Raw genomic sequence first — 112,531 nt, 5'->3', positions numbered from 1 at the left:
GGTCGGGCTCGTCCTCACACGGACCGTCGATCGGGTCGCCGTTGGCGTCGACCGGGATGTCGGTGGTGAAGTTGCGGCTCAGCCGGTTGCTGAAGTTGGGCGCGATGTCGGGGTGGGTGCCGTCGACGCCGGTGTCGAGGATGCCGACGAGGACCCGCTTGTCGCCGGTCTCGTACTTGTGCGCCTCGTTGGCCTTCATCTGGTCGAGGTCCCACTGGGCCTCGTCGAGCGGCTCGGCGGAGGGCTTCTTGCCCCACTTCTTGTTGACCTGGCCGCCGTGGTTGCGGCCTTCCTTCTCGACGGCGCGCGACTCGACGGCCTTCTTGAGCGCGGCCTTGGCACGGGCGTTGACCTCGGGGGCATGGCCGATCACCCGGTTGTGGGCGACCCCCTTGATCAGCGGGCTGGCCGTGACGGCGGTCGCGAAGCCGGCGTTGGTGGTGCTGACCGTGGCGAGGCCGACGGCGGTGTTGACCTTCACGACGGTGCCGCCGGCCGCCTGGACGGCCTTCTGGGCCTCGGCGGTGTCGGCGCCCTCCTTGTAAAGGACGACGTACTCACTTGCGGTGTCGGCCGCGACGGTCGGCACCTGGGCCTGCGCCGTCGTGGCGGGCGCCGTCAGCGCCGCCGCGGTTAACACCACAGCGGACGCGATGACGATGCTGCGCTTCACTGCCACCTCCCTGTAGGCAGATTGGGACGCAGCTCATATTTGGTGATGTCAGCCCGGAGTCATAGGTCTGTGGAATTTCGCTACCAATGTGTGACATTGAGGTGTTGATCTATCCAACTGTGGCGATAACTAGTAGGACGTCCTAGTATCTGCTCGGGAGGTCACATGGACGAGATCAACTCCGGCCGGGCGCGGTGGCAGGCGAGGTTCGACGCGGCCCCGAAACGCGACCGCGAATTCCGCACCCTGTCGGGGCTGCCGGTCGACCCGGTCTACGGCCCGGAGGCCCCCGATCCCCGGTTCGGGCGGATCGGCTGGCCGGGCGAGTTCCCCTTCACCCGCGGCCTCCACCCGACCGGCTACCGGGGCCGCCCCTGGACCATCCGCCAGTTCGCCGGCTTCGGCAACGCCCGGCAGACCAACGAGCGCTACAAGATGATCCTCGGCGCGGGCGGCGGCGGCCTGTCGGTCGCCTTCGACATGCCGACCCTGATGGGCCGCGACTCCGACGACGCCCGCTCGCTCGGCGAGGTCGGCCACTGCGGCGTGGCGATCGACAGCGCCCTCGACATGGACCTGCTGTTCGAGGGCATCCCGCTCGGCGACGTCACGACGTCGATGACCATCAGCGGCCCGGCGGTGCCGATCTTCTGCATGTACGTCGTCGCCGCCGAACGCCAGGGGGTGCCCGCGCGGGCCCTCAACGGCACCCTGCAGACCGACATCTTCAAGGAGTACATCGCGCAGAAGGAGTGGCTGTTCGCCCCCGAGCCCCACCTGCGCCTCATCGGCGACCTGATGGAGTACTGCGCCGCCGAGATCCCCGCCTACAAGCCCCTTTCGGTCTCCGGCTACCACATCCGCGAGGCCGGGTCGACGGCCGCGCAGGAGCTGGCGTTCACCCTCGCCGACGGGTTCGGCTACGTCGAGCTCGGCCTGTCCCGAGGGCTCGACGTCGACGTGTTCGCCCCCGGCCTGTCGTTCTTCTTCGACGCCCACATCGACTTCTTCGAGGAGATCGCCAAGTTCCGGGCCGCGCGCCGGATCTGGGCCCGCTGGATGCGCGACGTCTACGGCGCCAAGTCGGAGAAGGCGCAGTGGCTGCGCTTCCACACCCAGACGGCCGGGGTGTCGCTGACCGCGCAGCAGCCCGACAACAACATCGTCCGGACCGCCGTCGAGGCGCTGGCGGCCGTGCTCGGCGGCACCCAGTCGCTCCACACCAACGCGCTCGACGAGGTGCTCGCCCTGCCCTCGGCCAAGGCCGCCGAGATCGCGTTGCGCACCCAGCAGGTGATCATGGAGGAGACCGAGGTCGTCAACGTGGCCGACCCCCTCGGCGGCTCCTGGTACGTCGAGGCGCTCACCGACCGCCTGGAGGAGGAGGCCGAGGCGATCTTCACGAAGATCCGCGAGATGGGGCCCGACGGCACGATGACCGGCGGCATCCTGCGGGGCATCGAAGACGGGTGGTTCATGTCGGAGATCGCCGAGGCCGCCTTCGACTACCAGCGCAAGCTGGAGAAGGGCGAGAAGAAGATCGTCGGGGTCAACTGCCACACCGCCACGACCGAGGAGCCGCTGGAGATCCTGCGGATCAGCCACGAGGTGGAGAAGGAGCAGAACCGGGTGCTCGCCGCCCGGCGCGCCGCCCGCGACCAGGCCGCCGTGGACGCCTCCCTGCGCGAGCTCGTCGAGGTCGCCCGGGGGACCGGCAACATGGTGCCGCCCATGATCGAGTGCGCCCGCCGCGAGGCCACCCTCGGAGAGATCTGCGACGTCCTGCGGGAGGAGTGGGGCACCTACACCGAACCGCCCCGGTTCTGATCTCCGGCCCCGTCTGCCCGTCGTGACGGCGGCCGGCTCCCGCGGTCCTGGACGCCATGGACGGCGGGCGCCCCGGGCGGCGGGAGGGGGCCGGGGTGGGCGGAGCCGTAACGGAGAAGAGGTTTTGCGGGGTGCGGAGTGGGAGCCCTCGCCGATGCGGCAGGATTGGCCTTATGGCAGCGGACTTCTCTCGACCCGGATCGCTCTACGGCGCCATCGACCTCGGCGCCCGTAAGCAGGCCCTCGACGCGCAGGCCCGGCGGGAGGCCGCCGCGCAGAACCCGGCCGCCCCCGGCGCGGCGCCCGAGATCATCGACGCTACGGCCGCGACCTTCACGACCGAGGTCGTGGAACGCTCGATGGGGGTGCCGATCGTCGTCGAGGCGACGGTGCCGCGGGCCGCCCAGGTGCAGGAGTTCAGCCGCGCGATCGAGAAGCTCGCCGGCGAGGCCAAGGGCGCCTGGTTGCTGGCCAGGGTCGACGTCGAGGCCAACCCCGAGCTGGCCCAGGCACTGCGCATGCGCGCCATCCCCACCGTCTACCTGGCCTTCCAGGGGCAGCTCATGCCGCTGTTCGAGGGCCCGCTGTCCGAGCCGCAGCTCCGCCAGGCCATCGCCCAGGTCTTCGAGCAGCTCGGCGTGGCGCTGCCGCCGCCCGGCGACGACGAGGCCACCCCGCAGGAACCGGCGGTCGACCCCGACCTGCTCGCCGCCGACATGGCGATCGAAGACGGCGACCTCGACGCCGCGGCCCAGGCCTTCCAGCGGCTGCTCGCCCGCCAGCCCGGCAACGAGGAGGCCAAGATCGGCCTGGCCGGGGTCGGCCTGCTCAGCCGCACCCTCGACCTCGACCCCGCCGACGTGCTGAAGCGGGCCGCCGCCGATCCCGCCGACGTGGCGCTGCAACTTCAGGCCGCCGACGTCGAACTGCTCGGCGGTCAGGTCGACGCCGCCTTCGACCGGCTCATCGCCGTGGTCCGCCGGACCGCCGGAGACGACCGCGACAAGGCCCGCGTCCACCTCCTGAGCCTGTTCGAGACCCTGCCCGCCGACGACCCGTCGGTGGCCAAGGCACGCCGCGGCCTCGCCTCCGCGCTCTTCTGAACCGGGCATATCACCTGCTGGATGGTGGCACGATTGGACGCACACCCAATGCGCAAAGGAGCGGATTGACGTGGCTACCGTGCCGAGCGTGTCCTATTCGATCACCGTCCGTCTGGAAGTGCCCGCAGGGGGCAAGGCGGTGAGCCAGCTCACCCATGCGGTCGAGAACGCCGGTGGCGTCGTCACCGCCCTCGACGTGACCAACGCCGGGCATGAGAAGCTGCGCATCGACGTGACCTGCGCCGCCCGTGACACCGACCACGCCCAGGCGATCGTCGACCGCCTGGGCGAGGTCGAGGACGTGGCGATCCACAAGGTCTCCGACCGCACCTTCCTGATGCACCTCGGCGGCAAGATCGAGATGCAGTCGAAGGTGCCGCTGCGCAACCGCGACGAACTCTCGATGGCCTACACGCCGGGCGTCGCCCGGGTCTCGATGGCGATCGCCCGCAACCCCGAAGACGCCCGGCGCCTGACGATCAAACGCAACTCGGTCGCCGTCGTGACCGACGGCTCCGCCGTGCTCGGCCTCGGCAACATCGGCCCCGCCGCCGCCCTCCCCGTGATGGAGGGCAAGGCGGCCCTGTTCAAGCGGTTCGCCGGCATCGACGCGTGGCCGATCTGCCTCGACACCCAGGACGCCGACCAGATCGTCGAGATCGTGCGGGCCATCTCGCCCGGCTTCGGCGGCATCAACCTCGAAGACATCTCGGCGCCCCGCTGCTTCGAGATCGAGCGCCGCCTGCGCGAACTGGTCGACATCCCGGTCTTCCACGACGACCAGCACGGCACCGCGATCGTCGTGCTGGCCGCGCTCACCAACGCGCTGCGGGTCGTGAAGAAGGAGCTGTCCGAGGTCCGCATCACCCTCGCCGGCGCCGGCGCGGCCGGCACCGCCGTGCTCCGCCTGCTGCTCGCCGCCGGGGCGCGGAACGTCATCGTGTGCGACTACCTCGGCGCCGTCCACCAGGGCCGCGACGACCTCGACGAGTCGCTGCGCTGGATCGCCGAGCACACCAACGCCGAGGGCTACAGCGAAGACCTGCGCGGCGCCGTCAAGGGCGCCGACGTGTTCATCGGCGTGTCCGCCCCCGGCATCCTGACCGGCGACGACATCGCGACGATGAACTCCGACGCGGTCGTGTTCGCCCTGGCCAACCCCGAGCCCGAGGTCTCCCCCGACGACGCGCGCGAACACGCGGCGGTCGTGGCGACCGGCCGGTCCGACTACCCCAACCAGATCAACAACGTGCTCGCCTTCCCCGGCGTCTTCCGCGGCCTGCTCGACGCCCAGGCCGACGGGGTGACCCAGGAGATGCTCCTGGCGGCGGCCCGCGCCCTGGCGGCGGTGGTGTCACCGGAGGAACTCGGCCCCAACTACATCGTGCCCAGCGTGTTCCACCCCGACGTGGCGGGCGCGGTCGCGGCGGCGGTCCGCGAGTCGGCGGGCGGCAAGGCCCGGGGCTTCACCGAGGCGTAGGCCGGCTCGGGCCTGGGGGTCGTGGCGCGCCTGCTGACGCCTTGCGTGTGACGGCGTTTCGGATGGACGGGGTTGCGCGCGATGTCCCTGCGGCTGGTGGCTTTGCGTGTGACGGCGTTTCGGATGGATGGGGTTGCGCGCGATGACCCAGCGGAGACGCCCTTGCGTGCGTGGACCTGCGGCTGATGGCCTTTGCGGGCTGACGGTCTTGGCGCTGACGGTCTTGCGGGGTCGGCCTTCTAGTGTGGGGCTGATACCCCGGCGCGTTACGGCCCGGTCTGGGATTCCAGCCGGGCCGTTTTCGTCTAGCGCAGGGTCACGGGGAAGGTGCGGCGGGGCCAGACGCGGGCCAGCCACCAGAAGACGCCGCCCATGATGACCAGGCCGCCCGCTGTGGCGACCTTGCCCCACAGGTCGGCGGGCGGGCCGGTATAGGGGAGCACGTCCGCGTCGTGGACGCGGTCGCGGTTCCACCAGCCGATGTTCTCGGCGTCGCGTTCGGCCCAGCCCCCGTGGTCGGGGCCGTGGTCGTCTTCGCGGCCCCACCAGCCGCCGTGGTGGTCGTCGCGGTCCCACCAGTTGTCGTGGGGGTGATGGTGGTCGCGGTCCCACCAGTTGTGCTCCTCGCGGTTCCACCAGACGCCGTGAGGCCGGTCGCCCCGGTCCCACCACCCGCCGTGATGGTCGTGGTGGTCGTGGTGGTCCTGTCCCCACTTGCCGAAGTCGAAGAGGCCGTGGTGGCGTTCGCCGTGGTCGTGGTGGCCTTGGCCCCATTTGTCGAAGTCGAAGAGGCCGTGGTGGCGGTCGCCGCCTTCGCCGCGTTCCTGGCCCCATTTGTCGAAGTCGAAGAGGCCGTGGTGGCGGTCGCCGCCTTCGCCGCGTTCCTGGCCCCATTTGTCGAAGTCGAACAGGCCGTGCTGGCGGTCGCCGCCTTCGCCGCGTTCCTGGCCCCACTTGCCGAAGTCGAACAGGCCGTGGTGGACGTCGTCGGCACCCTGGCCGTCCTGTTTCTGGAGGCCGGCCGTGCGGGTGGTGGCGGCGGGGCGGCAGGCGTCGATCCAGCGTTCGGAGACCTGTTCGCCGTCGCCGTGGACCTTGAGGCGGGCGCTCCGGGTGATCCGGACCGACTCCTCGACGGTCTCGTTGGCCGCCGACCGGCCGCGGGCGATGACGTCGTCGTCGCGGTAGAGGGTGAACTCGTGGGCGTCGGGGCCCGGGTTGGTGATGCTGACCAGGACCTCGCCGGTTTCGCAGTCGATCTTCTCGTATCTCACCTGCAGCGGAGGCGGGGCCGCGTCCGCCCGGCTGGGCAGCAGCAGCGCCGCCGCCATCGGTGCGGCGAGCAGCGCGAACGCCCTGCGTGCCGGTGTCGTCTGTCCCACGGGTCCCCCTCGGCCAAGATCCTTCTGGTACGGAGAGTTCCCATGTCCCTCAATTTCGTAACTCAGAGTAACGGGGTGGGGTGACGTGCGCGAATCGGCCTTCCTGTCGCATGATGGAGGGTATGGCGGAGTCGATCTACGTCGGTGGGCTGCTGGTGGCGACGCCACTGCTCGACGACCCGAACTTCCGGCGTAGTGTCGTGCTCATCCTGGAGCACGACGAAGACGGCGGCACGCTCGGTGTGGTGATCAACAGGCCCAGCGACATCAGCGTCACGTCGGTCCTCCCCACCTGGGATCCTCTGGTGACCGGCCCGTCGGTGCTGTTCGAGGGCGGCCCCGTGCAGACCGACAGCGCCCTGGCCCTCGCCGTCGTCATGAGCGGCGCCGAACCCCTCGGCTGGCGCCGCCTCCACACCGGCCGCCGGGGCGTCTCCCGCCTCGGCACCGTCGACCTCGACGCGCCCCCCGAGATCCTGGCGGGCGAGATCTCCCAGATGCGGATCTTCGCCGGCTATGCCGGCTGGACCCATGGGCAACTCGCCGGCGAGGTCGCCCAGGGCGCCTGGTACATCGTCGACTCCGAACCGGGCGACACCTTCCACCCGGACCCGTCGTCGTTGTGGCGGACGGTCCTCAGAAGGCAGCCGGGCGAACTGGCCTTCGTCGCCAGCTACCCCGACGACCCGTCCCAGAACTGACCGCCGAAGCCGGAAGCGGATACGCCGCGGCGTTCCGGGTGTGCTGCCGCGCGGTGCCGAAGTGATGCCCGGAGGCCGCTCAGCCCGCCCCCGGCCAGACGCATCATCGCTCACCGGACCGACGTTTCCGGAGGTGTGCCGCAGTGCGGCGGCCGACATGCTGCAGCGGTGCTGGGGCCAAGGGCCGGCCCGCCCACCCGGGGTCGGAGCATCCTCGCCCCGGTGGCCGACGTTTCCGGGGCGTCCGCCGGGCCCTGTGGAAAGTCCCCGTCAGCGGTCCCAGCCGGCCACCATCAGTTCGTCGACCAGGGCGAAGGTGTCTTCCAGGCGTTTGGTCATGCCGTCGAGGTCGCTCAGCTCCTCGAGCGTGCAGTTCTCCAGGCCCACTCTGATCGTGCTCGTGAAGGTCGCCGTCACGAACTGGCTGCGCAGGTCGTCGGCCCCCCGGCGTCTGGCCACCTCTTCCAGGATGCGCTGTTCGTTGGCCAGCATCAGGCGCATCTGGCCCGCGAAGATGGTCGGGGTCGCCTCCACCACCTGTCTGGCCTTGAGGAAGCGCTGCTTGTCCTCCGGCTCGCCGTCGCGCAGCAGCGCCACCGCGGCCCGCATGGCCTGCGCCAGCGCCGTAAAGGGGGACTCGGTTCCGGGACGGTCGTGGAGCTCCGATAGAAATACGTCCTGCGCGTCGGTGGCGGGGGCGAGCGCCACGTCCTCCTTCGAGCCGAAGTAGCGGAAGAACGTGCGGGGCGACACGTCGACCGCCGCGGCGATCTGGTCGATCGTCGTCGACTCGTAACCCTGCTCCAGGAACAGGTCGAGGGCCGCGTCGATGAGCGCGACGCGTGTCTTGAGCTTCTTGCGCTCACGCAGACCCACCCCTGTCACCTCCTCGAAACATTCAGTTCACCATCTGCCAGTTGTCAGGATATGTCGGATAAAACACTTTGTCATCTGTCATGGACTGACATAATCTACGTCGCGTTGACTTTCTATCCGGGGGAGAACCCGTTATGTCACAGACCACCGCCCTGCCGAAGGAGGCGCAAGGCGAAGCCGGTCCAGCTCGTCCGTGGCTGACCCTGCTGGCCGTCTCGCTCGGCGTGATCATGGTGATGCTCGACGGCACCGTCGTCGCCATCGCCAACCCGGTCATCGGGGCCGAACTCCAGGCCTCGCTCGCCGACCTCCAGTGGGTCACCAGCGGATATCTGCTGGCCCTGGCGGTCTTCCTCATCACCGCCGGCAAGCTCGGTGACATCTTCGGGCACAAGCGGGTGTTCCTGATCGGCGTCGTCGGCTTCGCGCTGACCTCGCTGGCGATCGGCCTCACCTCGTCGATCGGCCCGCTGATCGCCTTCCGCGTGCTCCAGGGCCTCTTCGGCGCGCTGCTCCAGCCCGCCGCCCTCGCGCTGCTGCGCATGGCCTTCCCCGGCGACCGGCTCAACATGGCGATGGGCGCCTGGGGCGGCATCATCGGCCTGTCGTCGGCGGCCGGCCCGATCGTGGGCGGCCTGCTGGTCGAGCACGTCAGCTGGCAGTCGGTGTTCTTCATCAACGTGCCCGTCGGCGTCATCGCCCTGGCGGTCGGCTGGTGGGCGCTGAGCGAGAGCAAGGCCAAGTACCTCTCGAAGGTCGACTGGCTGGGCGTCGTGCTGCTGTCGATCATGATGTTCTCGCTGGTCTGGGCGATCATCAAGGCCCCCGAGTGGGGTTGGGGCGACACCGGCACCCTGGTCTCCCTCGCCGTCGCCGTGATCTTCCTCGTCGCGTTCCTCTGGTGGCAGAGCCGGGTCTCCCAGCCGCTGCTGCCGCTGGGCCTGTTCCGCAACGCGTCGTTCTCGGTCGGGACGACCCTGATGATCCTCACCGCGTTCTCCATGTTCGGCGCGATGTTCTTCCTGACCTTCTTCTTCCAGGGCGTCCACGGGTTGTCGCCGCTGGAGTCGGGCCTGCGCATGCTGCCGATGAGCGCCGGCATGATCGTCGCCTCGCCGCTGGCCGGGTTCCTCATCGGCAAGCTCGGGCCGCGGATCATGATCTCGGGCGGCATGCTCATCACCGCCGTCGCGATGTTCCTGATGTCGCGCCTGTCGATCGACGCGACGTTCGTCGACAGCGCCATCCCGTTCGTGCTGCTGGCCTTCGGCCTGTCGCCCGTCTTCGTCGGCGCCACCGAGATCATCGTCGGCAACGCCCCCGAGGAGCTCTCGGGTGTCGCGGGCGGCCTCCAGCAGTCGGCCATGCAGGTCGGCGGCGCGCTGGGCACCGCGATCCTCGGCGCGATCGTCGCCGCGAAGGTCTCCTCGGTGTACGAGGGCTACCTCGGCCCCGCCGCCCAGGCGTTCCCCCCGGACCAGCTCGCCGGCCTCAAGGACGCCGCCTCCTACGGCGCCGCCCCCCAGGGCCTGCCCGAGCAGATCGCCGGCGCGGTCACCAACGCCTCCCACCTGTCGTTCATGGACGGCCTCCACCTCGGCTTCGAGGTCAGCGCCGGCGTGGCGGTCTTCGCGGCGGTCATCGCCCTGCTCGTGAAGGCGGGCCGCAAGACCGAGGGCGCCGCGGTGCACATCGGCTGAGAAACTCCCAAACGATGGCTCCCATCTCCTGTTTTGAGGCAGATTCACAGCGTCTCACTTTGGGGTGGGGGCCATCCAAGTTTGTAGACTCGGTTTCCGTGAGCAGTACGAAGATTCTTCCCGACCAGAAGACCGAGGTCGTCCCGCGCACGTCCCACGGCGGCGACGGCGACCACGAGCGGTTCAGCCACTACGCCGACCGGAACAAGGTCACCGAGAGCTACATCACGGGTGCGCCGGTCCGGGCGATCTGCGGCAAGGTGTGGGTGCCCAGCCGTGATCCCAAGAAATATCCCGTCTGCCCCGAATGCAAGGAGATCTACGAGGGTCTCCCCAAGGGTGAGTCGGGCGACGACAAGTGACGGGTGTCACTCCACCTTGATCGACTCCGATGCGGCTAGCGTTCGAACCCTGGTCCGGACCGGTCGCATCGGGGGAATCGAATGGCCCGGCGTCTTCTCGCCGTCTCTTTGGCATGCGTTTTTTCACTGCTGGGCCCACCCGCCGAAGGCGCGGACCACGACCAGGCGCATGACCACGGGCACGACCACGCGCATGACCACGACTGCCCGTCGCCCGCTCGCACGTCCGGCCGCGCCGAGCCACGGCCGCTGACGGCCACCGAGTTCGCCCAGATGAACGCGGCCCTGCGCAACCACCCCGGGCCGATCCCCGCGACGGTGACCGTGCCGCTGTGGGTGCACGTGCTGACCGACGGCCAGACCGGCGCGCCCGACGCCGCGGTCCGCGAGCAGGTCAACGTGCTCAACCGGGCCTACGCGGGCGGCTACGGCGGCGCCGACACGGGCGTGCGGTTCGCGCTGCGCGGCATCACCCGCACCGAGAACCGCGACTGGTTCCGCAACCCGCTCGGCATGGAAGACCCCATGAAGTCCGGCCTGCGCAGGGGTGGCTCGGAGACCCTCAACCTGTACATCTCCCAGCTCAGCGAACTCGTGCTGGGTTATGCGACCTATCCCAACTGGTACGCCGGCAACCCCAGCCAGGACGGCGTGGTCATCGACTGGCGCACCCTGCCCGGTGGGGCGCTGCGCAACTTCAGCCTGGGCTTCACCGGCGTCCACGAGATCGGCCACTGGCTGGGCCTCGTCCACACCTTCGAGAACGGCTGCTCCGAACCGGGCGACTCCGTCGACGACACCCCGTTCCAGGCCACGCCGACCGAGGGCTGCCCCGAGAGGCGCGACTCGTGCACGGCGCCCGGCGAGGACCCGATCCACAACTTCATGGACTACGCGCACGACCGCTGCATGAACCAGTTCACCGCCGGACAGGGGCTGCGGATGCGGCGGGCGTGGGTGACCTACCGGGGTGGCGTCGCGGGGGCGCAGACGCGGTCGAGCATGGTGGCCGGGCTGCTCGGCACCCAGGCGGGCCAGGCGCCGATCGCGCCCCCTCGGCCCTATACGGGGATGGCCGCCTCGTTGTTCCTGCCGCGCGGGCGGGGCTGAGCCGTTTCGGCGGCCGGCCCGCGGGGCCGGTGAGCGCCGGATGCGGCCTTCATCCGGGGCGGCGGGCGGGGCCGGGGTGGGCGGAGCCGTAACGGAACGAGGCTCTTGTCCTGATAGCGAAAACGTGATCTTTGTTGACGGCTGGGGCTCCGGCGTGACTGACTTGGCGGCATGGACGAGCGGAGGGTCTGGCCGCCCACCGACCACGCCGACGATCTGCCCCCTTCGGCCCGCTGGTACGGCACGCCCGCTCCACCGCCGCGCCGCATCCCCCGCAGGCTGCGCCGGCTCCTGCTGATCGCGCTGGTGTCCCTCGGCGCGGGGGCGGTCATCGGGGGCGTGGTGTTCTTCGTGCTGAACCGTCCCGAGGCCCCGGTCGAGACGGTGGCCGAAACGGTGCTGGTCACCGACCGGCTGGCCGGGCTCACCTACCCGATCCCGGCGGGCTGGCACGAGGGCGCGCTCGCGCCCGTCACCGGGTTCACCTCGGTCGCCGTCAACGACGACCGCGCCACGGTGATGGCCCGTCCGGGAGAGAAGCTCGACGCGGCCGATCCGCGCCCCGCGCTGCTGAAACTGGCCGAGACCTACTCGCGGCTGCTGCTGCACGGCGACACGATCGACGTCGTGGAGGACAAGAAGGTCGAGATCGGCGGACGCACCGGCCACACCCGCGCGGTGCGGGCCGGGTACCGCGACGTGGTGAACCAGCCGGCCTTCCTGCGGGTGACCGTGCTCACCGCGGAAGAGGCCCGCAGCGTCGTGATGCTGGGCCTCGCACACCCCGACGACCCCGCCGCGCGGCGCGAGATAGACACGATCATGACGGGCGCGCGATAACACTTACCAGCGACGATGGCGAGGATCTCGCGGCCTCGGCACGTCTTGTCGGTGGGTCCGGCTAGTCTGTGGCCACGTGAGGGGAACCGATAGATACGGCAATGTCCGAGTGACCGGCGGGAGGCGCGCGTGAGCACGTCGGCCGCGTCCCACCTGTCGCCGTCATATCCCGACCGCGCCGCGTGGGGCACCGCCCCGAAGCTGCGCGCGTGGCAGCAGGAGGCGTTCGACCTCTACTTCACCCGCGAACCGCGCGACTTCCTGACGGTCGCGACCCCGGGCGCCGGTAAGACCACCTACGCGCTGCGCATCGCGAGCGAACTGCTGAGCCGGGGCGTCATCAAGGCCGTGACGATCGTCACGCCGACCGAACACCTCAAGCGCCAGTGGGCCGACGCCGCGGGCCGGGTCGGCATCGGCATCGACCCCGAGTTCAAGAACAGCCAGGGCGTCACCTCGCGCGACTACACGGGCGTCGCGGTGACCTACGCCCAGGTCGCGATGCATCCCGCGCTCCACCGCGCCCGCACCGAGGCGCGCAAGACGCTCGTCATCTTCGACGAGATCCACCACGCGGGCGACGCCAAGTCGTGGGGCGACGGCGTGCGCGAGGCGTTCGAACCGGCCACCCGCCGCCTGCAGCTGACCGGCACCCCGTTCCGCTCCGACGACAACCCCATCCCGTTCGTCGGCTACACCGAAGACGCCGAGGGCGCGCTGCGCAGCGTCTCCGACTACAGCTACGGCTACGGGCCCGCGCTGGCCGACGGCGTCGTGCGGCCGGTCATCTTCCTCGCCTACAGCGGCGAGATGAAGTGGCGCACCCGCGCCGGCGACGAGATCACCGCCACCCTCGGCACCCCGCTGACCAAAGACCAGCTCGGCCAGGCCTGGCGGGCCGCCCTCGACCCGAAGGGCGACTGGATCCGCCAGGTCATCCAGGCCGCCGACCGCCGCCTCACCGAGGTCCGGCGCGGCATGCCCGATGCGGGCGGCCTCATCATCGCCACCGACCACGAGGCGGCCCGCGCCTACGCCAAACACCTGCGCGCGGTGACGGGCGAGGGCGCGACGGTCGTGTTGTCCGACGACCCCGGGGCGTCCGCCAAGATCAAGGAGTTCAGCGCGTCGCAGCAGCGCTGGCTGGTGGCGGTCCGCATGGTGTCAGAAGGCGTCGACATCCCGCGCCTGGCCGTCGGCATCTACGCCACCAGCATCTCCACGCCGCTGTTCTTCGCGCAGGCCATCGGGCGTTTCGTGCGCATGCGCAAACGCGGCGAGACGGCGTCGGTGTTCGTCCCGTCGGTGCCGCTGCTGCTCAGCTTCGCGGCCGAGATGGAGGCCGAGCGCGACCACGTCCTGGGCCGCAAACGCGACGAAGACGGCCTCGACGACCTGCTCCTGGAGCAGGCCCAGCGCGAGCAGAAACAACCCGACACGCTCGGCGACGAACTGCCCTTCCAGACGCTGGAAGCGTCGGCGACCTTCGACCGGGTCCTCTACGACGGCGGAGAGTTCGGCACGGCCGCCGCCGCCGGTTCCCCCGAAGAAGAAGACTTCCTCGGGCTCCCCGGCCTCCTGGAGCCCGAACAGGTGGCCTCGCTGCTGCGCAAGCGGCAGGCCGACCAGCAGGCGGCCGCCAGGAAGAAGCCCAAGGCCGCGCCGCCCGAGCTGGCCCCCCACGAGCAGATCGCCGAACTGCGCAAGGAGCTCAACGGGCTGGTCGGGGCGTGGAACCACCGCACCGGGCAGCCCCACGGCGTCATCCACGCCGAGCTGCGGCGGTCGTGCGGCGGGCCGGCCATCGCGCAGGCGACCGCCGACCAGATCCGCGAGCGCATCGCGATGATCCGCAAGTGGGCGGCCGGGCGTAAATGACGATCGAGATCGGGGTGGCGCGGGCCGACGACGGCGACGCGTTAGGGGAGATCCACGCCGCGGGCTGGATCGTCTACGAGCCGTTCTTCGAGCCGTCTTTCTACGAGAAGGCGGTGGCCCACCGGCGGGGGAAGTGGCACGCGGTGCTGGCCGAGGGGGCCGAGACGGTTCTCCTGGCCCGCCTTGAGGAGCGCCCGCTGGCGTTCTCCTACTTCGGCCCCTCCGCTCACTGGGCTTCCGCCGCGGAGATCTACGGCTTCTACGGTCATCCCGACGGGTGGGGGTCGGGAATCGCGGCGGCGCTGATGGCGGCGACGTTGTCGCGGATGGAGCGCGACGGGTTCGGGTCGGTCCATCTGTGGACGTTCCGGGACACGCCGCAGTCGCGGCGGTTCTACCGGAAGACGGGGTTCGTCGAGTCGGGAGAGAGCCGGCGCCACGACTTCGGCGAGGGCGGGCTGATCGACCAGGTCGAGTACGTGCGCGGGGTGCCGTAGGGAGTGGGGCGTTCGCGCATTGGGCTGCCGAGTGGGCGACGGTTGCGGTTGGACCACCTCCCGCGCGCGACCCCACCGCCGACCGCGGCATCGGTGTGCACGTGCGCTCAGGGGCCGCCGAGGTCGGTGCAGTAGGCGATGGTGGCGTCGTCCGGCCTCGTCGCGTGTTCTGCTTCCGCCCGCCGGACCTGGTCGACGAGTGCGGCGGGTCCGTTCGACGCCAGCACGGCGAGGGCCTGTGGCCAGCCGGTGAGACCGAAGGGGTCCACGATCCGGCCGGCGCCGTTGCTGAGCAGGACGGCGGCGGACAACTCCGAGACGGAGTGGCGCCCGGTGACCGCCTCGTCCGCCGCTCGCGGGTCGTCCTTGGCCACCCAGAAGCCGCCCGGCTGGTTTCGGCGGGCGCGCAGGTCGGCCAGGATGCGGTTGTACTCGTCGCTCCCCGGGGTGGCGGCCGCCAGCGTGGGTTCATAGGTGCGGCTGACGCTCAGCTCGCGAGGGTCCGTGGTGACGATCGGTGGGCCGGCGGGTCGGTCGAGGGCGACGACCGCGTCACCCAGAACCAGGTGGTCGAGATCGCCGTCCGACACCCGCAGCACGGCCACGGCCGCCGACGGGCTGATGGGGTTCGTCACGTCGCAGGTGTGCCGGTGCACGTCCGTCACCTGCGTGATGGCCTCGGCGAGGAGCGCGGGAAGGCTCGAACCCGGAGTGAGTGACAACAGGGAGAGGAGGCTGCCGCCCAACGTGTGGGCATACCAGGCCACTCCGTGTCGGCAGGTCGACTCGGCGCCGGGGATGCCGGCGCCGTCCACCAGGACGGCCGCCGTGGGGGTGGCTCCGGTGAAGTCCTCGTTCACACGGCCGGGTCTGGCCGCGACGCTCACCATCGTCACCTTCACACCACGGTCGCCCTTTCCCGCCTGGTTGCCAGTACCGATCATGAAGCTGAGGACGTCGGTTTGTGCAACGATCCCGGCATTTTCTTGTCCGTGGCCGGGCCGCGGTCAGGTCAGCCGTGGGTGATCGTCGGGATGCGTTCGCCGCTGCGGCCGTCGACCGCGACCCAGCGGTGCCGGGCCAGTTTGCGGGCGACGTCGACGAACGCCGTGCGGCCGTCGATGTTGACCGGGACCACCGACGCCCGGTGGTTTCCGACCAGGGCGCCTTCGTGCACCCACACCCGCAGGCGGTTGCCCTTCTCGCCCAGCACGACCGCCGCCGTCTCGCACTCGCCGATGACGGCGGGCCACAGGATGGTGACGTGGGTGCGGGAGAGGCGTACCTCATCCGGATGGGGAAGCCGGACCGGACAGGCCGACTCGGTTGGCGACGGCACCGGGCGCGGAGACATGATCGCCGCCACGGGCGGCGGTTCGGGGTGGTGCCCGGTGGACGCCATGACGATCGTCGCGCCTTCGAGGGCGACGATCCCCGCGACGGCGCCGAGGCGGTTGCGGAGCGGCTGACCGATCCCGAAGAGCAACCAGACGCAGACAGGCGTCAGCACCAACCACGACACACCAAGAGCAAGAGCAAACATGACCAGCCGCCGACCTAGACGATATTACGCCAGGTAAGCGTATCCCTACGTTGCGCAATGGCAACCCGAAGCCGAGAACCCGGTCCGTCGTCCCGTCCGTTGCGCAGATCGTGGTTCGATATGCCGAAATTTCGGGCGGCCTTGGCCGCCCGACGCCGACCTCGGGGTCTCGGTCTTCGGAATCGGATCGCCATGATTGGGCGGCCCGTCGGTGCCACCTCGGCCGCCCGACGCCGGGGTGTCAGTTCTTGGGGTTGTCCGCCACGATCGGACGGCCCGTGAGCTCGACCCCGGGTGTCAGTCCTCGGGGTCGTCCGCCACGATCGGGTGGCCCGTCAGTTCCACCCCGGCCGCCGCCATCTCGGTCATCGCCGCCTCCGTCGTGACCGGCATCACGCCCGCCGTCAGGTCGAGCAGCACCCGCACGTCGAACCCCTGTGCCCGCGCGTCGATCGCCGTGGCCCGCACGCAGTGGTCGGTCGCGATCCCCACCACGTCGACCCGGGACACCCCGCGGGTCCGCAACCACGAGGCCAGCGCGACCCCGTCGGAGGAGTGCCCCTCGAACCCGCTGTAGGCGGCCGCGTGCGTGCCCTTGCTGAAGATCTCCTCGATGGGCTCGGTGTCGAGGTTCTGGTGGAACTCCGCCCCGGTGGTCCCCACAACGCAGTGGGCGGGCCAGGTCGTCATGAAGTCGGGGTCGAGGGCGAAGTGGGCGCCCGGGTCGACGTGGTAGTCGCGGGTGGCCACCACGTGGTCGTAGTCGCCCCGCGCCACGTGGACGCTGATGGCCGCGGCCACGCCCGCGCCGCCGGTCACGGCCAGGCTGCCGCCCTCGCAGAAGTCGTTCTGCACGTCGACGATCACAAGCGCGGTGGTCATACGTCCCAATCTAGAAGATCGCGGGAGACCGGCGTCGTCCTCATGCGCCGCTCTCCCGCGATCAGGAGAAAATAGTAGGCACAGCCGGGTCGCCCGGCGACAGACTATGGGCGATTTGCGGCAATTCACGCATCGACTCGTGATGCCGGGCGCGGGCGTCGTCCAGGGGCTCGCGGCCGATGATCTCGCCGCCGCTGACCAGGTGGGCGAGCAGCGGGCGGCCGAGGGAGTCGTCGGGGCGGTTGGAGACGATCTCCTCGACCGCGACCCCGTCCTCCAGGGAACGGTAGGCCCACTTGCGGCCGCCCCGGCTCGGCTTGCCCACCGAGGTCTTGGCGACCGGCTTCATGGTCCCGGTCAGGTCCTCGCGGTCGACCAGTTTGTAGACCAGGTTCGCCGTGGGGGCGCCCGAGCCGGTCACCAGTTTCGTCCCGACGCCGTAGCCGTCGACGGGGGCCACGGCCAGGGCGGCGATGGCGTGTTCGTCGAGGTCGCCCGTCACCACGATCCGGGTGCGGTCGGCGCCGAGGGAGTCGAGCTGGCGCCTGACCTCGATGGCGACCACGCCCAGGTCGCCCGAGTCGATCCGGACCGCGCCCAGGTCGCCGCCGGCCAGCTTCACGGCGGTCCGCACGGCCTCCTCCACCGAATAGGTGTCGACCAGCAGGGTCGTCGACGGCCCGAGGGCGTCGATCTGGGAGCGGAAGGCGGCCTCCTCCGAGTCGTGGAGCAGGGTGAAGGCGTGGGCGCTGGTGCCGGCCGTCGGGATGCCGTACTCGCGGCCGGCCTGGAGGTTGGAGGTGGTCGCGAAGCCGCACAGGTAGGCGGCGCGGGCGGCGGCGACGGCCGCCCTCTCGTGGGTGCGGCGGGAGCCCATCTCGATCAGCGGGCGTCCCTGGGCCGCGCGGGTCATGCGGGAGGCGGCCGAGGCGATCGCGCAGTCGTGGTTGAGGATCGACAGGATCACCGTCTCCAGGACCACCGCCTCGGCGAAGGTGCCCTCGACGACCATGATCGGGGAGCCCGGGTAGTACGTCTCACCTTCGCGGTAGCCGTACACATCCCCGGAGAAACGGAAGTCGGCGAGGAACGACAGGGTCGGCGGGTCGACGACGTCTTCCAGGAACTCCAGCTCCGGGTCGCCGAAGCGGAACTCCTCGATGGCGGCGAGGACCCGGCCGGTGCCTGCGACGACGCCGTAGCGGCGGCCCGCGGGGAGGCGGCGGGCGAAGACCTCGAACACCGCCCGGCGATGGGCGGTGCCGCCGGCCAGCGCCGCCCGCAACATGGTCAACTCATACATGTCTGTTAGCAAGGCCGAGCTCATGGACGTTTGCACGAGTCGAGAGTACGACCGCGGTGAGGCAGGATTGGGGATGTGGGTAGCACCGCTCCGATCGAGGTTGAGCGTCCGAAAGCTGACGTTCGCCCAGATTTGCCGTGGGTGACCATCGTCTGGAATGACCCGGTCAACCTCATGTCCTATGTGACCTATGTCTTCCAGAGCGTCTTCGGCTACGCCCGGGAGAAGGCCGAGAAGCTCATGCTCGACGTCCACCACAAGGGCAGGGCCGTCGTGTCGAGCGGCACGCGGGAGGAGATGGAGCGCGACGTCCAGACCCTCCACTCCTACGGCCTCTGGGCGACCCTGCAGAAGGACGGCTGATGGGTCACGGTTTCAGGGCGACGCGCGAGGGCGTGTCGGTCCATCTCGACGCGGCCGAGGCCGGCGTGCTCCGGTCGCTGGTGGCCTCGATGGTGCTCGACGTGGTCGAGCCGGGGGAGACCGGCGACGACCCGCTGGAGCGGGCGCTGCGCATCGGGCCCGCCACCGAGCCGACCGATCCGGTGCTCGCGCGGCTCTTCCCGTCGGCCTACGCCGACGACGACGCCGCCTCCGCCGAGTTCCGCCGCTACACCGAGGGCGATCTGCGCGACGCCAAGCGGGCCGACGCGCTCACGCTGATCGAGACCGCCGCCGGCGGCCAGGTGACGCTGACCACCGAACAGGCCCAGGCCTGGTTGCGCGCCCTCAACGACCTCCGGCTGGTGCTGGGTGTACGTCTTGAGGTCACCGAGGACACCCACGAGGAGATCGCCGGGATGGGCGACGACGACCCCCGCTACCCGGCCTTCGTCACCTACGACTGGCTGACCTACCTGCAGGACACCCTCGTCCAGGCCCTTTGGTAGGTTCGCGACCATGCTGACGATCTCGCGCGAACTGGTCGACCGGATCATCGCCCACGCGACGGCGGACCATCCCGACGAGGCCTGCGGCGTCATCGCCGGGCGGGCCGGCGTGCCCGAGCGGTTCGTCCCGATGGAGAACGCCGAGCGCTCTCCCACGTTCTACCGGTTCGACTCGATGGAGCAGTTCCGCGTCTGGCGTGAGATGGACGACAACGACGAAGAGCCCGTCGTGATCTACCACTCCCACACGGCCACCGAGGCCTACCCCTCGCGCACCGACGTCTCCTACGCGTCGGAGCCGGGCGCCCACTACGTCCTCTACTCCACCGCGCTCGCCCAGTTCCGGTCGTTCCGGATCGTCGACGGCGTGATCGAGGAGGAGGACGTAAAGATCCTGGAACCGGGCGTTTAAAATGGATGTCATGTCCCTGGGCGTGCAACCGTACCTCTTCGCGCACTCTCCTTCCGTCGTGGTCTACGACTGTCATTGACGTTCACATTTCCCCGTACACCACAGACCTGAAGACGAGAAGAGAGAACGAGACATGGCCATCGAGGTCCGCATCCCGACCATCCTGCGCACCTACACCGACGGCGCCAAGGCCGTCGACGCCTCCGGCGCCACGATCGAAGAGCTGATCGGCGACCTGGAGGCCCGGCACCCGGGGATCAAGGCCCGGCTCGTCGAGAACGACAAGCTCCGCCGGTTCGTGAACGTCTACCTCAACGACGAGGACGTCCGGTTCCTCGGCGGGCTCGGCACCCCCGTCTCCGACGGCGACACGGTCACCGTGCTCCCCGCCGTCGCCGGTGGCTGATCACCCATGCGCTTCGACTCGCTGATCGAGTCGGTCGGCCGCACCCCGCTCGTCGGGCTGCCCCGCCTCTCGCCGTCGCCTGACGTGCGGATCTGGGCCAAGCTCGAAGACCGCAACCCGACCGGCTCGATCAAAGACCGGCCCGCCCTGTGGATGATCGAGCAGGCCGAGAAGGACGGGGTGCTCACCCCCGGCTGCACGATCCTCGAACCGACCTCCGGCAACACCGGCATCTCGCTGGCGATGTCGGCCCGGCTCAAGGGTTACAAGCTGATCTGCGTCATGCCCGAGAACACCTCCGAGGAGCGCCGCCAGCTGCTGCGCATGTACGGCGCCGAGATCATCTCGTCGCCCGCGGCGGGCGGCTCCAACGAGGCGGTCCGGGTGGCCAAGGGCCTGGCGGCCGAACACCCCGACTGGATCATGCTCTACCAGTACGGCAACCCGGCCAACTGGCGCTCCCACTACGAGTCGACCGGTCCCGAGATCCTCGACGACCTGCCGACGGTCACCCACTTCGTGGCGGGCCTGGGCACGACCGGCACCCTCATGGGCGTCGGCCGCTACCTGCGGGAGCACAAGCCCGACGTCAAGATCGTGGCCGCCGAGCCCCGCTACGGCGAGCTCGTCTACGGCCTGCGCAACGTCGACGAGGGCTTCATCCCGGAGATCTACGACGAGTCGGTGCTGACCACCCGCTACTCGGTGACCTCGGCCGACGCCCTCAAGCGCACGCGTGAGCTGCTGGCCACCGAGGGCATCTTCGCCGGCATCTCCACCGGCTGCGCCCTCCACGCCGCCATCGGCATGGGCCGCAAGGCCGTGCAGGAGGGGGAGCGGGCCGACATCGTGTTCGTGGTCGCCGACGGCGGCTGGAAGTACCTGTCGACCGGCGCCTACGAGGGCACCCTCGACGAGGCCGAAGACCGCCTCGAAGGGCAACTCTGGGCCTGACCCGCAGATACACGAGAAGGGCCCCGCCTCCCTGAGAGTTGAGGCGGGGCCCTTCCCTTATGTCAATTGAACAGCACGCGCAGGGAGAAGTTCGCGTCGCTCCCCGATGTTCCGCCGCTCATGCCCACCGCGCGGAGCACCTGGAGGTTGGCCTTGTCCTCCTCCGACATGCCCTGCAGGTAGAGGTTCTCGATCTTGTCGAGGTCGACGAAGAGTCCGAACCCGGCCGAGTCGGCGTTCGGGACCGCGGTCTGGAAGGTCTCGCTGTCGGCCAGCGTGCCGCCGGCGGCGAGCTTGTTCGCGTAGTCCTGGTTGGTGGCCACGACCAGCTTGCCCTCGCCGGGGGCCTTGGCGAGCTGGAGCGGCTGACCGGCGACGGCGAGCGCCTGCTCGACCTTGGTCAGCACCTCGCCGGCCTTGGCCGGGTCGGTGGCCAGCACGGCGCCAGCGTTCGGCATGTTGCCGTCGAGGCCCTGCGAGTCGATCGCGACGGTGATGCTGTCGCCGAGCAGGGTGGCCAGGTCGTCGGGCAGGGTCAGGCCGAACTGCTGCTGGGCCTGGGTGACGAACTGGCTGAACTGGGCGCCGCCGCCGGTGCTCTCCACCGACTTCACGATCTGATCCCAGCCGCCCTTGACGCCCTCGCCGAGGCCGGAGATGGCCAGCGCCCCGGCGGTGGTGTCGGGCAGCTCGCCCAGCTTCACCGGGCTGGTCTGCACGGTGACCGGGCTCTTGACGCCGCGGGTGATGGCGGCGAGTTCCGCGTAGGAGCCGTCGAACCGCAGCGCCCCCGCGAAGCGGCCGTTCTTCAGCTGGTCGGTCAGGGCCGGGTCGGCGACCTGGGCGCCGCCCATCGCGGCGAGCTGGCCGAGGTCGCCCCAGAAGGAGAGCACACCCGGCTCGCCGAGGGCCTCCATGTCGGCGGTGAAGTTGGCCGACTCGGCCAAGGTGGGGCCGGTGGCGTACCTGTCGGCCTCCGCCTGGGTGGGGGAGACGATGGCGTAGTCGCCGCGGATGACCATGCCGGTCTTGGTGCCGGAGCCGGCGTCGAGCTTGGCGATGCCGGCGCGGGCCGCGTTGGCGTCCTTCACCTGGATCGCGAGGGCGAAGCCGGGCTCGTTCGCGTCCTTGCCGGGCATGACGGCGAAGCCGATGCGGTCGCCGAGCCAGGGCTCGATGTCGGCCGCGTAGTCGATGTCCTTGAAGTTCTCGTTGTCCGAGGAGATGGCCTTGAAGAGGGCCTCACGCGGGTCGTCGCCGGAGAAGGCGTCCTTGGTGGCGGTGAACTTGCGGGCGATGCCGAACAGGGCCAGCTTCTGGTTGGCGGCCGGGTCGAGGTCGATCCGGGCGTAGGCGAGGGCGCCGGCCGGGAGCACCTCGGCGGGCTGCGCGCCGCCGCCGCTCAGGGCGGAGAAGGCCCACACGCCGCCGCCGCCGACCAGGCCGACGAGCACGGCGACGATCACGGCGATGATGGCGCCCTTGGGGCCGCGCTTCTGGACGGGGGCGTGCACCACGGGGGGCAGGTCGTAGCCCAGTTCCTCGGGCTGGCGCCACTGGCCCTGCTGCGGGGGCTGCTGGGGGGCGTACATCTGCTGGGTGCCGCCGAAGTCGATCCGGGTCGGCTCTACGTGCGGCTGCGGCTGCTGCTGCGGCGTGCGGTAGTTGATGGTCCGGTCCGGGTCTCCGCCGCTGACGTCAAAGGGGAAACCGGGGGGGTTCTCGGCAGGCATGGGGTCAACTCGCAAAGTGGGGTGATCTCCGACGAGTCTGAAAGTATGCCGTGCCGGTAGCGAATCGCTTGCAGCCTTCTTGACTATTGGCGCTTAAGGACATCTTTCGGCTCTTTGAGGTGCACTTCTCCTGTATCGCTGGTTTCCACCAGATCCCAGGGGACGACCAGGCTGCGGGCGTACAGGAGCCGGGTGAGTTGCTGCAGGGTGCCGTTGACCCGGCCGCTCGCGTCGCGGTGCACGCCGAGGAGGAACTGCGCCCGGGTGGCCGACACGACCAGCCCGGCGGTCTCGGGTTCGGCGCTCTTCTTGAACGGGTTGCGGCTGCCGGTGACCATGCGCACGTCCACCACGTGACCGACCCACACCCCGCGCACGTCCCAAACGCACTGACCGATCAGTTCCCGTCCCGTCATGGCCGGTGAATGCCCGGATCTCCCTGTACGGACGGCTATGGACCAGTCAAGATACAGTGTTCCAGAACAACATTCGGGAGGGTGCGTTGAGCGGTTTCGGGGAGGCGACCCGGGCGGTCCGGGTCGGCGAGGGCGTCTACGACGTGTGCCTCGACGAGGGCTACTCGGTCGGCGGCCCGCTGAACGGCGGATATCTGATGGCCGTGCTGCTGCGGGCGGCGGTCGACGACTCCCCGCACGAGCACCCCGTCTCGACCGGCGCCCAGTTCCTGCGGTCCGGGCGGCCGGGCCCGGCCCGGGTGACGGTCGAGCAGGTGAAGACGGGCAAGACGACGACGATCAGCCGCGCCTCGCTGGTCGGCGCCGACGGCCCGATCCTGGAGACGCTGGTCACCACCGCGACCCTCGACCCGCTGGCCGAGCCGGTCTACCTGGGCGAGCCGTCCCACACGATGCCGCCGCCCGAGGCCTGCCTGCCGCTGCCCGAGCCCAAGCCCGAGTCGAACATGTACCTGAACGGCCAGATGGAGCTGCTGTTCGACCCGCCCACCGTCGGCTGGCTGACCGGCGAGCCGACCGGCCGCCCCGAGTCGCGCGCCTACTTCCGGCTGCGGCACGGCCAGGAGCCCGACCCGTACGTGCTGGCCCTGGCGGTCGACGCGCTGCCCCCGGTGGTCTTCAGCGCGGGCCTGCGCGGCTGGGCCCCGACGGTCGAGCTCACCTGGCACCTGCGCGCCCTGCCGGCCCCCGGCTGGCTCACCGTCCTCGCCTCCGGGCGGATGGTCGGCGACGGCTGGTTCGACGAGGACGCCGAGGTGTGGGACTCCACCGGACGCCTCGTCGCGCAGTCGCGGCAGCTCGCGAGGGTGGGACGCGGCTGAAGAGTGTGCTCGGTGTCACGGGGACGTGCCGCATGATCGGCCATAAGCTGACTCCGTGGTGGAGAGTTATGGTCAGGGGTCCATCGGGATCTTCGACAGCGGTTTCGGAGGGCTGACCGTAGCCCGCGCGATCATCGACCAGTTGCCCAACGAACCGGTCTTCTACGTCGCCGACACGGCCCGCCAGCCCTACGGCCCCAAGCGCATCGCCGAGGTCAGGTCCTACGCCCTTGAGCTGCTCGACCATCTGGTGTCCCACGACGTCAAGATGCTCGTGATCGCGTGCAACACGGCCAGCGCGGCGGTGCTGCGCGACGCGCGCGAGCGCTACCGGGTGCCGGTCGTCGAGGTCATCCAGCCGGCCACCCGGCGGGCGGCGTCGGCGACCCGCAACGGGAAGGTCGGGGTGATCGGCACCCAGGCCACCATCGCCTCGATGGCCTACCAGGACGCCTTCGCCGCCGCGCCCCACGTCGAGCTGGTCGGGGTCGCCGCGCCGCGTCTGGTCGAGTTCGTCGAACGGGGCGAGACCGAGAGCGAGGCCGTCATCGAGGCGGTGCGCGAATACCTGACGCCCATCCTCGACGCCGGCTGCGACACCCTCATCCTCGGGTGCACCCACTATCCGCTGCTGCTCGGCGCGATCTCCTACGTCGCCGGCGACGGCGTCACGCTCGTGTCGAGCGCCGAGGAGACCGCCAAAGACGTCTTCCGGGTGCTGCGCGACCGAGGCCTGGTGCGGGCCTCGGGCGTGCCCGCCCACCGGTTCGGCACGACCGGCGACACCCTGCTGTTCGAGACCCTCGGGCGGCGGTTCCTCGGGCCGGAGATCCAGGCGGTCGAACTGGCCGCGCCCGTGTTCGGAGGAACAGCGTGAAACTGACCGTCGTCGGCTGCTCCGGCAGCTTCCCCGGCCCGGCGAGCCCGTCGTCCTGCTATCTGTACGAGGCCGAGGGCTTCCGGATGCTGGTCGACTTCGGCAACGGGTCCCTGGGCGCGCTGCAGCGTCACGTCAGCCCGTTCGAGATCGACGCGATCTGCCTGTCCCACCTGCACGCCGACCACTGCCTCGATATGTGCGGCTACCACGTCGTCCGCAGCTACGGCCCCGGCGCCCCCTTCCCCAAGATCCCCGTGTACGCCCCCGCCATGGCCCCCGCGCGGTTGAACGCCGCCTACGGGATGCCGCAGGAGCCCACGATGGAGACCGCCTTCGACTTCACGGCGCTGTCGCCGGGCACGTTCGAGATCGGCCCCTTCCAGGTCACCGCGGCCCTGGTCAACCACCCCGTGGAGACCTACGGCCTGCGCGTCGCCCACGGCGGCCGCTCGGTCACCTACTCGGCCGACACCGGCGAGTGCGACGCCCTCGTCGGCCTGGCCGGCGACACCGACCTGCTGCTCTGCGAGGCCTCGTTCCTCGACGGGCCCGGCAACCCGCCCGACCTCCACCTGACCGGCCGCCAGGCGGCCGAGCACGCCGCCAAGGCCGGGGCCGGGAGGCTGGTCCTCACCCACCTGGTGCCCTGGCACGACGACGCGCGCGTCCGCGCCGACGCCGACCGGGGCGGCTATTCGGGCGAGATCGAGTTGGCCCGATCCGGTGCGGTCTATGACCTAGGGTGAGGCCCATGGCTCGCACTGATGGACGTTCGCCCGACCAGCTCCGGCCGGTGACGATCACGCGGAACTGGCTGGCCCACGCCGAGGGGTCGGTCCTGGTCGAATTCGGCGGCACGAAGGTGCTCTGCGCCGCCTCCGTCGAGAGCGGGGTGCCGCGCTGGCGCAAGGGCAGCGGCCTCGGCTGGGTGACCGCCGAATACGCGATGTTGCCGCGCGCCACCAACACCCGCGGTGAGCGCGAGTCGGTTCGCGGCAAGATCGGCGGCCGGACCCACGAGATCTCCCGGCTGATCGGCCGGTCCCTGCGGGCCTGCGTCGACTACAAGGCGCTCGGCGAGAACTCGATCGTGCTCGACTGCGACGTGCTCCAGGCCGACGGCGGCACCCGCACGGCCGCGATCACCGGCGCCTACGTCGCGCTGGCCGACGCCATCGCCTGGATGCGCAAGAAGCGCATGTGCCCCGGCGACCCGCTGGTCGACTCGGTCGCCGCCGTCTCGGTCGGCATCGTCGGCACCACCCCGCTGCTCGACCTCTGCTACGTCGAGGACGTCAAGGCCGAGACCGACATGAACGTCGTGATGACCGGCAAGGGCGCGTTCGTCGAGGTGCAGGGCACCGCCGAGGGCGCGCCGTTCGACCGCGCGACCCTCAACGAACTGCTCGACCTGGCCACGCTCGGCTGCGCCGAGCTGACCGAACTCCAGAAGGCCGCGCTCGCATGACCAAGCTGCTCCTCGCCACCCGCAACCAGGGCAAGATCGCCGAACTGCGGCGCATCCTCGAAGAGGCCGCGCTGCCGATCGAGCTCGTCGGCCTGGAGGCCTTCCCCGAGATCGGCGACGTCGCCGAGACGGGTCTGACCTTCGCCGAGAACGCGCTGCTCAAGGCTCACACCGTGGCCCGGCAGAGCGGCCTGCCCTGCATCGCCGACGACTCGGGCCTGTGCGTCGACGCCCTCAACGGCATGCCCGGCATCTTCTCGGCCCGCTGGTCGGGTGGCCACGGCGACGACAAGGCCAACCTCGATCTGCTGCTGGCCCAGATCAACGACGTGCCCGACGACCGCCGCCAGGCCCACTTCGCCTGCGTGGCGGCCCTCGCGCTGCCGTCGGGCGAGGAACGGGTGGTCGAGGGGGTCATGCACGGCCACGTGATCCGGGCGCCCCGGGGCACCATGGGGTTCGGCTATGACCCGATCTTCGTCCCCGACGGCGAGACCCGCACGACCGCCGAGATGCCCCCCGCCGAGAAGGACGCGATCTCCCATCGCGGCATCTCGATGCGGGCGATGGTGCCGGTGCTGGCCGAGGTGTTCTCGGTTTCGTAAGAACTTGGGGCTCCCGTACGAACAGGGCGTTCGTAGGATCCTTATGTGACATCTCGCTCGACCGCGCCCTCCTGGGCTGCGGCACTCGCCGGGCTGACCGCCGCCGCCGTGGCGGTCGGCGTCGGCCAGCTCGCGGCCGGCGTCATCGGCGGAGACTCCTCACCCGTGGTGGCGGTCGGCGGCGCGGCCGTCGACCTGTCCCCTTCGTGGCTCAAGAACTGGGCCATCGCGACCTTCGGCGAGAACGACAAGACCGTCCTCATCGGCGGGATCTTCGTGGTGATCGCCCTGCTGGCGGCGGGGTTCGGGGTGCTGGCCCGGATCCGGGTCGGCTACGGGCGGCTGGCCCTGCTGGTGTTCGGCGTCGTCGGCGCCTGGGCGGCGGCCACGCGTCCCGACGCGGGCATGCTCGACGTGCTCCCGTCGCTGCTCGCCGCCTGGGCCGGCGCGGCCACGTTGTCCCGGATCTTCCGGCGGCTCGAACCGGTCGAGGTCGCGGAACCGATCCGGGAAACGGCTGAATCGCACCCCGCACCGCTGGAGCAGCCGCCGGTCATGCTGGCCGGTGACCGGCTCAGGACCATCGACCGGCGCAGTCTGTTCACCGGCGTCGCGACCGGGGCCGGGGTCGCCGTGGTCACCGGCGCGGCCGGGGTCTGGCTGGGCGGTCGCAACGACGTCGCCGCGGAGCGGGCGCAGGTCGCGGCCGCGCTGCCGAAACCGGCCAAGCCGCTGCCGCCGCTGCCCGCTGGGGTCGACTTCAAGATCCCGAACCTGGCGCCGTTCGTCACGCCCAACCACGACTTCTACCGGGTCGACACCGCCCTCGCGCTGCCCAACGTCGACCCGAACACGTGGTCGCTGAAGATCCACGGCATGGTCGAGCGGCCCATCGAGCTCAGCTTCGCCGAGTTGCTGAAACGCCCCATCGTCGAGGCCGACCTCACGCTGACGTGCGTCTCCAACCCGGTCGGCGGCCCCTACGTCGGCAACGCCCGCTGGCTCGGCGTGGCCATGGCCGGGGTGCTGCGCGAGGCCGGGATCAAGGCCGGCGCCGACATGCTGCTGTCGACCAGCGCCGACGGCTGGACGGCGGGCACCCCGGTCGAGGTCGTCATGGACGGCCGCGACGCCCTGTTCGCGTTCGCCATGAACGGCGAGCCGCTCCCGGTCGCGCACGGCTTCCCGGTCCGGCAGGTCGTGCCGGGCCTCTATGGCTACGTCTCGGCCACCAAGTGGGTCGTCGACGTCAACGTGACCCGGTTCGACCAGGAGACGGCGTACTGGACCGACCGGGGCTGGGACGCCAAGGGGCCCATCAAGACGCAGTCGCGCATCGACACCCCGCGCAACAAGACCAAGCCGGGCCGCAACGTCATCGCCGGGGTCGCCTGGGCGCAGACCAAGGGCATCGCGAAGGTCGAGGTCAAGGTCGACGACGGGCCGTGGCAGGAGGCGCGGCTGGCCGAGGTGCCGGGACCGGACACCTGGCGGCAGTGGACGATCGACGTCGACCTCACCAGCGGCCTGCACACGCTGTCGTGCCGGGCCACCGACGCGACCGGCGAGACGCAGACCAACCGCGGCGCCCCGCCGGAGCCGAACGGCGCCACCGGCTACCACCGGGTTCTCATCGAGACCACCTGAACGGCAGGATTCGGGAAAGCCGGTTGCTCAACGGAGTCGCCCCCTTACGATCGGTCACATCGAAGGGAAGGGGTCGATGGCCGAGCGTCAGTCCCGGTGGCGGTTGCCGACCGGCGTCTACAATCCCGTCGTCACCGGTGACGGGCGCCGGTGGCGTGACTACGAGAAGGCCGCCGAGATCCCCGCGCCGTCCCTCGATCCGCGGCCGTCCCCGCTGCCGTCCCGGTTGCCGCCGGCGGGCGACGACTGGTTCGACCGGGCGGCTCGGCCGCGCCCGCTGGAGCAGTCGCGGCCCTACGGGGTGCCGGGCGGGCTGGCGAGACCCGACCCGCAGGCACAACGAGATCTCGCCGAGGCGTTGAGCGGCAGGTTTCCCGATCCGCGCGGCACCTGGATCCGGTTGATCAACGCCGAAGGGCCGACCGACGACCCGTTCCGGTCGACCAACGCCATCGACTGCGCCCTGTCGGTCATGTCGTCGTGGCACGGCGAACCCGTCGTCGCGGCGGCCCGCCAGCCCGAATACGACCGGGTCGGCAAACCCGTCCTCTCGGGTGAGGCGGGCGGGGTGGCCAGGGCCGAGCAGTGGCTCGGCCATCGTTTCGAGTACGTCGGGCAGGGCCGCCGCGCCTACGCGGTGGTGGCCGGGCGGTTGCGGTCGGCCGGGCACGGCGCCGCGACCGTGCTCATCACACGCTGGCCCCAGGGGGGCAGCCACGCGTGGAACGCCGTGAACTCAATGGGGGAGGTGCTGTGGATCGACGCACAGCGGGGACACATGGCCATCGAGCCGCCGTACGAGAACGTGACGGGGGTCTTCTGCGTGGTCCTCGACCGCGCGGGTCAGCGGGTGTGAGCCCGGACACCGCCCGCGCGCTGGCCGAAGAATGGTTCAACGGGGGGCGGGCCCGCTCCACCGAGGTCGCCGTCTACGCCTTCGACGACGGATTCGTGGCCTGGGCCAGAGACGACGAGCCGGAGGACCCGAGCGTCCTGCCGGCGACCGTGGGGGGCGGCTGCATCGTCATCGACCGGCGTACCGGCGAACTGGCCGTCCGCCCCCTGCTGGCGCCGGAGTTCGTGGCCGAGCAGTGGCCCGACCACGTTCCCCGCTAACTGGAGGCGAGTGACCCCACGATGGAGGCGTTGGCCGCCCGGCGGGCGGGCAGCACCGCCGCGAGCATCCCGGCCAGCGCCGACAGCACCAGATAGAGCAGCACCTGGCCGACCGGCACGACGAAGACGGTCTCGTTCGGGATCGTCTGGAGCGCCGCCCACCCGAAGGCGACGCCGATGACGACGCCGACCATCGCCCCGACCAGACCCAGCACCAGCGCCTCGATCGAGAGCATGCCGCGCAGCTGCGGCCGGGTGAGGCCGAGGGCGCGCAGCAGCGCCGACTCGCGGGTGCGTTCGTGCACCGACAACGACAGGGTGTTGGCGATGCCGAGCAGGGAGATCAGGATCGCCAGCCCGAGCAGCGCGGCGAAGATCGTGAACATCATGTCGAAGGCCTCGTCGAACTCGCCGCGCACCTCGGCGGCGCTGGAGAGCTGCGCGGTCGGGTAGGCGACCAGCGCCGACTCGACGGCCCGGCGGGCGGCGTCGGCGGCGGCGGGGTCCTTGGCCTTGACGTAGACCCGGGCCGGGCCGACCGTTCCGTAGTACTTCTCGAAGTCGGGCAGGGTGACCGTGTAGGGCAGCGCCTGGTTGAAGCTGCCGTCGGCGATCACGGCCACCACCTTGAGGTCGACCTTCCCGGCCTCGGTGGTGTCGAGGGGGACGGTGTCGCCGACCCGTACACCCAGGTCCTTGGCCTGGTTCTCGGACAGCGCGACGGCGCCGGGGCCGAGGGCGGCGAGCGAGCCGGAGCGGACCTCCGGCCGGAAGGCCGCGCCGTCGGGGAGGGTGCCGACGGTGACGCCGCCGTGGTCGATCTGCCGGAGTTCGGCGACCAGCCCGGCCTCGGGCAGCGCGCGCAGCGTCGCGGGCACCTCGGAGGGCAGAAGGGGCGTGCCGTCCTCGCGGCCGTACTGCGCGGTGATCATGAAGTCGACCGGGAACTGCTCGTCGAGGCTGCCGACGACCGTCTCGCGGGTGCTGGCGGTGATCACCGAGATGAGGGTCATCAGGGTGACGCCGATGGTCAGCGCGACCGTCGTGGTCGCGGCCCGCTTCGGGTTGCGGCGGGAGTTGTCGACGGCGAGCCGCCCGGGCACGCCGAAGACCTTGCGCGGCACCCATCCGGCGAACGCGCTGAGCGGGCTCATCAGGATCGGCCCGATCACGATCACGCCGAGGAAGAACACCGCGCCGCCGCCCATCGCGGTCAGCAGCCCGGCGTCCCCGTCGAGCACCCAGATCGCCACGGCGGTGAGCCCGAGCCCGCCCGCCAGCAGCAGCCCGGCGACGATGGACCGGACCAGCCCCGCGCGGAACGTCTGCTCCTCGACCTGGCTGCGCAGCGCCGCGATCGGCGCCACCCGGGTCGCCCCGCGGGCCGGCAGCACCGCCGCGACCACGGTCACCAGCAGCCCGACGACCAGCCCGAGCACGATCGTGCGCGGCGTCAGCGCGAGACTCGCGCCGGCCGGGACGGGAGCGTCGAAGCGCCCCATCACGTTGAGCGCGAGCGCGCCCAGCCCGAGCCCGACCAGCAAGCCCAGGGCCGACGAGATCAGCCCGACGATCGCCGACTCCAGCAGGATCGACCGGAACACCTGTCCGCGAGTCGCCCCGATGCAGCGCAGCAGCGCCATCTCGCGGGTCCGCTGGGCGACCAGGATGTTGAAGGTGTTGTAGATGACCAGCGCCGCCACGAACATCGCCACGCACCCGAACAGCAGCAGCACGAGCACCAGGTAGTCGAGCTCCAGGTTGCTCTCGGCGGCCAGCCTCTGGGCCAGTTCCTCACCGGTCCTGATCGTGTACGTCTGCCCGAGCGCCTCCGACACCGCCTTCTTGAGCGTCTCGGGGGAGACCCCGGCCGCGGCGGCCAGGTCGACCTCGTGGTAGCCCTTCGCGCCGGTCATCTCCAGCGCGGTCGCGGTGTCGAACCCGACCGCGCCGGTGAAGGCGAGGCTCTGGTCGACGCCCACGTCGATGATGCCGACCAGGGAGAACTGGCGCCGTTTCTCGGCGAGGTCGAGCACGGTGATCGTGTCGCCGACCTGGAACTGCCGCGTGCGCGCGGTGTTCTCGTCGAGCACGGCCTCACCGGGGCCGGCCGGGGCGTGGCCGCTGACGTAGTTCGTCCGGTCGAGCGGCCCGGCGACGACGGAGACGCCGCTCGTCGCGGTGGACCCGGCGGCCCGGCCCGACCTGTCGAGCAGCGGCGCGGTGCCCCGCACGAGCCCCTGCGCGCCGGCCACGCCGGGCAGGGTCTTCAGCTTGGCCAGCACCTCTTCCGGGATGTTCTCGTCCTTGGGGGTCACGGCGACGGCGACCTTGTCGGCGTCGGCCGTGAAGAGCTGGCGGAAGCCCTGCTCGATGGTGTCGGTCAGCACGAACGTGCCCGCGATGAAGCCGACGCCGAGGGTGATGGCCAGCGAGGTGAGCAGCAGCCGGAGCCGGTGTGCCACCAGCCCGGCCAGCGTGGTGCGCAGCACGGCTCAGGCCTCCAGCTTCAGCAGCATGTCGTGCACGCTCTGCGGGGTCGGCTGGGTCACTTCGCTGACCAGCAGCCCGTCGCGGAGGAACACCACGCGGTCGGCGTAGGAGGCGGCCAGCGGGTCGTGGGTGACCATCACGATGGTCTGGCCGAGTTCGCGCACCGACCGGCGGAGGAACGACAGGACCTCGGCCCCGCTGCGGGAGTCGAGGTTGCCGGTGGGCTCGTCGGCGAAGATCACCTGCGGCTTGCTGATGAGGGCGCGGGCCACCGCCACCCGCTGCTGCTGGCCGCCCGAGAGCTGGCTCGGCTTGTGGGTAAGGCGGTCGCGCAATCCCACGGTCTCGACCACGCGGTCCATCAGGACCTGATCGGCCTGCCGCCCGGCGATCTCCAGCGGCAGGCGGATGTTCTGCAGGGCGGTCAGGGTGGGCAGCAGGTTGAAGGCCTGGAACACGAACCCGATGCGCTCGCGGCGCAGCAGCGTGAGCTGCTTGTCGGACAGGGTCGTGATGTCGGCGTCGCCGATGTGCACATGGCCCGAGCTGACCGTGTCGAGCCCGGCCAGGCAGTGCATCAGGGTGGACTTGCCCGACCCCGACGGCCCCATGATCGCCGTGAACGCCCCCGTGGCGAAGCTCACGTCGATGCCGCGCAGCGCGTGGACGGCGGCGTCGCCCTGGCCGTAAATCTTGCTGAGCCCCCGTGCCACCACGGCGGCGCGGACGTCGGTAGTCATCGTCATGGTCAGCAACGCTATTGACGCGCCCCCGGCTTTTCTTCGGTCGCCGGGACGGCCTTCCCGTGGTTCTGGGGTCGCCTCCGGGGCCCCTGTTGCTACCGGGGAGGTAGCCGCGGGTCAGACTTTCGGCCGACCATCCCGGTCTCGTAGGCGTAGACCACCACCTGCGCCCGGTCGCGCAGCTCCAGCTTGGCCAGGATCCGGCCCAGGTGGGTCTTCACCGTGGCCTCGGCGAGGGTGAGCCGGGTGGCGATCTCGGCGTTGGAGAGCCCCCGCGCCACGTGGACGAGCACCTCCCGCTCGCGGGCGGTCAGGCCGTCGGGCTCCGGGGCGGTGGGCGCCTCGGGCAGGTAGGCGGAGACGAGGTCGAGCAGCCGCCGCGTGGTCGACGGGGCCACCACGGCGTCGCCGTCGTGCACCGACCTGATCGCACTCAGCAGGTCGGCCGGGGGCACGTCCTTCAGCAGGAAGCCCGACGCGCCCGACCGGATCGCCGCGAAGGCGTATTCGTCGAGGTCGAACGTGGTGAGGATGAGGACCTTGGGCGGGTTCGGCAACGAGGTGATCAGCCGGGTGGCCTCGACCCCGTCCATGCGCGGCATCCGCACGTCCATCAGCACGACGTCGGCGACCACGCCGCCCTTGACCAGCTCGACGGCGGCGGCCCCGTCGCCGGCCTCGCCGGCCACCTCGATGTCGGGCTGCGCGCCCAGCACCATGCGGAACCCGGCCCTGACCAGCTCCTGGTCGTCGACCAGGATCACCCGGATCATCGCGGGCCCCCCGCCGGGATGCGCGCCACCACGAGGAAGCCGCCGCCGGGCTTGGGAGCGGCGTGGACGTCGCCGCCGTACATGGAGACGCGTTCCCGCATGCCGATGAGGCCATGGCCGCCCTCGCCCGTGGCCGAGGCGGCGCCCCGGCCGTCGTCGGCGATGCGCAGCAGCACGTCGCGGGGGCCGTAGACGACCTGGACCGTGGCCTTCACCCCGGGCCCGCCGTGTTTGAGGGTGTTGGTCAGGGCCTCCTGGACGATCCGGTAGATCACCAGCTGTAGTCCTTCCGCGAGATGATCGGGCGTGCCCTCCACCCGGATGTCCACCGGCAGCCCGGACGCGCGCACCTGGCGTACCAGCTCGTCGAGCTGCCCGAGCCCCGGCTGGGGCGCGTACTCCTCCGACCGCGCCCCGTCGTCGCGCAGCACCCCGACCAGCCGCCGCATCTCGGCGAGCGCCTGCCGCCCGGTCGCCGAGATCGCCTCGACGGCCCGTTTGGCCTGGTCGGGGTCGTTGTCGATGGCGAACCCGGCCCCGTCGGCCTGGACCACGATGACGCTGACGTTGTGGGCGACGACGTCGTGCAGCTCGCGCGCGATCCGGGCGCGTTCGGCGGCGGTGGCGATGAGCGCCTGCTGGTCGCGCTCCCTCTCGGCGCGTTCGGCCCGTTCGACCAGGTTCTCCACGAAGCGCCGCCGCATGTTGACGTAGATGCCGCCGATCCAGATCGCGACCACGAACACCGAGGCGTTCAGGAAGATCTCGACGTCGAGCTCGCCCCAGTCGCTCAGCACCATGCCGGTCCCGAGCTCGGCCACCGCGCCCGCGGCGACCGCCCACGGCAGCGAGCAGGACGCCGCGACCGTGAACATCGCCACCAGCACGGCGAGGTTGGCCGGGATCGCCGCGACGTCGCCGAGCCACTGGAGGAGACTGACGCCCGAGACGAGCGCCATCACCGCGAGCGGGAACCGCCGCCGCCAGAACAGCGGCCCGACCAGCAGGGCCGAGAGCCCGAGCACGCCCCAGGTCCCGATGCCCTCGCCGCCGGTGATGTCGAGCCCGGCGCCGATGTCGGGCGCGCTCAGCAGGCAGTACAGCAGCAGCGGCGTCACCATCAGCGTGTCGATCCACGCGGGGTGCCGCCGCCTGAGGGCGCGTAGCTTGCCGAGCACGCCTCAAGAGTACGTATGCGCAGTTCCCGGCACGGTCCGCCTAGCGGCGGATTCGGCCCTACGACCCAGGTCGCAGTCTGAGTGGTGCTTACGCGCCTCTTACGGGCGACCGGGCAGTATGAATCCCGGGAGCTGCATCCTTGGGGTGTTAGGGAGAAACGATTCGCGATGACGGATCACGACGCCGGGCCGCGCGGCACTGAGGACACGAACACAGCGCCGCGCGACCCGGCCGACTCCCCTACAAGGGAGATCCCGACAGTGGACGCCCCGGGCACCGGCGCCTTCGGCGCAAGCCCTCATGGCACGGCCACCGCTCCTGACCCGTCGCGGGCAGGGGCCTTCGGCGCGAGCCCCCAAAACGGCCCTGCTGGTTCTTCTGACATCGATTCTCTCGGACCGGCCCGCTCTGGCGCGGGTTCCCCGGCGGCCGGTTCCGTGGACGCGGGTCCTTCCGCCCCGGCCGGCCCGGCCGGTGCCGGGGCCTTGGGCGCGAGCCCTTCCAGTGCCGATCGCCATGGTTCGGGTTCCCCCGAGGCCGGCGCGCCCCGGGCGGGCAGTTTCGCCTCGCCTCCGCCGCCCCGTTATCGGTTCGGCGGTCCCGCCGCCGCGAAGACGGCGCCCGCCGGATACGCCTTCGGACCCGGCGGGGCCGGATGGGACGCCCCCGGATGGCGTACCGTCTCCGCTTCCGGACCGGCCCCCCGTCGCCGGTTCGGTGTGGTCGCCCTGCTGGCCGCGGGGCTGGTGGGCGTCATCCTCGGCGCCCTTCTCGTGGTCGCGGTCGATCAGCCCTGGCGGGACGAGCGGCCGCCGTTCGGGGTGGTCGTCGACCAGCCCGGTCCGCGGCAGAACCTCCCCCGGTTCTGCGAGCGGACCGACACCGGTTTCCGCTGCGAGTTCCCCCGCTCGTAAGCCGTTCAGGCGGCCACGCCCGCCCGCACCTGACGCAGGGCCCCCGCCCACGACTCGAGCTGGTCGAACAGGGTGTCGGCCGAGGCGTCGTGGATCTGCGACGGCTGGAAGACCGAGAAGTTCTCGAAGTCGTGGAACAGCGAGAACGAGACCTGCTGCCGCACGTGGGCGACCTGGAGCTCGCTGAGCATCGCGCGCAGGTGCTCGATGGCGCGCGCGCCGCCGAGGGAGCCGTACGAGACGAACCCGGCGGCCTTGTTGTTCCACTCCTTGTAGAGGTAGTCGATGGCGTTCTTCAGGACGCCCGAGGTCGAGTGGTTGTACTCCGGCGTGACGAACACGAAGCCGTCGTAGGAGTCGATGGTGGCCGCCCACGCCTTGGTGTGGTCGCCGGAGTAGTTGCCGAAGCTCGGCGGGTAGGCCTCGTCGAGGTGGGGGAGCGGGTGGTCGGCCAGGTCGACGAGCTCGTAGTCGGCGCCGGTGCGGTCCTTGGCCCGGGTCATGACCCAGTCGGCCACCGCCTTGCCGTTGCGGCCGGGGCGGGTGCTGCCGAGGATCACCGCGATCTTCAGCTTGCTCATCTCGTACTCCTCAGAAGTTGAAGTTTCAATGAGTTGAGACTAGACCGCGATTACATGAACGTTCAAGTCATAGCCTAGACTGTGAGCATGACCACAACAGACGGGGTGCGCTGGCTGAGCAGCGGCGAACTGGCGGCGTGGCGGTCGTTCAGCCTCATGCTGGCCCGCTTGCCCGCAGCCCTGGAGGAGCAGCTCCAGCGCGAGGGCGGGCTCAACTTCGTCGAATACCACGTGCTGGCCGGGCTGTCCGACGCCCCTGACCGGACCATGCGCATGAGCGGCCTGGCCGTGCTGGTCAACTCCGAGTTGTCGCGGTTGTCACACCTGATGCGGCGGCTGGAGAAGCGTGGTCTGGTCCGGCGCGAGCCCGACCCCTGTGACGGCCGGTTCACCAACGCCATCCTGACCGACGAGGGCTACGCCCACCTCGTGAAGCTGGCGCCGGGTCACGTCGCGACGGTGCGGAAGCTCGTGATCGACGCCCTCGACGAGAGCCGGCTTGACTCCCTGCACCAGTGCTCCGAGGACATCCTCCAGGCCATCGACGCCTGCGACGCGGAGTAAACCCATCTGTTTCCCCACAAGCTAGACTTGGCGCCATGGCAGAGACGATCCCCTCCGACGACGTACGCGACCGTGTGCTCACCAGTGCCCGCCGGTTGTTCAACGGCCGGGGCATCAACGTGACCGGCGTCGACCTGCTGTCGGAGACGGCCGGGGTCTCCAAGCGCAGCCTCTACCAGCGCTTCCGCACCAAAGACGACCTCATCGAGGCCTACCTGGCCGAGGAGATGAGCTGCGTCCTGGCCGACCTGCTGCCGCCCGCCGACGCCGGCCTGCCGCCCGCCGAGCGCATCATGGCGCTGTTCGCCACGGCCCGCCGCCAGTCGGAGATCGACGACTATCCGGGTTGCCCCGTCCTGAACACGGCGGCCGAGATCCGCGACCCCGCGCATCCGGTGCGGGTGGCCGCGGTGGCGTACAAGAAGAAGATGCAGGCCCACTTCGAGGCGGAGGCCCGGCTGGCCGGGGCCGCCGACCCCGGCCAGCTGGGCGAACAGCTGATGATGCTCTTCGACGGCGCGATGACCTACGCGTCGGTCCGCAAGGAGCCCATGCCCGAGAGCCTGCTGACCGCCGTGCGGACCCTGCTCGACGCTCAGCTCCCGTAGATGGCGCTGGGGTCGAGCGACAGCGCCGACTTGACCTGCCGGGCCGTACCGTCGACGAGCACCTCCATGGCGCCGCTCTCGATGCCGTCGAACGCCTCGCGGGCGACCTCGTCCGGCGCCACCTTGTCGCCGGTGACGTGCGCGGCCATGTCGGTGTCGACGTATCCGACGTGGAGGCTGGTCACGCCGACCTTGGGCGACAGCTCCAGGCGCAGCCCGTTGGCCAGCATCCACGAGGCGGCCTTCGTGGCCGCGTAGGAGGAGGTGCCCGGGACGACGGCCCACGACAGCGCCGAGTTGACGATCAGCAGATGACCCTCACGGGCGGTCAGTGTGGCCGCGAAGGCGCGGCTGACCTGCAGGGGCCCGAAGTAGTTGACCTCCATCTCCCGGCGGATCTTCTCGAGGTCGTCATTCACGATCGAGGTGCCGAGCGTGACGCCGGCGTTGTTGACGACGACGTCGACGTCGGTGAGCCGCTCCGCGAGCTCGGCGATCTGGGCGGGGTCGGTGATGTCGAGTTCGACGGGCACGACGCCGGGCGTGGTGACGGCCTCGGGATTGCGTGCGGCGGCGTAGACCTTGCGCGCCCCGCGCGCCAGCGCCTCTTCGGCCAGGGCCTTCCCGATGCCCCGGTTGGCACCGGTGACCAGCACGGTCGCGTCTTGGATCTTCATGGGAACCTCCGGTAAACAGGTCTGTTTCCGGTCAGCGTAAACCGATCGGTTTACCGAGGGCAAATCGCGGCGGCGACCCTGCCTGCCTCCGCTTCCGTGTGGGGACGGTCGCGAAGGGTGGGCGGGTGACACGGCGGTGAGCCGAGGGCCGTCGTGAAGCGGCCGAGGTTTCGCAAAGGCGGTTTTCCGCTGGGAAGTGAAATACGCTGCGGCATTCTCGTCGGCCAATGACGGATATTGACGGTGAATAGCCCGAATATGCAATAAGGGGGCGTGCCGGATCTCTTCCGGAGGTGATCGCCACCTGCGCGTGGACCCCCCGTGAGCATGGCGGTCTGACGCGATAGTGTCGCCGTTGCCCGGAAATTGCAGATGTCCGCCGGTACGTCCATACCCCGCTAAGATCGCGTCCCATGCTTTTATGGCGGATTTTCAGGATTGCAGTAGTAGGACTGGTTCTGGCGGCGGCGGCCGTGGGCGTGGTGTTCAGCGACGACGTGCTCTGGGTGGCCGTCGAATGGACGCACCCCAGCCTTCTGGAGTTCTACGCACCTGACGGTCTCGACGCCACGGCGAAGGCGGTGCTGATCGTGGCGGCCGTGGTGAAGGCCACGCTGCTGTGGCTGATCCTCCGCGTGCCCGCGCCGGGACCGCTCGACCGCAGGGAGAGGGCGCTGCGGTGGCTGCTGTACCTGGCGGTGGCGTACATCCTCGTGTTGTGGTTTCCGCTGGGGCTGCTGTCGGACATGGTCGACCTGGTGTTCTGCATCGTCCTGTGGAGCACGATCTACGTCCTCTACCTGCTCGTCATCCGCTGGCGGTCCTGGGTGTTGCGTGCGGCGGCCGGAGCGTTGTTCGCGGTCATGGTGGCCGGGATGGTCAACGAGGTGCTCGACGAGCTCGACCTGCCCGAACTCGGGCCGGGCATGGTCGTCGGAATCGGCTTGATCGTGTGTGGCCTGCTGGAGACCGTCCTCACGCTCGTCGGGCAGCATCGCGACGGCCGGTGGAGCCGAGGCACGCTGACCGCCGGCTGGTTGTCGTTGAACAGCTACCTGCTGGTGTTCCCGCTCCAGTACCTGTCCGGAGGTTTCGAGAGCGACAGCCTGGTTTTCACGATCTTCATCGACGCGGTGGCGCTCGTGCACGTCGTGTGGCTCGCGGGGACCGCCCGTGAGATGCCCGCCGGAGGCCTCCCCGCGGAGCCGCTTCCGCCCGCGCGGCAGCGGCTGATCCGTGTCGCGGTGGCGGCCGTGGTCGTGCTGCCGGTCGTCGCTTTGATCCCGCCGGAGTCCACTCCGCGCACCACCTTCAGCGGCTGGTCGATGGGCTGCTACGAGTTCGGGCCCTTCGGCGACCTCAAACCCGAAGAACGCGACGACGCGTTCCTGTGCCGGGCCCGGGACCAGATGGGCGGAGTGCCACCCATGTTCCCGGACACCGTGTCCGACCAGCAGATCCTCGCGTACGGGCGGGAGTTGTGCCGGACGAGGGACCGCGAGGAGCAGGAGGCGCTGCTGCGGCGGGCCGGGAGCGAGCGGGCCTCGTGGGGGGTGGACTCGTCGGACCTCGTCTACGTCTGCCCGGAGATCGTCGGTGCGACCCAGCCCGACCTGCTGCGCTCGTCCGACGAGGACGAGGCCGCGAACGAGGCCTACATCGCCGAGCTGAACGCCCGGTGTCGAGACCCCTGGCCCCGGACGAAGGGCGTCGTCCAGGCCACCGCCAACTACTCCCTGTTCGCCGACGGCGACTACGGCTACTACGTCCACGACCCGAAGGACGACCGCGGCGAGACGCTGGCGGAGCAGGCGATCGAGAGGCTCTACGACGACGACGCGCAGGTCGGCGTGGCCGGCAGTTCGGTGCTCGTCGGGCACATCGAGGACGTCATCGACCTGTGCCTCACCGTGAAGGCCTTCCGCACCGCACCCCCACTGAGGCTGGCCGGCTGGGACCAGGTCACCGAGGTCCCGATCACCACCCCCCACGGTCACCTGACCGTGCCCGAGGCGGGCGGCGGCGACGTGGGTGCCAACGCCCCGATGCCGAACCTGGCGATCGAAGGAAAGGGCCGCTACCGGTTGCGCGTCTACGTGCGGCTCAACGGGGGAGACGAGGAGCACCTGGTCGTGGTCTTCCCGGGCACGTCGAAGAAACGACTCAAACTCAAGACGTGGAAGTACGACAGTGAGTGACAGCCGTCCTGAGAGTGGGACCGCAACTCGGTACGAACGGCTAGATCCTCGTCGGTACGGACGCCGACGCCGCCGAGAACGTGGTCATCGCCGTCACCACCGGCGAACTCGATGACGTGACCGAGATCGCCAAAAGACTGAAGGCCCTGGACCGAGAGCCGACGGACTGTTGAGAAGCCATGTGAGCGCCCGCTGAAACAGCAGAGGGGCAAGCGGCTCCATGCTCCGAGATCAGTGCGAGCGAAGCGAGAACGATCCGAGCGAAGCGAGGCCCTCCAGGGAGCGCGAGGGGCGGAGCCCTTCGCCAGGAGCGCAGCGACCCGGAGCGAAGCGACGCCGGGGCCGCGAGAGCGGACCAGGGGGAGCGCGAGGGGGCGAAGCCCTCTCGTATCGGGGGGTTCGGGGGGTCGTCCCCCCGGGTGAGGCGAGGCACGGCTCGCGAAAGGCGCCGAAGGCGCCGCCCACGAGCCGTCCCGAGCGAGTGGGGTTGGCGGGACTCGAACCCGCGCTGGCATGATCCTAAGTCATGTGCCTCTGCCAATTGGGCTACAACCCCGCTGGGCGGAAGTGATCCTACCTCCCGCCGTCGGGCATCAGGAAACCCCGAGTTCCTTCAGCAGCCGGGCCACGTGTCCGGTCGCGCGGACGTTGTAGAAGGCCTTTTCGATCTTCCCGTCGGGGTCGATCACGAAGGTCGACCTGATCACGCCCATGATGGTCTTGCCGTAGTTCTGCTTCTCGCCGTAGACGCCGTACGCCTTGTGGACTTCCAGGTCTTCGTCGGACAGCAGCGGGAAGGTCAGCGCGTCGCGTTCGGCGAACTGGCGGAGCTTGGCGGGTTTGTCCTTCGAGACGCCGAGGACGGTGATGCCCTTGCCGGTGAGCGCGGCCAGGTTGTCGCGGAAGTCGCAGGCCTGCTTGGTGCAGCCTGGAGTCATCGCCGCTGGGTAGAAGTAGAGCACGACTCGCTTGCCGTGGAGTGAGTCGAGCGACACGTCGTCGCCGTCGGCGCTGGTCAGGGTGAAGCCGGGGGCGGCGTCGCCGGGTTCGAGTCGCTGGGTCATGTCGCCTCCGTTGCGGTGTGTCTCGACGCGAACAAACTACCGGTTCGGCCGCTGCGGGATGCGCGGCCCGCACCTGGCAGACTTGATCGAACACACCCTGTGACAGGAGGCGACCCCATGGCCGAGCCGGATCCGGACACCCTCGAGCGGCGCATAGAGCGCACTCGCGCCGAACTGGCCAAGACGGTCGACGCGATCGCCGACCGGGTCAGCCCCAAGAAGGTCGCCGGACGCAGTGTGGCCAAGGTGAAGTCCCAGGTCAAGGCGCAGACCGAGCAGGTCGTGTCGACCATAGGAGACATGGTGGGGCAGGCGCAGAGCCCCAATGGGCACCGTCCGGCGGCCGACGAGCCGTGGGACGACGACTACCCGGCGTCCCCCATCGCGCCGGTGCTGATCGGGCTCGGCGTGGCGGTCGCCGTCGGGGCGGTCATCGTGATCATGCGGCGTCGCCGGAGGCGTTAGGGGCGGGCCGGGCGCGGCCGGTCGCCGCCGCCCGCGGGGAGGTGCGGAGGCGGCGGGCGGGGCCGGGCGGGCGGAGCCGTAACTCAAAGAAAGGTCTGGCCCTCGCCCCGGTAGGTGGGGGCCGTGGCGGTCACCCGGTCGCCCTCGATCAGGTGCAGGGTGTCGAAGCGTTCGCAGAGTTCGCCCGCCTTCGCGTGGCGGAACCACACCCGGTCGCCGACCTTGAGTTCGTCGGCGGCGCGGCCGTGGAGCGGGGTCTGGACCTCGCCGCCGCCCTCGTCGCCGTTGTGGCGCAGGCCTTCGGGCAGGTGGGGGACGGCCGCCCGGCCGGGGCCCGCGCCCGAGGCGGGGTAGCCGCCGCCGAGGACGGTCACGACGCCGGGGCCGGGGCGGCGGACGACCGGGAGGGCGAAGAGGGCCGCGGGGCGGCCGGTGAAGTTGCTGTACCGGTCGAAGAGGGTCGGGTGGTAGAAGCCCGATCCGGCGGCCACCTCGGTGATCGCGAGCTCCCGCGCGGTGGTCTCGATGCTGCCGGTGCCGCCGCCGTTGACGAACTCCAGGTCGGTCACCTCGCGCACCGCCTCGACGACGGCGGCCCGCCGGGCGGCCAGTTCCCGGCGCGAGCGGCGCTGGACGAACCGGACGGCCACCCCGTAGGGGCCGGGGATGCGGTCGCCGAGGCCGGCGATCTGCGCCTCGTAGGCCATCAGGCCGACCAGTCGCAGCGACGGGTTCTTGCCGATGAGCCTCGCCAGGTCGGCGGCCTGTTCCGGGGTGCGGACGGGTGAGCGCAGCGCCCCGGCGCGGAAGCGGCCCACGACGTAACCGGCGTCGATGTCGAGACAGACCCGGATGGGGTGACGGCCGGTCAGCAGGGGGAACTGCTCGGGCGAGTCGACCATGAGGGTGATCTCGCGGCTCAGGCGCTCGTCGGCGGCGAGGGCGGCCACGGCGGCGCGGTCGGTGGTCGGGTAGGCGACCAGGATGTCGCGGAAGCCGCTGGAGGCCAGCCACAGGGCCTCGGGCAGGGTGAACGCCATGATCCCCCGGTAACCGGGCAGGTCGAGGACACGCCGGAGCACCTCGCGAGAGCGGATCGACTTCGACGCGACCCTGATCGGGGTGCCGGCGGCCCGTTCGGTCATCGACCGGGCGTTGGCGGCCATCGCGTCGAGGTCGACGACGGCCAGCGGGGGGTCGAGATGGGACGTGGCCCGGTCGTATCGCTGCCGGTCGCTCATGGGCAGCACTCTAGCCTTTTGTGAGCATGTTTCATATTTGCCCGGCAAAACCTGTCACAAGATCGAGTCATCCGGGCCCGGCGCGCTGATCGCGGCCCTCCGGCCGTGTATCCCTGGGTGACCATGAGCGCGGTAGACGAGATCCGGACGACCAAGGACCGCCGCCGGGCCCGCCGCCGCACGGCCATGCGGGCCCTGCGGCCGGGGCGGACCCCGGCGGGCGCAGGGGTCGCGGGCGCCCTGGTGGTGCTGGGCACGGCGCTGGTGGGCGAGATGGTGTGCGCGTTCGCCGGATGGCCGACGGGCTGGTCGGGGCTGCCCGGCGTGCTCGGCCTGGCCTGGGGCGAGCCGCTGGTCGCGCTGACGGGGTCGCTGATGGTGGTGAGCGGGACCGCGCTGCTGCTGCTGGCGATGATCCCGGGCCGTCCCCGCCTGGTTCCCCTGGAGGTGGGCGACGACGGGCTCGTCCTGGGGCTGACCCGGGCAGGGCTGAAGCGCACGCTGGTCGCCGTGGCGATGACCGTCTCGGGGGTCGACCTGGCCTTCGTGCGGCTGCGCCGGGGGCAGATCGAGGTGATCGTGCTGACCAGGGGGAGCCGGACCGGAGGGCTGCTCAAGGAGGTCGGCGCCGCCGTCGGCGACCGGCTGGAGGGCCTGGGTGTCCACGGCCGTCACGAGGTTGTCGTCCGGCTGCGCCGGAAGAGCTCATGAGGAGTGTCGGAATGCAGGTGCCGGAGAAGATGCGCACCCCCTACGGCGACCGTCTCGGGCTGGCGGCCGTCGGCGTCGTGCTGGTGACCGGCGGGAACTACGTCCTGTTCGCGTCCGACGCGCGGGGCGACTACAAGATCGGGGAACTGGCCGCGTTCACCGCGCACCCGTGGGCCCGGTCGGTCGCCGCCGCGCTGGTCGTGCTGCTGGTGTTCGTCGCCGCCCGCTGGCTGGTGTGCTCGCTCGGGCTGGGCAAGGACGGGGTGCGGCACGGCTACGGCACCGCGACGCTGGCCATGGTGCTCAAGGACCTGCCCGGGGTCGACAAGATCACTGTCCGGGCCGTGGGCGAGGAGAAGCTCCGGATCTCGGTACGCTGCCTCCCCGGCGCCCCCCTCGACGAGGTGGTCTCCCGGATCGACACCGAGGGGGTGTCACGCGTGCGCGGCGCGGCGGGCCGGGACACGCTCTTTCCGGTCCTGGTCACGCTGCACGTTCGCCGCGGGTGACCGCCACCCCACCGCGCACGCCGCCGCCAGGCAGGCGAGCGGCACGACCGGGACGACGTACCGGTGGTCGAAGGCGGCGACCAGTGGGGGCAGCAGCAGGAGGGTGAGCGCGAACCCGAGCGGCAGCAGGGTCGCCGCCCGGAACCGGATGATCATCACCAGGAACGTGCCGACGAAGATCGCCGCGAGCAGGGGGCCGCGCAGGTAGACGTGCTGCTGGTAGGCGCGCGTCCACGACGCGAACGGCTCGGCCACCTGGGTGTCGGCGCGGCTGCCCTGGTATTCGACCATCAGTTGCGGGGCCGACCGCCCGGCCGAGGCGAGCTTGTCGGTGAGCGGTTTCACGTATTCGGGGAACACGTAGGCGCTCTGGGTGCCGGGGGAGGGATAGACCACCCGCTCCCAGCGGAACGCCCACATCGCGTCGCCGAGGCCGGTCATCAGGAAGTCGAGCGGCTGGCTGCGCAGGGCCAGCATCGAGAACTCCGAGGCCATCTCGTCACGCTGCTTGCCGGTCTTCATGATCGGCGACTGGGGATCCCAGATGTAGGCGGGGGCGGCCAGCCGGGGGCCGATGTCGGGGCACAGGACCTTCAGGTCCTCCGGCGGGTTCATCCGGCCGCAGTCGGCGAAGGTCATCGTCCGCGACCACAACCACACGCTGCTGCTGCCCAGGCCGAAACTGCCGTAGGCGGCGTTGTACCAGAAGGCGTATCCGGCCACCGCGACCCCCGCCGCGCCCGCCCCGGCCACCACCCGCCGCCAGCCCGCCCGCGCGACCAGCAGCCACACCGCCGCCACCCCGATCAGCGGCAGGCCGAGTGTGCGGGTCGTCGCCGAGAACGCCAGCAGCAGGAAGGCGGCGATCACCATGACCCAGCTGCGCGGGTTGAGCAGGAGCAGCGTCACCGCCGCCACCACGAGGAACGTGAACAGCAGGTCGGCCATCACGAGGTGTTCGAGCTGGAGCTGGTAGGCGTCCAGCAGCACCGGCGCCGTCGCCAGGGCGGCGGCCCAGGCCGGCAGGAAGGTGCGTTTGCGCAGGACGGCGTACAGGCAGACGGCGATGCCCAGCCCGAGCAGGTGCTGCACCGTGATGAGGGCGACCACCGAGTGGAACGGCGCGAGGAACAGCGAATACCCCGAGGGCCGCGACTCCAGCGGGCGCAGGTCCAGGGCCGAGCTCAGGTAGGAGAACGAGTCGGCCCAGAACCACAACGCGGGACGGTAACCCAGGCTCGCGATGACCCGGATCACAATCCCCGACATCAGCAGGGCGAGGAAGAGCCAGTGCGTCCGGACGAACTTGCCTGCGGAAATGATGTCCACCGCCTTTCCGGTGGACATTTCAGCACTGTCGGGGTTTCGCCGCCAGTCCCAACGGGAACACCCACGACTTTCTCAGCACTCGATGACGTTCACCGCGAGCCCGCCGCGGCTGGTCTCCTTGTACTTGGCGTGCATGTCCCGCCCGGTGTCGCGCATCGTCTTGATGGCCTTGTCGAGCGACACGAAGTGCCTTCCGTCGCCGCGCAGCGCGATCCGGGCCGCCGCGATGGCCTTCACCGACGCGACCGCGTTCCGCTCGATGCACGGGATCTGCACCAGCCCCCCGATCGGGTCGCAGGTCAGCCCCAGGTTGTGCTCGATGCCGATCTCGGCCGCGTTCTCCACCTGTTCCGGCGTGCCGCCCAGCACCTCGGTCAGCCCGGCCGCCGCCATCGAGCAGGCCGACCCGACCTCGCCCTGGCAGCCGACCTCCGCGCCCGAGATGGAGGCGTTCTCCTTGAAGAGCACGCCGACCGCGCCCGCCGTGAGCAGGAACCGCACCACCGCGTCGTCGTCCGCGCCCGGGATGAACCGGGTGTAGTAGGACAACACCGCCGGGACGATGCCGGCCGCGCCGTTGGTCGGCGCGGTCACGATGCGCCCGCCCGCCGCGTTCTCCTCGTTGACGGCCAGCGCGAACAGTGTCACCCAGTCCATCGCCTGGAGCGGGTCGCCGTCGGCCGGTTCGCTCTGGAGGCGGCGCTGGAGCTGGTGGGCCCGGCGCTTCACCTTCAGCCCGCCCGGCAGCACGCCCTCACGCGACGACCCGCGCCGCACGCACTCGTCCATGACCCGCCACAGGTGCAGCAGCTGCGACTTGATCTGCTCCTCGGTACGGCCGAAGGCCCGCTCGTTGGCCATCATCAGCCCCGAGATCGACAGACCCGTCTCGGCGCACTGCGCCAGCAGCTCACCGGCCGTGGTGAACGGATGGGGGAGCGGGGTGTCGTCGGGCTTGATGCGGTCGGCGCCGGTGGCGTTCTCGTCGACGACGAACCCGCCGCCGACCGAGTAGTAGACCTTCTCCCGCAGCACGTCGCCGCTGTCGCCCCACGCCGTGAACCGCATGCCGTTGGGGTGGTGGGGCAACGAGACCTTCCGCTCGAACACCAGGTCGTCGCCGACCGTGAACGGGACCGAACGCTGCCCCATCAGCGACACCGTGCCGGCCGCGCGCATCGCGGCCAGCTTGCCGTCGACCGCGTCGACGTCGACGAGCTCGGGCTTCTCGCCGGACAGACCCAGCAGCACGGCCTTGTCGCTGCCGTGGCCCTTGCCGGTCAGACCGAGGGAGCCGTAGAGGATGACCTGCACCCGCACGGTCTTCTCCAGGAGACCGTCGTGCAGCAGGCCGCGCGCGAACTTGTGCGCGGCCGCCATCGGGCCGCCCGTGTGTGAACTGGACGGCCCGATGCCCACCTTGAACAGGTCGAAGACGCTGATCGCCATGGGCGGACGATCAGCTGTCGCCGGAGATCAGGGCGGTGTACTCCTCGGCGGTGAGCAGGTCGTCGGGGGTGCCGGTGATGCGCACCTGGAACAACCAGCCGTCGCCGTAGGGGTCGCTGTTGACCAGCGAGGGGTCGTCGACGACCGTCGAGTTGACCGCGGTGACCTCGCCGCTCACCGGGGCGTAGATGTCGCTGACCGACTTGGTCGACTCGACCTCGCCCACCGCGTCGCCCAGCTCGATGTTCGACCCGACCTCCGGCGGCTGGACGTACACGACGTCGCCGAGCTGCTCGGACGCGTAGGCGGTGATTCCCACCGTGACGGTCAGACCGTCATCGAGCCCGGCCACCCACTCGTGCTCCTTGGTGTAGCTGAGCTCGTCGGGAATGCTGCTCACTTCTTCCTCCTGTAGAAAGGCAGGTCAACGACGTCGACCGGTTCGTGGGAGCCGCGGATGTCCACGGCGGCGGGGGTGGCGGTCACATAGGCCATCGCGATCGGACGGCCGATCGACGGCGACGGGGCCCCGCTGGTGACCTCGCCGACCACGGCGCCGTCGGCGTCGACGACGGCGAAGCCGTGGCGGGGCACGCGGCGGCCCTTCATCACCAGGCCGACCAGGCGCTTCGCCGGTTCGGCCCCGTCGAGCGCGGCACGGCCGACGAAGTCGCCCTGCTTGTCGAAGCGCACGACTCTGCCCAGACCGGCGTCCATGGGCGTGGTGGCCGAGGTGAGCTCGTTGCCGTACAGCGGCATGCCGGCCTCGAGCCGCAGGGTGTCGCGGGCGCTCAGCCCGGCGGGCACCAGGCCCTCGGCGGCCCCGGCCTCCATGAGCGCGCCCCACAGTTCCACCGCGTCGTCGGCCGCGACGAACAGCTCGAAGCCGTCTTCGCCGGTGTAGCCGGTGCGGGCGATCAGGGCGTCGACGCCCGCGACCGTGCCCGGGAGGCCGGTGTAGTACTTGAGGTTGGCCAGGTCGGCGTCGGTGAGCTTGGCGACGATCTCCTGGGAGCGCGGGCCCTGGACGGCCAGCAGCGCGTAGGCGTCGGAGCGGTCGTCGACCACGGCGTCGAAGGCCTTCGCGCGGTCGGTGAGCTCCCGGGCGACCCGAAGGTAGTTGGAGGCGTTGGCGCAGACCATGAACTCCTCCGGCGCGAGCCGGTAGACGATCAGGTCGTCGACGATGCCGCCGTCGGCCTCGCACATCATCGTGTAGCGGGCCCGGCCCGGCTCCAGGGCGCCCAGGTTGCCGACCAGCGCGTAGTCGAGGGCGTCGGCCGCGCCCGCCCCGGTCACGTGGATCTCGCCCATGTGGGACAGGTCGAACAGCCCCGCGGCGGTGCGGACGGCGGTGTGCTCGGCCGACTCACTTCCGTAGCGCAGCGGCATCAGCCAACCGGCGAAGTCGGTCAGGGTCGCGCCGAGGCTCTTGTGCACCTCGTGCAGCGGGGTCGGTCGGGACATGAAGCGCACCTCGAATAAGGTCGGATGTCAGCATCCTCCCCCTCTGTCATGGGTGCCTGAGAGCTTCGCCCGAGTTTTGCCGGACTTTCACCTTCGGCGAGGCCACCGGCCTGCTTTCCAGAGGACACCTCGCCCGCACGGTCCTTTGCCTTGAGAGGTTCGCGGGGAGGGCTTGCTCCTTCAGGGTCCCTGGCCGGCTGCCAGGGCGCTCTCCCGCGCGGGATCAATGGTGTGCGGTCAGCCTATCTGCCCCGTATGGCCGGACGAAACCCGGCGCGGGTGACGAAGGACCCGAACACCGGCGCCTCCTCGTCGGCCTCCGGATGCCACTGCACCGCCCACACGGTGTCGTCGAGCCTGACGGCCTCGATCGTGCCGTCGTCGGCGCGGGCGATCGGTTCCAGGCCCGGCGCCAGGCGGTCGACGGCCTGGTGGTGGTAGTGGGCGGGCGTGATCTCCGCGGTGCCGTAGAGCCGTCGCAGCGGCTCTCCCAGACGTACCGGGACCCGGCCGTAGACCCCCGGCGCGGGGGAGTGGCGGTCGGTGCCGCACACGTCGGGCAGGTGCTGGACCAGCGTGCCGCCCAGCGCCACGTTGAGCACCTGGAGGCCCCGGCAGATGCCCAGCAGCGGAATCCGGGCCTGGAGCGCGGCCTTGACGAGGGAGAACTCCGCGTCGTCGCGGAAGTCCCTGACGTGTCCCGTCTTCGGGTGCCGCACGCCGCCGTAACGGCCGGGGTCGATGTCGCCGCCCCCGGCCAGGATCAGGCCGTCGAGACGGTCGACGAGCTCGCCCGGGTCGCCGGCGGGCGGCAGGATCACCGGCTGCCCGCCGGCCCGTTCGACGTGCCTGACGTAGTCCCACGGCAGCAGGGCCGCGGGGGTGTCCCAGACCGTGAAACGCGCGGGTTCGGCGTAACACGTGATACCGATCACGGGCCTCACAGGGGCGTCACGTACGCCCCGGAGATGCCGCCGTCGACGAGGAACTCGGCGGCGGTGACGAACGACGCGTCGTCGGAGGCCAGGAACGCCACGGCGGCGGCGATCTCCTCGGCCCGCGCGAACCGGCCGAGCGGCACGTGCACCAGGCGGCGCTGCGCCCGCTCGGGGTCCTTGGCGAACAACTCGCGCAGCAGCGGCGTGTCGACCGGGCCGGGGCACAACGCGTTGACCCGGATGCCCTCGCGCGCGAACTGCACACCCAGCTCCCGGGTCATCGCCAGCACCCCGCCCTTGGACGCGGTGTAGGAGATCTGCGAGGTCGCCGACCCCATGACCGCCACGAACGAGGCGGTGTTGATGATCGACCCCTTGCCCTGCCTCTGCATGTAGGGGATCGCGTGCTTGCAGCACAGGTAGACGCTGGTCAGGTTGACCTCCTGCACGCGCCGCCAGGCGTCCATGCCGGTGGTCAGGATCGAGTCGTCGTCGGCGGGGGAGATCCCGGCGTTGTTGAACGCGATGTCGACGCTGCCGAACTCGTCGAACGCCGTGGCGAACATCCGGACCACGTCGTCTTCCTGCGACACGTCGGCCCTGACGAACAGGCCGCCGACCTCCTCGGCGGCGCTGCGGCCCGCCTCCTCGTCGAGGTCGGCGAGGACGAGTTTGGCGCCCTCTTCGGCGAACCGGCGCGCGGTCGCCAGCCCGATTCCCCCGGCGGCGCCGGTGATGACGGCGACCCGGTCCTGCAAGCGTTGCATGTGGTTCCTAATCCGTTGCGATGAAGACGTTCTTGGTCTCGGTGAAGGCGGCCAGCGCGTCGGGGCCGAGTTCACGGCCCAGGCCCGACTGCTTGAAGCCGCCGAAGGGCGTCCAGTAGCGCACCGACGAGTGGGAGTTGACGCTGAGGTTCCCCGCCTCGACGGCGCGCGCGACCCGGAACGCCCGGCCGACGTCGCGGGTCCAGATGGAGCCCGACAGGCCGTAGGGCGTGTCGTTGGCCCTGGCGACGGCGTCGTGCTCGTCGTCGAACGGGACCACCGACACGACCGGGCCGAAGACCTCGTCGCGGTAGGCCGGGTCGTCGTCGCCGGTGAGGATCGTCGGCGGGAACCAGTAGCCGGGGCCTTCGGGGCAACTGCCCTGGAAGTAGGGGTCCGACACGTAGGAGCGCACCCGGGCGAGGTGTTCGGCGCTGACCAGCGGGCCCATCTGGGTGTCCTCAGCCGTGGGGTCGCCCGTCCTGATCGCCTTCACGGCCTCGGTGAGCCGGGCGAGGAACTCGTCGTGGACGGAACGCTCCACCAGGATGCGCGATCGGGCGCAGCAGTCCTGGCCGCTGTTGTCGAAGACGGCCATCGGGGCCGACGCGGCGGCCTTCTCCAGGTCGGAATCGGCGAACACGATGTTGGCGGACTTGCCGCCCAGCTCCAGCGTCACCCGTTTGACCTGCCGCGCCGCCCGCTCGGCGATCAGCTTGCCGACCTCGGTCGAGCCGGTGAACACGATCTTGGCGACGTCGGGGTGCTCGACCAGGCGGGCGCCCGCGACCTCTCCCGCCCCGGGCACGACCTGGAGCACCCCCTCGGGGAGACCGGCCGCGAGAGCCAGCTCGGCCAGCCGCGACGCGGTCAGCGGGGTCCACTCGGCGGGCTTCACGACGACGGTGTTGCCCGCCGCGAGCGCCGGGGCGGCGCCCCACATCATGATCACCATGGGGAAGTTCCACGGCACGATGACCCCGACCACGCCCAGCGGCTCCTGGAAGGTGAGGTCGACGCCGCCCGGCACCGGGATCTGCTTGCCGTGGTTGCGCTCGGGCGCCCCGGCGTAGAAGTTCAGCACGTCACGGACGTTGCCGGCCTCCCAGCGGGCGTTGCCCACGGTGTGCCCGGCGTTGGCGATCTCCAGCCGCGCGAGCTCCTCGGCGTGCTCCTCGACCAGCGTGGCGAAGGCGCGCAGCAGGCGGGCCCGCTCGCCGGGCGCGACCTCTTTCCAGGTCCGGTACGCCCTTCGCGCCCGCTCGACCACTCGGTCTACTTCGGCGGGGTCGGCCAGCTCCACGTCGGCCAGGACCTGCTCCGTGGCCGGATTGATGATCTTCACAGCCGTTCGAACCCCCGATAGAGCTCCCAGTCGGTGACCGCCGCGTCGAAGGCGGCCAGCTCGACCCGGGCGTTGTTCGCGTAGTGGTCGACGACCTCGTCGCCGAAGGCGTCCCTGGCGAGCGTAGAGCCCTCGAACACCGCCAACGCGTCACGCAGCGTCGAGGGGACCGTGTCGGCGCCCGAGGCGTACGCGTTGCCGGTGAAGGCCTCCTCCAGCGGGAGTTCGTCGTCGATGCCCGCCAGGCCCGCCGCGATGAGGGCCGAGACGGCCAGGTAGGGGTTGACGTCGCCGCCGGGCACCCGGTTCTCGATGCGGAGCGAGCCGCCGTGGCCGACCAGGCGCAGCGAGCAGGTCCGGTTGTCCACGCCCCACTTGACGGCCGTGGGGGCGAAGGAGCCGGCCACGAAGCGCTTGTAGGAGTTGATGTTGGGGGCGTACAGGAGGGTGAACTCGCGCATCGCCCTGAGCTGGCCGGCGATGAAGTGCTCGCCGGTCTTCGACAGGCCGTGGGGGCCGTCGCCGGCCATCACCGGCGTGCCGTCGGCGTCTCTCAGCGAGATGTGGACGTGGCAGGAGTTGCCCTCGCGCTGGTTCGGCTTGGCCATGAACGTGAGGGACATGCCCTCCTCGGCCGCGATCTCCTTGGCCCCGTTCTTGTAGACGGAGTGGTTGTCGCAGGTGGTGAGGGCGTCGGCGTACTTGAAAGCGATCTCATGTTGACCAAGGTTGCATTCGCCCTTGGCCGACTCCACGTACAGGCCGGCGCCCTCCATGCTGAGACGGATGCGGCGCAGCAGCGGTTCCACCCGGGCCGTGCCGAGCAGGGAGTAGTCGACGTTGTAGAGGTTGCCGGGGACGAGGTCGCGGTAGCCGGACCGCCAGGCGTCCTCATAGCTGGTGCGGTAGACGCAGAACTCCAGTTCGGTGCCGACGAAGGCGGTCCAGCCGCGTTCGGCCAGCCGGGCGGTCTGCCGCTTCAGGATCTGCCGCGGGCTCGGGACGACGTCGGAGCCGTCCTCCCAGACCAGGTCGGCCAGCAGCAGGGCGGTGCCCTCCTGCCACGGGACCCGTCTCAGCGTGGCCAGGTCGGGCTTCATGACGAAGTCGCCGTAGCCGTGCTCCCACGACGACATCGCGTATCCGCCGACCGTGTTCATCTCCACGTCGACGGCCAGCAGGTAGTTGCAGCCCTCGGCGGCGTGGTGGAGGACCTCGTCGAGGAAGTGCCGCGCCGACAGGCGTTTGCCCTGGAGCCGGCCCTGCATGTCCGTCACGGCGAGCAGGACGGTGTCGATCCGGCCCGCCTGCACCTCTGCCCGTAGTTCGTCGACCGTCAGCACACCGCGCCTCACCTTCTACGGTATGAAAAAATACCAATGGGAAGCCCAACTGGGGAGGGTGGGGTGAAAGAAACACAACTCGGATCTCTGTTGCGTCCGGTCCGGGCCGGGAACGCGTTCGAGGAGACCGTCGAACGCCTGCTCCAGGCCATCAAGCTGGGGGTCGTCCCCCATGGGGAGCGGCTGCCGTCGGAGCGTGATCTCGCCGTCCACCTGGGCATCAGCCGCGTCACCCTGCGCGAGGCCATCCGGTCGCTGCAGGAGGCCGGCTACCTCGACGTGCGGCGCGGACGCTACGGCGGCGCGTTCGTCCTCTACCTGCCGCCCGACCCGTCGGACGGCGACCTCGCCGAGGCGGTCAACCAGATGGGCGCGGGCGACCTGGCCGACGCGCTGACCTTCCGGATGGCCGTCGAGTGCGGCGCCGCGCAGATCCTGGCCACCACGAGCCTCGACCCGTCCCAGCGGGCCGTGCTGCTGCGCCGCCTGTCGGAGGTGAACGACGCCGCCCCCGCCGACTACCGCCGGCTCGACACCGCCTTCCACCTGTCGATCGCCGAGCTGACCGGCTCGCCGCTGCTCGCCGCGGCGTGCGCCGACGCGCGGCTGCGGGTCACCGACCTGCTCAACGCCATTCCGGTGCTCGGGCCGAACATCGCCCACGCGGCCGTGCAGCACCAGGCGATCGTGTCGGCGATCCTGGCGGGCGACCCCGACGGCGCCTCGCGGGCGGTGGCCGAGCACCTCGAAGGGACGGCCGCGCTGCTGCGCGGGTTCCTGGCCTGAGGAGATCACCTGGGTAGAGTCGGCCCGGGGGGCGTGCCGATGGGTGAGGTTTTCCAGCGGGCCGTGGTCGACACCCACCGGCTGCCGCTGTTCTGCTTCTTCGTGGCGTTGATCGTGACGTTCGTCTTCACGCGCATCAACGTGCGGCTGATCCGGGCCCAGGCCCGGTGGTGGTTCAAGAACGTCAGCGTGGGCGAGACGCACGTCCACCACGTCGTGTTCGGCGTGATCCTGATGATGGCCAGCGGCGTGACCGCGCTGCTGCTCGGCCCGGCCGCCGAGGGCTGGATCGCCGTCACGGCGGCGCTGTTCGGGATCGGGTCGGGGCTCGTCCTCGACGAGTTCGCGCTGCTCCTGCACCTGCGCGACGTCTACTGGGCCGAGGCGGGCCGCACCTCGGTCGACGCCGTCTTCGTCGCCATCGCCGTGACGGGCCTGCTGCTCCTGGGGGCCCGGCCGCTGGGGTGGGACGACGTCACCGGCGACTTCTGGCTCGCCGTCCTGGTCCTGGTCGTCAACCTCGTGTTCGCCGTCGTCACCCTGCTCAAGGGGAAGATCTGGTCGGGCCTGCTCGGGGTGTTCGTGCCGGTCTTCGGGTACGTCGGCGCGGTTCGCCTCGCCCGTCCCGGATCGCCGTGGGCCCGCTGGTTCTACGGGGGCCGGCCGGGCAAACTCGCCAAGGCGCTGCACCGGGAGGAGCGCTGGCGGCGTCCGGTCATCAAGGCGAAGATCGCCGTGCAGGAGTTCGTGTCGGGGCGGCACATGGGTTAGCCGGGCCCTTGACCGGGCAGTCCGCAACACCATGGGACTCTACGCGAAACTCCGTGAGATGAAGGCCAGAGCCAAGCAGGAGATCGGGCGGCGCACCGGCGACCGCCGGATGGTGGCCGCGGGCCGCACCGAGCAGGCCGAGGCGAAACTGCTCCGCACCCAGGACCGCATCCGGGCCGTCGCCAACGAGATCCGCCGCAGGTACCGGTGATACTTGGGCGGGTGACCTTCCTGGGCGTCTTTCCCGACCGCATCCTGGCCGCCATCCGCCCCGCGCGCCTCGACCTGGCCCTCATCGGAGGGCCGGCGCTCCGCCTGCACGGCATGCGCGCGGCGCACCCCGACGCCGGCACGGGCGAACTGCGGCTGGCCACCACCGTCAAGCTCGTCGAACCGGCCTGGCACGCGACCGAGTCGCTGCACCGGGCCGGTTTCGACGTCGCGGTCGAGGAGATCTCGGCGCGCGCGACCCGGCTGACCGCGCACGACCCCGTGACCGAGCAGACCTGCGCGGTCGACCTGCTCCGCGAGGACCTGGCCGAGCCCGTCGAGGAGATCGACGGCACCCCGGTGGTCTCGCTGCTCGACGCCACCGGGCTGGCCATGCGCGACCTGCACGAACGAGGCACCGCCGAAGACGTGGTGAACGTGGCCTCGGTGCGGGCGCTCTACTCGTACCGGGAACTCGAGACGATGGGCCGCGCCCACCTCGACGACTTCGCGGCCGAGGAACTCGCCGACCGCCTCGACGCGGCCGAGATGATGCCGCTGCCCCGCGAGATCCGCGCCTGGGCGCTGGCCTGGGCCGAGGACATCCGCCTGCGCCGCCCCGAGGAGGGCGACACCGACTGGTGAGTGGCAAGGTGCACTGTCCGTAATTAGCCGCAGATAGGGACATAGCCGGATTTCTATGGTCGGAGCCGATCACCTTCCCAAGGAGTTGGCTCTTCATGGACTTCCCCGGCGAACTGCACGGACGCCTGGTGCTCCCGCACGACCCCGACTGGCACACCGCCCGGATGGCCTGGCAACTCGCCGTCGACCAGCAGCCCGCGGCCGTCGTCTTCGCCGCCTCGGCCCAGGACGTCTCCGCGACCGTCCTGGCCGCCCGCCGGGCGGGCCTGCGCGTGGCCCCCCAGGGCACCGGCCACAACGCGGCCCCGCTGGGCGAGCTGAACCGCACCATCCTGCTGCGCACCGACCTCCTCGGCGAGATCGCCATCGACCCGCTGACCAGGATCGCCCGCGTCGGAGCCGGGGTGCGCTGGCTCCAGCTCACCGACGCCGCCGCCAAATACGGCCTGATGGCCCTGGCCGGAAGCGCCGCGGACGTCGGCGTCGTCGGCTACACCCTCGGCGGCGGGGTGTCGTGGTTCGCCCGCTCCCACGGCCTGGCGTCCAACCAGGTGGTGGCCGCCGACGTGGTCCTGGCCGACGGCACCCTCGTCAGGGCCGACGCCGACACCCACCCCGACCTGTTCTGGGCCCTGCGCGGCGGCGGCGTCGCCGGTGTCGTGACGGCCCTGGAGTTCCGCCTCTTCCCGATGACCGAGACCCAGGCGGGCCTGCTCGCCTGGCCGATCGAGCAGGCCCCGACGGTCCTCTCGGCCTGGCGCCGCTGGGTCGACGACGTGCCCGACCAGGTCACCTCGCTCGGCCGCATGCTCCGCCTCCCACCCCTCCCCGACCTGCCCGAACCGCTGCGGGGCCGCTCCCTGGTGGCGATCGAGGCGGTCTGCGACCTGCCCGCGCCGCAGGCCGACGCCCTGCTCGCCCCGCTGCGGGCCCTCGCCCCCGAACTCGACACCTGCGGCACGACCGCCGTCGCCGACCTGCACCTCCTGCACATGGACCCGCCCTACCCGGTGCCCGCCGCCGGCGACGGGATGTTGTTGTCGGGCCTGCCGTCCGGGGCCCTGGCCGCGTTCCTCGGCATGACCGGCGCCGGCCGCGACCTGCCCCTGCTGTCGGTCGAACTGCGCCACCTCGGGGGAGCGCTGCGACCGGGCATCGTCCGAGGCGGCGCCGTCGACGGCCTCGACGCCGAGTTCGCGCTGTTCGCGGCGGGGATCACGCCCGACGCGGCGAGCGTGGTGGCTGTACATGCGGTTCTGGACGAACTCCGGACAGCGATGTCGCCTTGGGAGGCGGCGACGGGGTACCGCAACTTCGCGGAACGGTCACGGGGACGGTTCGACGCGCCGGAGGTGGCGGCACGGCTGCGAGCGGTCAAGACCGCCTACGATTCCGACGACCTGATCCACGCCAACCACCCCATCTCCTAGGTTCAGCTCGGGCGGGACCGGAAATCGGCCCAGGCGTCGACGGCCTCTTCGAGGTCGAGGGCCGCGACCGCCTCGCGGGACATCCCGACGGTGTGGATCAGCCGGTCGGCCAGCCACCGGGGCACCGGCTCGCGGGGCGGTTCCGGGGTCACCACGAAGTCGGCCAGCGCACCCAGTTGCTCGATGACCCCGCGCAGCCGCGTCACCTCGGGACGTTCGTCACCGGCGTCCCGGACCCGCGCGACCGCTTCGGCGTAGATCTCACCGTTGGCACGTTCGCCCACGGCCCAGATCTCGCAGATCTCGACGGTCTTGTCGTCGGTGACGCGATAGACGATGCGCCAGGTGTTCCGGCCGGCCACCAGCTTGCGGTAGCCGGTCAGTTCCCCACCTGGCGGATATCCGGCCTCGGGGTTCTCGGCGAGCAGAAGGATCTTCTTGAGGATCTTCGGCGCCACGTCGGGGCCGATGCGCCGCAGGTCGTCGATCGCGGCGTCGATGAAGACGACCTCGGCCACGCCTAGTCTTCCTCCGGCAGGGCGGCCAGCGACTCGCGCGTGTGACCGAAGGCGGCGATCACCTCGTCGAGCGGGGTCCGGTTCCCGCCGTCGGTGACGTGGCGGGCCAGCACCAGCGCGAGATCGTGGAGATCCGCGGCGGCGGCCTCCAGTTCGGCCAGCCGCCGCACCCCGACGACGACGGCCACCGGCTCATGGCGGCGTGTCACCACGAGATCGGTGCCCTGCTCGGCATCGGCGACGAGCCGGGCCACTCCGCGCTGCGCGGCCTCGGTGACGGTCAGCTCCGTTGGGTCATGCAGGATGGTCATACGAAAACTATACAGAAACCTGTGCAGATTTCTGAGGTCGTTTTGCCGATTTTGTAATAGTTGGAGATCATGTCGGCGAAAAGAGCCTGCAGGGGGCGTCGTCCCCGCTGATCACGGAGCTTCTGCGTGACTGAATCGATCGACGAGCGTCCTCGGTTTGGCCTTTGGGGCCGCTTGCGGGCGAGGTGCGCGCGAGTGGACAAAGTCGGCCTCGCCAATATCGGCACGGCTGCCGCCGGGCTGAGCGCCGTGGTGGCCGTCTTCGTTCAGGCGTATTTCTCTGTCATGAGCCACGAGTTGGGCGAACGGCAGCTGGAGTTGACCAGGAAGCAGTTGGAGCAGACAGATCATCTCCAACAGCGGCAGTGGTGGGGTGAGGAATCCCGAAATCTGTTGGCCTTCGCCGGCCGCGTCAGCTACGGCCTCTTCGCGGAGGACGGTGTCATCCGGCTGAAGGTGAAGAATGAGAACACTTCGCCGGTGCGGGTGTACACGCTAATGAAGGTGGGAGCGAAGGCGGTGAAAAACTGGAGGTTTGACATCGCCTCTTGTGAGGAGACCTCTTTCGACTCTCCAGAGGGGATCGGAGAATACCTGGTCATCGTCGGTCGCAATGGACAATATCTGAGTGCGGGGGCGGATTCTCGGGTGGTCTCGTACGATGAGATATTCGCGCGATTCGGAGAGCGGAACGAATCGGGTGCGGTCGTTGTGAAATATGATCCAGTGCCGAACCGCGCAGTCTCCAAAGTCGAACCTTGTACGTAGGCCGTGATATCGGCTGGTCGCCGAAACGTTGCTGTCACTGCTCAGTTCAGTGAACGGAGAGCCAGGCCCAGGCCCAGGACGACGACGATCAGGGCGGTGGCGATCGGCGCCAGCCGGGTGGCCGTCGTGGCGAGGCGGCCGAGGTTGAGCAGGGCTTCCGCGCGGTCGGCGAGCCTGACCAGGAGGAGGCCGGTGGCCGTGAGCGTGGCGGCCATGCCGGCGCCGTAGGCGAGGACCAGCGCCACGCCGAACCAGGTCCGGCCAAGGGCGACCGCGCCCAGGAGGACGACCAGCGCCGACGGGCTGGGGACCAGGCCGCCGGCGATGCCCATGCCGATCAGGCCCGCTCGGGAGGGCTTGGCGGATGAGGTTTCCACCTGGTCGAAGACCGCGACCGCATGTCCCGAAATTTCGTTATTCGGTGTGGTGGCATCGATGTGGGCATGGCCGGAGAGCCTGCGGACTTCCTGGTCGTGAAGGTGGTGATGCCCGTCCTCATGGGCGTGCCCATGCCCATGCCCGTGGCCGTGCCCATGGCCGTGTCCGTGATTTGGGGAGTCGCCTCTTATGGCGGTCTGGAGAAGGCGGAGGCCGATCGCCGTGACCAGGGCTCCGCTGGCCACGCCCAGCCACGTCAGCAGCCGGTCCCCCGACAACGACGACACCGCCGTCAACGTCAGCCCCACGACCAGCACACCCGCCGTGTGGGTGGCCGTCACCGTGAAGCCCACCGCCAGCGCGTCCCGGGGCCGTCCCCGGCGGCCGGCCAGGTAGGCGGCCATGATGGTCTTCCCGTGGCCGGGGATCAGCGCGTGCCCCGCCCCCAGGATCAGGGCCAGCGCCACGCCCAGCAGGCCGACCCCCACGGTCAGGTCGTCGGTCCCGACCAGGTCGGTGAAGGTCCGGTCCAGGGTGTCGAGCCAGTCGCCGATCGGGCCGGGGGCGGTGACGCCCGCCGGGACGGGGAGGACGCCGGACGGGTTCACCGTCACGCTCACCGTCCGCTGGTCGAGGGGGGAGGACAGCAGGTCGTCGGGGTAGGTGCGGAGTTCGTCGCTGACGCTCGTGGCGGGGACCTCGGGCGGCGTGACCCGCACCTCCCGGGAGGAGACGGTGATCTCGCGCCAGCCGATCCGGTCGGCGTCGTGGGCGTCGGTGAAGGTGATGGTCCCGGCCGGGGGCGCATCGGCGCGCAGTTCGCACACGAGGCGGGTGGTCTTCAGGCCGCCCTGGCCGTCGGGGTGGGTCAGGTCGCTCTCCACCACGCGCCACGCCGCCCGGCGGCCGTCCACCTCCAGGGTCTGGGCGGCGGCGACCCCCTCGCAGGTCGGGCGGTCTCCTTGCAGGGTCGGGAGTTCGGCCACGTCGACGACGGCGGTGTTCTCCACGTGGGAGGCGTACAGGCGCAGGCCGTTGTAGTGGTTCACGGTGAAGTTGCCCAGCGGGTGGGCCAGGGCCGCCGGGGCCAGGGCCACGAAGGCCGCCAGGCCGGCGAGGACGGCGGGCACGATCTTCATGATGACCTCTGGAGGGCGGGGAGCGCGGGGGTGAACCGCGGGTTGTAGTCGCGGACCAGCGACGCCGAGCGGGTCTTCAGGCCCAGTGCCTTCTCGATCTCGGCGCGGTGGTGCATGACCAGGGCGTTGCGCCAGCCGGTCGCCGTGGCCTCCTTGGCGTGGGGGAGCGCCTCGGCGGAGCGGCCCGCGCGGTGCAGGGCCCAGGCCAGGGCGTCGGCGGCGACGACGTTCGGGTTACGGGCGTATTCGGCCTTCGCGTACGTCACGGCGGCGGCCGGGGAGCCGTGGTCGGCTTCGAACTCCGCCCAGGTGAGGTCGTCGCGCACCCCGTTGAGGCGCATCAGTTCGCGCTGGGCGGTCAGCGTCGTCCAACCCGGGGCGCGGCCGAGCGCCTTCAGCACCTCGCCCTGCTCGACCAACGTCTGGGTGAGGGGCAGGCGGGCGGTGACGGCGGCGTACAGGGAGGCGGCCTGCTCCAGGTCGCCCGACAGGGCGGTGACCCGGGCCAGGCCCGCGTGGGCGGGGTCGAACGACGGGTCGGCGGTCAGCGCCTTCGCGTAGTGCGTGCGGGCCTCGGCGTAGCGGCCCTGGCGGAGCGCGAGTTCGCCCAGGTAGTGCTCGCAGAAGGCGACGTCGGCGGGCTGGTAGGCGTCGCGCCGGGCGTGTTCGAGCATCTTGCGCGCGGTCGTCGTGTCGCCGCGCAGTTCGGCGTCGTAGGAGGCGCGGGTGAACGACGACACCCCGGGCGCCAGGCCCATCATGTCGTCGATCGCCTCGGTGGCCTCGGCGTAGCGGCCGAGTTGGTGGTAGGAGTCGGCCAGCACCCCGTAGGCCGGAGCGCCGTAGGGGTTGGCCGCGATGGCCTGCTTCGCGGTCGCGGCGGCCTGGGTGAACTCGTGGCGGCCGGCTTCCAGGGCGGCCCGGCCGGTCAGGCCCGCCGGGTTGCCCGGACGGACCCGCAACGACCTGGCCACGGCCTGTTCGGCCTTGCCGTACCAGCTCGGGTCGCCGGTCAGCCGGGCCCTGTCGACGTAGACCGAGCCCAGCGTGGCCCAGCCGACGTAGTCGCCGGGCAGCCGGCGCAGCCGTTCCTGCAACGGGTCCGACGCGACCCCGGTCACGTCGGCGGAGGGACGCGGGAGGAGCATGGCGGCGGCCGTGATGGCGACGATCCCGGCCAGCGCCACGCCGCCGCGCTTGAGGAAACGCATGGCGAGGACTCCAGAGGAAGAGGAAGGGGCGCCGCCGCGGAGAGGGCGCGGCGGCGGCCGGGCGGGATCAGGAGCCGGAGAAGGCCCGGTTCACGGCCACGTTGCTCGGGCCGGGGATGTACGGGAACGTCGACAGCGCGGGCTGGTCGTTGGCGTCGACCTTGTCGCCGGCCGCCAGCGCGGGCACCAGCCTGCCGGTCTGTGCCGCGCCGGCCATGGCCTGGAGCGCGATGTCGACCACGTCGTCGCCGAGCCGCCGACCGTTCGGGAAACCCTGGAGGTCGCCGCCGAGCACGCCGAGACGGTTCGGGTTCGCCGTCACCGGCACGGCCATGTTCAGCCGCAGCATCTCGGCCGGACGCAGCTTCCCGGCGTCCTTGTTGAGCGTCTGCGAGTTGAGGTCGGCCTTGATCGGGCCGTTGCCCTTGGCGATGCCGGTCAGGAAGATCTCGACCAGGTCGTTCCGCGGGGTCGCGGGCGCCTTCAGGCCGTAGATCGCCTCCAGCAGTTTCGGCAGCTCGGGGTCGGTGACCCGCTTGACGACCTCGGGGATCGAGGCGTCCTTGTCGGGGCTGATCGAGTTGAAGGCGTCCTTGAGGCCCGCCGGCACGACGACCTCGTTGACCAGCGGCTGGCCGAGGCGCGACACCTGCACGTAGCCCTTCGGCGACCACTTGTCGGTGGTGGCCCAGATCCCGACGACCGGGTTGCGCGACACGTCGCCGCGCAGGGCGATCTCCTTCTTGGGCACCTGCAGCGCGAGCGTGTGCACGTTGTAGCCGCGGGTGGTGTCCTGGCCGACCTCCGACAGGTCGCCGCCGTAGAGCAGGTCGAAGACGCGCAGGTCGAGGAAGAACGCCTCGTCCGACTGGCCGGCGAACTGCCTGCCGCCGCCCTTGACGCGGTCGACGGCCTGGGCCCGGAGCGCGGCGTAGTCGGGCATCGAGGCGCGGCCCGTGTTGCTGGGGGCCACCGTCCCGGTGCCGATGACCGTCGCCCCGCGGTGGGTGATCTTCCTGAGCGTGTACGTCTGCCGGAACAGCAGGTTGGGGTCGTTCAGCGACGTGACCGGGCCGTTGTTGAAGAGGAACGTGGAGTTCCCGCGCTTGTCGACGTTCTTGAACGTCCACTGGTAGACGACGTCGGGCCGGGCGTCGCCGTTGTTGTCGATCTTGATGTTGTAGCGCGAGTTCACGTCGAAGAAGTAGAAGTTCGGCCCGCCGTTCGGCTCCTCGAACGGGATCCAGTTGGCCAGCAGCGTGACCGTGTCCTGTTTGTCGGGGCTGGTGAAGGCGTACACGTCGGTGTTGTCGTTGCGCGGGTCGCCCGCGATCAGCGGGGCCTCGCGGTGGGAGGAGGCGCTGGGGGCCTCCGGCCGGAGGATGACGAACGACGCGGCGGCGAGGGCGCCCGCCACCCCCACGGCGACCAGCGATCGCGGGGTGATCCGGAGCTCCATGACGATGAGGTCCTCTCGGGACGATGGGACGGTTCGGGAGGGTCCGGCCGGAGTCCTCGCCCGCCTATTCGCCCCATCGCCACGATCGGATTGGTGCCGGTTTCGAAAAGACCTACGCGCAGGTGTACGACGTCACCGTCGCGGTGTTCCCGTTGGGCCGCGACACCTGGAACCCGAACGACGTGCTCGCGCCGGAGCCGAGGGCGCCGTTGTAGCCCATGCTGGTCGCGGTGACCGTCTGGCCCGAGACGCTGACGTTGGCGTTCCACGAGCCCGACAGGGTGTGCCCGGCGGGCAGCGTGAAGGTGACCGTCCACGAGGTCCGCGCCGTGGTCCCGTTGGTCACGGTCACCGGCTGGACGACGTAGCCGTTGCCCCACTGGCTCTGCACGGTCCCGGTCGCGGTGCAGCCGCCGGACGTGCCGCCGGTGGTGGTGAACGTGACCGACGACGAGTTGGCCGACAGGTTCCCGGCCCCGTCGCGGGCCCGGACATAAACCGTGTAAGCGGTCGAGGGCGTCAGCCCGGTCAGGGCCAGCGAGTTGGTCGTGGAGGTGCCGAGCTGGGTGCCGTTGGAGCGGTAGACGTTGTACCCGGCCAGGCCCGAGCCGCCCGAGTCGGTGGAGGCCGTCCACGAGAGCGAGGCGCCGGTCGAGGTGATCGACGACGCCGTCGGGGTGCCCGGCGTGGTGGGCGGGGTGGTGTCGACCGGCGGGGTGCCGCCGCCGCACATCGTGCACTCCTCGGCCGTGGACGCGATGCCGTTCGCGCCGTTGAACAGCCGGGTGCCCCACGAGGTCAGCTGGTTGGGGTTGAAGTTGGTGACCTGGTCGAGGTACTCGACGCCGCCGCCGTTGCCGGACCACGACCAGCCCAGGTAGCCGATCCCGCGGGCCTCGGCCTCGGCCATGATCGTGTCCTCGTCGGGGTTGCCGTCCGAGTGGTTGAACCCGAACTCGCCGATGACCAGCGGCAATCCGGCGGTCTGGAAGGCGTTCAGGTAGGAGGTGATCTCGGCGGCGGTGTCGAAGACGCCGTACATGTGCACTGAGAAGACCGTGTTGCGCTGGGGGTCGGCGGCGGCGACGGTCGCGGCGTTGTCGCGCATCGTGAACGACCAGTCCTGGCCCCAGTTGGGGGCGTCCACCATGAGCAGGTGCTGGAAGCCGGCGGTGCGCATGCGCTGGACGGCGGCCGAGGTGGCCTGGGTCCAGCCCGGCGTCACCGCGTTGTTGCCGATCGGCTCGTTGCCGATGTTGATGATGACGTTGTTCTCCTCGCCGGTCAGCACGCTCTGGAGGGAGATCCAGTAGTCGACCGCCGCGTCGAGGCTGACCGAGCCGCTCTGCTCGCCGAAGCCGGTCGTGTCGTGGTTCTCCAGGATGCAGATCAGCTTGCTGGCCTTGCACAGGGAGATGACGTTGGCGACGTCGGAGGGGCCGTTGGCGGGCCAGCGCCCGCCGCTGAGCACAACGCGGACCGCGTTGGCGCCCTTGGCCTTGATGTTGGCGATCGAGCTCGTCTGGGTCGTGTACCAGGTGTGCGCGTGGCTGGTGCCCCGGATGACGAAGACGCTGCCGTTGGCCTCCACGATGTTGCGGCCGCTGACCCGCAGACCCACGGCGGCCTGGGCGGGGGAGGCGGCGACCAGAAGCGACGCGATGAGGGTGAGGACGGCCGCGCATGCCAGCGCGCATTGTCGTCTCATTTCGTGGACCTTTCCATGAACCGGTTAAGGAGCGTGCACCCCAGAGTCGGGGGAGGCGTGCGCGGTGTACAGGAATCCACCTCCGGGAGGAGCCGAAGTCCGAGGTGGCCGAACAGGATGGGATGAAAGCTTCAATTCCCGTCAAGGCGTGTTGACACTTTCTTTGCTGTCAACCTAGATTGACGTCGTCAACTTTCATTGACGTCCCAAGGGGGCAAACCGTGACGTCGTCCTGGCAGATGCTCGGAGATCTCGTCAAACCACACCGGCGCACGCTCGTGTTCGCCGGACTGCTCACGCTCGCCGGTTCGGCCGGGGGACTGGTGATGCCGCTGTTCGTCCGTGCGGTGATCGACCGGTTCGGGGCCGGGGAGAGCGTGCTCGGGCCTGTGTTACTGCTCTCGGTCGTGGTGCTCCTCGGCGCGTCGATCTCGGCGCTCGGGCAGTTCGTGCTGGAGCGGATGGGCGAGGGCATCGTGTTGTCCGCGCGGGTGCGGCTCGTCGACCGGGTGCTCCGGCTGCGGGTGCCCGAGGTCGACCGGCTCAAGCCCGGTGACCTGCTGGCGCGCGTCACCTCCGACACGACGCTGCTGCGTACCGTCACCACCGACGGACTGGTCGGCGCGGTCGGCTCCGCCGTGCTGTTCACCGGGGCGGCCGTGCTGATGGGTGTCATGGACTGGGTGCTGCTGGTGGTCACCCTCGGGGTGGTGGCGGGGGTCGGCGGGCTCGGGTCGCTGCTGCTCCCGCGCATCCGCGCGGCCTCCCTCCGCGCCCAGGAGGCGCTGGGCGACATGGGCTCGGCGCTCGACCGGGCTCTCCAGGCGTTCCGTACGGTCAAGGCCTCCGGCGCCGAGGCCCGCGAGATCGCCGTCATCGAGGCCGCCGCCAGGAAGGCCCGCGACCGGGGCGTGCGCTCCTCGGCCTACCAGTCGATCGCCGGCACCACCGCCTGGTTGTCGGTCCAGCTCGCCTTCCTGGTGGTGCTCGCGGTCGGCGGCGCCCGGGTGGCGAGCGGCGCGATGACCATCGCCACCCTGATCGCGTTCCTGCTCTACCTGTTCTTCCTGGTGGCGCCGCTCGGCCAGATGGTGCAGGCGGCCACCCAGCTGCAGAACGGCCTGGCCGCGCTGACGCGGATCAGGGAGATCGACGACCTGCCGGTCGAACCGGCCGCGACCCAGGGCCAGACCACCGGCGTGCCGGTCGGGGTGGTCTTCGAGGACGTCGTCTTCCGCTACGGCGACGACCGCCCGATCGTGCACCACGGCGTCAGCTTCGAGGCCCCCGCCGGCCGCCTGTCGGCCCTGGTCGGCCCGTCGGGCGCGGGCAAGTCGACCGTGTTCGGCCTGGTCGAGCGGTTCTACGAGCCGGATTCGGGGCGCATCGCCGTCGGCGGGACCGACCTCGCCGACTGGCACCTGCCCGACCTGCGGGCCGCCGTCGGCTACGTCGAGCAGGACGCCCCGGTGCTCGACGGCACCCTCCGGGAGAACCTCACCTTCGCCGCCCCCGGCGTGACCGAGGAGGAGATCCGGCGCGCGCTGGCCCGCACGCGGCTCGACGACCTGGTCGAGCGGCTGCCAGAAGGGCTGGAGACCCAGGTCGGCCACCGCGGCGTCCTGTTGTCGGGGGGCGAACGGCAGCGCGTCGCCATCGCCCGCGCGCTGCTCCGCCGCCCGAGGCTGCTCCTCCTCGACGAGGCCACCTCGCAGCTCGACGCCGTCAACGAGCTGCGGCTGCGCGAGGTCATCGCCGAGGTGGCCCGCGAGACGACCGTCCTGGTCATCGCCCACCGCCTGTCGACGGTCACCGGCGCCGACCGGATCATCGTCATGGAGGCCGGTCGCGTCAGGGCCAGCGGCACCCACGACGAGCTGATCGCCCAAGACGACCTCTACCGCGAACTGGCGGCCACCCAGTTCCTGGTCAACTCCTAGCCGGAGCTTTTCCCCGCGGGGGAGATGACCGGAGCGGATCGGGGGCACCCCGCAATGAGCGGAGCCTCTCCTTCGCCACAGAGCCGGACCCGGGTCAAACGCGTACGTGCGGTCGCGTCCGGGAGGGGTGCCCCGGGACGCCGGGGTGCCCCTCCGACTCTCGCCGCCGTATCCTGCGGGAGACGACGTGAATAGTCTCATTCAGGAGAGTGCCCCATGCCGACTGTGCGGAGCCCCCGCGGCACGACCTTGACCGCCAAGGGCTGGCCCCAGGAGGCCGCGCTCCGGATGATCCAGAACAACCTCGACCCCGAGGTGGCCGAACACCCCGAACAGCTCGTCGTCTACGGCGGCTCGGGCAAGGCGGCCCGTGACTGGCCCTCGTTCCAGGCGATCACCCGGACCCTCACCACCCTCGACGCCGACGAGACCCTGCTCGTGCAGTCGGGCCGCCCGGTCGGCGTCATGCGCACCCACGAGTGGGCGCCGCGGGTCCTCATCGCCAACTCCAACCTGGTGCCCGACTGGGCGAACTGGGAGGAGTTCCGCCGCCTGGAGGCCGCGGGACTCACCATGTACGGCCAGATGACCGCCGGTTCGTGGATTTACATCGGCACCCAGGGCATCCTCCAGGGCACCTACGAGACCTTCGCCGCCGTCGCCGCCAAGCGCTTCGGCGGCACGCTGGCCGGGACCATCACCCTCACCGCCGGGCTCGGCGGCATGGGCGGCGCCCAGCCGCTGGCCGTGACGATGAACGGCGGCGTGGCGATCTGCGTCGACTGCGACCCCCGGTCGATCGAGCGGCGCATCGAACACCGCTACCTCGACGTGCGGGCCGGGTCGCTGGCGGAGGCGCTGCGGCTGGCCTACGAGGCCCGCGACCAGCGCCGGCCGCTGAGCATCGGGGTCGAGGCGAACGCCGCCGACGCGCTGCCCGAGCTGCTGGCCATGGGCGCCGAGATCGACGTCGTCACCGACCAGACCTCCGCCCACGACCCGCTCATGTACCTGCCGAGGGGCGTCGCCTTCGCCGACATGGCCGCCGAACGCGAGAAGGACCCGGCGGGCTTCACCGTCAGGGCCCGCGAGTCGATGGCCCGCCACGTCGAGGCCATGGTCGGTTTCCTCGACGCCGGCGCGGAGGTCTTCGACTACGGCAACTCGATCCGCGGCGAGGCACAGCTGGCGGGCTACTCGCGCGCGTTCGCCTTCCCGGGCTTCGTGCCGGCGTACATCCGCCCTCTGTTCTGCGAGGGCAAGGGCCCGTTCCGGTGGGCCGCCCTCAGCGGCGACCCGCGCGACATCGCCGCCACCGACAAGGCGATCCTCGACCTGTTCCCCGACAACGAGCCGCTCGCCCGGTGGATCCGGCTGGCCGGGGAGAAGGTGCACTTCCAGGGCCTGCCGGCGCGCATCTGCTGGCTCGGCTACGGCGAGCGCGACAAGGCCGGCGAACGCTTCAACCAGATGGTCGCCGACGGCGTGCTCCAGGCCCCGGTCGTCATCGGCCGCGACCACCTCGACTGCGGCAGCGTCGCCTCTCCCTACCGCGAGACCGAGGGCATGCTCGACGGCTCGGACGCCATCGCCGACTGGCCTCTGCTCAACGCCATGGTGAACGTCGCCTCGGGCGCGTCGTGGGTGTCGATCCACCACGGCGGCGGCGTCGGCATCGGCCGCTCCATCCACGCCGGGCAGGTCACCGTCGCCGACGGCACCTCGCTGGCCGCCGAGAAGCTGAACCGGGTGCTCACCAACGACCCGGGCATGGGCGTCATCCGCCACGTCGACGCCGGCTACGCCGAAGCGGCCGAAGTGGCGGCCGATACGGGGGTCCGGGTGCCGATGCGGGAGAATTGACGCGTGGTCGACGGTCTCGAACGCCTCCTCGACGGTCGCCGTCTCTCCCCGGCGCAGCGCCGTATCGCCCATTACCTGGGCGAACACCTCCACGAAGCGATCTTCCTGTCGAGCGTGGAGCTGGCCGACCGGGCCGGGGTGAGCCAGCCGTCGGTGACCCGCTTCGCCGCGGCGCTCGGCTTCGCCGGATATCCGGAGCTGCGCCACGCGCTGCGCCCGCTCGTCCTGGGCGGCCCGCCGCCCAGGGTCGAGGCGGGCCCCGACGCGCTCGACACCGAGATCGGCAACCTGCGCTCCCTGCGCGACCGCATCGGCCCGCTGACGCAGACCGTCGGCGAGGTCGGCGCGGCCCTGGCCGCGAGCGAACCGCTGCCGATCCTCGGCCTGCGCGTCTCCAGCGGCCTGGCCACGACGTTCGCCTACTTCGCCCGGCGCATCCACCCCGACGTGCGCCTGTTCACCCACGGCGGGTCCGAGCTGGCCGACGGCCTTCACGCCGCCCGCCGGGCCGGGGCGGGCTGGTTGCTCGCGGTGGTGCTCCCGCGCTACCCGGCCGAGGCGGCGGCGGCCCTGACCGAGGCGCGTGAGCTGGGCCTGTCGATCGCCGTGATCACCGACCGGCCGGAGGTGCCGTTCCCCGCCGACGTCGTGCTCGACGCGCCGGTGGGGGAACGGCTGGTGTTCGACTCACACGTGGCGCCGCTGGCCCTGGCGATGCTCCTGGTGGAGGCCATGGCCGACGCCGCGCCGCTGCGGACCCGGGCCCGCCTCGACGACCACGAACGCATGACCGAGCGGGGCGGGATCTTCCTGTAGCCCGATCAGGCGGCCAGGCGGCGCAGCGACCGCATCGACCACACGAGCGTGATCAGGGCGAGGCCGATGAGCAGCGCGAACGCGATCGGGATGGTGGAGTCGCCGAGGTCGCCGCGGAACAGCGACCGGCCGGCCTCCACGCCGTAGTAGAGCGGGTTGAACCGGGCGAGGGTCTGGAGCCAGTCGGGGCCGAGCGAGACGGGCAGGAACAGGCCCGCGATCAGGGTCAGCGGCATCGCGAAGAACTGCACGAGCTGCGAGACGCCGTTCTCGTCCTTGATGGCGAGGGCCAGGCCGTAGGAGAGGCTGGCCGCGAACAGGCCGGTCACCGCCATCAGCAGCAGCATGATGAGGAACTCGGGCAGGCCGATGCGCAGGCCCATCAGGATGGCCACGCCCATGACCAGGATGGCCTGGACGACCAGCACCAGCATGTCCTTGGCGACCCGGCCCAGGATGATCGCGGGCGGCCAGGCGGGGGAGACGGCCAGGCGTTCGAGCACTCCGTTCCGGGTCTCGTTGATCATGCCGAACCCGGCGAACAACGAGCCGAACAGCGCGATCATCATCATCGAACCGGGCGTGAACATGGCCAGCACCTCGGGCATCGACCCGCTGGAGGTGGTCCTGCCGAGCAGCGGCGCGAAGAACACGAGGTAGAGCACCGGCTGCATGATGCCGAACAGCGGCCACACCGGGTTGCGCAGCAGGAAGCGGAGCTCGTAGCCCAGGAAGAGGGAGGTCTGGCGGATCATGCGGCATCTCTCAGGGATCGGCCCGTGTGGCGGAGGAAGACGTCGTCGAGGGTCGCCCGGTCGAGCGAGATCGACTCCAGGGTGAGGCCGCGCTCTTCGAGCACGCGCAGCAGGTGGGGCAGCCCGTGCTCGCCGTCGTCGAGGTAGGCCCGCAGCAGGCCCTCCTCGGTCCGGACCTCCTTGACGTAGGACTGCGCGCGCAGCACCTCGGCCGCGTCGTCGACGCCCTTGAGCTTCAGCGTGACGACGTCGCCCGCGACCTCCTTCTTCAGCGAGGCGGGGGTGCCCTCGGCGACGACGGTCCCGTTGTCGATGATGACGAGCCGGTCGCAGAGCGCGTCGGCCTCGTCGAGGTAGTGGGTGGTGAGCAGGACGCTGGTGCCCCGGTCGCGGAGGGCGCGCACCTCGTCCCAGAGGTTGGCCCGGTTCTGCGGGTCGAGCCCGGTCGTCGGCTCGTCGAGGAACACCAGTGGGGGAGCGGTGACCAGGCCGAGCGCGATCGAGAACCGGCGCTTCTGGCCGCCCGACAGGGTGCGGGCCGGGCGGCGCGCGATCTCGGTCAGGCTGAAGGCGGCCAGCAGCTCGTCGGCGCGGGCCAGGGCCTGCTTCTTCGACAACCCGGCGATGCGGCCGGCCAGCAGGAGCTGGTCGATGCCCGGGTTGTTCTCGTCGACGCCGCCGGCCTGGCTGACGTAGCCGATGTTCTCGCGGACCCTGGCGGCCTCCTTCACCACGTCGAACCCGGCCACCCGGGCGGTGCCCGCGGTGGGGGCGATGAAGGTGGCGAGCATGCGTACGGTCGTGGTCTTGCCGGCGCCGTTGGGGCCGAGCGCCGCGAAGATCTCGCCCTTCTGGACCTCCAGGTCGATGCCCCGGACGGCCTCGACCTCCTCGGTCTTGCCTCGGCCACGTTTGGCGTGGAAGGTCTTGCGCAACCCGTGCGCTTCAATGATCATTCGGAAACCCGTTCTCGATCAGGGGGAAGGACCCAGCGTCGGGGATGACGCCGGGTCAGGGTCAACCGATTTACGGCAACTCGCCGCTCCGGACCCGCCCGACCGCGCCCTCGATCCAGTCGAGCTGCGCCCGGAGCTGGGCGGCGTTGAGCCGGAAACACTCGTCGACGTGGCGGGGGGCGCCAAAGTCCTGCTTGAGGCCGATGGCGCGTTCGGTCATCGAGACGGAGGCCCGCAACTGCTCGGCGCGCGACTCCATGGCCGTGACCAGTTCGGCGGAGGACAGCCGGTTCATGAACGTGAGCGCGACCTGGAACGGGTCGACGATCGGCTTGACCTCCCACCAGTAGGCGAGCAGCTCCCGCCGGAACTCCTCCCGCCCCTCGTCGGTGATCTCGTAGACGGTCTTGCCGCCCTTGCCCTGCTCGACGACGGCGAGCAGCCCTTCGCCGGCCATCTTGGCCAGCCCGTGGTAGATCGACCCGTAGGCGACGTTGGCCCAGTAGGCGGCCCCCCACAGTTCGAGACGCCGCCGCACCTCATAGCCGTGCAGCGGCCCGTCGAGCAGAGTGCCGAGGATCAGAACCCGTGTGGAGGACATGCTCAAACTTATATACAAATTTGAGTATCGCCACAAGGCGTTTCGGCCAGAGGAGGTCGGACGGCCGGCCAGGCGGAGCCGTAACGGAAAGAAGGCCTTTCAGCCACGGACGGCGGGACGGGATGCGCGGCGATCCCGCAACTAAGGTGATCCGCATGAGTGATCGACCTGTCGCCCTGATCACGGGCGGTTCTCGCGGCCTCGGGGCCGCCGTCGCGCGGGCCCTCGCGCCTGCCTACGACCTGATCCTCGGCGGACGGGGTGGCGGGAAGCTCGACGAGATCTGCAAGGAGCTCGACGCGCGGCCGTTCCCCGTCGAGCTGACCGAGATCACCCAGCGCGACGTCGAGGGGCTCGGGCGCATCGACCTGCTCGTGCACAGCGCCGGGGTCGTCACGCTGGGGGCGGTGGGGGAGACGCCGATCCGCGTCTGGCGGGAGACCTTCGAGGTCAACGTCTTCGCCGTGGCCGAGCTGACCCGGCTGCTGCTGCCCTCGCTGCGGGCGGCGAAGGGGCAGGTCGTGCTGGTCAACTCCGGCGCCGGGCGCAACGCCAACCCCGACTGGGGCTCCTACGCCGCCAGCAAGTGGGCGCTGCGCGCCTACGCCGACGTGCTGCGCCAGGAGGAGCCGGAGTTGCGGGTCACGACCGTCTACCCCGGGCGCATCGACACCGACATGCAGCGCGGGGTCCGGCGGCAGGAGGGCGGCGACTACGAGCCGCACCGCTACCTGAAGGCCGAGTCGGTCGCCAAGGCCGTGGTCGCGGCGGTGACCGCACCGGCCGACGCCCACCTGACCGAGGTCGTCGTCAGGCCGCGCTAGACGCCCCGTCAGACACGGCGGCGCGGTGTTCGGCGCGGATACTGCCTGGCCGTCTCGGCCAGCACCTGGGCGTGTTCGGCCTGCTTGCGCCAGTGGCCGTAGGCGTCGCCGCGCTGGGCCAGGCGGTCGAGCTCGGTCGAGGTGGTCAGCGGGATCAGCGCCGGTTCGGCGTCGCGCCACGGGGTGCCGGGCAGCGGCATGAAGGTGTGGGTGTGGATGCGGGCGCCGAGGTCGGCCAGGTCGGAGGCGAGTTTCAACGACGCCTTCTGGTCGTCTTCGGTCTCGCCCGGCATGCCGAAGATGAAGTCGACGTTGGGGCGGAATCCGAAGTCGATCGCGATCCTGGCGGCGTCGAGCACCGGCGCGGCGCCGTGGCCGCGGCCCGAGGCGGTCAGGATGCGGTCGGAGCCCGACTGGGCGCCGATGATGATGTTGTCGTTGGCGACGTAGCGGCGGAGCATGCGCATCGCCTCGGGCGTCACGTGCTCGGGGCGGATCTCCGAGGGGAAGCTGCCGAAGAACACCCGGCCGTCGGCGGGCGCCTCCTCCTTGCACGCCACCAGCAGCTCCTCGACCTTGCCGAGGTCGGGATCGGCGGTCTGGCTGCCGTAGCTGAGCGAGGTCGGGGTGATGAACCGGACGTCCCGCAGGCCCCTGGCGGCCATCCGCCGCACGTGGTCGCGCACGCTCTCGACCGAGCGGTGCCGGAACTGGGCCCCGAACATGAACGGGGTCTGGCAGAACTTGCAGGTGTAGCGGCAGCCGCGGGTGATCTCGATGGGACCGGCCCGGCCGGCCGGGAACGAGGGGAAGGCGTCGAGCGGCAGCTGCGGCGCGCCCGGGGTGCGGAGCGCGATCCCGTCGTGGTCGCGGATCGCCAGGCCCGGCACCTTGCGCAGATCGGGTTCTGCGACCAGGGAGATGATCGTGGTCTCCCCCTCGCCGATCGCGGCGACGTCCCAGCCCGCGTCGATGACCTGCTGGGGTTCCGCGGTGGCGTGTACGCCGCCCGCGACGTGGACGACGTCGTCTCGGTGGCTGAGCGCCCTGACTTCGGCCAGTTCGGCCGTCATTAACGGGAAATCGGGCGAGTAGAAGGACCAGAGCACCAGCACCCGGTCGGCGTCGGCCTGGCCGATCTGGATCGCCGTCTCCTCGGCGCTGGTGGCGTACCGGATCTCGAAGTTCACCGCCGGAGGCGCAGCTTCGAGGGCCGCCAGCAGGGCGTGCATGCCGTAGGTGACCGCCTTGCGGTAACGAACGACCACGCTGACATCGAAACTCACCGGGTCAGGGTAGCCCTCCCTGGACTGAATGGAGCCATTCAGTAGGGTGGAGGGATGCTGGCGGACATCGAGCAGATCGGCAGAAACCCGCGCACCGGGGGCTACCGGCGTGACGCCTGGTCGTCCGCCGACATGGAGTTGCGCGAATGGTTCACCCACCAAGCCGCGAAACGGGGCCTGACCAGCCACGAAGACCGCAACGGCAACCTGTGGGCGTGGTGGGGCGACCCGTCGGTCCAGGGCCCGGGACTGGTCACGGGGAGCCATCTCGACTCGGTCCGCGAAGGCGGCGCGTTCGATGGGCCGCTCGGCGTGGCGTCGGCGTTCGAGGCGATCGATCTGCTCCGGGGTGACGGCTTCCAGCCCGACCGTCCGATCGCGGTCGCCTGCTTCACCGACGAGGAGGGCGCCCGGTTCGGGGTGCCCTGCATCGGCTCGCGGCTGCTGACCGGCGTCCTCGACCCCGACCGCGCCCGGAGCCTGCGCGACGAGCAGGGCCACAGCCTCGACGAGGTGCTCACCGCCCGGGGTCGCCAGCCGGGCCGCCTCGGCCGCGACGACGAGACCCTCGCCCGCGTCGGGGTCTTCGTGGAGCTCCACGTCGAGCAGGGCCGCGCCCTGGAGGCCCCGGTCGGGGTGGCCAGCGCCATCTGGCCCCACGGGCGCTGGCGTTTCGACTTCCGCGGCACGGCCGATCACGCCGGCACCACCGCCTTCGAAGACCGCGACGATCCGATGCTCGCCTACGCCCACGCCGTGCTGGCCGCCCGAACCCAGGCCGAGGCCCACGGCGTGCGCGCCACCTTCGGCAAGGTGAGGGTCGAGCCCAACAACGCCAACGCGATCCCGTCGCTGGTCACCGCCTGGCTCGACGCCCGGGGCCCGGAGACCGAGAAGGTCCGCGCCCTGGTGACCGAACTCGCGGCCGGCGCCGACGTCACCGAGGAGTCGTGGACGCCCGAGGTCACCTTCGACGAGGTGCTGCGCACCCGCGTCGCCTGCGTGGCCGGCCTCGACGGCCACCCCGCGCCGATCCTGCCGACCGCCGCCGGGCACGACGCCGGCATCCTGGCCTCCGCCGGGGTGCCGACCGCGATGTTGTTCGTCCGCAACCCCACCGGGGTCTCCCACGCGCCCGGCGAGTTCGCCGAACCGCGCGACTGCGTCTCCGGCGTGATCGCGCTGGCCGCCGTGCTGGCCGACCTGACCGGGGGCGGGTCGTGATGGAGACGTACTGGTGCGAGCTGGCCCTGGTCGGCGGCGCGGTCGCCGAAGGGGTGCGGATCGACGTCGAGGGCCGCCGGATCTCCGAGGTCAAGCAGGGTGTGCCCCCGGAGGGCGAGATCCTCGAAGGCCTGACCATCCCCGGCATGGCCAACGCCCACTCCCACGCCTTCCACCGCGCCCTGCGCGGCCACACCCAGGTCGGCAGGGGCAGCTTCTGGACCTGGCGCGAGCAGATGTACGCCGTCGCCGGCCGCCTCGACCCCGACACCTACTACCACCTGGCCCGCGCCGCCTACGCCGAGATGGCCCTGGCCGGGATCACGGCGGTGGGCGAGTTCCACTACCTCCACCACGGCCCCGGCGGCGTGCGCTACGACGACCCCAACGAGATGGGCCACGCGCTCGTCCGGGCCGCCCGCGACGCCGGGGTGCGGCTGGCCCTGCTCGACACCTGTTATCTGAGCGGCGGCTTCGGGGCTCCCCTGGAGGGGGCGCAGACCCGGTTCGGCGACGGCACCGTCCAGGAGTGGGCCGAACGCGCCGACCGGCTCGCCGGGGCGTACGCCGGGGCCGATGACGTCGAGATCGGCGCCGCCATCCACTCGGTGCGGGCCATGCGCCCCGAGCAGATGCCCACCGTGGTCGAGTTCACCCACCACCACGCCGGTCCGCTGCACGCCCACGTCTCCGAGCAGCCCGCCGAGAACGATCAGTGTGTCGCCGCCTACGCCGCCTCCCCGGTCCGGGTCCTGCACGAGGCCGGCGCGCTCGGCCCGAGGTCGACGGCCGTGCACGCCACCCACGTCTCCGACGAGGACGTCGCCCTCCTCGGCGGCTCCGGCACCCACGTCTGCGTCTGCCCGACCACCGAACGCGACTTGGCCGACGGCGTCTGCGCCACCCGCCGCCTCCACCTGGCCGGGAGCCCCATCACGCTCGGCTCCGACAGCCACGCCGTGGTCGACCTCTTCGAGGAGGCCCGCGCCGTCGAACTCGGCGAGCGCATCGTCAGCGGCGAACGCGGCCACTGGCGGGCCGACGAACTGCTCACCGCCGCCACCCTGGCCGGCCACACCTCCCTCGGCTTCCCCGACGGCGGCCAGCTCTGCCCGGGGGCCTGGGCCGATCTGGTCACGGTCCGGCTCGACTCCGTCCGTACGGCTGGCGCGACCGCCCGTTCGGCAGTGGAATCGGTGGTGTTCGCGGCGACGGGCGCCGACGTCGTGTCCGTCGTGTCGGGCGGCCGGCGGATCGTCGGCTCCGGCCGTCACGTGATCGGCGAGGTGGGCCACCTGCTGCGCGACGCCATCGGCGCGGTCCGCGGCTGACGTGATTGCGAGTGCTGAATGAGCGCGACGCTCTTCTATGACATCGGGCTGCTTTTCACGGCCGACCAGGACCGTGAGGAGATCGACAAGGCGGCGGTGGTGGTCGACGGCGCCGAGATCGCCTGGGTGGGCGAAGCCGCCCGCGCCCCGGCCGCCGACCACCGCGTCGACGTCCGCGGCCGGGCCGTGCTCCCCGGGTTCGTCGACAGCCACGCCCACCTGGTCTTCGCGGGCGACCGCACGGCCGAGTTCGCCGCCCGGATGGCCGGGGAGCGCTACACCGCCGGGGGCATCCGGACCACGGTCGCCGCGACGAGGGCGGCGACCACTCCGGAGCTGGCCGCCCGGACCGCCGGGCTGGTGCACGAGATGACCGTCCAGGGCACCACCACGGTCGAGATCAAGAGCGGCTACGGCCTGACCACCGGCGACGAGAGGCGCTCCCTGGAGGTGGCGCGGGCGTTCACCGAGGAGTCGACCTTCCTGGGCGCCCACGTCGTGCCGCCCGGGACCGACGCCGACGAGTACACCCGCCTGGTCGCCGGGCCGATGCTCGCCGAATGCGCGCCCCACGCCAAGTGGATCGACGTCTTCTGCGAGCGGGGCGCCTTCGACGAGGCCCAGAGCCGCGAGATCCTCACCGCCGGGAAGGCGGCCGGGCTGGGCGTGCGGGTGCACGCCAACCAGCTCGGCGAGGGCCCCGGCGTCCGGCTGGCCTGCGAGCTCGGCGCGGCCTCGGCCGACCACTGCACCCACCTCACCCCCGAGGACGTCGGCATGCTGGCCGACGCCGGGGTGGTGGCCACCCTTCTCCCGGGCGCGGAGTTCTCCACCCGCTCGCCCTATCCGGAGGCCCGCCGGCTGCTCGACGCCGGGGTCACGGTGGCGCTGGCGACCGACTGCAACCCCGGTTCCTCGTTCACCTCGTCGATGCCGTTCTGCGTGGCGCTGGCCGTACGGGAGATGGGCATGACCCCGGCCGAGGCGGTCAGGGCCGCGACGGCGGGCGGGGCGGCGGCGCTGCGCCGGGCCGACGTCGGGGTGATCCGGCCGGGCGCGCGGGCCGACCTGGTCATCCTCGAAGCGGCCTCCTATGTGCACCTGGCCTACCGTCCCGGTGTCCCGTTGGTCACCCAGGTGTGGCAGGCCGGTAGGCGGGTAGTGTGAGATTTCGCGATAAAGAGATGCGCATCCTCCTATAGGAGGAATCGAAAACCATTCTGCTGGCGTATCTCTTGAGGGAATCTTTGCCCTGATCCAGCCGTTGGCACGTTCAGGACGAGGGTGTTCGCGCTGCGGAACGAGGTGCCTTGAATGGCGACGGGGAACAGGACGCAGGAAGTCGCGGATCGTGACCTGCTGGGAACCTACCTGGCGGAGATCGGGCGCGTTCCGCTCCTGAGCGCAGAGCAGGAGGTCGAGCTCGCCAAGAGAATCGAGGCGGGGCTGTTCGCCGAGCAGCTGCTCGACTCGGGCGACCCGGAGCCGAAGGTCTCCGACGCGCTCGACGAGGAACTCGAACGGATCGCGGTATCGGGGCGCCGCGCCAAAGACGAGTTCATCCAGGCGAACCTGCGCCTGGTGGTGGCGGTGGCCCGGAAATACTCCGGGCGCGGAATGCCGCTCATCGATTTGGTGCAAGAGGGGAACCTGGGCCTGGTGAGGGCGGTCGAGAAATTCGATTACCGCCGGGGTTACAAGTTTTCGACCTATGCGACGTGGTGGATCCGCCAGTCGGTCGGCCGGGCCATCCACGAGCAGGCCCGCCCGGTGCGCCTGCCCACCCACGCCGGCGAGCAGATGACCCGCCTGATGCGGGTGCGCCGCGACATGCTCGCCGAGTTCGACGCCGAGCCGACCGACGACGACCTCGCCAACGTGCTCGACCTGCCGATCGAGCGGGTTCGCGAGCTGCGCCGCTGGGCCTCCGACCCGGTGTCGCTGCAACTGGGCGTGGGCGACGAGGACGAGACCGAGCTGGGCGACATGATCGCCGACGAGTCGTGGGCCGACCCCGAGGAGCAGGCCCTGGCCACCCTCGACCGCGAGCGCCTGGAGCACTGGCTGACCGGCCTGGAGGGTCAGGCCAGCGAGATGCTGCGCTGGCGTTACGGCCTGGTCGACGGGCGTGAACACACGCTGACGGAAGTGGGCGAAAGATACGGCATCGGCCGCGACCGGGCCCGCCGCCTGGAACGTGACGCGCTGGCCCGTCTGCGCAAGATGGCCCACGCCGCCGCGTAGTTTTACCAGCTCATGGAGCGCCTGCCGGTTTACCGGCAGGCGCTTTTTTGGTGTACGTAGCGTCCGAAACATGCCCGAAACACGCATGTGGCGAGTTTCACAGATGTGAAACATGCAGGGTCGCGACCTGAAACGGCGGAAGAACACCCTGGCGTGCACGGGAGAGGAAGCTCACCTCTTCCCCTACGACTACGTGTCAGTGCGCGAGCCGGTCGATGACGCCCTTGGTGAAGCCCACTGCGCAAGTGATAACCGGCCACACGCCAATTGGAAGGAGGGTCGCATCGAATGAAGATCGATAGCGGCTCCACTGCCTGGATGCTCGTGAGCACGGCGCTCGTGCTGCTCATGACTCCGGGACTCGCGTTCTTCTACGGGGGCATGACCAGGGCCAAGAGCGTCCTGAACATGATGATGATGTCGTTCGTGTCCATCATCACGGTGACGATCGCGTGGGTGGCCTACGGCTACTCCCTCGCGTTCGACGCCGTCGGTGACGGCTCGGGCTTCCTCAACAAGCTTGTCGGCGGACTCGACAACGTCGGTTTGATGGGCGTCAACGAGGCTGCCTATAACGACACCTTCCCGATGATGGTGTTCTCCGCCTTCCAGCTCACCTTTGCGATCATCACGGTCGCCCTGATCAGCGGTGCGATCGCCGACCGCGCCAAGTTCGGCGCCTGGGTGGTCTTCACCGTCATCTGGGCCACCCTGGTCTACTTCCCCGTGGCCCACTGGGTGTGGGGCGGCGGCTGGCTCACCACGCTGGGCATCGAGGACTTCGCGGGCGGTACCGTCGTCCACATCAACGCCGGTGCGGCCGCTCTGGCGCTGGCGCTGGTCCTCGGCAAGCGCTCCGGCTGGCGCAAGGAGCCGATGCGTCCGCACAACCTGACGCTGGTCCTCCTCGGCGTCGGCCTCCTGTGGTTCGGCTGGTTCGGCTTCAACGCGGGCTCCGAGCTCGCCGCCGACGCCACGGCCGGTCTCGCCTTCATGAACACCCAGGTCGCCACCGCCATCGCCGCCGGCGCCTGGCTCGTGGTCGAGAAGCTCCGCGATGGTCACGCCACCACCCTCGGCGTCGCCTCCGGCGCCGTGGCCGGTCTGGTCGCGATCACCCCCGCGTGTGGTTTCGTGGACGTCTGGGCGGCCGCCGTCATCGGTCTGCTCGCCGGTGCGATCTGCGCCTACGCCGTCGGCTTCAAGTACAAGTTCGGCTTCGACGACTCGCTCGACGTGGTCGGCGTGCACCTGGTCGGCGGTGTCATCGGCGCCGTGGCGCTGGGCTTCGTGGCCGCCTACCCGTTCCTCGACGGACAGCAGAAGGGTCTGTTCTACGGAGGCGGCTGGTCGCAGCTGGGCCTCCAGGTACTCGGCCCGGTGGCGGTCGGTGGTTACTCCTTCATCGTCACGTATGTGATCGGTAAGATCATCGACAAGACCATGGGCTTCCGGGTCACCCAGGAAGACGAGGTCACCGGCATCGACATCACGACCCACGCCGAGACTGGTTACGACCTCGGCACCATTCACTCCTCGGGCGTGTCCTCGCTCAACGGGCCGGCCGTTCCGGCCGAGGCGAAGAAGGTGGACGCATGAAGCTGATCACGGCCATCATCAAGCCGTTCAAGCTCGACGACGTCAAGGCGGCGCTGGAGCAGTTCGGCGTGAAGGGCATCACCATCAGTGAGGCCAGCGGCTACGGCCGCCAGAAGGGCCACACCGAGGTCTACCGCGGCGCCGAGTACCAGGTCGACCTGGTTCCCAAGGTGCGCGTCGAGGTGCTGACCGAGGAGGACGACGCCGAGGACGTCATCGACGTCATCGTCAAGGCCGCCCAGACCGGCAAGATCGGTGACGGCAAGGTCTGGTCGGTCCCCGTGGACACGGTCGTGAGAGTCCGTACCGGGGAACGCGGCCCGGAGGCGCTGTAACCGGATGATGAGAGGGGAAGCTCGCTCGTTCGCCGCCGCCCGTAAGGAACGGGCGGCGGACATCGACCGGTGGCTCACGGACCTGCTCCGGACCGCCGTAAGTCAGCGGAACGGAAAGGGCGGGCTGCTCGACCCCGAGACACGTGGCCCTGATTCACGGGGTACAGAGCGCGGCCCCCTCAGCGGGGTCGCGCTCGTCGCGGTCGGGAGCCTGGGGCGCGGGGAGCTGGCGCCCGGCAGCGACCTCGATATCGTCCTGCTCCACAACGGGCGTGACGACGTCGCCCAGATCGCCGACCGGATCTGGTATCCCATCTGGGACTCCGGGGTCGGCCTCGACCACTCGGTCCGGACCGTCGACGAGGCCGTCAAGGTCTCGCGCGAGGACCTCAAGGCCGTGCTCGGCCTGATCCAGGCCCGCCACGTCGCAGGCGACCCCGAGCTGACCCGCGCCGCGCGGGAGGCGGTGCTGGCCGAATGGCGGTCCGACTCCCGGCGCCGGCTGGCCGAGCTACGGGAGTCGGCCGACAAACGCGCCGACTCCTCGGGCGAGCTGGCCTTCCTGCTCGAGCCCGACCTCAAGGACGCCCGCGGCGGGATCCGCGACGTCCAGGCGATGCAGGCCGTGGCCGCCGCGTGGGTGGCCTCCGCGCCGGGGCCGCGGGTCCGGGAGGCCCACGAACTGCTGCTCGACATCCGCCACGGCCTCCACCTGGTGACCGCGCGCGGCACCGACCGCCTGGTGCTCCAGGAACAGGACGCCGTGGCGGGCACCCTCGGGCTGCTCGACGCCGAGGCGCTGATGCGCCGCCTGGCCGAGGCCGGGCGCACGATCGCCCACTCCTTCGACGCGACGTGGCGTACCGTCGACCGGTTGTTGTCCGGGCCGGCGCCGCGCGGGCGGCGTCCGCTGGCCGACGGCGTGGTCGAGCACGGGGGAGAGGTCGTGCTGGCGCGCGGGGTGAACCCGCGCAACGATCCCGTGCTGGTGCTGCGGGCCGCCGCCGCGGCGGCCGAGGCCGGGCTGCCGCTGGCGCCCGCCACGGTGTCGGCGCTGGCCGCCCAGTCGCCGGCGCTGCCGGTGCCCTGGCCCGACGAGGCGCGCGACGCGCTGGTGGGGCTGCTCGGGGCCGGGCGCGCGGCCGTGCCCGTCTGGGAGGAGCTCGACCAGGCGGGGGTGCTGGTACGCCTGATCCCCGACTGGGAGCGGGTCCGCCACCGGCCGCAGCGCAACCCGATCCACACCTACACGGTCGACCGGCACCTGATCGAGACCGTCGCCGGGGCCGCCGCGTTCACCCGCGAGGTGGCCCGGCCCGACCTGCTGCTCATCGGTGCGCTGCTGCACGACATCGGCAAGGGCTGGCCCGGCGACCACTCGACCACCGGCGAGGTGGTCGTCCGCGACATCGCCGCCCGCATGGGGCTGCCGTCCGCCGACGTCGAGGTGCTGGCCACGATGGTGCGCCATCACCTGCTGCTGCCCGAGACGGCGACCCGGCGCGACCTCGACGACCCGGTGACGATCTCCCGGGTGGCCGAGGCGGTCGGCTCCCACGAGGTGCTCGAACTGCTCGCCGCCCTGGCCGTGGCCGACGGCCTGGCCACTGGCCCGGCCGCCTGGAACTCCTGGAAGGCCAGCCTGGTCTCCGACCTGGTCAGGCGGGTCAGGTCGGCGCTCGCGGGCACCCCGCCCGCGCCCGCGCCCGCCCTGTCGGCCGAGCAGGCGTCGCTGGCCCGGCACGGCGGCGGCGCGATCCGCGTCAACGGGGGAGCGGTCACCGTGGTCGCCCCCGACCGGCCGGGCCTGCTCTGGCGGGCCGCCGGGGTGCTGGCCGCCCACCGCATGGTGGTGCGGTCGGCGTCGGCGGCCTCGGCCGGGTCGACGGCCGTCATCGAGTTCGCGGTGGTGCCCGAATACGGCTCCCCGCCCGATCCCGCCACGCTGGAGGCCGATCTGCGCCTGGTGCTCGCCGGGCGCCTGGACATCGAACAGCGGCTGGCCCGCCGCACCCGCTCGCTGCGCCCGCCCCGCGTGCCGGTCGCGCCGCCCCGGGTGACCCTGGTCGACGACGCCTCGAACACCGCGACCGTCGTCGAGGTCCGCGCCCACGACCGGCCCGGCCTGCTGTGGAAGATTGGCCGTGCCTTCGGCGACTGCGGCCTGGACGTCAAGGCGGCCAGAGTGGAGACTCTGGGAGCCGAGGCGGTCGACGTCTTCTACGTGGTCGACCGGGCCGGGCGCCCCATCACCGATGAGGTGCAACGTGCTCAGGTGAGGGAGCATGTCCTTTCTGCACTGCGTTGATCATGTTTGAGTGCTTCAGTCCACTTACCACTTGGTAACGATTCTGTCCTCGGCGATGGGTAACCCCGTGGCTGATCATGACCTTGTGGTCGAATTGTGCCCGCTTGTATGGCTATGTCACTTCGCGCTGTCAGGAGCGTGAAGGGCTTTTTGTCAAGTACGAATGGCGGGGGCCGGTGTCCACTCACAAGCGGGCAAGCCGTTTCGCGCTGCGCAACTGGCGGGTGCCCACAAGGCTCACCGCCCTGATCCTCGCGCCGACGCTCATCGCGGTCATCCTGGCCAGCATGCGGGTCGCCGGTTCGGTAGACAGCCTGTCCGCCTACGAGCGGACGGCGACCGCGGCGGAGTACGCCGGTCGCCTGCGGGAGCTCGCGCAGCAACTGGCGGCCGAACGCGACCACAGAGCCTGGCTCGACGGCCTGATCGGCGTGCAGAGCGCGCTGCGCAACGCCGACGAGACGATCCGCCAGCACCAGGACACGCTGTCCGAACAGAAGCTGGTCGTCGACAGTCTGATCAAGAAGTCCGCCGCCGACCTCCGCGCCGTCGACGCGTCGTTCGGGCCGCGTGTCGTCGAGGACGCCCGCCAGGTGCTCAACCGCCTGGAGACGGTGGCCGACAGTCACGCCGCCGAGCGCGATGACGACCCGAGGACCTCGGTCTTCTTCGAGTACGGCGGCACCATCGCCACCGTCCTGCGCCTGCACGACGACCTCGGCGAACTCAGCGACGACCCCGGCGTGGTCTCCGCCTCCCGCGCGCTCAGCGCGCTGGCCCACGTCAAGGACGAGGCCTCGCAGCAGCGGGCCATCATGGTCGGCGAGCTCCTGGAGCCCCGCCAGTCGTTCACCCCCGACGACCTCCAGCGCTTCCTGGGCTCGTGGTCGCGGCAGGAGACGTACGAGAGCGCCTTCAACGCCGAGGCGAACACGGCCCAGTTCCAGGCCTTCCACGCCGCCCGGATCAGCAAGGCGAGCACCGACGTCGAGATGGCCAAGGCCTGGGCGGTCGCCCTCGGCTCGCGCAACCAGCCGCTGAAGCCGATCCCCGGCCGGGTGCTGACCGCGCAGGACTGGTTCCGCGACAACGGCACCGTGCTCGACGCGATCTCCAAGGTCGAGGCCCAGGTGGCGACCGCGCTGCGGACCCGCGCCGACGACCTGCGCTCGACCGAGCGCCGCAGTGCCATCGTGGCCGGCGCGCTGATCCTCGCGCTGATCCTGCTGGTCCTGGTCACGACCGTGCTGATCGCCCGCTCGATGGTGCGCCCGCTGCGGCGGCTGCGCGCCGAGGCGCTGGACATCGCGGGCAACCGGCTGCCGGAGATCGTGCGCCGCATGCGCGAGTCGGAGACCGGCGACACCTCCCCGGCGGTGCAGCCCATCGCGGGCGACAACCAGGACGAGATCGGCGAGGTCGCCCAGGCCTTCGACGAGGTCCACCTCCAGGCGGTCAAGCTGGCGGGCGAGGAGTCCCGGCTGCGCAACAACGTCAACGCGATGTTCGTCAACCTGTCGCGGCGCACCCAGACCCTGGTCGAACGCCAGATCTCGCTGATCGACGGCCTGGAGCGCGGCGAACAGGACGGCGCCCGCCTGGCCGACCTGTTCAAGCTCGACCACCTCGCCACCCGCATGCGCCGCAACTCCGAGAACCTGCTGGTCTTGGCCGGGCACGAGACCGCGCGCAAGCGCAGCTCCCCGGCCCGGCTGGTGGACGTCGTGCGCGCCTCGTTGTCGGAGGTCGAGGACTACGAGCGGGTGACCGTGCGGGTCCACCGCTCGCCGGCCATCGCCGGGCACGCCGCCAACGACGTCGTCCACCTGGTGGCCGAGCTGGTCGAGAACGCAATCTCGTTCTCGCCGCCCAGCACCAAGGTCATCGTGTCGAGCAGCCCGATCGAGGGCGGCGCGGTGCTGCTGGCCATCACCGACAACGGCATGGGGCTCAGCCCCGACGAACTGCTGGAGATCAACACCCGGCTGGCCGAGCCGCCGGTCGTGGACGTCTCGGTCTCCCGCCGCATGGGCCTGTTCGTGGTCGGCCGCCTGGCCGGACGCCACGGCATCCGGGTCCAGCTCCGGCGCGGCGACAGCACCGGCATCATCGCGATGGTGCTGTTCCCGGCCGAGCTCATCAGCAACGCCGACGCCCCCGCCCAGCCCCCCCAGCAGCCCCAGATGACCCGGCCCCGCCCGGAACTCCCCACCGGCCCGCTGCCCGCCCTCTCGACCGGCCCGTTCACCCCCGGCCCGGCGAACACGGGCCCGGTCACCACGGGCCCGGTGGCGTCGGGCTCCTTCGGCACGGGTTCCCACGCGACCGGTCCCGTCGCGGCCGGACCAGGCGGGCTGCCTCAGCGCAAGCCACCGTCGCCCCGCACTCCGGCCGACGACTCATTCGCGCCACCTGGGGGCCGGGTGCCCCGCCAGAGCCAGCCTCCGGGTGGGACCTTCCCCGGCTTCGAACGCCGCCACCCGACGAACCCGCCGAACCCCGCCGGCCCGGCCAACTCGACCGGCCCGATCGGTTCGCCCAACTCGACGGGCCCGACTGGTTCGCCCAACTCAACTGGCCCGACTGGCTTGCCCAATTCGACGGGCCCGACTGGCTTGCCCAATTCGACGGGCCCGACTGGCTTGCCCAGCTTGACGGGCCGGATCGGTTCGCCCAACTCGACCGGCCCCGTCAACCCGGCCAACTCGACCGGGCCGATCGCCCGGATCGGCCAGCCGGGTCCGACCGGACCCGGCGGTCCCGCCGGGCTCGGTGGTCCGGCCGGGGAGACCGGGCGGTTGCGGCCGCCCACCGGGGACACCCAGCCGACGCCGCTCGCGCCCCCGTTGCCCGAGCACTCGGGCACGTTCCCCGTCCTCGGGGCACCGGCGGCGCCGGCCGTCGGGCGGCCGGTGGCCGACACGCCGCTGGAGCGGGGGGACGAGTTCCTGCCGATCTTCGCGTCGGTCGAGTCGTCGGCCTGGTTCACCCGGCCGGAGCCGCCCGCCGCCCCCGTCGCTCCTGGGGCTCCAGATGCCCCTGTGACGCCTGGGGCGAGTCCCTGGGGCCGGCATGCCGATCAGGGCTTCCAGGCGGCCCGTGCGGCCAACGAACCGGCTTCGGGGGGCGTCACACAGTCGGGGCTCCCGAAGCGGACGCCTCGTGCCAACCTGGTGCCGGGTTCCGTCGGGACGCAGCCCCAGGGAGGAAGGGGCACGCCGCCGCCGGAGTCACCCCGGCCCCAGGTGTCGCCCGAGGCCGTACGCGACCGGCTGTCCAGTTTCCAGCAGGGCGTACGCCGAGGGCGGGCCGAAAGGACGCAGGAAGGCACGGGTAATGAGGAGGAGGGCTCGTGACTGAGCTCAGTGTCGACGCCAGCAGGTTCGACTGGCTGATCACCGACTTCGTGGCAGGCACCCCAGGGGTGGCGCACGCGGTCGTGGTCTCGGCCGACGGCCTGCGCCTGGCCCACTCCAACGGGTTCCCGCCCGACCGGGCCGACCAGCTGGCCGCGGTGGCGGCCGGCCTGGCCTCCCTGACCACCGGCGCCTCCCGGGTGTTCGAGGGCGGCACGGTCCGGCAGACCGTCGTGGAGATGCAGCGCGGACTGCTCATGGTGATGTCGATCAGTGACGGTTCGGCCCTCGCGGTACTGGCGTCACACGATTGTGATCTGGGCCTTGTCGCGTACCAGATGACCCTTCTGGTGGAGCGCGCCGGACAGGCGCTGACCCCGGCTCTGCGTGCCGAGCTGCACTCGGCGCGGCGGTGATGCCCGATGCGCGCGGGTGAGGGGACCGAGGACGAACCCCTTTTCCGTCCTTACGCCGTCACCGGAGGACGCGCCGAGCCGCGTTACCATCTGGCGATGGAGACGCTGGTCTCCACGGCGACCATGATGGGCGATGACTACTCCCTGCTCGGCCCCGAGCAGGAGGCGATCATGACGCTCTGCCGATCCGTGCGATCGGTCGCGGAGATCTCCGCGCTGCTCCGGGTCCCCCTCGGGGTGGCACGGGTGCTGATCGCCGACATGGCCGACGAAGGGCTGGTGCGACTGCACATGCCACAGCTCATCAGCTCTGGTCAGCCCGACCTTAACTTGCTCGAAAGGGTGCTCAGTGGACTTCGCAGGCTCTAGTCGCGGCCTGACCTCGACGAAGATCGTCGTGGCGGGTGGTTTCGGCGTGGGCAAGACGACGTTCGTCGGCGCCGTCTCGGAGATCCTTCCGCTGACGACCGAGGCCGTCATGACCGACGCCAGCGCGGGGATCGACGACCTCGGGCTCACGCCCGAGAAGACGACCACCACGGTGGCCATGGACTTCGGTCGTCTCTCGCTCGATCAGGACCTCATCCTTTACCTGTTCGGAACCCCCGGGCAGCACAGGTTCTGGTTCATGTGGGACGATCTGGTCCGCGGCGCGATCGGCGCGGTCGTTCTGGTCGACAGCCGCAGGCTTGCCGACAGCTTCCCGGCGATCGACTACTTCGAGGAGGCGCAGCTTCCGTTCGTCGTGGCGCTGAACGGGTGGGACGGCGTGTTCATGCACGCCGAGGAGCAGATTCGCGAGGCCCTGTCGCTGCAGCCGCACGTGCCCATCGTGCGGACGGACGCGCGGTCCCGCGAAGCCGTCAAGTCCACCCTGATCACCCTTGTTGAGTACGTACTGACCGTACGTTCCGCATACGGTCGGCAATACTGATCGGGAACAATCCGCACCTCACGGGCATTGAGGGCCATCTGTCCCCGGCAGGTGGCCCATGTTTTTGTCCGGGTTGTGGTGGTTTGTGGATGTTTGTGAGTTGGAGTCCCATTTCACTGGTTGACAGGATGCTGAAGCATCCTTCAAATCGAAGTGTGAACGTCCAGCTAACAATGTCCTGAAAAGTCTTGATCTGTGTTGATACGTACTGCAACACTCCCCCTTTGGTCTGCCCCCCTGCAGGCCACCAGGCAAATTTCAGAAGGAGTAGCGGTCGTGTCCCGAATCCGGCACACCCGTCATCTGCCGGCTGTTGTCACCGCCGCCGGCCTTGTCCTCGCCCTGGCCGCGTGTGGCGGCTCCAACTCCGCCAACACGGCGGAGGGCACCGCGCCGAGCGCCACCGCCGCGCAGCTCGACCCGAACGCCAATCTCACCAAGCAGAGCCTCACCTTCACGATCTGGGACGGTTACAGCCCCGAGGATCTGGACAAGCGCGTCAAGGAGAAGCTCGGCTTCACCATCAAGAAGGCCATTCACGACACCAACGAGACCGCGATGGCGAAGATCACGGCCTCCAAGGGTGAGGGCTTCGACGTGGCCTTCGTGTCGGGTCAGTACGCCCAGGCCCTCAACGAGGCAGGCCTGCTGGAGCCCCTGCACAAGGAGCTCATCCCGAACCTCGCGAACCTCTACCCCGAGGCCTCGAACCTGTCCTACGACAAGGGCAACAACTTCTCGGTTCCCTACACCTGGGGCACGACCGGCATCTGCTACCGGACCGACCTGGTGAAGCCCGCTCCCACGAGCTGGAACGATCTTCTCAAGCCGAAGCCGGAGTACGAGAAGAAGATCACCCTCATGACCACCGAGCGCTGGCTCGCGCTGCCCGCCCTCAAGGCCATGAACGCGTCGATCAACACCACCGACGACGCCGTGATCGCCAAGGCCAAGGAGATGCTGGAGGCCGCCAAGCCCAAGCTGCTGGCCTTCGACGACACCGACTTCGGCGCCAAGGTCACCAAGGGCGAGGCCGTCATGGCCGAGGCCTGGGACGGCTGGTGCCCCACCGGTGAGCCCAACGTCGGCTTCGTCGTGCCCAAGGAGGGCAGCGACCTCTGGGTGGACACGATGGTGATCCTGAAGGCGTCCAAGAACAAGGAAGCCGCGCACGCCTTCATCAACTTCATCCTCGACCCGGAGCAGCACGGCTGGGCCGCCCAGAACATCCTCTACAAGGTTCCCAACAAGGCCGCGATGGAGAAGATCCCGGCCGAGGTCCTCGCCTCGAACGAGCCGCTGAAGTACACGCCGGCCGACCTGCTGCAGGGCGAGTCGATCATCGACCTGGGCGCCGACTCGGTGAAGTACACGACCCTGTCGACCGAGGTCACCGCCGCGCAGTGACGCTGTGACGGGCACCGCGGCGGAGTCCCCGGGGGCTTCGCCGCTTTTCGCCGCGAGCGTTGGAACGATCGTTTACCGCGAGAAGAGAACCCCAATGTCTGCTGAGAAGCCGCTGACCGTCCTGTTCATGCCGGAGAGCGCGTACGGGCCCACCAACAACTGCATCGGCATCGGAGACGTCCTGCTCAAGCGCGGCCACCGTGTGGTGTTCGCGGCCGAGGCGTCGTGGAAGGGCAAGCTGACCGCCCTCGGGTTCGAGGAGGACCTGGTCGACCTCGCCCCGCCGGCCGACGACGCCGAGGAGCAGGACGCGGGCCAGTTCTGGAAGGACTTCATCCGCGACACCGCGCCCGAATACCGCAAGTCGACGCAGGAGCAGCTCGAGACGGTCACCAAGCCGATCTGGGACGCCCTCATCGACGGCGCCAAGTACTGCGAGCCCCAGCTCAAGGCGATCATCGAGCGGGTGAAGCCCGACGTCATCGTCGAGGACAACGTCATCACCTTCCCCGCGCTGCTCACCGCGGGCGTGCCGTTCGTGCGCATCATGTCGTGCAACCCGCTGGAGATGCGCGGCGAGGGCGTCGCCCCGGTCTTCTCGGGTCTCCCGGCCACCGGTGAGGGGTGGAAGGAGTTCAACGAGGAGTACGACCGCACCCACCGCGAGATCTGGACGGCGTTCAACGAGTGGGTCGTGGAGCAGGGCGCCCCGCCGCTCCCGGACCTCGACTTCATCCACGAGGGTGACGCCAATCTCTACGTTTACCCCGAATTCCTCGACTACACTGTCGAGCGCCCGCTCGGGCCTTCGTGGACCCGGTTGGATTCGTCGGTACGCGAGACGGACGAAGACTTCACGTTGCCGTTCGAGCGCGGTGACAACGCGCTGATCTACTTCTCGCTCGGTTCGCTCGGCTCGGCCGACGTCGAGCTGATGCGCCGGGTGATCGACGTGCTGTCGCGTACGCCGCATCAGTACATCGTCTCCAAGGGCCCCCTCCACGAGGAGATCGAGTTGGCCTCCAACATGTGGGGCGCCGAGTTCGTCCCCCAGACGAAGATCATCCCGCTGGTGGACCTCGTCATCACCCACGGCGGCAACAACACCACCACCGAGGCGCTGCACTTCGGCAAGCCGATGATCGTGCTGCCCCTGTTCTGGGACCAGTACGACAACGCCCAGCGTGTCGACGAGAAGGGCTACGGCGTCCGGCTGGACACCTACAAGTTCTCCGACGAGGAGCTCATCGGGGCCGTCGACCGCCTGCTCGGCGACTCCGCCCTCCGCGCCGACCTGGCCGCGAAGGGGGAGGAGCTCCGCCGCCGAGACGGCCTCCGCGTGGCCGCGGACGTCATCGAGAAGGTCGCGGCCAAGTAATAAGCACCAATCGCACTGAATGTCCGATTCGGCGAGCCAGGCGTAATTCGCTGATCTGGTAACAGTGTGTTCCAATTTCTGGTGCCATAGAGGGCAACAGGTGTGACAGGCGAGAGGTTGTAAAAGCCAGTGACAACGCACGACCCGAGAGGTGGCCTCGGCATCGAGGCAGGCGTGCAGGAGAAGGCGGCGCCCGCCCCCGCCGCCAAAGCTCCAGGGGCCGCGTTCATGCGGCTGGGAAACTGGCGGGTGCGGTCCCGTCTCGTCGCCCTGATCCTGCTCCCGACGGTGGTCGGTGTCATCTTCGCGGCGGTGCAGCTCACCTCCGCGATCAACACCTCCGCCGAGTACCGGAGACTGACCGAGGTCGCGCGGCTCGTGGTCCAGCTCGACGAGCTGAACCACGAGCTGGCCAAGGAACGTGACTACACGGCCCTGTTCATCCAGGACGGCCGCAGGAACAGCCGGTTCGACGAGGTCCAGAAGGTCTCGGGCGACGTCGACGTGCTTTCCGGCAAGGCGGTTGCCACGCTCCAGTCGCTCGACTCCAGCCACTCGGCCCGTGTGCTCAGCCGGGCCGCGAAGATCGCCGGATGGCTCCGGGGTCTGCCCGGTCTCCGTGAAGGCGTCCTCGAGAACGACAGCGTGCCCGCCCGAGCGGCCATCGTGATGTACACGACGATGATCTCGGAGCTCACCTCGCTCCACGAAGACCTGATCCGCTCCGCCGGCTCCGACGAACGCCTGTTCGCCGACACCACCGCCCTGGCCGCCTTCACCCGCGCCAAAGAAGACATCTCCAAGAGCCGCGGCCTGCTGGCCATCACGCTCGCGAGCCGGCCGCAGCAGCGCAACGTCAGGTTCGACTACGACGACCTGTCCGACTTCCTGAGCGCCGGCCGCTCGCAGGACGCCGAGCTCGCGATCTTCCAGAGCGAGGCCTCGCCGGCCGACAACTCGTTCTACCGCCAGACGGTCAGGGGCGAGATGACCGAGCGCGCCCACTCGATGCGCGCCGCCGCCCTCGCCCAGCTCCGCCAGTTCAACGGAGCCATCCAGGACCTCGACCGCACCCGCAACGACGACCTGCAGCGCTGGTTCGACTCGACCACCGCGACCATCGACCTGATGCGCGAGGTCGAGAAGCGGGTCGGCGACTCGGTCGTCAACCAGTCGGTCACCCTCCAGGACGCCGAGCAGCGCAGCGCCATCGTGTCCGGTGTGCTGATCGTGGTCCTGCTGCTCGTGGTCCTCGTCATCACCACCCTGGTCGCCGGTTCGCTCACCCGGCCGCTGCGCCGCCTGCGCCGCGAGGCGCTGGAGATCGCCGGTTCGCGGCTTCCCGACACGGTCCAGAAGCTGCGCGAGTCCGGTGAGGCCGCCGACCTGCCCGTGGTCACCCCGATCGGCGTCACCACCTCCGACGAGATCGGTGAAGTGGCGCGCGCCTTCGACGAGGTCCACCGCGAGGCGATCCGGCTGGCCGGTGACGAAGCCCGCCTGCGGAGCAACGTCAACTCGATGTTCGTCAACCTCTCCCGCCGCACCCAGACGCTGGTGGAACGCCAGCTGTCCCTCATCGACGGCCTGGAGCAGGGCGAGCAGGACGAGACGCGACTGGGCAACCTGTTCAAGCTCGACCACCTGGCGACGCGCATGCGCCGCAACTCCGAGAACCTCCTGGTCCTCGCCGGCCAGGAACCCGCCCGCCGCTGGGGCCAGCCGGTCCCGATCGTCGACGTCGTCCGCGCCTCCCTCTCCGAGGTCGAGAACTACGAACGCGTCGCCATCCAGGTGCAGTCGGGCGCGGCCGTCGTCGGTCAGTCCGTCAACGACGTCGTCCACCTCATCGCCGAGCTGGTCGAGAACGCCATCTCCTTCTCCCCGCGCGAGACCCGCGTCACCGTGTCGAGCAACCGCATCGACGGCGGCGGTCTGATGATCTCCGTAAGTGACGTCGGCATCGGCATGACCGGCGACGAGCTCGCCGCCGCCAACTGGCGCCTGGCCAACCCGCCGGTCGTCGACGTGTCGGTGTCGCGCCGGATGGGCCTGTTCGTGGTCGGCCGCCTGGCCCTGCGCCACGGCATCCGCGTCCAGCTCCGCCAGCAGGACGTCGGCGGCCTCACCGCGATGGTGCTGCTGCCCGAGAGCCTGCTCGCCCAGCCCGCCGGCGCCTTCCCCGGCGCCCCGCAGCAGGGCCTGCCCGCCAACGCCCAGCCCGGGCTGCCCGGTTCGCCGACCGGTTCGTTCGGCACGCCGGCCCCCGTCGCGTTCGGGCAGCAGCCCGCGCTGGCCAGCCCGACCCCGTTCGAGACGGCGCCCCGGCCCTTCGGCAGCGACGGGCCGCCCGACCCGTGGGGCAGCACCACCGGGGGCACGCCGTTCGACTCCTCGTTCGGCCAGCTCCCGCAGCGCAACCCCTTCGACAACCCCCCGGCCAACACCCTGCCTCCCGCCGGGCCCCCCGCAGGGCCGCCCGCCACGCAGCGCAACCCCTTCGACCAGCCGGAGCGCGACCCCTTCGCGCCCATGCCGGAGCGGGGCTCCTTCGACACCGGCCCGCGGATGTTCGGCGGCGGTCCGAGCCCGACCGACACCGGTCCGTTCGACCGCAACGCGTTCGCCCGCGGCCCGCTCGACAGCGGCGCCTTCGAGCCGCCCGCCTACGACCAGCGGGGTGGCTTCGACACCGGTGGTCACACCATGGGCGGCTTCCCGTCGGGCGGCTACCCGCATCCGGGTGCCAACGACACGCCGTGGCCGGGCCAGACGCCCGGCGTCGGCACCCCCGCATGGCCCGGCGGACCGGCCGAGAACGGTTCCTGGCCGGGCACGCCCGCGCAGCGCGGGCCCTTCGAACCTGATGTCGACAACACCGGACCGCTTCCCGCGGTCCGCAACTCGCCCCTCGACGAGATCGACGAGTTCCTGCCGATCTTCGCCGCCGTGGAGTCCGACTGGTTCCGGCGCGCGCCGGACCAGCCCGAGGTTCCCGGTGACGACGAGAGCCCCGGTGAGCGCACCGCGTGGTCGTCCCCCGCGGTGGACGCCGGCTGGCAGGCCGCCCAGGCGGCGGCCGAGCCCTCACTCGGCGGAATCACCTCGTCCGGCCTGCCGAAGCGGGTGCCCAAGGCCAACCTGGTGCCGGGCTCGGCCGATCTGGCCGCGTCCTCGGCTCCCGTGCCGGTGGCTCCCGCGCCGTCGCTGTCGCCCGATCGCGTGCGCAACCGCCTGGCCAGCTTCCAGGCCGGCGTACGCCAGGGCCGCGCGGTGGCGAGGGGAGACATCAGCGAGGAGCAGGGTTGGCCCGGGGCAAACCCCGCCCAGGGTCAGGGTCAAGAGACCGATAAGGATGAGGCATGAGGGAAATGAGCCAGGCCGCTCGCGGCGTCAATTGGCTGATCACAGACTTCGTGAACAACGTGCCCGGCGTGGCGCACACGGTTGTGGTCTCCGCTGACGGGTTGCCCCTGGCGTTCTCGGAGGGATTCCCGAAGGACCGCGCCGACCAGCTCGCGGCCGTGGCCGCCGGGCTGATCTCCTTGACGCAGGGCGCCTCGCGGGTCTTCGAGGGTGGAGCCGTGACGCAGACCGTGGTCGAGATGCAGCGTGGGCTGCTGTTGATCATGTCGATCAGCGATGGTTCCTGTCTGGCCGTGCTCGCCGCGGCCGACTGTGACATGGGTCTGGTGGCCTACCAGATGACGCTGCTGGTCGAGCGGGCGGGTCAGGTCCTGACCCCGGCCGTCCGCGCCGAGCTCCAGGCTTCCCACCCCCGTTGATCGAGATTAGGAGGTCGCCGTGGCAGGCGGCTGGACAGGTGAGCCCCCGGCGGAGCAAAGTTCGCTGGTGCGCCCCTATGCGGTGACCGGTGGGCGCACGGCCCCGCGAGTTCAGCTCGCCATGGAGGCACTCGTCTCCTCTGTCATAGCGGCGCACGTGGACCTCTCGACCATGCCCCCGGAACGGCAGGCGATCACGTCGCTCTGCCGTCAGGTCAGGTCGGTCGCGGAGATCTCGGCAATGCTGCGCATGCCCCTGGGCGTGACGCGGGTGGTCATCGCCGACATGGCGGCGGAGGGCCTGGTGCAGGTGCACCAGCCGCAGCTCGACGCGGGTAAGCCGGATCTGGGTTTGTTGGAAAGGGTGCTCAGTGGACTTCGCAGGCTCTAGCCGGGGCCTGACCTCGACGAAGATCGTCGTGGCGGGTGGCTTCGGCGTCGGCAAGACGACATTCGTCGGTGCGGTGTCGGAGATCGTGCCGCTCACGACCGAGGCGGTGATGACCGACGCGTCGGAGGGCATCGACGACGTCGGCCTGACCCCGCACAAGACCACCACGACCGTGGCGATGGACTTCGGCCGGGTGTCGCTCGACCAGGATCTGATCCTCTACCTGTTCGGCACGCCCGGTCAGCACCGCTTCTGGTTCATGTGGGACGACCTGGTGCGGGGCGCCATCGGCGCCGTCGTGCTGGTCGACACGCGCCGCCTCGCCGACAGCTTCCCGGCCGTCGACTACTTCGAGGAGGCGCAGCTCCCCTTCGTGATCGGCATCAACGGGTTCGACGGCAGCTTCCCCCACGGGGAGAACGAGGTGCGCGAGGCGTTGTCGCTGTCGCCGCACACCCCGATCGTGCGCACCGACGCGCGGTCCCGTGACTCGGTGAAGAACACGCTCATCACCCTGGTGGAACACGCTTTGACGATGCGGGTCGCGGTCCCCGGCTGGCAGCGCTAGCCGGGGACCCCGGTCCCGTCTTAAACGGGTACGGCCTCGATGACGCTGGCCCACCCGGGAAGCGGCAGGATCCGCGCCGTGGTGAGGCCGCTCTTCTCCAGCAGCGTCTGATACTCGGCGGGCGTGCGCTCCATGCCGCCGCCCGACAGCGACAACATCCGGATGTCGCCGTCCTTGCCCACGTGGGGCGAGTCGTCGTCGCTCAGCACGATCTCCAGGATCAGCACCCGTCCGTCGTCGGGCATGGCCGCCCGGACGTTGCGCAGGATCCGCACGCTGTCCTCGTCGCTCCAGTTGTGGATGACGTTGGCCAGCAGGAACACGTCCGGGCCGCTCGGGATGCCGGCGAAGAAGTCGCCGACGACGAACTCGCAGCGGTCGGCGAGGCCCGCCTCGGTGAGCGCGTCCCGCCCGTTGCCGAGCACCCGCTCCAGGTCGAACAGCACGCCCTGCAGGTGCGGGTTGGCCGTGAGCAGCGCGCCCAGGATGTGCCCGCGCCCGCCGCCCAGGTCGATGACCTTCCGGGCGCCGCTCAGGTCGTAGTTGTCGGCCAGGCCGGAGGCGAAGGGCTCGGCGCGGATCGTCATGTAGTGGTCGAACAGCACCGCGATCTCGGGATTGCGGCCGACGTACTCGTAGACGTGGCCGAACTTCTCCTTGAAGGCGCTCTTCCCGGTGCGCACCGTCTGCGGGAGCCGGCCCATGGCGTACCAGAAGGCCTCCTCGCCGACCATGCGCACGGCCGAACGGACCGAACCTGGCACGTCCTCGCGCAGCAGGTGGCCCGACTCGGTGAGCTCGTATCCTTCGGGGACGGTGCGCAGGAAGCCCATCGACGCCACCTCACGCAGCGTCCGGTGCAGCGACAGCGGGTCGGCGCCGCAGCGCTCGGCCAGCACGTCAGCCGTCAGCGGGCCGGCCGCGAGATGGTCGGCGCAGCCCAGCTCCGCCATCGTGGCGAGGGCGGCGAAGCGGGAGATCCCGTAGATCGCTTCCCATACCGGGGCGGCCGGGTCGTTCTGGGTCACCTGGTCTCCACTCCGTTTCGGTGAGGGGTCATGCCGCGGACGAGACGGCCGACTTCGGCGCGGAGCCGGACGAAGGCGTCGAGTTCACGGGTGTGGATCTGGTCGCGCGGCCCGGGGAGCTGGACGGGCAGGTCGCCCACCACCGTTCCCGGGGCCTTGCTGAGCACCACGACGCGGTCGCCGACGTAGACGCTCTCGTCGACGTCGTGGGTGATCAGCAGGATGGTCATGCCGTGGTGGGCGCAGACGCGGAGGGTCAGGTCCTCCAGCTCCTCGCGGGTCTGCGCGTCGACCGAGCCGAAGGGCTCGTCCATCAGCAGCAGCTTCGGCTGGTAGGCGAGCGCGCGGGCGATCGACACCCGCTGCTGCATGCCGCCGGACATCTCCCACGGGAACTTGGCCGCGGCCCCGGCCAGGCCGACCTGTTCGAGGGCGGCCATGGCGGCGGCCTCGCGCCGCTTCTTGTCCAGGCCCCGGCGGCGCAGCGGCAGGCCGACGTTGGCCAGCGCCGACATCCACGGGTAGAGCGAGCGGCTGTAGTCCTGGAAGACCACGGCCAGGTTCTCGGGGCTGCCGTCGACGGGCCTGCCGTCGAGCAGGACGTTGCCGCCGGTGGGTTTGATCAGCCCCGCGATCGACCGCAGCAGGGTCGACTTGCCGCAGCCCGACGGCCCGACGATGCAGACCACCTCGCCCTGGGCGACCTTCAGGTTGACGCGGTCGATGGCCCGGTAGGAGCCGTAGGTGTGGCTCAGATCGACTAACTCAAGCACCGGATCTTCCTAAACGTTGCGCCTGGCGTTGGCGTGCCAGGACAGGACGCGGCCCTCGGCGACGAGGAACAGGGCGTTGAACAGCAGGCCGAGCACGCCGAGCAGGACGATGTGCGCCCAGACCCCGGCGTAGTCGTAGGACTGCTGCGCGTAGAGCAGGCTGTAGCCGATGCCGCTGTTGCTGCCGACGAGTTCCGACACCACCATCAGGATCAGCGCCAGCGACAGGCTCAGCCGGAGGCCCGCGAAGATCTTCGGCATGGCCGAGGGCAGGATGACGCGGCGGAGGATGTCGTACCGGCTGAACTGGAAGACCCGTGCGGTCTCCAGGAAGCCCTTGTCGACCGCGCGGACGCCGTCGGTCGTGTTGACCAGCACCGGCCAGATGACGCCGAAGACGATGACGGCGAGCTGCGTGGGGGTGCCGACCTTGAACAGCACGAAGAAGATGGGCACCAGCAGCGGCGGCGGCAGGGCACGCAGGAACTGCAGCACCGGGTCGGTGTAATCGGCCAGGCCGCGGATGCGGCCGAGGGCCACCCCGAGGGCGATGCCCAGCACGCCGGCGATGGTCCAGCCGGCGAGCAGCCGGCCCAGGCTGGGCCCGAAGGTGTCGAGCGCGCTGTCGGTCAGCAGGAGCTGGGAGACGGGGCCGCTCAGCCACATGTCGTAGAACTGGCCCGCGATCCGGCTGGGCGGGGGGAAGAACGGCGATCCGGCCATCCGGGTGAGCAGTTCCCACAACACCAGCGTCACGGGCACGATCCAGAACCGGAGCACGCCGGAGGTCGCTCGTCTCACGTGGCGGCCCCCGCTCTGGCGCGGTGCCACCGGAACAACCGGTTCTCGCCGGCCACGAGCAGCGCGTTGACCAGGATGCCGAACAGGCCGACCAGGATGGTGGCGCCGATCATCAGGTCGAGCCGGTTGCCGCTCGCCGCGATGGTGATGTAGACGCCGATGCCCTCGATGCCGCCGGCGATCAGTTCCGACGTCACGACCAGGACGATCGCGACCGAGGCGGCCAGCCGGATGCCGGTGGCGATGAAGGGCGCGGCGCCCGGCAGCACCACCCGGTAGGCGACCGATCCGGGACCGAAGCCGAAGCTGCGCAGGGTCTCCTTGGCCAGCGGGTCGATGTCGCGCACGCCGTAGATGGTGTTGATGAGCACGGGCCACAGGGCGGCGTACACCGCGACCGTGATCCGCATGTGGGTGGTCTCCGAGTAGAGCAGGATGACCAGGGGGATCAGCGCGACCGAGGGGATCGGCCGCAGGAACTCGATCAGCGGCCGCACCGCCACCTCGGCGGGTTTGACCATGCCGAGCAGCAGCCCGGCCGGCACGGCGATCGCGATCGTCACCAGCAGCGCCAGCGCCCACGTGGTCAGGCTCGACCGGGCGCTGACGAGGAACTCGGGGTCGGCCAGCAGTTCGCCGGCCCGCAGCAGGACGGTGGAGACGAGGGGCAGCCTCTCGGTGTCCCACGCACCCAGCCGGCCGGCCGCCTCCAGAACGACGAGCAGCCCCGCGGTCCCGATGAGACCGCGGAGCAGACTCGCCCCGTTTACCTTCGGCACGTCGTCACTGCGCGGGGGCGGGCGACGTCATCAGGGCCTTCACGTCGAAGCCGGCCGGGATCATGCCGTACTCCGTCAGCGTGTCGGCGACCCGCTGGAGACGGGCCTCGCTCAGCGAGGTGGAGTAGGTGCCGAGCGCGATGACGGCGGCGGTGGCGGCGTCGATCTTCGTGTACTTCGGCAGCGCCTCCTCCACGACCTTGCGGTCGGAGGCGGCCAGGTTCTGCGCCTTGGCCAGGGCGCGCTGGAAGGCGGCGACCGTCTTGGGGTTCTCGCTGGTGAACTTCTCGGTCATCACCCAGCCGGCGATGGGGAAGTTCTCCAGCGGGCCGGCCATGCTGTCGGCGACCTTCTTGGCGCCGGCCTTGGCGTTGGCCGAGATGAACGGTTCGGCGACCCAGATCGCGTCGACGGTGCCGGTCTCCAGCGCCGCGCCCATCTCGGGCAGCGGCATGGGGACGTACTGCTCCTTCTCGTTGATCGTGACGCCGGCGACCTTGGCGGTCGCGGTCACCGCGAGGGTGCCGATCGCGTTCAGGGTGTTCACGGCGATCTTCTTGCCCGCGAGGTCGGCCGCGGTGTTGATGGCGGCGTTGTCACCCTTGGCCATGATGACGAAGTTGTCGGGGGCGGCCTGGTAGCTGTCGGCCACCACCTTGAACTTGCCGGCGCCGGCCTGCTGCGCGAGGAACAGCGCGACGTAGTTGCCGAGCATGGCGTCGAGCTGGCCCGCGACGAGCTTGGGCGTGGCGGCGGCGCCGCCGACCTCGACGGAGATCTTGACGTCGAGGCCTTCTTCCTTGAAGAAGCCGCGGTCCAGGGCGATCTGGATGGGGGCGGCGTCGGGCACGGCCACGACGCCGATCGTCAGCGCGCTCTTCTCCAGGCCGCCGGAACCGCCGGTGGCGCTGTTGTCGGGCTCGCCGGTGCCGCAGGCCGAAAGAGTCAACGCGGCCAGCACGCCCACGATGAGCGTCCGGCCCGCAAATAGGCGCCTCATAGGTTGAGTCTCCTTAGATGGGGGGAAGCAACCCGCCCATGGCCGAAGATCGCGGGGCCCGGCGGGCGACGGCGAAGACTGTATCGGTTCGAAATCACCCTCAACAGGAATAAGAGCACTATGTCACCAAACTTGTAAATAAATAAGGTCCTGTGACTTTTGGGGGGTTAACAGAAGTAGTGGGCGTTTGGACCGGTCCAGCGATCGGCGGGGCTCGATCTCGGGATCGGGGCGGGCGTTGACCAGCGCGGCGGCAAGTATGTGATGAATCGTCATCTCTGGACCGGTCCAAAACCAATGTGACTATTGGTGGACCTCCTAGTCATATGCTCCAATTGCCCCTGGCTTATGGGAGGTATCCCGAAGAAAATTGAAATTTCTTTTATCGGAAGGGTGCGGCCTGTGAGGACGGCAACGATCGAACGTGATCACCGCACCGCGCCCGAAGCGCCGCCGGAACCCCCGAGGGAGCCGGCCGCGCATCGGGACACGACATCCGGTCGGATGGCGTTGCACAACTGGCGGGTGCGTAACCGCCTTATCGCACTGATCATGATTCCGACCGTCGCGGCGGTCGTTCTCGGCGCCATGCGCGTCATCAGCGCGGTTACCAGTGCCGCGGAATATCAGCGGGTGAGTGACATCGCCGCGTTCACCGGAACGCTGGGCGAACTCATCCAGGAGATCGAACTCGAACGGGATTTGACAGTCCCGTACATCGTGAACAAACGAAGCCAAGAGTCCGATCTCAACCTAATCGACGCACAACAGAACAAAGTGGACGTGCTCGCCGAAAAGGTGCTAGAGCGCGTACCGGAGATCGAAGGATCTCTTGGTGACCTCGGTAAAGAGAAGCTGACGCGGGTCGACGGCCGCCTTTCCGAGCTCCCCAACCTCCGCGAGATCACCATCAAGACCCAGCTGCCCGCGCTGCCCGCGCTGGAGAAGTACTCCCTGGTCATCGGCGACCTCCTGCGCTTCTACGAAGAGGTCGGCCAGGCCGGCACCGACGAGTCCATCGACGGCACCGCCGCCGCGCTGACCGCGCTGGCCCGTGCCAAGAACGAGCAGTCGATCATGCGTGGCCTGCTCGCCCTCGGCATCGAGATGCGCAACTTCACCCCGATCGAGCTCGACGCGGTGACCGCCGCCCGCAAGCGGTTCGAGAGCGAGATCGCCGCGTTCCGCGCCGCGGCCACCCCGGCCGAACGGCAGCTGTACGCCGACACCGTGACCGGCAGCCGCGTCGACCAGGCCGAGTTCCTGCGCGGTTCGGCGATGGAGCGCATCCGCCTCGACCGTCAGCTCGTCAACCTCGACGGCACCCCCGGCGAGGACTCGGAGATCTGGTTCGAGTCCAGCAGCTTCGGCATCGTCCGGATGTACGAGGTCGAGAAGCAGCTGGTCGCCTCGGTCGTGCAGCGGGCCGACACGCTGGCCGCCGCCGACCAGCGCGGCGCCCTGGTCAACATCCTGGTCGTCGTGGTCATCCTGGCGCTGGTGCTGCTCATCACCACCGGAATGGCCCGCTCGCTGACCACGCCGCTGCGGCGGCTGCGGTCGGAGGCCCTGGAGATCGCCGGGCACCGGCTGCCCGACCTGGTCCAGCGCCTGCGCGAGTCCGACGCCGCGCACGAATCGGTCCCGCACGTCGCCCCCATCGGCGTCAGCAGCGCCGACGAGATCGGTGAAGTGGCGCGGGCCTTCGACGAGGTCCACCGCGAGGCGGTCCGGCTGGCGGGTGACGAGTCGCGGCTGCGCAGCAACATCAGCGCGATGTTCGTCAACCTCTCCCGCCGTACCCAGACGCTGGTGGAGCGGCAGATCGCCCTGATCGACGGCCTGGAGCAGGGCGAGCAGGACGAGGCCCGGCTGGCCAACCTGTTCAAGCTCGACCACCTGGCGACGCGCATGCGCCGCAACTCGGAGAACCTCCTGGTCCTCGCGGGCCAGGAACCCGCCCGCCGGTGGAGCCAGCCGGTGGAGGTCACCGACGTCGTGCGCGCCTCGCTCTCGGAGGTCGAGGGCTACGAGCGCGTCGTCATCAACGTGCCGGGCGAGGTCGCGCTGGCCGGCCAGGCCGTCAACGACGTCATCCACCTGCTCGCCGAGCTGGTCGAGAACGCCCTGTCGTTCTCCGCCCGCGACACCCGCGTCATCGTCTCGGGCAACCGCATAGACGGTGGGGGAGTGATGGTGTCGGTGACCGACTCCGGCATCGGCATGAGCCCCGACGAGATCGGCGCCACGAACTGGCGGCTGGCCAACCCGCCGGTCGTGGACGTGTCGGTGTCCCGCCGAATGGGCCTGTTCGTGGTCGGCCGGCTCGCGCTGCGCAACGGCATCCGCGTGCAGATCCGCAACCACGACGGCGGCGGCCTGACCGCGATGGTGCTGCTGCCCGAGTCGCTGATCGCCGTGCCGCCGAGCGCGGTCCAGCAGAGTCCGCACTTCGGCAGCGGCGGGTACGCCCCCACCTGGACCCCCAAGGGCCAGCTGCCCCAGATGCCGCCGCAGCACGAGACCACCGGCGGCTGGGGCACGCCGCAGCTCGGCTCGACCGGTGGACGGCCCGCGCTGCCGTCGCCCGGTCCGCTGGGACCGTCGACGGGCCCGTACAACACCCAGCCCCCGCCGCCCTCCCACCACACGGGTCCGCAGCACACGGGACCCCAGCACACCGGCCCCCAGCACGCCGGGCCGCAACACACGGGTCCGCAGCACACCGGTCCCCAGCACACGGGTCCGCAGCCGTCGATGTTCGGCCCGCCGCCCCGGCAGCAGGGGTCGGCGCAGACCGGGCCGAACGGCGTTCCGGGAGGTCAGCCCTCGATGTTCGGCCCGCCGCCCCCGATGCCGCAGCAGCCAGGAAACCCGCTGCCCCGGCGCAAGTTCGACTCGGCCCTGGGCGGCCTGTCGGGCCTGAGCGAACGGGACGCCGACGTCACCGGCCCGCTGCCCGCGGTCCGGGAACCCGCCGGGCAGGACCGTCCCGAGGAGTTCCTGCCGATCTTCGCCTCGGTCGAGTCCGCGTGGTTCAAGAAGCCCGCCGAGGAGACCAAGGCAGAGGACGCCTGGAAGGAGTCCAAGGCCGACTCCGCGTGGGGGGTCGCCGCGGCGATCCAGCAGCCCCAGTTCGAGGCCAGCACCTCCGCCGGCCTGCCCAAGCGCGTACCCAAGGCCAACCTGGTCCCCGGCTCCGCCGAGCCGGGGCGGCAGGCGGCCGCCTCGCCACCGCCGTCGCTCTCCCCCGACCGCGCCAGAAGCCGGCTCTCCAGCCTGCAGTACGGCGTACGCCAGGGCCGGGCCGTGGCCCGGGGTGAGATCAGCGAGGACGAGGGTTACCCAGGAAGAGGGGAATGACCAGCGTGAGAGAGATGAGCCAGGCCGCCCGCGGCATCAACTGGCTGATCAACGACTTCGTGATGTCGGTGCCGGGCGTCGCCCACACCGTCGTCGTCTCGTCCGACGGCCTTCCGCTGGCCTACTCGGACGGATTCCCGAAGGACCGCGCCGACCAGCTCGCGGCGGTCGCGGCCGGGTTGATCTCGCTGACCCAGGGCGCCTCCCGGGTGTTCGAGGGAGGCCCGGTCACGCAGACCGTCGTGGAGATGCAGCGCGGACTGTTGCTGATCATGTCGATCAGCGACGGCTCCTGTCTGTCGGTGCTGGCGGCGGCCGACTGCGACATGGGATTGGTCGCCTACCAGATGACGCTGTTCGTCGAGCGTGCCGGTCAGGTACTCACGCCCGCGGTCAGGGCGGAACTCCAGGCTTCCAACCCGAGGAGATGACCATGGACTCGTGGGGGTCGCCGCCCTACGGGGGCGGCCAGCCGCCACCGCGCCCGGAGCCGGCCTCGCCGGTCCGCCCCTTCACCGTCACCGGCGGCCGCACGACACCGCGCATGCAGCTCGCGCTGGAGGCGCTGGTGTCGTCGGCCACGTCGCTGCAGCACGACCTGTCCCAGCGGCCGCCGGAGTACCGGGCGATCAGCTCCCTGTGCCGTCAGGTGCGGTCGGTGGCGGAGGTGTCGGCGCTGCTGCACATCCCGCTCGGGGTGATCCGCGTGGTGATCGCGGACATGGTCGCCGAGGGCCTGGTGCACGTGCACCAGCCGCAGTTGGACGCAGGGATGCCGGACTTGGGCTTGTTGGAAAGGGTGCTCAGTGGACTTCGACGTCTATAGTCACGGCGGCGGCGCGAGCCGCGGCCTGACCTCGACGAAGATTGTTGTGGCGGGTGGTTTCGGTGTGGGCAAGACCACCTTCGTCGGGGCGGTCTCCGAGATCGTCCCGCTGACGACCGAGGCGGTGATGACCGACGCCTCCAAGGACATCGACGACGTCGGTTTGACACCACACAAGACCACGACGACGGTGGCCATGGACTTCGGCCGGGTGTCGTTGGACGAGGATCTGATCCTCTACCTGTTCGGCACCCCTGGTCAGCACCGTTTCTGGTTCATGTGGGACGACTTGGTCAGAGGCGCCATCGGCGCGATCGTCTTGGTGGACACGCGGCGGCTGGCCGACAGCTTCCCCGCGGTGGACTACTTCGAGGAGGCCCAGCTCCCGTTCATCGTGGGCATCAACGGCTTCAACGGCCTCTACCCCCATGCCGAGGACGAGATCAGGGAGGCGCTCACCCTCTCCGCCCACGTCCCGATCGTCCGCACGGACGCCCGGTCCCGCGATTCGGTGAAGAACGCCCTGATCACGCTGGTGGAGCACGCGCTCACCTCGCGTGTGGGCGGTCCTCGCTGGTGAGCGGATAGGCTTGGGGGGCCGGGGGTAGTCCCCTGATCCACGACGATTCCCTTCGAGGCTGGCCAATCACGTGTTCGAGACGCTTTCCGACCGGCTGACTTCGGTCTTCTCCTCGCTCCGGTCCAAGGGCAGGCTTTCCGACGCCGACATCGACGCGACCTGCCGTGAGATCCGCATCGCCCTGCTCGAGGCAGACGTAGCGCTGCCGGTGGTCAAGGACTTCGTGGCCCACGTCAAAGAGCGGGCCCGGGGAGCCGAGGTCTCACAGGCGCTGAACCCGGCGCAGCAGGTCGTGAAGATCGTCAACGACGAGCTGATCGAGATCCTCGGCGGCGAGACCCGCCGCCTGCGCCTGGCCAAGACCCCGCCGACGGTCATCATGCTCGCGGGTCTCCAGGGCGCCGGTAAGACCACCCTGGCCGGCAAGCTGGCCCGGTGGCTGCGCGACCAGAACCACGTGCCGCTCCTGGTGGCCTGTGACCTCCAGCGGCCCAACGCGGTGCAGCAGCTCTCGGTGATGGCCGAGCGCGCCGGCGTCGCCGTCTACGCGCCCGAACCGGGCAACGGCGTCGGCGACCCGGTCCAGGTGGCCCGCCAGTCGATCGACCACGCCCGTCGTCAGCAGCACGACGTCGTCATCATCGACACCGCCGGCCGCCTGGGCATCGACCAGGAGCTGATGGCCCAGGCCGCCGACATCCGCGACGCGGTCAGCCCCGACGAGGTCCTGTTCGTGGTCGACGCCATGATCGGCCAGGACGCCGTCACCACGGCGCAGGCGTTTATGGACGGGGTCGGCTTCGACGGGGTCGTCCTCACCAAGCTCGACGGCGACGCCCGCGGCGGCGCGGCCCTGTCGGTGCGCCACATCACCGGCCGCCCGATCATGTTCGCGTCCACGGGTGAGAAGCTCGAGGACTTCGACGCCTTCCACCCCGACCGCATGGCGGGCCGGATCCTCGACATGGGTGACATCCTCACCCTGATCGAGCAGGCGCAGCGCACGTTCGACGAGGCCGAGGCCGCCAAGATGGCCGGCAAGCTGGCCTCGGGCGACGACTTCACCCTCGACGACTTCCTCGAGCAGATGATGATGGTCCGCCGCATGGGCCCCATCAAGAACCTGCTCGGCATGATGCCCGGCATGGGCCAGATGCGCGACCAGCTCAACCAGGTCGACGACAAGGACCTCGACCGGGTCGCCGCCATCATCCGGTCGATGACCCCGGGCGAGCGGTCCGAACCGAAGATCATCAACGGTTCCCGCCGGGCCCGCATCGCGCGCGGCTCCGGCGTGAGCGTCACCGAGGTCAACAACCTGGTGACCCGCTTCTTCGAGGCGCAGAAGATGATGAAGCGCATGTCGCAGGGCATCGGCATCCCCGGCATGCCGGGAGGCAAGCGCAACCAGAAGCAGGCCAAGCCGAAGAAGGGCCGGCGCGTGAGCGGCGACCCGCGCAAGGCCGGCCTGCCGAAGGAGCCCGCCGCCGACGCGCCGGCCAAGCAGCCGGGCGGCATGCTGGGCAACCTCGGCCCCGGCAAGCTGCCGAAGGGCCTGGAGCTGCCGCCGGGCTTCGACCCGTCGAAGTTCAAGCTGCCCGGGCAGAAGTAGCCGCTCAGATCTGGCACAATGTCATGTTGGAACATCGTGGTCCGGCGGGCGCCCTCTAATCCCCGCCTCCGCGCCTGTCCCTGGAGTGGCCGCCACCTCGTGCCCCACTCGATGTGACGCCGCTCATCCATTTTTGAAGCAGGAGAGACCACACCCGTGGCAGTCAAGATCAAGCTCAAGCGGCTCGGCATGATCCGCAACCCGCAGTACCGCATCGTCGTCGCCGACAGCCGCACCAAGCGTGACGGCCGTGCGATCGAGGAGATCGGGCTGTACCACCCGAAGGAGCACCCCTCGCGCATCGAGGTCAACTCCGAGCGGGCGCAGTACTGGCTGGGTGTCGGCGCGCAGCCGACCGACCCGGTCCTGAAGCTCTTCAAGCTGACCGGTGACTGGCAGAAGTTCAAGGGCGAGGCCGCTCCGGCTCCGCTGCTCGTCGCCGAGCCCGCGGCCGACCGCCACGCCGCCTACGAGGCCGCCGCCAAGGAGGCCCTGTCGGCCGACACCGGCGCCGCCACCACGCCGCGGAAGTCGAAGAAGGCCGAGCCCAAGGCCGAGACCGCCGCCGAGGCGCCCGCCGAGCCCACCTCGGAAACCGAGGCCTGACGTGCTCGAGGAGGCCCTCGAGCACCTGGTGAAGGGCATCGTCGAACATCCCGACGAGGTCCGCGTTCGCGCGCGGAAGATCCGCACCGGGCGTGTCCTGGAGGTGCGGGTCCACCCCGATGACCTCGGCAAGGTCATCGGGCGCGGGGGCCGCACGGCCAAGGCGTTGCGCACCGTCGTCAACGCCCTGTCCGACGGCAAGTACGTCCGGGTCGACCTGGTCGACCTGAACGAAGCCCGCTGAAAGCAGCTTCGCTGAAAGCAGCCCGTCATCCCGGGGGACCTCACGGTCTCCCGGGATCGTCGTTTCTGGAGAACTTCCTTATGCAGCTCGTCGTCGGCCGGATCGGCCGCCCCCACGGCGTCCGCGGTGAGGTGACCGTCGAGGTCCGCACCGACGAGCCGGGGGAGCGGTTCGCGCCCGGCACGCGGCTGGCCACCGACCCGGCCTCCCGGGGGCCGCTCACGGTCCGCCACGCCCGCTGGCACAAGGGCATCCTGCTGCTGTCGCTCGACGGGGTCGACGGGCGGGAGGCCGCCGAGGCCCTGCGCGACACGATGCTCGTCATCGACTCGGCCGAGATCCCGCCCTCCGACGACCCCGACGAGTTCCACGACCACCAGCTCATCGGGCTGGCCGTGGTGAACCCCGAGGGGGAGCGTCTCGGCGAGGTGACCGACGTCCTGCACCACGGGCAGGACCTGCTGGTGGTCAAGCGGCCCGGCCGCGACGACGCCTACGTCCCGTTCGTGAAGGCGCTGGTGCCCGACGTCGACCTCGCGGCCGGGCGGCTGGTCGTCTCCGCGCCTCCGGGCCTGTTCGACCTCGACGCCTGACATGCGCATCGACGTCATCTCGATCTTCCCCGAGTACTTCGCGCCCCTCGACGTCTCGCTGATGGGCAAGGCGCGGGCCAAGGGCATCCTCGACGTGCGCCTCCACCAGTTGCGGGAATGGGCGCACGACGTCCACAAGACCGTCGACGACACCCCCTACGGGGGCGGCCCCGGCATGGTCATGAAGCCCGAGATCTGGGGCGCGGCCATCGACGACGTGGTCGCGAGCGGCGAGGGCCTGCCCCGGATGATCGTGCCCACCCCGAGCGGGCGGCCGTTCACCCAGGCCGTGGCGCTCGAATACGCCGCCGAGCCGTGGTTGTTGTTCGCGCCGGCCCGCTACGAGGGCATCGACAGCCGGGTCATGATCGAGTACGGCTCCCGCCTGCGGCTCGACGAGGTCTCCATCGGCGACTACGTGCTGGCCGGGGGCGAGGCGGCCGTGCTGGTTATGGTCGAGGCCGTCGCCCGGCTGCTGCCCGGAGTGCTCGGCAACGCCGTGTCTGCCGTCGACGACTCGTTCGCGCCGGGGGCCATGGAGAACCTGCTCGAAGGCCCGGTGTTCACCAAACCGCCCGTGTGGCGCGGCCACGAGGTGCCGGAAGTGTTGCTCTCGGGCCACCACGGCAAGATCGCCCGCTGGCGCCGGGACGAGGCGCTGCGCCGCACCTTCCGCAAACGCCCGGAACTGCTGGAGCGCGGGGAGTTGTCGAAGGCCGATCTCAAGGCGATCGAGTCGTTTCGCGCCGATGGCGATCCTGTGGCAGACTGAAGCGCTGAATGCCTGCCGTTCGCAGGTTAGTCGTGCCCGCGTCCTTCTCGACGCCCCGCCTCACAGGGGACGGACGGACCTCCGGGTGCTCTCTCAACTGATGAGGAACCTCAGTCATGCACACGCAGATCCAGGAGCTCGAGAAGGCTGCCCTCCGCAGCGACATCCCGGCGTTCCGCCCCGGTGACACGCTGGAAGTGCACGTCCGCGTCGTCGAAGGCAACCGCTCCCGAATCCAGGTCTTCAAGGGCTTCGTGCTGCGCCGCCAGAACGGTGGCCTCCGTGAGACGTTCACCGTTCGCAAGATCAGCTACGGCGTCGGCGTCGAGCGGACCTTCCCGGTGCACAGCCCGGTCATCGAGAAGATCACGCTGGTGACCCGTGGCGACGTCCGCCGCGCCAAGCTCTACTACATGCGTGACCTGCGCGGCAAGGCCGCCCGCATCCGCGAGCGCCGCGACGCCCTGCCCGCGAAGTAAAGCGGCATTTCCCTGCAAGCCCGTGCCTGACCGGCACGGGCTTTCGCAGTTTTGCGCCTGGAAGCCGAGTCGGCGACGTCGCGTACTGTGACCATGATTTAGGCTCGTCTAGGCACGCGCGGGCGCGCCGCATCTCTTGACTTCCCAGACCAGGACGGGGTGGACGTGGTCGCCGAAGACACCCATCAGAACGCCAAGCCCGGCAAAGACAAAAAGGGCGGCTCGTTCTGGCGTGAACTGCCCGTGCTGATCGTGGTCGCGCTGGTGCTCGCCCTGCTCATCAAGTCGTTCGTGGTCCAGGCGTTCTACATCCCGTCGGAGTCGATGGAGAACACGCTCCTGAAGAACGACCGGGTCCTGGTCAACAAGCTCGTCTACCGCGTGCGCGACATCGAGCGCGGCGACATCGTCGTCTTCTCCGGCGTCGACTCCTGGGCCGGCGAGGTCCAGTTCGACCCGCCCGCCAACCCGGTCGCCGGGTTCTTCCGCTGGGTCGGCACCGCGTTCGGCGTGGTCCCCGGCGAGAAGGACTACATCAAGCGGGTCATCGGCGTCCCCGGCGACAAGGTCAAGTGCTGCGACGAGGGCCAGGGGGGCCGCATCACCGTCAACGGGGTGCCCCTCGACGAAGAGAGCTACCTCTACCCCGGTGACGTTCCGTCACTGGGCAACTTCGAGATCGAGGTTCCGCCCGGCCGCCTGTGGGTCATGGGCGACCACCGCTCCGTCTCGCTCGACTCGCGCGCCCACGGCGGCGACCCGGGTGGCGGCGCCATCCCGATCGACCAGGTCATCGGCCGTGCGTTCGTGAAGGTCTGGCCGTTCGACCGGGCCGGGATCCTGCCGATCCCCGAGACGTTCAGCCAGAAGGGCCTGGCCGCCGCGGCGGGCGCGGCCCCGCTGCTGCTGGGCTTCGCGGGTGCCTTCCCGCTCCTGGCCCTTAGGCGCCGCATACGCGTCAAGCGGTAGTCTTCGCTCCCGTGGCCGTCGCAGAAGAAGAGACCAACGCCTCCGGCAAGCCCGAGGAATCCGGCAAGCCGGAGAAAAAGAAGAAGTCAGCCCTCCGGGAGACGATCACCTTCACGATCGGCGGCATCGTCGTCGCCCTCCTGGTCCACTTCTTCGTCATGCGGTCGTTCTGGATCCCGTCGGAGTCGATGGAGAACACCCTCCTGGTCAACGACCGGGTGGTGGTCCTCCAGTTCGGTTCCATCGACCGCGGCGACATCGTGGTCTTCAAGGGCTGGGACGGCGAGGACACGATCAAGCGGGTCATCGGCAAGGGCGGCGACACCGTGAAGTGCTGCGACGCCCAGCGCCGCATCACGGTCAACGGCACCCCGATCGAGGAAGAGGGCAAGTACCTCTATCCCGGCGACTACGCCGGCCGTACCTTCGAGGTGAAGGTGCCCGCGGGACGCCTGTGGCTGATGGGAGACCACCGGTCCAACTCGATGGACTCCCGGTCCTACATCGACGACGAGTTCAAGGGAACGATCTCCGAAGACGACGTCATCGGCTTCGCCTTCGCCCGTTATTGGCCGCTTGACCGGCTCACATTCATATCGCGGCCGGACACCTTCTCCAACGTCCGGTGATGGGGCGTACGCTGCTTCTGTCATGACAGTCGCTTACCGTCCGCGCCCGAGCGTGGTCCGCCGTGACTCCGGCCTCTACGGCTACGAGCGCGCCCTGGCCCGCCGGGGCCTCAAGCCCGTCGCCGGCGTCGACGAAGCGGGTCGCGGCGCCTGCGCCGGCCCGCTGGTGGTCGCCGCGGTGGTGCTCGGACGTGAGCTCGACGGCCTCAACGACTCCAAACTGCTGACCGAGGCCCGCCGCGAGGAGCACTACGCCAGGATCATGGCGACCGCGAAGGCCGTCAGCGTCGTCGTCATCCCGCCCGCCGAGATCGACCAGCGCGGCCTCCACAAGTGCAACGTGGCGGGAATGCGCCGCGCGGTCGCCGGGTTGGGTCTCACACCCGGATACATCCTGACCGACGGATTCCCGGTCCCCGGCCTCCCGGCGCCCTCACTCGCCGTTTGGAAGGGCGACCAGGTGGCCGCCTGCATAGCGGCCGCGTCCATCGTCGCGAAGGTGACCCGGGACCGCATGATGACAACCCTGCACGAATCATTCCCCCAATACGGTTTCGCGGGGCACAAGGGATATGTGACCAGAGACCACAGAGCCGCCCTCGCGCACCACGGGCCAAGCCAGCACCATCGGTTCTCGTTCGTGACAGTGGCTCGGACGATGCCGGGTATGAGGATGCGGGAGAATGAACCAGGGGCCGAAACGGGGTTGGGAACAGGAGGGCCGGAATGAGCGCGGAGGATCTCGAGAAGTACGAGACCGAGATGGAGCTGCAGCTCTACCGCGAGTACCGCGATGTGGTCGGTCTGTTCACGTACGTCGTCGAAACCGAACGTCGGTTCTACCTGACGAACTCGGTCGACATGGAGGTGCGCACCGCCGAGAACGGCGAAGTCTTCTTCGACGTGAAGATGCAGGACGCATGGGTGTGGGACATGTATCGACCGGCGAGATTCGTGAAGAACGTACGCGTGGTGACGTTCAAGGACGTGAACGTCGAAGAGCTCGCCAAGCCTGACCTGGAGATGCCGAAGGAGGGCTTCTCGAGCTGAGGCGCACGCTTCCCGGGGCCGGGTCCGCTTCCTGCGGGCCCGGCCCCTTCGCTTTTCCACAGGGCGGTGGTTGTCCACAGGCGGTCGGGCGGGACGGTCGAGGCCTGGTCGGGCCTGCCACCGTTGGCCGCATGGGAGCGGCGAAGGACGAGCTCGGGCGGGCCGGCGAGGAGCTGGCCGCCGGTTATCTGGTGGGCGAGGGGATGGAGATCCTCGCCCGGAACTGGCGGTGCCGGGAGGGCGAGATCGACATCGTCGCCCGGGACGGTGCGGTGCTGGTGGTGGTGGAGGTGCGAACGCGGTCTTCCTCGGCCTGTGGGTCGGCGTTCGCGTCGGTGACGGAGGCGAAGCTGGCGCGGCTGCGGCGGCTGGGGGCGCGGTGGCTGGCGGGGCAGGACGAGCGGTTCGCGTCAGTGCGGATCGACGTGGTGGCGCTGGACGGGTTCGCGGGGACCTTCTCGATCCGGCACGAGAAGGGGGTGTTCTGATGACGCGGGGTGAGGGGTACCAGCTCGCGGGCGATGCTGCCGGTGGCCGTGATCGGCTCGCGGTCACCGCCCTCCTTGGGGGTCGGGGACCGTAGCCCGCAGAGAACCGCGATGGGGCAGACCGTGTGGGGCGTCGTGCAAGGCGCGTCGGTGCGGATCGACGTGGTGGTGTTGGAGGCGCCCGTAAGCCTTCTCGGTCCGGCACGAGAAGAAGGTGTTCTGATGACGCGGGGCCAGGAACGCCAGGTCGTAGGCGATGCCGCCGGTCTTCGGGGCGGCCCTTGCCGTCGGTGACTCGCGATGGGACGCGGGCGTCGTAGGAAGCCGTCACGGCGGCGGCTGCCGGGTTTCGGTTCTTGCCGAGGATCTTCTTCCCTGTGTTCTGACGGGGCTGTTTCTTTTGGTTGATCGTGGGGGTCGCCTTCGGTGGAAGGCGTGAGGGGTGTTCGATGCCTGTTGCACGTACGCGGTCCGCCGCGCTGGTCGGGGTGGCCGGGCATACCGTCGAGGTCGAGGCCGATGTCGGACGGGGGCTGGTCGGGACCCACTTCATCGGGTTGCTCGACACGGCGATCAGTGAGGCCAGGGACCGGGTCAGGTCGGCCCTGCTGAACAGCAGGTTCGACTGGCCCGACGCCCGCGTGACCGTCTCGCTCTCCCCGGCCTCGCTGCCCAAGAAAGGCTCGTCCTTCGACCTGGCCATCGCCATGGCCGTGCTGGGCGCGGCGGGGATGGTGCCGCCCGAGCGGATCGCCGAGCCGTTCTTCCTCGGCGAGCTGGGCCTCGACGGGCGGGTGCGGCCGGTCCGCGGGGTCCTGCCGGCCGCGCTCGCGGCGGTCGCCGCCGGGGCGCGCACGATGGTCGTGCCGGCGGCCAACGCCGCCGAGGCGGCCCTCGTGCCGGAGCTGGCGGTGCTGCCCGTGGCGTCACTGGGAGAGCTCGTGGCGATTCTGCGGGAGGGCGAGGCGCGGGCGCGGGCGCCCTACTTCGATCCGATGGAGCTCGCCGTCCCGGCCGAGGAGAAGACGCTCGATCTGGCCGACGTCGCAGGTCAGGCGCAGGGGCGGTGCGCTCTGGAGATCTGCGCGGCCGGGGGTCACAACCTGTGGTTCCTGGGCCCGCCGGGGACCGGCAAGACCATGCTGGCCGAGCGGCTGACCACGATCATCCCGCCGCTCGACCGTGAACAGGCCCTCGAGGTCACCGCGATCCACTCCATCGCCGGCACCCTTCCCACCGGCCGTCCCCTGCTGGCCCGGCCGCCGTTCGTCGCGCCCCACCACACCGCCTCGGCGGCGGCCGTGATCGGCGGCGGGACGGGCCAGATCCGGCCCGGCGCGGTGTCGCTGGCGCATCGCGGCATCC

The 112,531-nt window shown here is 70.4% G+C and carries 113 protein-coding genes, 1 tRNA gene and 2 riboswitches (2 of these 116 cut by a window edge); of the genes, 73 read left to right on the top strand and 41 right to left on the bottom strand.

Translation table 11 applies throughout. The features are described 5' to 3' along the window. Positions 1 to 673 carry the start of a S8 family serine peptidase gene (locus tag GT755_RS20830; protein ID WP_161481348.1) on the bottom strand. 1,064 nt of this gene lie to the left of the window's left edge, so the window shows 673 of its 1,737 coding nt (coding positions 1-673); its start codon is at positions 671 to 673; its stop codon lies beyond the left edge, outside the window. Between the two features lie 165 nt (positions 674 to 838). On the opposite strand from GT755_RS20830, the gene GT755_RS20825 reads away from it, so the two are divergent. The 3 genes from GT755_RS20825 (at position 839) to GT755_RS20815 (ending at position 5,083) form a co-directional block, all read left to right on the top strand. Then, positions 839 to 2,500 (top strand): acyl-CoA mutase large subunit family protein, encoded by a 1,662-nt coding sequence (locus GT755_RS20825; RefSeq protein ID WP_161481347.1) that lies wholly within the window; start codon positions 839 to 841, stop codon positions 2,498 to 2,500. 173 nt (positions 2,501 to 2,673) lie between these two features. Further along, the gene (locus GT755_RS20820) at positions 2,674 to 3,603 is read left to right on the top strand and encodes a tetratricopeptide repeat protein (protein ID WP_161481346.1); all 930 of its coding nucleotides are present in this window, start codon (positions 2,674 to 2,676) and stop codon (positions 3,601 to 3,603) included. A 70-nt stretch (positions 3,604 to 3,673) separates the two neighbouring features. Continuing rightward, the gene (locus GT755_RS20815; protein ID WP_161481345.1) at positions 3,674 to 5,083 is read left to right on the top strand and encodes an NAD-dependent malic enzyme; all 1,410 of its coding nucleotides are present in this window, start codon (positions 3,674 to 3,676) and stop codon (positions 5,081 to 5,083) included. A gap of 305 nt (positions 5,084 to 5,388) precedes the next feature. Here GT755_RS20815 and GT755_RS20810 read toward each other — a convergent pair whose 3' ends face one another. Further along, the gene (locus tag GT755_RS20810; RefSeq protein WP_161481344.1) at positions 5,389 to 6,465 is read right to left on the bottom strand and encodes a hypothetical protein; all 1,077 of its coding nucleotides are present in this window, start codon (positions 6,463 to 6,465) and stop codon (positions 5,389 to 5,391) included. Positions 6,466 to 6,587: 122 nt separating this feature from the next. On the opposite strand from GT755_RS20810, the gene GT755_RS20805 reads away from it, so the two are divergent. Further along, on the top strand, positions 6,588 to 7,166 hold the full coding sequence (locus tag GT755_RS20805; protein ID WP_161481343.1) for a YqgE/AlgH family protein: 579 nt from the start codon (positions 6,588 to 6,590) through the stop codon (positions 7,164 to 7,166). A 270-nt stretch (positions 7,167 to 7,436) separates the two neighbouring features. On the opposite strand, the gene GT755_RS20800 is transcribed toward GT755_RS20805, so the two are convergent. Next, on the bottom strand, positions 7,437 to 8,042 hold the full coding sequence (locus GT755_RS20800; RefSeq protein WP_161481342.1) for a TetR/AcrR family transcriptional regulator: 606 nt from the start codon (positions 8,040 to 8,042) through the stop codon (positions 7,437 to 7,439). Positions 8,043 to 8,176: 134 nt separating this feature from the next. Here GT755_RS20800 and GT755_RS20795 point away from each other — a divergent pair, with 134 nt between their 5' ends. From GT755_RS20795 to GT755_RS20770, 6 genes are all read left to right on the top strand, one after another. After that, a complete protein-coding gene (locus GT755_RS20795) occupies positions 8,177 to 9,742 on the top strand; it encodes a DHA2 family efflux MFS transporter permease subunit (protein WP_161481341.1) in 1,566 nt (521 codons plus the stop codon). Positions 9,743 to 9,840: 98 nt separating this feature from the next. Beyond that, positions 9,841 to 10,104: a DUF3039 domain-containing protein gene (locus GT755_RS20790; protein ID WP_030455569.1), complete on the top strand. Its 264-nt coding sequence runs from the start codon at positions 9,841 to 9,843 to the stop codon at positions 10,102 to 10,104. Between the two features lie 81 nt (positions 10,105 to 10,185). Beyond that, entirely contained in the window at positions 10,186 to 11,214 is a 1,029-nt protein-coding gene (locus GT755_RS20785) for a zinc metalloprotease (RefSeq protein ID WP_161481339.1), read from the top strand. A gap of 171 nt (positions 11,215 to 11,385) precedes the next feature. After that, positions 11,386 to 12,054: a hypothetical protein gene (locus GT755_RS20780; RefSeq protein WP_161481338.1), complete on the top strand. Its 669-nt coding sequence runs from the start codon at positions 11,386 to 11,388 to the stop codon at positions 12,052 to 12,054. Between the two features lie 129 nt (positions 12,055 to 12,183). Beyond that, positions 12,184 to 13,932 (top strand): DEAD/DEAH box helicase, encoded by a 1,749-nt coding sequence (locus tag GT755_RS20775; RefSeq protein WP_161481337.1) that lies wholly within the window; start codon positions 12,184 to 12,186, stop codon positions 13,930 to 13,932. Beyond that, positions 13,929 to 14,429 carry a GNAT family N-acetyltransferase gene (locus GT755_RS20770; RefSeq protein ID WP_161481336.1) on the top strand — a complete coding sequence of 167 codons (501 nt, stop codon included), beginning with the start codon at positions 13,929 to 13,931 and terminating at the stop codon, positions 14,427 to 14,429. The genes GT755_RS20775 and GT755_RS20770 overlap by 4 nt, the downstream gene beginning before the upstream one ends. Positions 14,430 to 14,536: 107 nt before the next feature. Here the strand turns inward: GT755_RS20770 and GT755_RS20765 are convergent, their stop codons facing one another. The 4 genes from GT755_RS20765 to GT755_RS20750 form a co-directional block, all read right to left on the bottom strand. Beyond that, positions 14,537 to 15,325, bottom strand: a complete 789-nt coding sequence (locus GT755_RS20765) for an integrase (protein WP_202610323.1) — start codon at positions 15,323 to 15,325, stop codon at positions 14,537 to 14,539. A 116-nt stretch (positions 15,326 to 15,441) separates the two neighbouring features. Next, the gene (locus tag GT755_RS20760; protein ID WP_161481335.1) at positions 15,442 to 15,939 is read right to left on the bottom strand and encodes a hypothetical protein; all 498 of its coding nucleotides are present in this window, start codon (positions 15,937 to 15,939) and stop codon (positions 15,442 to 15,444) included. A 330-nt stretch (positions 15,940 to 16,269) separates the two neighbouring features. Next, entirely contained in the window at positions 16,270 to 16,854 is a 585-nt protein-coding gene (locus tag GT755_RS20755; protein WP_161481334.1) for an isochorismatase family protein, read from the bottom strand. Positions 16,855 to 16,915: 61 nt separating this feature from the next. Next, entirely contained in the window at positions 16,916 to 18,193 is a 1,278-nt protein-coding gene (locus GT755_RS20750) for a nicotinate phosphoribosyltransferase (protein WP_407929417.1), read from the bottom strand. Between the two features lie 39 nt (positions 18,194 to 18,232). On the opposite strand from GT755_RS20750, the gene clpS reads away from it, so the two are divergent. The 5 genes from clpS (at position 18,233) to GT755_RS20725 (ending at position 20,819) form a co-directional block, all read left to right on the top strand. Beyond that, a complete protein-coding gene (gene clpS, locus GT755_RS20745) occupies positions 18,233 to 18,520 on the top strand; it encodes an ATP-dependent Clp protease adapter ClpS (protein ID WP_034385731.1) in 288 nt (95 codons plus the stop codon). Next, positions 18,520 to 19,047: a DUF2017 domain-containing protein gene (locus GT755_RS20740; protein ID WP_030455579.1), complete on the top strand. Its 528-nt coding sequence runs from the start codon at positions 18,520 to 18,522 to the stop codon at positions 19,045 to 19,047. Before clpS ends, GT755_RS20740 begins: the two co-directional genes overlap by 1 nt. Positions 19,048 to 19,057: 10 nt before the next feature. Next, the gene (locus GT755_RS20735) at positions 19,058 to 19,459 is read left to right on the top strand and encodes a Mov34/MPN/PAD-1 family protein (RefSeq protein WP_161481333.1); all 402 of its coding nucleotides are present in this window, start codon (positions 19,058 to 19,060) and stop codon (positions 19,457 to 19,459) included. 133 nt (positions 19,460 to 19,592) lie between these two features. Further along, positions 19,593 to 19,865 (top strand): MoaD/ThiS family protein, encoded by a 273-nt coding sequence (locus GT755_RS20730; RefSeq protein ID WP_030455581.1) that lies wholly within the window; start codon positions 19,593 to 19,595, stop codon positions 19,863 to 19,865. A gap of 6 nt (positions 19,866 to 19,871) precedes the next feature. Continuing rightward, on the top strand, positions 19,872 to 20,819 hold the full coding sequence (locus GT755_RS20725) for a PLP-dependent cysteine synthase family protein (RefSeq protein WP_161481332.1): 948 nt from the start codon (positions 19,872 to 19,874) through the stop codon (positions 20,817 to 20,819). Positions 20,820 to 20,881: 62 nt separating this feature from the next. Here GT755_RS20725 and GT755_RS20720 read toward each other — a convergent pair whose 3' ends face one another. Then, positions 20,882 to 22,552 carry a DUF3352 domain-containing protein gene (locus GT755_RS20720; protein ID WP_161481331.1) on the bottom strand — a complete coding sequence of 557 codons (1,671 nt, stop codon included), beginning with the start codon at positions 22,550 to 22,552 and terminating at the stop codon, positions 20,882 to 20,884. Positions 22,553 to 22,635: 83 nt separating this feature from the next. Further along, on the bottom strand, positions 22,636 to 22,968 hold the full coding sequence (locus GT755_RS20715; protein ID WP_161481330.1) for a hypothetical protein: 333 nt from the start codon (positions 22,966 to 22,968) through the stop codon (positions 22,636 to 22,638). 86 nt (positions 22,969 to 23,054) lie between these two features. Between GT755_RS20715 and GT755_RS20710 the strand changes: the two genes are divergently transcribed. The 8 genes from GT755_RS20710 (at position 23,055) to GT755_RS20675 (ending at position 29,565) form a co-directional block, all read left to right on the top strand. After that, positions 23,055 to 23,849: a thioesterase family protein gene (locus tag GT755_RS20710; protein WP_161481329.1), complete on the top strand. Its 795-nt coding sequence runs from the start codon at positions 23,055 to 23,057 to the stop codon at positions 23,847 to 23,849. Positions 23,850 to 23,904: 55 nt separating this feature from the next. Beyond that, on the top strand, positions 23,905 to 24,726 hold the full coding sequence (murI, locus tag GT755_RS20705) for a glutamate racemase (RefSeq protein WP_232320494.1): 822 nt from the start codon (positions 23,905 to 23,907) through the stop codon (positions 24,724 to 24,726). After that, entirely contained in the window at positions 24,723 to 25,475 is a 753-nt protein-coding gene (locus GT755_RS20700) for an MBL fold metallo-hydrolase (protein ID WP_161481328.1), read from the top strand. The genes murI and GT755_RS20700 overlap by 4 nt, the downstream gene beginning before the upstream one ends. Before the next feature lie 5 nt (positions 25,476 to 25,480). Further along, positions 25,481 to 26,197: a ribonuclease PH gene (gene rph / locus GT755_RS20695; RefSeq protein ID WP_030455588.1), complete on the top strand. Its 717-nt coding sequence runs from the start codon at positions 25,481 to 25,483 to the stop codon at positions 26,195 to 26,197. Continuing rightward, positions 26,194 to 26,802: an RdgB/HAM1 family non-canonical purine NTP pyrophosphatase gene (gene rdgB, locus GT755_RS20690; RefSeq protein WP_161481327.1), complete on the top strand. Its 609-nt coding sequence runs from the start codon at positions 26,194 to 26,196 to the stop codon at positions 26,800 to 26,802. The genes rph and rdgB overlap by 4 nt, the downstream gene beginning before the upstream one ends. Positions 26,803 to 26,847: 45 nt before the next feature. Continuing rightward, positions 26,848 to 28,449 (top strand): molybdopterin-dependent oxidoreductase, encoded by a 1,602-nt coding sequence (locus tag GT755_RS20685; protein WP_161481326.1) that lies wholly within the window; start codon positions 26,848 to 26,850, stop codon positions 28,447 to 28,449. Positions 28,450 to 28,525: 76 nt separating this feature from the next. Further along, positions 28,526 to 29,305: a toxin glutamine deamidase domain-containing protein gene (locus tag GT755_RS20680; protein ID WP_161481325.1), complete on the top strand. Its 780-nt coding sequence runs from the start codon at positions 28,526 to 28,528 to the stop codon at positions 29,303 to 29,305. Beyond that, a complete protein-coding gene (locus GT755_RS20675) occupies positions 29,302 to 29,565 on the top strand; it encodes a hypothetical protein (protein WP_030455592.1) in 264 nt (87 codons plus the stop codon). The genes GT755_RS20680 and GT755_RS20675 overlap by 4 nt, the downstream gene beginning before the upstream one ends. On the opposite strand, the gene GT755_RS20670 is transcribed toward GT755_RS20675, so the two are convergent. From GT755_RS20670 to GT755_RS20655, 4 genes are all read right to left on the bottom strand, one after another. Continuing rightward, the gene (locus GT755_RS20670) at positions 29,562 to 32,057 is read right to left on the bottom strand and encodes an ABC transporter permease (RefSeq protein WP_161481324.1); all 2,496 of its coding nucleotides are present in this window, start codon (positions 32,055 to 32,057) and stop codon (positions 29,562 to 29,564) included. The genes GT755_RS20675 and GT755_RS20670 overlap by 4 nt on opposite strands. A 3-nt stretch (positions 32,058 to 32,060) precedes the next feature. Next, positions 32,061 to 32,804, bottom strand: a complete 744-nt coding sequence (locus GT755_RS20665; protein ID WP_161481323.1) for an ABC transporter ATP-binding protein — start codon at positions 32,802 to 32,804, stop codon at positions 32,061 to 32,063. Between the two features lie 92 nt (positions 32,805 to 32,896). Then, entirely contained in the window at positions 32,897 to 33,574 is a 678-nt protein-coding gene (locus tag GT755_RS20660) for a response regulator transcription factor (RefSeq protein WP_161481322.1), read from the bottom strand. Continuing rightward, positions 33,571 to 34,752 carry a sensor histidine kinase gene (locus GT755_RS20655; protein ID WP_328794437.1) on the bottom strand — a complete coding sequence of 394 codons (1,182 nt, stop codon included), beginning with the start codon at positions 34,750 to 34,752 and terminating at the stop codon, positions 33,571 to 33,573. Before GT755_RS20655 ends, GT755_RS20660 begins: the two co-directional genes overlap by 4 nt. A 486-nt stretch (positions 34,753 to 35,238) precedes the next feature. Between GT755_RS20655 and GT755_RS20650 the strand changes: the two genes are divergently transcribed. Next, positions 35,239 to 35,667 (top strand): hypothetical protein, encoded by a 429-nt coding sequence (locus GT755_RS20650; RefSeq protein ID WP_161481321.1) that lies wholly within the window; start codon positions 35,239 to 35,241, stop codon positions 35,665 to 35,667. A 5-nt stretch (positions 35,668 to 35,672) separates the two neighbouring features. On the opposite strand, the gene GT755_RS20645 is transcribed toward GT755_RS20650, so the two are convergent. Continuing rightward, entirely contained in the window at positions 35,673 to 36,248 is a 576-nt protein-coding gene (locus GT755_RS20645; RefSeq protein ID WP_161481320.1) for an NADPH-dependent FMN reductase, read from the bottom strand. A gap of 87 nt (positions 36,249 to 36,335) precedes the next feature. On the opposite strand from GT755_RS20645, the gene GT755_RS20640 reads away from it, so the two are divergent. Beyond that, a complete protein-coding gene (locus GT755_RS20640) occupies positions 36,336 to 36,812 on the top strand; it encodes a MarR family winged helix-turn-helix transcriptional regulator (RefSeq protein WP_161481319.1) in 477 nt (158 codons plus the stop codon). Between the two features lie 35 nt (positions 36,813 to 36,847). Then, a complete protein-coding gene (locus GT755_RS20635; RefSeq protein ID WP_161481318.1) occupies positions 36,848 to 37,420 on the top strand; it encodes a TetR/AcrR family transcriptional regulator in 573 nt (190 codons plus the stop codon). Here GT755_RS20635 and GT755_RS20630 read toward each other — a convergent pair. Further along, positions 37,408 to 38,097 (bottom strand): SDR family oxidoreductase, encoded by a 690-nt coding sequence (locus GT755_RS20630; RefSeq protein WP_161481317.1) that lies wholly within the window; start codon positions 38,095 to 38,097, stop codon positions 37,408 to 37,410. The genes GT755_RS20635 and GT755_RS20630 overlap by 13 nt on opposite strands. A 413-nt stretch (positions 38,098 to 38,510) precedes the next feature. On the opposite strand from GT755_RS20630, the gene GT755_RS20625 reads away from it, so the two are divergent. Further along, positions 38,511 to 40,295, top strand: coding sequence for a DUF1131 domain-containing protein (locus GT755_RS20625; protein ID WP_161481316.1), 1,785 nt, complete (start codon positions 38,511 to 38,513; stop codon positions 40,293 to 40,295). A gap of 482 nt (positions 40,296 to 40,777) precedes the next feature. Here the strand turns inward: GT755_RS20625 and GT755_RS20620 are convergent. Both GT755_RS20620 and bcp read right to left on the bottom strand, forming a co-directional pair. Then, a tRNA-Leu gene (locus GT755_RS20620) sits at positions 40,778 to 40,851 on the bottom strand. Positions 40,852 to 40,888: 37 nt separating this feature from the next. Continuing rightward, on the bottom strand, positions 40,889 to 41,359 hold the full coding sequence (gene bcp, locus GT755_RS20615; RefSeq protein ID WP_161481315.1) for a thioredoxin-dependent thiol peroxidase: 471 nt from the start codon (positions 41,357 to 41,359) through the stop codon (positions 40,889 to 40,891). Between the two features lie 117 nt (positions 41,360 to 41,476). On the opposite strand from bcp, the gene GT755_RS20610 reads away from it, so the two are divergent. Further along, complete coding sequence (locus GT755_RS20610; protein ID WP_161481314.1) at positions 41,477 to 41,824, top strand: DUF3618 domain-containing protein; 348 nt, start codon at positions 41,477 to 41,479, stop codon at positions 41,822 to 41,824. A gap of 83 nt (positions 41,825 to 41,907) precedes the next feature. On the opposite strand, the gene GT755_RS20605 is transcribed toward GT755_RS20610, so the two are convergent. After that, a complete protein-coding gene (locus GT755_RS20605; RefSeq protein WP_161481313.1) occupies positions 41,908 to 43,065 on the bottom strand; it encodes an alanine racemase in 1,158 nt (385 codons plus the stop codon). Between the two features lie 123 nt (positions 43,066 to 43,188). On the opposite strand from GT755_RS20605, the gene GT755_RS20600 reads away from it, so the two are divergent. Beyond that, positions 43,189 to 43,776 (top strand): DUF6286 domain-containing protein, encoded by a 588-nt coding sequence (locus tag GT755_RS20600; RefSeq protein WP_161481312.1) that lies wholly within the window; start codon positions 43,189 to 43,191, stop codon positions 43,774 to 43,776. Next, on the top strand, positions 43,773 to 44,285 hold the full coding sequence (locus tag GT755_RS20595) for a hypothetical protein (protein ID WP_161481311.1): 513 nt from the start codon (positions 43,773 to 43,775) through the stop codon (positions 44,283 to 44,285). The genes GT755_RS20600 and GT755_RS20595 overlap by 4 nt, the downstream gene beginning before the upstream one ends. On the opposite strand, the gene GT755_RS38650 is transcribed toward GT755_RS20595, so the two are convergent. The 8 genes from GT755_RS38650 to GT755_RS20560 all read right to left on the bottom strand — a co-directional run bounded on the left by GT755_RS38650 (position 44,211) and on the right by GT755_RS20560 (position 52,920). Then, positions 44,211 to 45,632: a hypothetical protein gene (locus GT755_RS38650; protein WP_202610321.1), complete on the bottom strand. Its 1,422-nt coding sequence runs from the start codon at positions 45,630 to 45,632 to the stop codon at positions 44,211 to 44,213. The genes GT755_RS20595 and GT755_RS38650 overlap by 75 nt on opposite strands. A gap of 54 nt (positions 45,633 to 45,686) precedes the next feature. Further along, positions 45,687 to 47,063: an L-serine ammonia-lyase gene (locus tag GT755_RS20590; protein WP_161481310.1), complete on the bottom strand. Its 1,377-nt coding sequence runs from the start codon at positions 47,061 to 47,063 to the stop codon at positions 45,687 to 45,689. 10 nt (positions 47,064 to 47,073) lie between these two features. Continuing rightward, entirely contained in the window at positions 47,074 to 47,463 is a 390-nt protein-coding gene (gcvH, locus tag GT755_RS20585) for a glycine cleavage system protein GcvH (RefSeq protein ID WP_161481309.1), read from the bottom strand. Then, complete coding sequence (gene gcvT, locus GT755_RS20580) at positions 47,460 to 48,530, bottom strand: glycine cleavage system aminomethyltransferase GcvT (protein WP_161481308.1); 1,071 nt, start codon at positions 48,528 to 48,530, stop codon at positions 47,460 to 47,462. The genes gcvH and gcvT overlap by 4 nt, the downstream gene beginning before the upstream one ends. 33 nt (positions 48,531 to 48,563) lie before the next feature. Further along, a riboswitch (glycine riboswitch) is annotated at positions 48,564 to 48,658 on the bottom strand. Then, a riboswitch (glycine riboswitch) is annotated at positions 48,659 to 48,756 on the bottom strand. A gap of 16 nt (positions 48,757 to 48,772) precedes the next feature. Then, positions 48,773 to 49,465: a gamma-glutamyl-gamma-aminobutyrate hydrolase family protein gene (locus GT755_RS20575; RefSeq protein ID WP_161481307.1), complete on the bottom strand. Its 693-nt coding sequence runs from the start codon at positions 49,463 to 49,465 to the stop codon at positions 48,773 to 48,775. Between the two features lie 5 nt (positions 49,466 to 49,470). After that, the gene (locus tag GT755_RS20570) at positions 49,471 to 50,235 is read right to left on the bottom strand and encodes a 3-oxoacyl-ACP reductase (protein WP_161481306.1); all 765 of its coding nucleotides are present in this window, start codon (positions 50,233 to 50,235) and stop codon (positions 49,471 to 49,473) included. Between the two features lie 7 nt (positions 50,236 to 50,242). Continuing rightward, the gene (locus tag GT755_RS20565) at positions 50,243 to 51,580 is read right to left on the bottom strand and encodes an aldehyde dehydrogenase family protein (RefSeq protein ID WP_161481305.1); all 1,338 of its coding nucleotides are present in this window, start codon (positions 51,578 to 51,580) and stop codon (positions 50,243 to 50,245) included. Continuing rightward, positions 51,577 to 52,920: a glutamine synthetase family protein gene (locus GT755_RS20560; RefSeq protein WP_202610370.1), complete on the bottom strand. Its 1,344-nt coding sequence runs from the start codon at positions 52,918 to 52,920 to the stop codon at positions 51,577 to 51,579. The genes GT755_RS20565 and GT755_RS20560 overlap by 4 nt, the downstream gene beginning before the upstream one ends. Before the next feature lie 39 nt (positions 52,921 to 52,959). Between GT755_RS20560 and GT755_RS20555 the strand changes: the two genes are divergently transcribed. The 5 genes from GT755_RS20555 (at position 52,960) to GT755_RS20540 (ending at position 56,765) form a co-directional block, all read left to right on the top strand. Further along, positions 52,960 to 53,709: a FadR/GntR family transcriptional regulator gene (locus tag GT755_RS20555; protein WP_161481303.1), complete on the top strand. Its 750-nt coding sequence runs from the start codon at positions 52,960 to 52,962 to the stop codon at positions 53,707 to 53,709. 39 nt (positions 53,710 to 53,748) lie between these two features. Then, a complete protein-coding gene (locus tag GT755_RS20550) occupies positions 53,749 to 54,480 on the top strand; it encodes a hypothetical protein (RefSeq protein ID WP_161481302.1) in 732 nt (243 codons plus the stop codon). 58 nt (positions 54,481 to 54,538) lie between these two features. After that, the gene (locus tag GT755_RS38645) at positions 54,539 to 54,691 is read left to right on the top strand and encodes a CsbD family protein (protein WP_202610320.1); all 153 of its coding nucleotides are present in this window, start codon (positions 54,539 to 54,541) and stop codon (positions 54,689 to 54,691) included. A gap of 11 nt (positions 54,692 to 54,702) precedes the next feature. After that, complete coding sequence (locus GT755_RS20545) at positions 54,703 to 55,335, top strand: hypothetical protein (protein WP_161481301.1); 633 nt, start codon at positions 54,703 to 54,705, stop codon at positions 55,333 to 55,335. Between the two features lie 95 nt (positions 55,336 to 55,430). Further along, positions 55,431 to 56,765 (top strand): FAD-binding oxidoreductase, encoded by a 1,335-nt coding sequence (locus tag GT755_RS20540; protein ID WP_161481300.1) that lies wholly within the window; start codon positions 55,431 to 55,433, stop codon positions 56,763 to 56,765. A 2-nt stretch (positions 56,766 to 56,767) separates the two neighbouring features. On the opposite strand, the gene GT755_RS20535 is transcribed toward GT755_RS20540, so the two are convergent. Continuing rightward, the gene (locus GT755_RS20535) at positions 56,768 to 57,283 is read right to left on the bottom strand and encodes a type II toxin-antitoxin system RelE family toxin (RefSeq protein WP_161481299.1); all 516 of its coding nucleotides are present in this window, start codon (positions 57,281 to 57,283) and stop codon (positions 56,768 to 56,770) included. A 2-nt stretch (positions 57,284 to 57,285) separates the two neighbouring features. Next, positions 57,286 to 57,594 carry a type II toxin-antitoxin system prevent-host-death family antitoxin gene (locus tag GT755_RS20530; RefSeq protein WP_161481298.1) on the bottom strand — a complete coding sequence of 103 codons (309 nt, stop codon included), beginning with the start codon at positions 57,592 to 57,594 and terminating at the stop codon, positions 57,286 to 57,288. Between the two features lie 195 nt (positions 57,595 to 57,789). Here GT755_RS20530 and GT755_RS20525 point away from each other — a divergent pair, with 195 nt between their 5' ends. Beyond that, the gene (locus GT755_RS20525; protein ID WP_161481297.1) at positions 57,790 to 58,362 is read left to right on the top strand and encodes a hypothetical protein; all 573 of its coding nucleotides are present in this window, start codon (positions 57,790 to 57,792) and stop codon (positions 58,360 to 58,362) included. 41 nt (positions 58,363 to 58,403) lie between these two features. Here GT755_RS20525 and GT755_RS20520 read toward each other — a convergent pair whose 3' ends face one another. The 4 genes from GT755_RS20520 to GT755_RS20505 form a co-directional block, all read right to left on the bottom strand. Then, on the bottom strand, positions 58,404 to 59,879 hold the full coding sequence (locus GT755_RS20520; protein WP_161481296.1) for a nickel/cobalt transporter: 1,476 nt from the start codon (positions 59,877 to 59,879) through the stop codon (positions 58,404 to 58,406). Next, the gene (locus GT755_RS20515; protein WP_161481295.1) at positions 59,876 to 61,090 is read right to left on the bottom strand and encodes a tetratricopeptide repeat protein; all 1,215 of its coding nucleotides are present in this window, start codon (positions 61,088 to 61,090) and stop codon (positions 59,876 to 59,878) included. Before GT755_RS20515 ends, GT755_RS20520 begins: the two co-directional genes overlap by 4 nt. A gap of 67 nt (positions 61,091 to 61,157) precedes the next feature. Then, a complete protein-coding gene (locus tag GT755_RS20510; RefSeq protein WP_161481294.1) occupies positions 61,158 to 62,549 on the bottom strand; it encodes a DUF4331 domain-containing protein in 1,392 nt (463 codons plus the stop codon). A gap of 112 nt (positions 62,550 to 62,661) precedes the next feature. After that, positions 62,662 to 64,257 carry a cellulase family glycosylhydrolase gene (locus GT755_RS20505; protein WP_161481293.1) on the bottom strand — a complete coding sequence of 532 codons (1,596 nt, stop codon included), beginning with the start codon at positions 64,255 to 64,257 and terminating at the stop codon, positions 62,662 to 62,664. Between the two features lie 221 nt (positions 64,258 to 64,478). Here GT755_RS20505 and GT755_RS20500 point away from each other — a divergent pair, with 221 nt between their 5' ends. The 3 genes from GT755_RS20500 to GT755_RS20490 all read left to right on the top strand — a co-directional run bounded on the left by GT755_RS20500 (position 64,479) and on the right by GT755_RS20490 (position 68,876). After that, entirely contained in the window at positions 64,479 to 66,197 is a 1,719-nt protein-coding gene (locus tag GT755_RS20500) for an ABC transporter ATP-binding protein (RefSeq protein WP_328794436.1), read from the top strand. A 216-nt stretch (positions 66,198 to 66,413) separates the two neighbouring features. Next, positions 66,414 to 68,060, top strand: a complete 1,647-nt coding sequence (hutU, locus tag GT755_RS20495) for a urocanate hydratase (RefSeq protein ID WP_161481292.1) — start codon at positions 66,414 to 66,416, stop codon at positions 68,058 to 68,060. Between the two features lie 3 nt (positions 68,061 to 68,063). Further along, positions 68,064 to 68,876 (top strand): MurR/RpiR family transcriptional regulator, encoded by an 813-nt coding sequence (locus GT755_RS20490; RefSeq protein WP_161481291.1) that lies wholly within the window; start codon positions 68,064 to 68,066, stop codon positions 68,874 to 68,876. A gap of 5 nt (positions 68,877 to 68,881) precedes the next feature. Here the strand turns inward: GT755_RS20490 and GT755_RS20485 are convergent, their stop codons facing one another. From GT755_RS20485 to GT755_RS20475, 3 genes are all read right to left on the bottom strand, one after another. Further along, positions 68,882 to 69,631, bottom strand: coding sequence for an ABC transporter permease (locus GT755_RS20485; RefSeq protein ID WP_161481290.1), 750 nt, complete (start codon positions 69,629 to 69,631; stop codon positions 68,882 to 68,884). Beyond that, entirely contained in the window at positions 69,628 to 70,587 is a 960-nt protein-coding gene (locus GT755_RS20480; protein ID WP_202610319.1) for an ATP-binding cassette domain-containing protein, read from the bottom strand. The genes GT755_RS20485 and GT755_RS20480 overlap by 4 nt, the downstream gene beginning before the upstream one ends. Positions 70,588 to 70,657: 70 nt before the next feature. Then, a complete protein-coding gene (locus GT755_RS20475) occupies positions 70,658 to 71,188 on the bottom strand; it encodes a PadR family transcriptional regulator (protein ID WP_161481289.1) in 531 nt (176 codons plus the stop codon). A gap of 155 nt (positions 71,189 to 71,343) precedes the next feature. Here GT755_RS20475 and GT755_RS20470 point away from each other — a divergent pair, with 155 nt between their 5' ends. Then, positions 71,344 to 72,012 (top strand): SDR family oxidoreductase, encoded by a 669-nt coding sequence (locus tag GT755_RS20470; RefSeq protein WP_161481288.1) that lies wholly within the window; start codon positions 71,344 to 71,346, stop codon positions 72,010 to 72,012. A gap of 8 nt (positions 72,013 to 72,020) precedes the next feature. Here the strand turns inward: GT755_RS20470 and GT755_RS20465 are convergent, their stop codons facing one another. Further along, positions 72,021 to 73,298: a TIGR04013 family B12-binding domain/radical SAM domain-containing protein gene (locus tag GT755_RS20465; RefSeq protein ID WP_328794435.1), complete on the bottom strand. Its 1,278-nt coding sequence runs from the start codon at positions 73,296 to 73,298 to the stop codon at positions 72,021 to 72,023. Between the two features lie 54 nt (positions 73,299 to 73,352). Here GT755_RS20465 and GT755_RS20460 point away from each other — a divergent pair, with 54 nt between their 5' ends. From GT755_RS20460 to GT755_RS20380, 17 genes are all read left to right on the top strand, one after another. Continuing rightward, entirely contained in the window at positions 73,353 to 74,522 is a 1,170-nt protein-coding gene (locus GT755_RS20460) for an allantoate amidohydrolase (RefSeq protein ID WP_161481287.1), read from the top strand. After that, the gene (locus tag GT755_RS20455) at positions 74,522 to 75,853 is read left to right on the top strand and encodes a formimidoylglutamate deiminase (RefSeq protein ID WP_161481286.1); all 1,332 of its coding nucleotides are present in this window, start codon (positions 74,522 to 74,524) and stop codon (positions 75,851 to 75,853) included. Before GT755_RS20460 ends, GT755_RS20455 begins: the two co-directional genes overlap by 1 nt. 18 nt (positions 75,854 to 75,871) lie before the next feature. Continuing rightward, positions 75,872 to 77,020 (top strand): imidazolonepropionase, encoded by a 1,149-nt coding sequence (hutI, locus tag GT755_RS20450; RefSeq protein WP_161481285.1) that lies wholly within the window; start codon positions 75,872 to 75,874, stop codon positions 77,018 to 77,020. A 147-nt stretch (positions 77,021 to 77,167) separates the two neighbouring features. Further along, a complete protein-coding gene (locus GT755_RS20445; RefSeq protein WP_161481284.1) occupies positions 77,168 to 78,097 on the top strand; it encodes a sigma-70 family RNA polymerase sigma factor in 930 nt (309 codons plus the stop codon). Between the two features lie 288 nt (positions 78,098 to 78,385). Continuing rightward, positions 78,386 to 79,696: an ammonium transporter gene (locus GT755_RS20440; protein WP_161481283.1), complete on the top strand. Its 1,311-nt coding sequence runs from the start codon at positions 78,386 to 78,388 to the stop codon at positions 79,694 to 79,696. Continuing rightward, positions 79,693 to 80,031 carry a P-II family nitrogen regulator gene (locus GT755_RS20435; RefSeq protein WP_030455639.1) on the top strand — a complete coding sequence of 113 codons (339 nt, stop codon included), beginning with the start codon at positions 79,693 to 79,695 and terminating at the stop codon, positions 80,029 to 80,031. Before GT755_RS20440 ends, GT755_RS20435 begins: the two co-directional genes overlap by 4 nt. A 7-nt stretch (positions 80,032 to 80,038) precedes the next feature. After that, complete coding sequence (locus GT755_RS20430) at positions 80,039 to 82,339, top strand: [protein-PII] uridylyltransferase (RefSeq protein WP_161481282.1); 2,301 nt, start codon at positions 80,039 to 80,041, stop codon at positions 82,337 to 82,339. Positions 82,340 to 82,515: 176 nt separating this feature from the next. Further along, positions 82,516 to 85,695 (top strand): nitrate- and nitrite sensing domain-containing protein, encoded by a 3,180-nt coding sequence (locus GT755_RS20425; protein ID WP_161481281.1) that lies wholly within the window; start codon positions 82,516 to 82,518, stop codon positions 85,693 to 85,695. Next, positions 85,692 to 86,111 carry a roadblock/LC7 domain-containing protein gene (locus tag GT755_RS20420; RefSeq protein ID WP_030455642.1) on the top strand — a complete coding sequence of 140 codons (420 nt, stop codon included), beginning with the start codon at positions 85,692 to 85,694 and terminating at the stop codon, positions 86,109 to 86,111. Before GT755_RS20425 ends, GT755_RS20420 begins: the two co-directional genes overlap by 4 nt. 6 nt (positions 86,112 to 86,117) lie before the next feature. Next, on the top strand, positions 86,118 to 86,480 hold the full coding sequence (locus tag GT755_RS20415) for a DUF742 domain-containing protein (RefSeq protein ID WP_030455643.1): 363 nt from the start codon (positions 86,118 to 86,120) through the stop codon (positions 86,478 to 86,480). A gap of 7 nt (positions 86,481 to 86,487) precedes the next feature. Continuing rightward, positions 86,488 to 87,045 (top strand): GTP-binding protein, encoded by a 558-nt coding sequence (locus tag GT755_RS20410; RefSeq protein ID WP_034385780.1) that lies wholly within the window; start codon positions 86,488 to 86,490, stop codon positions 87,043 to 87,045. 276 nt (positions 87,046 to 87,321) lie between these two features. After that, positions 87,322 to 88,452, top strand: a complete 1,131-nt coding sequence (locus tag GT755_RS20405; protein ID WP_161481280.1) for a polyamine ABC transporter substrate-binding protein — start codon at positions 87,322 to 87,324, stop codon at positions 88,450 to 88,452. A gap of 94 nt (positions 88,453 to 88,546) precedes the next feature. Continuing rightward, positions 88,547 to 89,830, top strand: a complete 1,284-nt coding sequence (locus GT755_RS20400) for a glycosyltransferase (protein WP_161481279.1) — start codon at positions 88,547 to 88,549, stop codon at positions 89,828 to 89,830. Positions 89,831 to 89,959: 129 nt separating this feature from the next. Next, positions 89,960 to 93,196 (top strand): nitrate- and nitrite sensing domain-containing protein, encoded by a 3,237-nt coding sequence (locus tag GT755_RS20395; RefSeq protein ID WP_161481278.1) that lies wholly within the window; start codon positions 89,960 to 89,962, stop codon positions 93,194 to 93,196. Continuing rightward, entirely contained in the window at positions 93,193 to 93,615 is a 423-nt protein-coding gene (locus GT755_RS20390; protein ID WP_030455648.1) for a roadblock/LC7 domain-containing protein, read from the top strand. The genes GT755_RS20395 and GT755_RS20390 overlap by 4 nt, the downstream gene beginning before the upstream one ends. Before the next feature lie 19 nt (positions 93,616 to 93,634). After that, entirely contained in the window at positions 93,635 to 94,006 is a 372-nt protein-coding gene (locus GT755_RS20385) for a DUF742 domain-containing protein (protein ID WP_030455649.1), read from the top strand. 7 nt (positions 94,007 to 94,013) lie between these two features. After that, complete coding sequence (locus GT755_RS20380) at positions 94,014 to 94,574, top strand: GTP-binding protein (RefSeq protein WP_034385786.1); 561 nt, start codon at positions 94,014 to 94,016, stop codon at positions 94,572 to 94,574. Positions 94,575 to 94,594: 20 nt separating this feature from the next. On the opposite strand, the gene GT755_RS20375 is transcribed toward GT755_RS20380, so the two are convergent. From GT755_RS20375 to GT755_RS20355, 5 genes are read right to left on the bottom strand one after another with little or no spacing between them, the layout of a single operon-like run. Continuing rightward, on the bottom strand, positions 94,595 to 95,602 hold the full coding sequence (locus GT755_RS20375) for a methyltransferase (protein WP_328794434.1): 1,008 nt from the start codon (positions 95,600 to 95,602) through the stop codon (positions 94,595 to 94,597). Continuing rightward, the gene (locus GT755_RS20370) at positions 95,599 to 96,375 is read right to left on the bottom strand and encodes an ABC transporter ATP-binding protein (protein WP_161481277.1); all 777 of its coding nucleotides are present in this window, start codon (positions 96,373 to 96,375) and stop codon (positions 95,599 to 95,601) included. Before GT755_RS20370 ends, GT755_RS20375 begins: the two co-directional genes overlap by 4 nt. A 9-nt stretch (positions 96,376 to 96,384) precedes the next feature. Beyond that, complete coding sequence (locus GT755_RS20365) at positions 96,385 to 97,176, bottom strand: ABC transporter permease (RefSeq protein WP_328794433.1); 792 nt, start codon at positions 97,174 to 97,176, stop codon at positions 96,385 to 96,387. After that, complete coding sequence (locus GT755_RS20360; protein WP_161481276.1) at positions 97,173 to 97,955, bottom strand: ABC transporter permease; 783 nt, start codon at positions 97,953 to 97,955, stop codon at positions 97,173 to 97,175. Before GT755_RS20360 ends, GT755_RS20365 begins: the two co-directional genes overlap by 4 nt. Before the next feature lie 4 nt (positions 97,956 to 97,959). Next, the gene (locus GT755_RS20355; protein WP_161481275.1) at positions 97,960 to 98,955 is read right to left on the bottom strand and encodes an ABC transporter substrate-binding protein; all 996 of its coding nucleotides are present in this window, start codon (positions 98,953 to 98,955) and stop codon (positions 97,960 to 97,962) included. A gap of 552 nt (positions 98,956 to 99,507) precedes the next feature. On the opposite strand from GT755_RS20355, the gene GT755_RS20350 reads away from it, so the two are divergent. The 16 genes from GT755_RS20350 to GT755_RS20275 all read left to right on the top strand — a co-directional run. Then, on the top strand, positions 99,508 to 102,318 hold the full coding sequence (locus GT755_RS20350; RefSeq protein ID WP_161481274.1) for a sensor histidine kinase: 2,811 nt from the start codon (positions 99,508 to 99,510) through the stop codon (positions 102,316 to 102,318). Continuing rightward, positions 102,315 to 102,749 carry a roadblock/LC7 domain-containing protein gene (locus GT755_RS20345; RefSeq protein ID WP_030455657.1) on the top strand — a complete coding sequence of 145 codons (435 nt, stop codon included), beginning with the start codon at positions 102,315 to 102,317 and terminating at the stop codon, positions 102,747 to 102,749. The genes GT755_RS20350 and GT755_RS20345 overlap by 4 nt, the downstream gene beginning before the upstream one ends. Before the next feature lie 2 nt (positions 102,750 to 102,751). After that, positions 102,752 to 103,144 (top strand): DUF742 domain-containing protein, encoded by a 393-nt coding sequence (locus GT755_RS20340; RefSeq protein ID WP_030455658.1) that lies wholly within the window; start codon positions 102,752 to 102,754, stop codon positions 103,142 to 103,144. Positions 103,145 to 103,169: 25 nt separating this feature from the next. Further along, the gene (locus GT755_RS20335) at positions 103,170 to 103,724 is read left to right on the top strand and encodes a GTP-binding protein (protein ID WP_030455659.1); all 555 of its coding nucleotides are present in this window, start codon (positions 103,170 to 103,172) and stop codon (positions 103,722 to 103,724) included. Positions 103,725 to 103,794: 70 nt separating this feature from the next. Then, a complete protein-coding gene (gene ffh, locus GT755_RS20330; protein WP_161481273.1) occupies positions 103,795 to 105,336 on the top strand; it encodes a signal recognition particle protein in 1,542 nt (513 codons plus the stop codon). A gap of 156 nt (positions 105,337 to 105,492) precedes the next feature. Continuing rightward, a complete protein-coding gene (gene rpsP / locus GT755_RS20325) occupies positions 105,493 to 105,942 on the top strand; it encodes a 30S ribosomal protein S16 (protein ID WP_161481272.1) in 450 nt (149 codons plus the stop codon). A 1-nt stretch (position 105,943) separates the two neighbouring features. Next, the gene (locus tag GT755_RS20320) at positions 105,944 to 106,186 is read left to right on the top strand and encodes an RNA-binding protein (protein ID WP_030455662.1); all 243 of its coding nucleotides are present in this window, start codon (positions 105,944 to 105,946) and stop codon (positions 106,184 to 106,186) included. An 80-nt stretch (positions 106,187 to 106,266) separates the two neighbouring features. Beyond that, a complete protein-coding gene (gene rimM / locus GT755_RS20315; RefSeq protein WP_161481271.1) occupies positions 106,267 to 106,779 on the top strand; it encodes a ribosome maturation factor RimM in 513 nt (170 codons plus the stop codon). Between the two features lies 1 nt (position 106,780). Then, on the top strand, positions 106,781 to 107,551 hold the full coding sequence (gene trmD / locus GT755_RS20310) for a tRNA (guanosine(37)-N1)-methyltransferase TrmD (protein ID WP_161481270.1): 771 nt from the start codon (positions 106,781 to 106,783) through the stop codon (positions 107,549 to 107,551). A 116-nt stretch (positions 107,552 to 107,667) separates the two neighbouring features. Further along, on the top strand, positions 107,668 to 108,030 hold the full coding sequence (rplS, locus tag GT755_RS20305; protein ID WP_030455665.1) for a 50S ribosomal protein L19: 363 nt from the start codon (positions 107,668 to 107,670) through the stop codon (positions 108,028 to 108,030). Between the two features lie 165 nt (positions 108,031 to 108,195). Continuing rightward, a complete protein-coding gene (gene lepB / locus GT755_RS20300) occupies positions 108,196 to 108,999 on the top strand; it encodes a signal peptidase I (protein ID WP_285588959.1) in 804 nt (267 codons plus the stop codon). Between the two features lie 11 nt (positions 109,000 to 109,010). Continuing rightward, positions 109,011 to 109,628 (top strand): signal peptidase I, encoded by a 618-nt coding sequence (gene lepB / locus GT755_RS20295; RefSeq protein ID WP_161481268.1) that lies wholly within the window; start codon positions 109,011 to 109,013, stop codon positions 109,626 to 109,628. Positions 109,629 to 109,650: 22 nt separating this feature from the next. Beyond that, positions 109,651 to 110,358 (top strand): ribonuclease HII, encoded by a 708-nt coding sequence (locus tag GT755_RS20290; protein WP_161481267.1) that lies wholly within the window; start codon positions 109,651 to 109,653, stop codon positions 110,356 to 110,358. Then, a complete protein-coding gene (locus GT755_RS20285; RefSeq protein WP_030455669.1) occupies positions 110,355 to 110,678 on the top strand; it encodes a DUF2469 domain-containing protein in 324 nt (107 codons plus the stop codon). The genes GT755_RS20290 and GT755_RS20285 overlap by 4 nt, the downstream gene beginning before the upstream one ends. Positions 110,679 to 110,809: 131 nt before the next feature. Then, positions 110,810 to 111,166 (top strand): YraN family protein, encoded by a 357-nt coding sequence (locus GT755_RS20280; protein ID WP_161481266.1) that lies wholly within the window; start codon positions 110,810 to 110,812, stop codon positions 111,164 to 111,166. A gap of 449 nt (positions 111,167 to 111,615) precedes the next feature. Further along, positions 111,616 to 112,531 carry the 5' portion of a YifB family Mg chelatase-like AAA ATPase gene (locus GT755_RS20275; protein ID WP_161481265.1) on the top strand. 620 nt of this gene lie beyond the right edge of the window, so 916 of the gene's 1,536 nt are visible here — the first part of the coding sequence; it begins with the start codon at positions 111,616 to 111,618; its stop codon lies beyond the right edge, outside the window.

Source organism: Herbidospora solisilvae, from assembly GCF_009901565.1.
Taxonomy (GTDB): domain Bacteria; phylum Actinomycetota; class Actinomycetes; order Streptosporangiales; family Streptosporangiaceae; genus Herbidospora; species Herbidospora solisilvae.
The sequence above is the reverse complement of the archived record's forward strand: the minus strand, read 5'-3'. Positions and strand labels throughout refer to the sequence as shown.

Excerpts from the sequence above, each read along its gene's own strand:
- GT755_RS20825 (WP_161481347.1), top strand. The coding sequence starts at position 839 with ATGGACGAGATCAACTCCGGCCGGGCGCGGTGGCAGGCGAGGTTCGAC.
- GT755_RS20820 (WP_161481346.1), top strand. The coding sequence starts at position 2,674 with ATGGCAGCGGACTTCTCTCGACCCGGATCGCTCTACGGCGCCATCGAC.
- GT755_RS20805 (WP_161481343.1), top strand. The coding sequence starts at position 6,588 with ATGGCGGAGTCGATCTACGTCGGTGGGCTGCTGGTGGCGACGCCACTG.
- GT755_RS20795 (WP_161481341.1), top strand. The coding sequence starts at position 8,177 with ATGTCACAGACCACCGCCCTGCCGAAGGAGGCGCAAGGCGAAGCCGGT.
- GT755_RS20785 (WP_161481339.1), top strand. The coding sequence starts at position 10,186 with ATGGCCCGGCGTCTTCTCGCCGTCTCTTTGGCATGCGTTTTTTCACTG.
- GT755_RS20780 (WP_161481338.1), top strand. The coding sequence starts at position 11,386 with ATGGACGAGCGGAGGGTCTGGCCGCCCACCGACCACGCCGACGATCTG.
- GT755_RS20770 (WP_161481336.1), top strand. The coding sequence starts at position 13,929 with ATGACGATCGAGATCGGGGTGGCGCGGGCCGACGACGGCGACGCGTTA.
- GT755_RS20755 (WP_161481334.1), bottom strand. The coding sequence starts at position 16,854 with ATGACCACCGCGCTTGTGATCGTCGACGTGCAGAACGACTTCTGCGAG.
- GT755_RS20740 (WP_030455579.1), top strand. The coding sequence starts at position 18,520 with ATGGGTCACGGTTTCAGGGCGACGCGCGAGGGCGTGTCGGTCCATCTC.
- GT755_RS20735 (WP_161481333.1), top strand. The coding sequence starts at position 19,058 with ATGCTGACGATCTCGCGCGAACTGGTCGACCGGATCATCGCCCACGCG.
- GT755_RS20730 (WP_030455581.1), top strand. The coding sequence starts at position 19,593 with ATGGCCATCGAGGTCCGCATCCCGACCATCCTGCGCACCTACACCGAC.
- GT755_RS20725 (WP_161481332.1), top strand. The coding sequence starts at position 19,872 with ATGCGCTTCGACTCGCTGATCGAGTCGGTCGGCCGCACCCCGCTCGTC.
- GT755_RS20720 (WP_161481331.1), bottom strand. The coding sequence starts at position 22,552 with ATGCCTGCCGAGAACCCCCCCGGTTTCCCCTTTGACGTCAGCGGCGGA.
- GT755_RS20715 (WP_161481330.1), bottom strand. The coding sequence starts at position 22,968 with ATGACGGGACGGGAACTGATCGGTCAGTGCGTTTGGGACGTGCGCGGG.
- rph (WP_030455588.1), top strand. The coding sequence starts at position 25,481 with ATGGCTCGCACTGATGGACGTTCGCCCGACCAGCTCCGGCCGGTGACG.
- rdgB (WP_161481327.1), top strand. The coding sequence starts at position 26,194 with ATGACCAAGCTGCTCCTCGCCACCCGCAACCAGGGCAAGATCGCCGAA.
- GT755_RS20680 (WP_161481325.1), top strand. The coding sequence starts at position 28,526 with ATGGCCGAGCGTCAGTCCCGGTGGCGGTTGCCGACCGGCGTCTACAAT.
- GT755_RS20665 (WP_161481323.1), bottom strand. The coding sequence starts at position 32,804 with ATGACGATGACTACCGACGTCCGCGCCGCCGTGGTGGCACGGGGGCTC.
- GT755_RS20660 (WP_161481322.1), bottom strand. The coding sequence starts at position 33,574 with ATGATCCGGGTGATCCTGGTCGACGACCAGGAGCTGGTCAGGGCCGGG.
- GT755_RS20645 (WP_161481320.1), bottom strand. The coding sequence starts at position 36,248 with ATGAGCAAGCTGAAGATCGCGGTGATCCTCGGCAGCACCCGCCCCGGC.
- GT755_RS20640 (WP_161481319.1), top strand. The coding sequence starts at position 36,336 with ATGACCACAACAGACGGGGTGCGCTGGCTGAGCAGCGGCGAACTGGCG.
- GT755_RS20635 (WP_161481318.1), top strand. The coding sequence starts at position 36,848 with ATGGCAGAGACGATCCCCTCCGACGACGTACGCGACCGTGTGCTCACC.
- GT755_RS20630 (WP_161481317.1), bottom strand. The coding sequence starts at position 38,097 with ATGAAGATCCAAGACGCGACCGTGCTGGTCACCGGTGCCAACCGGGGC.
- GT755_RS20625 (WP_161481316.1), top strand. The coding sequence starts at position 38,511 with ATGCTTTTATGGCGGATTTTCAGGATTGCAGTAGTAGGACTGGTTCTG.
- bcp (WP_161481315.1), bottom strand. The coding sequence starts at position 41,359 with ATGACCCAGCGACTCGAACCCGGCGACGCCGCCCCCGGCTTCACCCTG.
- GT755_RS20610 (WP_161481314.1), top strand. The coding sequence starts at position 41,477 with ATGGCCGAGCCGGATCCGGACACCCTCGAGCGGCGCATAGAGCGCACT.
- GT755_RS20605 (WP_161481313.1), bottom strand. The coding sequence starts at position 43,065 with ATGAGCGACCGGCAGCGATACGACCGGGCCACGTCCCATCTCGACCCC.
- GT755_RS20600 (WP_161481312.1), top strand. The coding sequence starts at position 43,189 with ATGAGCGCGGTAGACGAGATCCGGACGACCAAGGACCGCCGCCGGGCC.
- GT755_RS20595 (WP_161481311.1), top strand. The coding sequence starts at position 43,773 with ATGAGGAGTGTCGGAATGCAGGTGCCGGAGAAGATGCGCACCCCCTAC.
- GT755_RS38650 (WP_202610321.1), bottom strand. The coding sequence starts at position 45,632 with ATGTCCACCGGAAAGGCGGTGGACATCATTTCCGCAGGCAAGTTCGTC.
- GT755_RS20590 (WP_161481310.1), bottom strand. The coding sequence starts at position 47,063 with ATGGCGATCAGCGTCTTCGACCTGTTCAAGGTGGGCATCGGGCCGTCC.
- gcvT (WP_161481308.1), bottom strand. The coding sequence starts at position 48,530 with ATGTCCCGACCGACCCCGCTGCACGAGGTGCACAAGAGCCTCGGCGCG.
- GT755_RS20570 (WP_161481306.1), bottom strand. The coding sequence starts at position 50,235 with ATGCAACGCTTGCAGGACCGGGTCGCCGTCATCACCGGCGCCGCCGGG.
- GT755_RS20555 (WP_161481303.1), top strand. The coding sequence starts at position 52,960 with ATGGGAAGCCCAACTGGGGAGGGTGGGGTGAAAGAAACACAACTCGGA.
- GT755_RS20550 (WP_161481302.1), top strand. The coding sequence starts at position 53,749 with ATGGGTGAGGTTTTCCAGCGGGCCGTGGTCGACACCCACCGGCTGCCG.
- GT755_RS38645 (WP_202610320.1), top strand. The coding sequence starts at position 54,539 with ATGAAGGCCAGAGCCAAGCAGGAGATCGGGCGGCGCACCGGCGACCGC.
- GT755_RS20540 (WP_161481300.1), top strand. The coding sequence starts at position 55,431 with ATGGACTTCCCCGGCGAACTGCACGGACGCCTGGTGCTCCCGCACGAC.
- GT755_RS20530 (WP_161481298.1), bottom strand. The coding sequence starts at position 57,594 with ATGACCATCCTGCATGACCCAACGGAGCTGACCGTCACCGAGGCCGCG.
- GT755_RS20520 (WP_161481296.1), bottom strand. The coding sequence starts at position 59,879 with ATGAAGATCGTGCCCGCCGTCCTCGCCGGCCTGGCGGCCTTCGTGGCC.
- GT755_RS20515 (WP_161481295.1), bottom strand. The coding sequence starts at position 61,090 with ATGCGTTTCCTCAAGCGCGGCGGCGTGGCGCTGGCCGGGATCGTCGCC.
- GT755_RS20510 (WP_161481294.1), bottom strand. The coding sequence starts at position 62,549 with ATGGAGCTCCGGATCACCCCGCGATCGCTGGTCGCCGTGGGGGTGGCG.
- GT755_RS20505 (WP_161481293.1), bottom strand. The coding sequence starts at position 64,257 with ATGAGACGACAATGCGCGCTGGCATGCGCGGCCGTCCTCACCCTCATC.
- hutU (WP_161481292.1), top strand. The coding sequence starts at position 66,414 with ATGCCGACTGTGCGGAGCCCCCGCGGCACGACCTTGACCGCCAAGGGC.
- GT755_RS20485 (WP_161481290.1), bottom strand. The coding sequence starts at position 69,631 with ATGATCCGCCAGACCTCCCTCTTCCTGGGCTACGAGCTCCGCTTCCTG.
- GT755_RS20480 (WP_202610319.1), bottom strand. The coding sequence starts at position 70,587 with ATGATCATTGAAGCGCACGGGTTGCGCAAGACCTTCCACGCCAAACGT.
- GT755_RS20475 (WP_161481289.1), bottom strand. The coding sequence starts at position 71,188 with ATGTCCTCCACACGGGTTCTGATCCTCGGCACTCTGCTCGACGGGCCG.
- GT755_RS20470 (WP_161481288.1), top strand. The coding sequence starts at position 71,344 with ATGAGTGATCGACCTGTCGCCCTGATCACGGGCGGTTCTCGCGGCCTC.
- GT755_RS20460 (WP_161481287.1), top strand. The coding sequence starts at position 73,353 with ATGCTGGCGGACATCGAGCAGATCGGCAGAAACCCGCGCACCGGGGGC.
- GT755_RS20455 (WP_161481286.1), top strand. The coding sequence starts at position 74,522 with ATGGAGACGTACTGGTGCGAGCTGGCCCTGGTCGGCGGCGCGGTCGCC.
- hutI (WP_161481285.1), top strand. The coding sequence starts at position 75,872 with ATGAGCGCGACGCTCTTCTATGACATCGGGCTGCTTTTCACGGCCGAC.
- GT755_RS20445 (WP_161481284.1), top strand. The coding sequence starts at position 77,168 with ATGGCGACGGGGAACAGGACGCAGGAAGTCGCGGATCGTGACCTGCTG.
- GT755_RS20440 (WP_161481283.1), top strand. The coding sequence starts at position 78,386 with ATGAAGATCGATAGCGGCTCCACTGCCTGGATGCTCGTGAGCACGGCG.
- GT755_RS20435 (WP_030455639.1), top strand. The coding sequence starts at position 79,693 with ATGAAGCTGATCACGGCCATCATCAAGCCGTTCAAGCTCGACGACGTC.
- GT755_RS20430 (WP_161481282.1), top strand. The coding sequence starts at position 80,039 with ATGAGAGGGGAAGCTCGCTCGTTCGCCGCCGCCCGTAAGGAACGGGCG.
- GT755_RS20415 (WP_030455643.1), top strand. The coding sequence starts at position 86,118 with ATGCGCGCGGGTGAGGGGACCGAGGACGAACCCCTTTTCCGTCCTTAC.
- GT755_RS20400 (WP_161481279.1), top strand. The coding sequence starts at position 88,547 with ATGTCTGCTGAGAAGCCGCTGACCGTCCTGTTCATGCCGGAGAGCGCG.
- GT755_RS20390 (WP_030455648.1), top strand. The coding sequence starts at position 93,193 with ATGAGGGAAATGAGCCAGGCCGCTCGCGGCGTCAATTGGCTGATCACA.
- GT755_RS20355 (WP_161481275.1), bottom strand. The coding sequence starts at position 98,955 with ATGAGGCGCCTATTTGCGGGCCGGACGCTCATCGTGGGCGTGCTGGCC.
- GT755_RS20350 (WP_161481274.1), top strand. The coding sequence starts at position 99,508 with ATGATTCCGACCGTCGCGGCGGTCGTTCTCGGCGCCATGCGCGTCATC.
- GT755_RS20345 (WP_030455657.1), top strand. The coding sequence starts at position 102,315 with ATGACCAGCGTGAGAGAGATGAGCCAGGCCGCCCGCGGCATCAACTGG.
- GT755_RS20340 (WP_030455658.1), top strand. The coding sequence starts at position 102,752 with ATGGACTCGTGGGGGTCGCCGCCCTACGGGGGCGGCCAGCCGCCACCG.
- rimM (WP_161481271.1), top strand. The coding sequence starts at position 106,267 with ATGCAGCTCGTCGTCGGCCGGATCGGCCGCCCCCACGGCGTCCGCGGT.
- trmD (WP_161481270.1), top strand. The coding sequence starts at position 106,781 with ATGCGCATCGACGTCATCTCGATCTTCCCCGAGTACTTCGCGCCCCTC.
- rplS (WP_030455665.1), top strand. The coding sequence starts at position 107,668 with ATGCACACGCAGATCCAGGAGCTCGAGAAGGCTGCCCTCCGCAGCGAC.
- GT755_RS20290 (WP_161481267.1), top strand. The coding sequence starts at position 109,651 with ATGACAGTCGCTTACCGTCCGCGCCCGAGCGTGGTCCGCCGTGACTCC.
- GT755_RS20285 (WP_030455669.1), top strand. The coding sequence starts at position 110,355 with ATGAGCGCGGAGGATCTCGAGAAGTACGAGACCGAGATGGAGCTGCAG.
- GT755_RS20280 (WP_161481266.1), top strand. The coding sequence starts at position 110,810 with ATGGGAGCGGCGAAGGACGAGCTCGGGCGGGCCGGCGAGGAGCTGGCC.